Here is a 115,343-nt window from a genome sequence, read left to right on the forward strand (position 1 = left end):
ACCACCAACGGCTGGAAGAATTTCAAATAAAAATGGGCGATCGCCTGAAAAATCTTCATATTTCTTACATCGATATATTGGTAGGTTATATCTGGTGTGATGTGAAAAATTCCTTTGCAGGTACGATTCTAGCAGATGCAGGTTTACAGCGTCCTTCTGCCCAAGAAGTTGTGACTAAAGGTGGATATATTACATTTGGTTTAGAAACCATGCCAATGGATGCAGATGGAGATGTAATTTTTACTAGCCATTGGATGGATGAAGATGGTGCAAAAGCTTTGAAAAGAAATCAAAATCATCCTCTTTGGCGCAAACTCAAAGCCGTACAGCAAAACCAAGTATATGTTGTTAATCGTCACTTTTGGCGAGGTTCAAATATTCTTGCTGCTCACAAAGTCATTGATGATTTATTTAATTATTTAGTAGATGGGAAAAGTTAAGGTGACAAGGTAGAAGGTAAACTCTCCGTTGATTTTTTGGTATTCCTTCGGTACTGACAAAATATGAGCTACAGGAGTAACCGCAGAAGTGTCACCCTTATGGATTGTACTGTTTTACAAGCAATCCAAGCCGCAGTTTTGTTAGCGATCGCTGTTTTGATTGGTATCTTTTGTACTCCGGTGGTAGGATTGCGATCGCACAAATTTCGATTTGCAATATGAATACGTTAACCTCAACCAGTCCTATGACAGAGGCTTACCACCAATAACTAGAACCTTTGATTTACCAATTAGCTTTAACTTTGGTGAACCCAGCGATAGTTATGAACTCTATGGAAATCGAGTAAATGTCAGCTTAGATCATCGATTCAGCCAAAATTGGCGATTTCGCAGTGCGGTAATACACGAGTATAACCTGGATGGGAGTATTCTTTGTCTGGTGCGATCGCCAGCTGTCGAACTGTTCCCCCACCTTCCCAAATAAAGTTTAAAGCCTCTATTACTCCCTGGGGTATGGGATCAGGTTCAATCCAAATTGGAATCGGCCAAGGTTGTGCAGCTTCAATAATTAAATATTGTTCCACAGCGATCGCTGTTCCAATTGGGTCTTCACCGTTAGCTTTGAATCTTGACAAAATCACTACCAGCTTCAAAACCGCGATCGCGATTACCAACATACAGTAATTGCAATAGCTTGAGAAATAATGAGGCTAGATAGATATCAAAATCTAAAAAATCCAATCCGCTTGCTCATCAGCTAAAATTTCTTCAAACTTCCCTTGTGCAACAACCCTACCACCTTTCATTACAATAATCTGGTCAGCGCGTCGTAAAACAGAACGACGATGAGACACTACTAAACAGGTTGGTGTCCAATAATTTTCCTCATTTGTATTAGCAAATATCCGCGACCATAATGTTAATTCTGTTTCCACATCTAACGCGCTAGAAAGCTCATCAAATACCAGCAATTCTGGCTGACGTACAAACATCCGCGCCGCCGCTACCCGTTGCATTTGTCCACCAGAAAGCCTTACACCTTTTGTTCCTACTAAAGTTTCTAACTTTTCATTCATAGCTGCTAAGTCTTGCTCAAACACAGCCATTTTCAATGCTGTTTCAACATCAGCATCATCTTTAGATAATCCCAACAAGATATTTTCTCGTAAGGAATAACTGAAAAGTTGGGGAATTTGGGGAGTGTAAGCACTGCGAGGTGGTACAAAAAAATTAGCAGGGTCTACAACTAGATGATTATTCCAATAAATTTCTCCTGCTTGTTTGGGTAATAATCCTAATAATACTCGGAGCAATGTAGTTTTTGCTGCACCGATGCGTCCAGTAATGACAGTCAAACTACCGCGCTCTATTTGTAAGTTGATATCTACAATTCCTTGCGTTGTACCAGGATAAATATAAGTTAGATTTGAGAGTTTTAATGATTGTAAATGATGACTTTCATTTTCTGTTGGTTGTTCTAATTGAGGTAAATTTTTTCTACTTTTACCCAATTCTGGCAAATAAAGTTGATTTTGGGCTACCAAAGTCTCTGCTGATGCACCAGAAATTAAAGCAGCCATACGTTCAAAAGCAACTTCTGTTTGCTTATACAAAGCCATAAAGCCACCTACAGAAGCAAAAAAACCTGTGACAAATGATAGGTTATAAACAAATAAAGCAAAGTCACCTACTGTTAATTTATTACCACCACTTTGCATCAAAAAAGAAGCCATCACTAAAATTAAACCTGTGCCGAAATTCACCATGTTTTGAAATAGTGAATTGAGAATGGCTTTTAATAGGCTGTCTTTAACCATACTCTCGCGCCGCTTGTCATTTAAAGTGCGAAAATAAGTGAGGACATCTTGTTCTGCACCAGCAACTTTAATCGCTTGTACAGAACTAAATATTTCTCCTAAAATTCCGGTCAATTCTTGAGTTGCTTGACGGCTGGCTTGGCGATATTTTTTAATACGTGTTTCTGCTTTTTGGATAATTACTACCATTCCCACTAAGGGAAGAAAAACAAATAGTGTCGTGGGTACATTGACACTTAATAAGATGACTAAAGAAAGAATAGCAAATAGTCCTTCTCCCAAGATTTCTGATACCCATGCCACATTATCTTCAATGTGTTCCGCATCATCTCGAAAGTAGCTGATTACTTCACCTTGGGATACAGCATTTTCAATATCATCCTGAGTAACCTTAACTTGAGCATGAGGATTATTTAAGAGACGTTCTAATAAATTTCTTCTCAGTAATGACCTCATGGTGAAACGATGCTGGGTTTTAGTGATGCGTCCTATAAATATCACCAAAATATGCCCCAAATTTAAAGCAACAAAACCTGCAATAAATGCCCAAGTTGATAGACCAAATTGAGCTTTACTTGTGAGACTATTAAAAAATTCTCGAATAATTAATCCAGGTAGGGCAGGTAAGCCCATAATAAAAATCCAGAAGCAAGTATCAATTAAGTAGAGTTTGGGTTTATAGCAAATTAGTTGCCATAATAATTGCCAACCAGCAAGTTTTTTTGTTGATGAAATCATAATTTGGGGAATAGGGCATAGGGCATGGGGCAAAGGTAAAATATGATTTGGAATTATTTCTAGTTCCCTAAACTAATAAATCTGTTAAACCTGCTTGTAATAATTGAGCAAAACGTGAGTGGGAATTTTTGGCTAATGCTTCGCGTTCACCGTATTCACTTACTTTACCTTTGTCTAAAATTAAGATTTGATTGGCTCTTTCTACAGTGGCTAAACGATGAGCAATAATAATGGCGGTTCGTCCCATCAATAATTTATCTATAGCTTTTTCAATGAGTCTTTCTGTCATTGGGTCAAGACGTGAAGAGGCTTCATCGAGAATTACTAAGCCGGGGTTTTTGAGAAATACACGGGTAAAGGCTAATAGCTGCGCTTGTCCGGCTGACAAACCGCTACTATCTGGACCTAAGTTGGTCTCTAAGCCGTTGGGTAAAGAGTGCAACCATTCTGACAAGCCCAACATTTCTATTGTTTCATAGATGCGATCGCTAGTAATGTCAGGGTTGAAAAAAGTTAGGTTATTGCGAACTGTGGTTTGAAACAGTTGCACATCTTGAGTTACTAATCCCACTTTCTCTGGTAGTTCTTGCAATGGGGTTTGGTCGATAGGTACACCCCCCAACCGAATTGAACCCAATTGTGGGTCATACAATCTCAAGAGTAATCGCGCCAAAGTAGACTTACCGCTTCCTGTACGTCCCAGTAACCCCAAAACCTGACCCGCAGGTAAATTAAAGGATACATCTTGCAATACCAAATCCCCAGTCTCTAGTCCCCAGTCCCCAATCCCTACTCCCCGGTCATTGTAACTAAAAGAGACATTCTCAAAAGCTATAGAAAGCGCGCCTGTGGGAAGTGATTTTTCGCCGCTTGTACGTATTTGAGATTGAACTTGCAATAAGTCTGTAATGCGGTAAATACTCGCATCTGCTTGCTGGAGGTCTTCAAATTGGTTGCGAATCTGTTCAATCGGTTCGCTGAGAATATTGGTGTAGTAATAGAGTAGGTAAACTGTGCCGATGGTAATTGTCTGTTGACTCCATAAGTAAACACCAACGATGAGAGCAATGACACTGCCTAAAGTAAATATACCGTTGGTTGTTACCCAAAGAATTGTATCGGCAAAGCGGGCTTTATGAAAGATGGGTAGCCAGTTGCGAATGATTGTATAGAAGCGGTGCATGACATAATTTTTTGCACCATTAGCACGGATGTCTTCCATCCCTGTTAGCTGTTCACCTAAGAAGCCAAAAAACTCAGCACTAAATTGGCGATAACCTCCCCAATGGAAAACTGAAATGCTACGCAACTTAATCAGAGTAGATAAGGCGATGAGAGCAAACGATAAAATAGCTACACCGGCTCGCCAATCTTCTATGAACAGCACTAAGATTACACCCAACACCATGAGCAAATTACCCAAGATGTGAATAGTAAATTTCGAGAAAAATTCTGATAAATTCTGCACATCGCCGTCTATGCGTTCCACTAATTCACCTGGTGTACGGTATTTGTGGAAGGATAAATCTAGTGTCAAACAATGCTCTACTAAATCTGCACGCAAAGCATTAGTAGCTGTCCAGGCTACGTTTTCACCGTAGAATGTAGCGGTAATTGACATGGCTTGGGTGATTAAGGCTACGCCAATAAATAACAAGGCCGCTAGTAGTAATTTTTGGCTATCCCCACCAGCTACAGCCGTGTCAATGAAATAACGTAAAATTTGGGGGTTGAGGATTTGTAAGGCGATGCTGAGAAGAAGTGCGATCGCAAACTTAACTACTCTACCCTTTTGCGGCTTGAGATAGTCTACAAGTAAGTTCCAATATTGCTGTAGTCCGATTGTCATAAAACCTTAGCTATAAACAAGCCATATTTTGGAGGCTGATTTGAGAAGCTGTCAGAGGGCAATAGAGAATTTTTATCAGCTAATTTTCGTATTTTACGGCTAATTATGCCTATTTATTGCATTTTAATATTTTCCCTTCAGTAATTGATTGGAGTTTAGACTAAGCAATGGAAAATGACCCAGCAGGGCTGAGTTAATCAGAGACTTAGGGACTTCCAGAGAATAAAATATACAACATATAAGAATGATAATCATTCCGGTGAGGGAAGAGAGAGGTTGCCCTTAGTAACCTCTCTCTTTAAATAAAGATGCAATATAAATGTCTGCACTCAATAGCTATTGAGCGCACAGAGCATCATAAAACTTCTCTCAACTATAAAACTCAGTTTAAATTGTTTAGCAATTACGTTACTCCAAAACAGATATCAATGAACCACTTACCTAAACACATATACTGCCTCCAATAGTATTTCTTCTAGTTTATTGATAATTGAGGCAGTTAACTTAGTTTTTTTCTTCTCATGTAATACACGGTAGGTTAGGGCTATTATTTCCAGGTATTACACGGTAAATCTACCGTTTTTATGTTAAGTAATATTTCGCCAACGGTATCCCTTGCGTCCTATTGGTACACACATCGGTGTTCCTACAACTGGGTCAGACACAACACGACACTCTAAGCCAAAAACCTCTTGTACCATTTCTTCAGTCATTACCTCTTTTGGTTCGCCAGCCGTAAAAATTCTGCCTTGTTTGACTGCAACTAAATAGTCTGCGTAACGACAAGCCTGATTTAAATCATGCAGCACCATGACAATAGTTCTCTGTTGATACTGGTTCAATTCGTATAACAAATCTAAAACTTCTATTTGATGTGCCAAATCTAAAAAAGTAGTTGGTTCATCTAACAGTAATATATCTGTATCTTGTGCCAGTGCCATTGCTATCCAAGCACGTTGGCGTTGTCCACCTGATAAAGTATCTAAGGCTCTATCTGCCAATGTCAACAAATCTGTAATCTCTAATGCCTGTTGGACAATTCTTTCATCTTTTTGTGACCACTGTTGCAACCAATTTTGATAAGGATAACGTCCTTGTGCTACTAAATCTCTGACTGTTAATCCTTCTGGTGCAACTGGACTTTGAGGTAAAATTCCTAATTGTTGTGCTACTTCTTTAGTAGAAAGATTAAAAATAGATTGTCCATCTAAATAAACCGTGCCACCATAGGGTTTAAGCAACCTAGCTAAACCTCGTAATAAAGTAGATTTACCACAACCATTTGCACCCACTAAAGCACTAACTTTACCATTAGGAATTACCAAATTCAGATCACGAATAATTGGCGCACCATCATACGCTAAAGATAAACCTTTCGTTGACAATCCTTTCATATTTACTACCATTTTAAATTTATAAAAACTCGTTTTTTCCCAATCCCCAGTCCCCAAAACTATCTTTTTCGATTACGAATTAACAAATAGAGAAAATAAGGCGCACCAATAGCAGCTGTCACCACTCCACAGGGAATTTCGATAGGTGCAAACATGGTTCTGCCAAAGAAATCTGCTATGACAACTAACATTCCTCCCAACAATGCAGAGGTAGGGATTAATCCTTGATGATTTGTACCTACTAACTGTCTGCCAATATGGGGTGCAATTAATCCTACAAAACCAATCATGCCTGCGGTGGCGACTGCTCCACCGGCTAAGGCGACACCCACTAGCACCAGTAAACCCCGTTGCCATTCCACGCGAGTTCCTAAACTTTTGGCGACATCATCACCCAAGTTTAAGGCGTTCAAATGTCTGGCTAGCATCAACGCCATCGGGACAAAAACGATTAACCAAGGTAAGAAGGAAAAGACTTGTTCCCAGGTGCGTCCATAGACACTACCAGCTAACCATACCAAGGCATCACTGACGCTATAAATATCGCCAAAGGTAATTAAGAGACTGGTGAAAGCTCCAGCGATCGCAGACAACCCCACGCCCATTAAAATAAACAAAACGGGGGAACTACCATTGTTCCAAGCTAAAGAGTAAATTAGTACAGCCATCAATAAAGCCCCAGCAAAGGCTGATAAGGGCAAAATGTAAATGGGTGGTGATGGCAATAAGACAATGACTGAAACGGCTGCTAGACTTGCTCCCGCATTGATACCAATAATACCGGGATCAGCTAATGGATTACGTGTAATGCCTTGAAAGATAGCCCCAGCAACGGCCAGAGCCATTCCCACCATGACAGCTACTAGGGTACGGGGTAGACGCAGATTATAAATGACAAAAGCATGATCTGGGTTGCCTGTATCTATACCCAATACAGTTTTGACGATATCTAAGGGCGCAATTGGATATTCACCCCGTCCTAAATTCATCACCATCACCACCACAATAGCCACTGCCAAAAATATCAGGATTGGTGGCACACGTCGGTCAATGCGTAAAGATATAGTCTCAGAACGAAATACAAGCCAATCCAATTTCATCTTTTCACCTTTGATTTAGCCAAGTAGACAAAAAAGGGTGCGCCAACCAAGGCTGTCATGACTCCCACGGGTAATTCTTGGGGTTTGAGTAAGACACGCGCTGCCACATCTGCAACTAACAGTAAAGTTGCACCGATAACTGCGGAGTATGGCAAAATCCAACGGTAATCAGCTTTGATAAAAAATCTCACCATGTGGGGAACGACTAAGCCAATAAAGCCAATTGGCCCGGCGAGAGCGACGGAACTTCCCGCCAGTAAAACTACGCTAATGGCAGTTATAATTTTCACCCAAGCGGTCTGTTGACCCAAGCCTTTAGCCACATCTTCACCCAGGCTCATGGTTGTAATTTGTCTACCAAGCGCAAAGGCTACTACTAAGCCAATGACGACGAAAGGTAAGGCTGACAATAAGATGTCAAAATCTCGTCCTGCCAAAGAACCTGCCAACCAAAATCTGATTTCTTCTAAGGTGCGTTGACTAATAATCAGAATGGCTGTAGTCAGGGAAGAAATCAGAGCCGTCAACGCCGCACCTGCGACGGTGAGATTTAATGGGGTAGCTCCTCCCTTTCCTAGAGAACCCAGAAGGTAGACTAAGATTGCTGTCACCCCTGCACCTACAAAGGCCACCATTGTTAACACGTTCAAAGAGGAGCTACCAAACACAAAAATTGTGGTAACTACAGCTAATGCTGCTCCAGATTCAATACCCAAAATGCCGGGATCTGCTAAGGGGTTGCGTGTCAAGCCTTGCATTAATGCACCGGCAACTGCTAAGGATGATCCTACCAATAGCGCGACGAGCGATCGCGGTAATCTCACCGTCTGAATTACTAAATGTTCATAAGAACCATCAAAGGTAATAAAGGATTGCAGAATCGTATTTAACGGTATTTCTGCTGCCCCCACCGTGACACTGTATACTAAGCAAGTCAGCATAATCAGTATCCCCAAAAGCAGACCTATGAATGGCGAGATTGTAGGTGTGTTCCAGTTTCTAGGTGACGCTGTGGTTGCTCTTGTCATTATCTTCTGAGTAATTGAAAAATATATTCACTTAGGTAAGCTAGTTGTGCCTTATATGACATTTGCAAATCCAATATCTTAATTGAGAATTACTATAAATTCATCAAGTATTTCAGTAGGGTATGTTCTCACAACATTCAAATTTACAGTCTGATGTGAACAGAAAGTTTCAAAATTATACTTTATACTTATTGCTAGATTTTTTCAACTTATTGCGGCTTTGTTTTATAAAGAAACAAGAAATATTAGCAAATAGCTTTGAGAACAGCTTAGTTGCTGCTTAATAAGCAAAAATTGTTCTGAATTTATTTAAGTCCTGCAAAAATCAACAGATTTTCACGATTCATCACACATTCAACCCATGACCAAACACACCCTATTCGTTTGCAAATCTTGCCACCGTTCATCTGAAGAATTAGCAGAAAATCAGCTTTGCGACGGCAGTATTTTACTTGACAAAATAACTGCTTTGTGTGTAGGAAAATTTGCCATAGAAGAATTAGAAATTCAGTCTGTGGGATGTTTATGGGCTTGTAGCCGTGGCTGTGTTGTTGCAGTTTCCAGTCCCGAAAAACCAACCTATCTGCTTGTCGATTTACATCCAAATACAGAAAATGCCTCAGCATTACTCGAATTTGCTCAAATGTACATCAATAATCGTAAAGGGGCGTTTATGTGGGAAAAACTACCCAAAGAGCTAGAATCAGCGATTTTTGCAAGCGTTCCATCTGTATTGACGAAATCTGAAGATTAAGGTGTCGTTTGCAACACTATATCTGGTGTTGCTTGACTTACTTGAGTAAGCTAGTGATTATTGATACTAGGACTAGCTACTTAATGAAATTACTTATCATATATTTAATCAATCGCAAATCTAAAATCCCAAATTCCATCCATGACCCTTGTTTTACAAGAAGACTTTCATCATTTATCACCATCAGATCCACTAGATAATAACTGCCAATTTTCAACTTAAAATTTATGAATCTCAGGTAGATGATCCAAATAGAATGAGTGATGGTTATAGACGGTGGTTATATTTGCGTCCAGGAATCTCCCTGTTGGTAGAAAATTACAATCTGCAAGAAAACTTGGTTATCGAATATCCTCCGCATCAACCTTCTAATTATTTAGAATTAGGTTTTCATATTTTGGGTCGTGACTCTCATTTAGAGCTAAAAACGCAAAATTTCGCGCTCATAGTCTAGCGGTAAAGGCGTAAGTTCCCAAACTAACCCTTCACCTGGTTCTAACATCACTTCTACAGATAATTCTTCTGTAGGATTTGTCGCTGTATCTTCATTGTGAGGAAATGGTTGTAAGTCTTCTGTGAGTAGTCTGAGTTGAAAGCCTACAGGAATAAGATTACCTGAATTTGTTGGGTGTAATTCAAACCGCCAAATGTTCTCATCAGGATTGCCTTTAGAAAAAACTCGTAACTCATAAGTATTATCAGATACTGATATTTGGCGAGATAAACCCAAAAGAGAAACTTGGCTTTCTCCACTCCGCATCCCCGAAAATATCGCTAAAAACTCTCGTCTTTCCCACCCCAATTGTTGAGCAAAATTTGCTACGCTTGCTTGTAGCCATTGCCTTACAGATACTGACTGTACAATTCCTTGGCGCAATTCATACAAACGTTGTCGCCAACCGCCATGAGTGATTAATGCTCCCCAAAGTTGAAAGGGAACTTCTAGCCGAGGAAATTTAATATCTGCGTAACTTAATCTTTGCAGTAAATTATCTGCTTGGTTTTGGGGTAAGGGTGGTAGAGGTGCAACCGACGCACGGGTAATTTCTTCAGGAGAGAATTGGCGAGTTACCCACAGCACATTCAAGTCGGAAATTAGCTGATCAGATTCTAAACTGTAAGTGCGATCGCCTGCATCATAAATCCCCACAGTTTTAAGTTGTTGATGCGTTGTGTAACCAAAAACACGCATCCAGCCTGCATCAGAATTTAATTGTACTCCTAAGTAATAATCAGCCACCCATTCGGGAATATCCACCCACTCTTGAGGTACACGCAATTCATCTGCATCCATTGCTAAGGTAGGAATTAACACCAAGCGCGAGTTATCAAAATTCACAGCCGTACCATTAACTACTTCCCAAATACTCGGTAAAGCAGCCATATTGGGATGCACTCTCGCATGGGGTGTAACTTCTCCTTGCAACCAGTCTAAAAACGTAGTTAAACAAACTTGATTAACCCAAGCACGCTGACAAGCACCAGGGGTAGAGTAGTTATACTCCATGCCTGGTGATGTCGGAATCACTTCTAGAACCAAGTCATTATCAACAGCGAAACCCACAGCATGATCAAACATAATCTCAAGAGGTTCTATAGTAATTGGTAAGCCATTCATCTAGACTTTTGCTGACGGCATCGACTACGACAGATGTCGGCGAAATATGCAAATTATCCTGACTCCACTGGGTTAGCGTAGTGAGTAATGAGCGTTTAATGCTACTCAGGCGACGAGACACTGAATATTGCTTAATTTCTAACTTTTCAGCAATTTGTTGTTGAGTCAGATTTTGCTGATAATAAGCTTGGAGTAATTGTTGAGCCTGAATATCCAAAGCTGCTAGAGCATCCATTAACACTTGGTTTAATTGTATTTGTTGTGTTTGTCTAGTTCTAGCTTCCTCTTGGGCAATAATTTCTGTAATTAATGATCCTGGTAAATCTGCTGGTAATGTATCTAATAAATTACCTGATTCCTGCCCAGAAATCGGAGCATCTACAGACACAAACTTGGGGTAAAGAAACTCTCGCACAGCTTTGGCGCAGGTAATTAGCCATTTTTCCAACGTTTCGGGAGTTAGTTGACTCAAGCTTTGTCTATTGTAAAGTTGAGTGATGGCTTGCCATGTTGCATTATCTGGTTTTCCCAACTGACGGATAGTTTGACTCTCACTGGTGTAGAGTTCCCGAAAACATTCCCAAGCTAAGACATAATTATTGATAATTTGACTATTAAAACCAGCATGATTTAAGGAATTTATCAACCGCTTGCGGCTAATTTTATGCAGTAAAGCCCAGTCAGTGCAGATATCTGCTTCCTTTCCCATGCGTAGGGAATCTTTCAGAAAACGCTCAAAAGCATATTCTGCATAGCTTTTTAAGCTTGTACTGTATTCTGGGTTAAAATTTCTCAGAATTTTATGAATGCAGGAAATCGCTATCTGAAAACAATCAGCAATAGAAAATTGACTCGAAAAATTTAAGGCTATTTTTCTCGCCACCCAGTAACATACCTCTTGCAAATAAGCGGAAATATGCCCCACCGCTAGAGGAGAAGATTCTATTTGCCAGATTTTGTACCAGTAAAGCACCCAAAAGTTATCAGATGTCTGTTGTGGATGTTGTTCTAAGCATTTTTTGATACTTCGGTTTAGTTTGCTATCAGTCACCCAAACGCTGAACCTATCTGCATCAAACTGCACAAAGGTTGAGAAGGTTTCAATAATACCCTGTCGGGGTTGCATAAAATTTTTTGAGTATAGAAAATTTAGACTTTACGAATTTACACTTAATTGTAATACAAAGCATTCCAGGCATTTCCTACATTTTTCCAAAAAATATTTTTACTAGGGTGCATAAACACTGAGAGCCATCGTAGAGAGTCACAGGACAACCAAAGCATAGTGAAATCGCTGAAGTAAAGGGTTGTTTATAAAAAATAAATTGCAAACATCAAAGGAGAAAAAATATGTCAAACATTGACATTATCCGCGCCTGGAAAGATGAAGAATATCGTAATAGTTTGAGTACAGAACAGCGTTCTCAATTACCTGAAAACCCATCTGGGCAGATTCAACTTTCAAATGAAGAAATGGAAGCTGTGGCTGGTGGTTATGTTGCTAAATTTAAGCTACCTCGTGAATTTTTTGCCCCACCGTCTACCTACTTCCTAACAGGTTGTGACGTTTTTCCCAACGGCTAAATACTGATATCTAAAACGGTTACAACAATAATTACCAAATATCAAAGGAGAAAAAATATGTCAAACATTGACATTATCCGCGCCTGGAAAGATGAAGAATATCGCAATAGCTTGAGTGAAGAACAGCGTTCTCAATTACCGGAAAATCCAGCAGGTATGGTCGAATTAACAAATACCAGCATGGAAACTGTTGTAGGTGGTAATCAACAACTTGTATTAGGAGGGAAATTTAGTCTGAAAAAACAAACTATCACTGTTTCTATTGAGGTTTGTTGCTCAACAGGTGATTTACCTTGTAATGGTAATACCCAAGACCTACTCTGCCTAGTAGCTAAATAATACCTACTTCTGAATAGGTAAAGACGCGCCCAGATTGATTTGTCGGCGCGTCAAATCCCAAGAATTATTATCTTGCCATTTATTATATAATTATGAATCAGTCATTTTTTAAATCATCAAATTGGTGTTGTGCTAATACTCTAACCGAACGCATTTTATCATTACATACTTGTGAATGTGCGACACCAATAATTAATAATGAACTAGCCAAGCAGCGAATACAGAAATGGCAATCACAGTTTCCATTACCCATACAACCTTATTTTGAAGAACGCTTAATAATGGATGGGATAACTGAGCAGGAATTTTTATACCTGCTTGGTGAACCAATTGATAGTATTTACCAACGCCAATATATTAGCCCAAAATGGTTAACAGACTTAATCAGCGCATTTTCTAGTTCTCAGAAAGAAGTATCAAGACCTCTACCTCAGATATTCCACAAAGAGGCGATGTTTAAATTCTGCCATCTCATTGAGCCACTGATTAAACAAGCACTTGAAAAGATAGATCATCAAGTCAAAAAACTTGTGAAATCAAAAGTTGTTCTTCCTTTTAATTGGGAAAATATTGCAGATATTTTTTGTGCGTATTTACCATCACAATTACTGAAAATACTGAACCGCACGATGGTATTAGAACTCAATGTTGCCCGTCTCAAAGGGCTACTCAAAGGCAATACCCCAGATGAACGATTTAACAGTTTTATAGAGCAACTACGCCAACCAGATGTAGCTCTTGCCATCTTACACGAGTATCCAGTTATTGCTCGTCAAGTTACCATTTGTCTTGATAATTGGGTGAATTTTAGTCTGGAATTTCTGCATCATTTGTGTAACGACTGGCAGCAAATCCAAACAATTTTTAATCCTGAGAATGATTTGGGTGTTCTGGTTGCTATTGATGGCAATGTAGGCGATAGACATCGAAAAGGGCAGTCAGTTTTGATTGCTAAATTTAGCTCAGGATTACAGATAGTTTACAAGCCAAAATCACTAGCTGTTGATGTTCATTTTCAAGAATTTCTCACTTGGCTCAATCAACGAGGTGATCACCCACCATTCCAAACATTAAAAATACTTGATTGTGGAACTTACGGTTGGGTGGAATTTGTGAATGCTAAAAGTTGCGCCTCCACAGAGGAAATTTGCCGTTTTTATGAAAGACAAGGTGGTTATCTTGCACTCTTGTACCTCTTAGAAGCAACTGATTTTCACTCTGAGAACATAATTGCGGCTGGTGAACACCCGATTTTGCTTGACTTGGAGGCACTTTTTCATCAGCGTGTTGGTGGTTTAGATGAGACAAAAGCTAAAGAGCGTGTCATCAGTAATTTTAGTAACTCTGTTTTTTCAACGGGGTTATTGCCTTATCGAACTTGGTCAAATGCAGAATCAGAAGGGATTGATATTAGCGGATTAGGTGCGTCTGGTGGACAAATGATTCCCTATGAAATTCCTAAATGGGAAGGAGTTGGGACAGATGAGATGCACTTAGTTCGCCAAAAGCAAGAAATACCAAAAAGGCATAATAGACCAACTTTGAATGGTAGAGATGTTAATTTAATTGATTATGCGGATGCCATAGTTCAGGGATTTACGCAGATTTATCAGTTACTACTGAAACACCGTGATCAGTTGTTGTCAGATCAGGGGCCACTGTCGCGCTTTGCTGAGGATGAAGTGCGGATTGTCATTCGAGCAACATCAACCTATAGCCTGTTGCTTTATGAAGGCTTTCATCCTGATATGCTGCGAAATGCGCTAGAACGCGATCGCTTATTTGATCGTCTCTGGTCGGGAGTTGAAACTGACCCCCAGATGATCAAGATCATCCCTACTGAGCGCGATGACTTACAAAATGGAGACATTCCCATGTTTCTCACCCGTCCCAATTCATGCGATTTGTGGACTAGTTCAGGCGAAAGAATTGTTAACTATTTTAATAAATCTGGTGCAACTTTTGTCCAAGAACGCACACAACAACTTTCTCCAGCCGATTTGGAAAAGCAGCTTTGGGTAATTCGCGCCTCCCTAGCGACATCTACGATGGGAGCAGACCGCCAGGGATCAAGATGGCCAGCTTACTCCCTGACAGAACCTCAGACAATCACCAATCAAATTTCTCTATTAGCAGCAGCACGCACAATTGGCGATCGCTTAGAAACACTCGCATTTCATGGTGAAAGCGATATTTCTTGGATTGGTATCACAGTCACCGAAAAAGGTAGCTGGACTCTCGCTCCAGTAGGAATGGATGTCTACGACGGAATATCAGGAATTGCACTTTTCCTGGCTTATCTGGGAACGGTCACAGGAGAGGACAAATACACCAAGTTAGCGCAATCCGCGTTGACCACACTACAACAGCAAATAGAAGATGGACGATCATACCTCAAATCAATTGGCAGCTTTAATGGCTGGGGAGGAATGATTTACACTTTCACTCATCTGGCTAGATTATGGAACAAACCAGACTTATTAGCTGAAGCTGAAAAGTTAATTGAATTTTGCTCAGATTTGATTGAGCAAGACGAAATGTTTGACATTATTGGTGGTACTGCGGGATATTTAGCCAGCTTAATGAGCTTATATCAATGCCAACCTTCATCACCCACTCTTACTGCTGCTATTGAATGTGGAGAACACTTGCTTGCCAAAGCGCAACCCGTGAAACATGGCATTGGTTGGGTCAATCATCATATAGGAGAAAAACCCTTAACAGGCTTTTCTCATGGTAATGCTGGTATTGCTTGGACACTTCTAGAACTCGCAGCACTAACTGGCGAACATCGTTTTCGGATAGCAGCACTAGCAGCTATTAACTATGAGCGCAGTCTTTTCTGTCCGAAGGTGGATAATTGGCCTGATTTACGCAAATTCTCTCAGAAAATTTCGGGAAACCAAGACAATAATTTTACTTGTATGACCGCGTGGTGTCATGGCGCACCAGGCATTGGCTTGGCTCGACTGCGTTGTTTGCCATACATTGATGATGCAGAAATCCATGCCGAAATTAACACAGCTTTGAAAACTACCATAAAGCGGGGATTTGGTAGCAACCATTCCCTTTGTCATGGAGACTTAGGCAATCTAGAATTGCTGCTGCAAGCCAGTCTAACTCTTGATGATCCGCAGTGGAAAACTGAAGTTGATCGCTTTGCTGGTGTCATTCTTGAAGGTATCAATCAACACGGCTGGCTGTGTGGCGTTCCCTTGGGAGTTGAGACACCGGGACTAATGACAGGATTAGCGGGTATTGGTTATGAATTACTGCGCCTCGCTGCACCAGAGATTGTTCCCTCAGTTTTGGGACTAGAACCGCCCAAGGATAAATCAATTATGCGATCGCCTTTGGCGGCCGTTTCGCCATCGCTACCAAGTAACTGACAATGAAATTCCACCTGATTCAACAACATAGTGAAGAAGACTGCGGTGCTGCGAGTCTAGCAACAGTGGCTAAACATTATGGTAAAACTTTTAGCATGACTCGCTGTCGGGAAGCTGTAGGTACAGGACAGCAAGGCAGCACCCTCTTAGGATTAAAACAAGGCGCAGAAGCCCTTGGTTTCAATGCAAGAGCAGTAAAAGTAACTCTGGAGACTTTCAACGAAACAATTATTCCCTTGCCAGCGATTATTCATTGGAAAGGTTATCACTGGGTAGTTTTGTATGGCAAACAGGGCAATAAATACGTCATTGCTGACCCAGGTGCAGGTATCCGTTATCTCGAAAAAAAGTGGCTTTTAGCAGCATGGACAAACGGAGTCATGCTCTTATTAGAACCCGATCCAGTCCGCTTTTTTACTCAGGAAGATGAACAAGAAAAAATTGGCGGTTTTGGTCGCTTTCTGCGACGTATTGCCCCTTATCAGGGCATTTTAGGTCAAACCTTGTTGCTCAACTCGGTTTTAGGTTTACTCTCCCTCGCTTCTCCCTTCCTGTTGCAAATTCTTACTGATGATGTGCTAGTGCGGGGAGATAGTCAACTTCTGACTAGTGTTGCTATTGCCGTTATCGTTATGCACCTCATCAGCAGTAGCCTACGGTTAGCCCAATCAAATCTCGTCGCCCACTTTTCACAACGTTTGCAATTAGGATTAATTTTTGAATTTGGCAGGCAGATTTTACGCTTACCTTTAAGTTATTATGAATCCCGGCGTAGTGGTGAAATTGTCAGTCGCCTGGAAGATATTCAACAAATTAATCAATTAATTTCTCAGATTGTTGTGAGTCTGCCCAGCCAATTTTTTATCGCTTTAGTATCTTTATGTTTCATGCTGTTTTACAGTATCAAACTAACAATATTAGCGGGTGCGATCGCTCTGTTGATGACCCTATCTACAGTAGTTTTTTTACCCACCTTACAACAAAAAATTCGCAGCGTTTTAGTGTTATCCGCCGAAAATCAAGGCGTTTTAGTGGAAACCTTCAAAGGTGCAATTACCTTAAAAACTACTGCTGCTGCTCCCCAATTCTGGGAAGAGTTTCAATGGCGTTTTAGTAATTTGGCTAACTTTACCTTCCGTACTATTCAAATTGGTATTGTTAACGGTGTCTTCTCAAATTTAGTATCTAACATTGGTAGCATCGCTTTAATCTGGTTCGGCAGTACCTTAGTAATTCGCCAGGAATTATCTATTGGGATGCTCCTGGCATTTAATAGCATGAATGGCAACTTTAGCAGCTTTATTCAAACTACTATCGATTTTGTTGACGAATTTACCCGTGCCAAAACTGCTACCCAACGCCTCACAGAAGTCATTGACGCTACCCCAGAAACTTTAGATAATCAGCAAAAGCCTTGGGTAAAAATTCAGAGCAACGCAGATATTACCTGTACTAACCTGAACTTTCATCATCCAGGTAGAGTTGAACTACTGCAAGATTTCTCACTCACGATTCCTGGGGGTCAGGTAATTGCTTTGATTGGCAAATCTGGCTGTGGTAAAAGCACCCTAGCTAAATTAATTGCAGGTTTATATCAACTCCAGTCTGGTAATATTCGCTTTGGTATTTATAATTTAGAAGATATTTCTTTAGACTGTTTCCGCCAACAAGTGGTGCTAGTACCGCAAGATGCACACTTTTGGAGTCGGTCAATTATTGAAAATTTCCGTTTAGGTTCGCCTGATATTAGCTTTGAGCAGATTGTCAAAGCTTGTCAGATTGCTGGTGCTGATGAGTTTATTAGCAACCTTCCCGACAAATATCAAACCGTATTAGGAGAATTTGGGGCGAATCTTTCAGGGGGACAACGGCAAAGATTAGCCATTGCTAGAGCCATTGTTAATAATCCACCAGTGCTGATTTTAGATGAATCTACGGGCGCACTCGACCCAGTGAGTGAAGCTCAAGTATTAAATCAGTTGCTCACTCACCGCCAAGGTCAAACCACTATTTTAATTAGCCACCGTCCCAAAGTTATTCAGCAAGCTGATTGGATTGTGATGCTGGAACAAGGGCGATTAAAAATTCAAGGTTCTCCAGAAGTTCTAAGTCGTCAAGCTGGTGAGCATTTAGATTTTTTGGATGGTGTAGATTTATCCTTCAGCAGAAATTTTTGCCACTGTCAGGGACTGTCAGATAAAAAAATATCCAAAATGTAGGGGTAAAACTGTTTCCTGTTCCCCTTTCCCTGCCTTTACTAAACCTGAGTTCGACGGTTGAGAAAAACCCCTCTCCAAACCTCTCCCCTGCAAGGAGAGAGGCTTCAAAACCTTAATTTTTAGTTGAGTTTAAAGCCCCTCTCCGCGTCGGAGCGAAAAGTCTGAGCGGAGGAAACCTCCGCTCAGAACTTTTCAAGAGAGAGGGGTTGGGGAGAGGTCATCGAACTGACGTTCACTAAAGGACTTTTTCAGCAAGCCCCAAGTCGCATTCGCTAATCTCTACTCAGAAAACGGTTATGGTTAATCACATTAACACCGACTCTCTACCTTTAATTAAAAGCAATGAATTTCTCCCGCCGATTAGTAATTGGATCAGAATTGGTAGTTTATTACTCGTTGGTGGTGTAGGGGGAGCGATCGCCTTATCTTCTATTATCGAATACAGAGTCACTGTGCAAGGGCAAGCAACTATCCGCCCTACAGGAGAATTGCGTCTGGTGCAAGCGGCGATGGCTGGTCAAGTTACTAAGGTTTTGGTAAAAGAAAATCAGGTAGTAAAAAAGGGAGATGTGCTAGCTACCATTGATGATTCCCGCCTGCAAACTCAAAAAAATCAACTGCAAAGCAACATCCAGCAAGCACAACTGCAACTACTGCAAATTGATGCCCAAATTACAGCCCTAAATCGGCAAATTCAAGCGGAAAGCGATCGCCAAAATCAGGTGGTGAGTTCAGCAAAAGCGGCATTGAACCGCGCTCAACGCAATTATCGAGATCAGCAAATTACTGCTCAAACAGAGGTAGAAGCAGCCCAGGCGAACTTAAATAGAGCGCGCAACGAATGGCATAAAGCGCAGATAGAATTACGTTCTGCTCATGCTCACTTGCAGTCAACCAAAGCTGCGATGAATGCAGCACGAGCCAAACGCGATCGCTATCAGCAAGTAGTGCAAGCTGGTGCTTTATCTTTGAATCAGTTAGAAGAAGTACAGTTAGATGTGGCTCAACAACAGCAAGCGGTGGAAGTGCAGAAAGCAACTGTTGAGGCGCAACGGCAAATCATTGCCCAGCAACAACAAGCTGTAGCCGCCGAACAAGCCAAACTACGCCGCGCTCAAACTGCGCTGAATCCTAGTGATGCGGAAGTAGCGATCGCTAAACAAACTATCGCCCAAGAAATGGCTAGCGGTCAAGCCACACTTGCTACCCTCAAGCGAGAATGGGAAGCTTTATTTCAACAACGATTACAAATTAAAAATCAACTCCAGCGTGACACGAGCGAACTCCAACAAGTAGACAAGGATATAAGCCTAACTCAGATTACAGTCACCGAAGACGGGATTCTCTCCCAATTAAACTTGCGAAACCCTGGACAATCAGTAGGGCAAGGTGAGAAAATTGCTGAAATTGTCCCTAGTCATGCGCCCTTAGTCATCAAAGCCACAGTTTCCCCTGATGATGTCAGTAAGTTAGCACAAGGTCAAGAAGTACAGATGCGGGTTTCAGCTTGTCCCTATCCTGATTATGGCACTCTCAAAGGTTTTGTCAGTCAAATTTCTCAAGATACGATTAAATCCCCAGAGAATCAGTTTATTCCCACCCAAGATAATGCGAGTTCTGTTTACGAAGTCACAATACTTCCAAAAAGCTTGTCATTTGGGAGCAGCAATCATCAGTGTACTATTCAGCCAGGAATGCAGGGACGAGCTGATATTATTTCCCGTAAAGAAACCGTCTTGAAATTCTTGTTCAGAAAAGTCAGGTTAATTGCTGACTGGTAAAACAATTAATTTCTGTTGCATCAACGAAATCACGATTAATTATTATAAATCTTGATAGTTGACTGCAACTTTTTATCAGACAATACAAATACTGTATAAAAAGTTTGTAGTGAGGGCTTCATCAAGTTAGTACTAAAGCCTTAAACAGAAAATAATTGCAAGAATTTTTTACATTATTTAATCTAATTAGATTGATTTCCACATATTTAATTAATGCAATTATTGGAGATACTCTCATGAAATCAATGTTCACCATAGCTGCGGCTACTATGATTGTGACTTCAGTTTTTATGCAGCCAGCAATAGCCCAAAGAAGAACAGGTAATACTTATTCAGGCATGGGAGAAAACCAAGCAGCTGTTCTGGTTCAATTTAATTTAGTCGATAAAAAAAGAGTTAGTAAAATCAAAAATTTCCAAACTATAACTGATGCTGCTAAGAAGAATCCCAAGTTAGGTATTTTTCGAGGAGCAATAGAAAAATATCGCAGTGGGCTTTTGGGTTGGGCTTGTAGTACTAGATCCCCACGCATTTATGACAATCAAGGAAATTTACGTCCTCCTTGTAATTCTGGCACTCGTGGTACTCCTGGCACTAGTCGAAGTATTTATTTTTTTGATGATTCTGGGTTTCTCATTTTACAAGAAGTTTTGAAATCATCTTTTCCAACACTTAATGGAGATTTATATGCAGAACTAATTCCAAGAGATCCTTTGTTTGGAGGGAAGCGTGATACTATTGCTTACACAATTTTTCAACCAGGGCGAAAACAGCCTATTCAAACTTATAGGCTAGACTTTTCTGTTTTGGGTGTAGATCGAAACAAAGCCATTAATGATTTGACATATATTTTAAAAAAAGATTTATTTTCTCAAGTCATTTTAGTAAGAACTTCCGACATTGACAACACATCCCGCCTATCTCCATTAGCGAACGTACTTCTGCAAAATCGGTTTACAGAACAAATACAAAGACCTCTAATTTTTCAGCGACGTTCTAATTAATATTAGGAGAAACTATGATGAAATTCATGATTCTCAAACTGTCAAACCTCTGGGTAATTCAAATTTAACAATTGGAAATTGAAAACTCTAATGATAAATTTGGGAATTGGAGTTAATGTCATTATTTGAAAACATTTGACATGAATTATTTTCTGAAAAAAATTTGTTTTATTCAATGGAGTTTTATATTTTATATAATAGCCTCTACACCTACTAAGGCTCAAATTCTTCCAGATCAAACTTTACAGAATAACTCTATAGTTCCAGCGAATTGCACAACTTGCGAAATTACTAGTGGTACGACAGTTGGTAACAATCTGTTTCATAGCTTTGAGCAATTTTCTATTCCTACAAATGGCGTAGCATATTTCCAAAATGCTGCCAATATACAAAATATTATTAGCCGAGTCACAGGTCAATCTCCGTCTATTATTGATGGATTAATTCGTACTAATGATGCAGCTAACTTATTTTTAATTAACCCGAATGGCATTGTTTTTGGTGAAAACGCTACCCTGAATGTAGGTGGCTCATTTATAGCAACAACAGCCAATAGAATTAAATTTGCTGATGGGACTGAATTTTTAGCATCACCTAGCCAAGTTAACCCTCTACTAACTATCAGTGTGCCTGTGGGGTTAGGTTTTGGGGAAGTACCAGGTAAAATTATTAATCAAGCGATCGCACTAGACCCATCTGAATTTCCTCTAGGTTTACAACTGCCATCCAATAAAACCCTAGCACTAATTGGTGGTGAAATAGCCTTAGACGAAGGTTTTGTCACCACACCAGGAGGCAGAATTGAGTTAGGTAGTGTCTCAGGTAACAGTTTTGTCAACCTTATACCTACAGATAAAGGTTGGACTTTCGGTTATGAAGGTGTACAGAACTTTCAAGACATCACCCTATCTAAAGCCGCCTTTGTTGGTTCTAGTGATTTTCTGGGTGCTGATATTCAGATGCAGGGAAGACGCATTACTATCACTGAAGGTAGTCAAGTCAGTTCTGTAGCTGATTTTGATGGACAAGCAGCTAACGTCAACATCAAGGCTTCAGAACAATTAGAATTAATTGCAACGACACAAGATTTTTTCCCCACAGGTATTTTTAATGAAGTTGGTGGAGACGTTACAGGGGAAGGAAAGACTCTCTCCATTGCAACTCCCAATTTAATTGTGCAAGGAGGCGCACAGATTTCAACGACTACCTACGGAGCAGGCACAGGTATAGATTTATCAGTCAAAGCGTCAGATTCGATTCAACTTGTAGGAAACTCACCTGTTTTTGATATTCCTAGCGGTTTGTTTGCTCAAGTTAATTCACAGGCTACAGGTGATGGTGGAGTATTAACCATTACAACGGCAAATCTCCTAGTGCAAGGAGGCGCGCAGATTTCAGCCGCTACTTTTGGAGCAGGGAATGCTGGAGAATTGAAAGTTACAGCATCTGAGTCGATAACTGTAGAGGGAAGAACCCCAGATGATTTAATTGGTAGTGGTTTATTTGCTCAAGTAGAAGATGGTGCTACAGGTGACGGTGGTAATTTAACGATTAATACTCAAAAATTAAATGTTTTAGGTGGAGCGCAAATTTCCACCTCGGCGCGGAGTGGTGGAAAAGGGGGATTATTAACCATCAATGCTACTGATTCTATCTTGGTAAGTGGCACAGCTGCGATCGCAGATGATTTTAGCAGAAGTAACATCCTCGTCTCTGCTGAACGAGGAGCTACCCGTGATGCGGGAGCATTGCACATCAATACTCCTACCTTAACTCTAGAAAATGGGGGGAGAATCTCAGCAGATAACTTTGGTTCAGCCAAAGGAGGAATTGCCACTTTAGATGTCCAAAAATTACTGATTCGCAATGGCGGGGAAGTCAGAGCTGGTTCTTTTAGTCAGGGTGATGGTGGAACTTTAAATGTTAATGCTACCGAATCTGTAGATGTGGTTGGTATTGCTAATATTGGTGGTAAAGAAACCCCCAGTACCTTATTCTCCCAAGCTCAAGACAGGGGGAAAGCCGGAAATCTCATAATCACTACTCCAAATTTAAATATTCGTGATGGGGGAGAGGTGACTGTCAGTGCCATAGGTACAGGCGAAGCAGGTAACTTAACAACTAGAGCCAACATTATTCAGCTCAACCAAGGTAAAATCACCGCCGAAACTAATGCAGGTGCAGGCGCAAATATCAGACTAGAAAATGTAAAACTTTTGCTGTTGCAAAATCAAAGTCTCATTTCTGCTCAAGCTTTTAATAATGCTAACGGTGGTAACATCACCATTGATGCACCAGATGGTTTTATTGTTGCTACCGCCAATCAAAATAATGATATTGTGGCTAATGCCTTTCAAGGGCAAGGCGGCAATATTAACATTAACGCTCAGAGTATTTTTAATTTAGAACAACGCCCATCAATACCACCAAATAATACTAATGACATTGATGCTAGTTCCCAGTTTGGCTTAACAGGTACAGTCACAATTAATACACCAGATATAGATCCGAGTCGGGGTTTGGTACAGTTACCCAGTAATCTTACGGATGCGTCACAACAAATTGTCTCTAGTTGTAACCCAGGTAGTCCCGCTAGACGTAGTTCCTTTACTGTCACGGGTAGGGGAGGAATTGCCCGCAGTCCCATAGAACCATTTCAAGGTGAAATATCTACAGCTAGATGGATAACATTAGATACAGTCGATGCTGATAAAAATAGTAATGTCATGAATGAACGTCTGCCATCTTCCCCAGTGAAAATAGTTGAGGCGCAAGGCTGGATTGTCGATCAAGATGGTAATGTATCTTTAGTAGCTCAAGTACCAAATACTACCCCTCGTGGTTTGTCTGTATCCAGTGGTACTTGCTCCTGAGAAATATTAGGTGACAGGTGACAGTAAAGAGGAAACAAGAGTTTTTCTTTCATTGGTGGCGAGTGGTAACGCCGCCAGTGTGGTTGCTTCTATATAAAATCTGAATTATTTATGCGGCGAGACTCAATTTTTTACAAACTATTTCAACAATATCCGACTTTATTATTTGAATTATTGACAAATCCGCCAATAAATGCAGATGCCTATAGATTTGATTCAGTAGCAGTCAAAGAACCCAAATTTGAAATTGATGGCGTGTTTCTCCCACCGGAAAATGCAGGTGCAGGAGTCGTGTATTTTTGTGAGGTACAATTCCAGAAAGATGAACGGCTATATGAGCGTGTCTTAGCTGAGTCCTCACTGTATTTCTACCGCAACCGTGACAGGTTTAACGATTGGCAAGTCGTGATTATTTACCCATCTCGTAGCCTCGAACAAAGTGAAGCAGTACGGTCTTGGGGTCTCCCCAAGTGGAGTAACTGCTGAACCCGGAGGGTGATATTCATCCCCATCGCTCATTTTTAAATGGTGGACAATTACATCGAATTTATTTGGATGAATTGGGAGATATTCGCACTTTACCTATTTGGGTAGCACTGATGGTGTTAACTACAGTAGGGGAAGAACAAGCACCAGAAACAGCAAGGTATTTGTTAAACCGAACTCGTCAGGAAGTCTCATCACCTACGAGTCGCGCCATAATAGAGATGATCACGACAATTATGGTGTACAAGTTTGAGCAATTAAGTAGATTGGAGGTAGAAACAATGCTGGGAATAACACTCAAGGAAACACGCGTTTACCGAGAAATTAAAGAAGAAGGACGCGAGGAAGGACGTGAGGAAGGACGTGAGGAGGCAACAGTTAATATAATTATCCGATTGCTAACGAAGCGATTTGGTGAACTTTCTCCAGAAACGCGATCGCTAATTTCTAGTTTACCTTTACCTGTCCTCGAAGATTTGACTGAAGCACTGTTAGATTTTACCAGTCTTGCTGATTTGCAATCATGGTTAGCAGCACGTTGACGACTCATTGAGTGCATATAGTAGTGTAACCTTTCGTACTAAAGTAAGTTACATTGCCATATCTGGGGTACTGACGTTGGGTAAGTTAGTAGTTTTAAAGTTAGGCACAGGCACTTTTGAGGCGGGATTTTCTGTCACATTGCAAATTGGTGATGAAGATTTCCGACCAATTTTAGAAATTACGGCTGAACTCCCACCAAACCCAGAAATTCCCCTCTTTTACCATCAATGGCAGTCTATTTATCGTCAACTTAAATTTGTTGGTCGTCCTATCGGTATTCCTAAGCAATCAAAACAAAACCCTTCTAGGGAAGATTGCCAAAAAGCGGCAGATAATTTAAAATTTCAGTTAAATACTTGGCTATCATCCCCTAGTTTTCGTCCCATTCGGGAAAAATGGCTGGAAAAACTTGTACCGGAAGACCATATCCGCGTACTACTACAAACCAATGATTTGAGATTGCAAAAACTGCCTTGGCATTTGTGGGATGTTTTAGAACGCTATCCCAAAGCCGAAGTTGCTCTGAGTGCGCCTAGTTATGAACAAGTCAACCGCAACTCACAGCCTAAATCACAGGTGAAAGTTTTAGCAATTTTGGGTAATAGTCAAGGAATTGATATCCAAACAGACAGTCAAATCTTAGCAGCATTACCTCACGCCAATACTACTTTCCTAGTCGAACCATCAAGCAAAGACCTGACTGACCAACTATGGGAACAAGACTGGCAGATTTTGTTTTTCGCAGGACATAGTGCTACTAATGGCAGCAGTCATCAAGGGAAAATTTATCTTAATCAAACAGAAAGCTTGACGATTAGTCAATTAAAGTATGGCTTGCGGAAAGCTGTAGAGAAAGGTTTACATTTAGCAATTTTTAACTCTTGTGATGGTTTGGGTTTGGCGCGGGAGTTTGCAGATTTGCATATACCCCAAATCATCATCATGCGAGAACCCGTCCCCGATAGGGTGGCGCAACAGTTCCTCAAGTATTTTTTAGAGGCTTTTGCTCGCGGTGAATCTTTATATATAGCAGTTAGAGAAGCACGGGAACGTTTGCAAGGGTTAGAGACGCAATTTCCCTGTGCGACTTGGTTGCCTGTAATTTATCAAAATCCGGCAACTATGCCTCTACTGTGGCGAGAATTACACCTCAACCACAATAGTCAGCAAATAACACCCGTACCTAAAACCCCAACTAGGAGAGGTATTAAGCTAAAAGCAGCTTTCTCTGCGGTCATGTTGACGAGCATAGCCACCACAGCATTATTAATGGGTGTACGGTATTTCGGTTTCCTGCAATCATGGGAGTTAATGGCATTTGATTATATGCTGCGTCTGCGTCCCCAGGAAAAACCAGATTCTCGGATACTGATAATTGAAGTTACAGAAGAAGATGTGCAAGCCCAATCTGATAATAGGCGTGGGTCTTTGTCTGATGAGGCTTTAGATAAGTTATTAGCCAAATTAGAAGCGTATAAACCACGGGTAATTGGTTTGGATATATACCGAGATTATCCTGTACAACCGGCTTATCCCAAGTTGGCGGAACGGATGAAAAATAGCGATCGCTTTGTGGCAGTATGTCAAGTTAGTAACCCCCAAACTGGCAACCCAGGAATTAAACCACCACCAGAAGTTGCTCCTGATGCCCTCGGTTTTAGTGATATCGTCATTGATGCCGATAATGTGGTGCGTCGTCATCTATTGGCGTTAACTCCTCCTCCCTCATCTCCTTGTACTGCACCTTATGCTTTAAATGTGCAGTTGGCTCTACGTTATTTATACGGGGAAGGCATTCAGTTACAATTTACTTCTGATGGAGCATGGCAGTTAGGTAAACTCACATTTTCACCCATTGAACCCCATACCGGAGGCTACCAAGGTATTGACGCTTTAGGACACCAAATTTTACTTAATTATCGCTCCTTTCCCAACTTAGAAGCGATCGCGCCCCGCATCACCTTACAACAAGCATTAAATGGTAAACTACAACCTGATGCCGTAAAAGACAAAATAGTTTTAATTGGTACAACCGCCGAAAGTTTTCGAGATTATTCACTAACTCCCTATGCTTCTTCTCAAGGTAAATCACAGCAAATAGCCGGAGTTTGTTTACAAGCACAGATGGTAAGTCAATTGTTGAGTGCGGCTTTAGATGGACGGCCTCTTTTGTGGACTTGGAATGTCTGGGGTGAAGTGATTTGGGTATGGGGTTGGGCGATAACTGGCGGCTTACTTGCGGCATACCTGCGAAAGCCCACTTATTTAAGTTGGACAGTTGGGGGAGCATTACTGAGTTTATACGGGTTTTGCCTGATATTATTAATACTATACAGTTGTTGGATTCCTTTTGTACCTGGCGCGATCGCTTTAGTAGCTAATACCGTCATTTTTATAACAGCGATTAAGCCTATTCACAAAACATAAAAATCGATTTTTACTCGACCAAAAATTATGAAAATCTTACAATTAACCATAGCCTTGGGAATAGTATTCACAAGCAATATATCCTATCCTTTAAAACTCCAGGCTTTACCAATTAATCATCATTTAGCATCATTAAAATTTATTCCACCGCCACCACCACCAAACCGTAGTGCAACCGGTTCGAGAAGCGGTGCTGCTAGTCGTGGATGCTCCACAAATAATCAAACAGTAACAGCCTTAGTTCCCACCTATCAAACAACTCTTAACCAAGATGAGCAACCGATTATTCCCATCACTCAAGTTTGGGGTTTAACAAACGTTGAACATCCTAAGTTATTCTTTTTTGTTCCCTACAATGTCTCATCTATTAAAAACATCGAGTTTGTTTTACAAGAACAAACCAATAACAAAAGTCAAACTCTATACCGTACTTATTTGACAGCACCAGAATCACCAGGAATCATTAGCGTTAATATCCCTCCTAATGTAACCTCGTTACAGATAGGAAAAATGTATCACTGGTTTTTTAAAGTACGGTTGCAATGCGACCAACAACAACCCTTGAAACTAGATTATACAGAAGGCTGGATACAAAGAATTAACCAAAACACCACACTTAACGCACAACTCAAACAAGCACAACCCCAACAAAAAGTCACACTTTACGCTGCAAATGGTGTTTGGTACGATGCCATCATGAATTTAGCAGAATTACGCCTGAAATATCCTCAAAATCAAAATTTATTGACACAATGGACAACTTTACTGCATTCAGTTGACCTGGGAGAAATAGCAACTAAACCAATAATTGATTGTTGCCAACCCCATTTAAATAACAGTAATTCCAAGTAACTTCTGAGAAATACAGGGGTGTAGGGGTGTAAGTAAGAAAAAATTTTTCTTCCAAATTACGAATTACGTAACTTGCTACTCTCCGAGAACGCTCCGCGAACTCGCTTTGCGAGTATTACGAATGAGGCGCACCCAATAATACAATTGAGCCTGTCAATTCGTTAATCACTTGAGTTGTTACCTCACTCACAGCAAATCCACCTGTTGTCCGATAACGAACAGCACGCAACACCGCTAAATCAAAAGATGAAGCTTCTCTAATAATTGCTTTGGCAACATCATCATCTCTGATTGTTTTAATTTCCGTATGCACTTGCACCTGACTATTCGCCACAATATCAGACAATTGTGATGCAAACTGTTCTACCAAAGGTGTGGGTGTATTCAAGGCACAAACGTGTAATAATACCACTTCCCCTTGATTACTATCAGCTAAAATTTGGGCAAATCTTAAAGCACCGACAGTTTGAGGCATTAAGTCCCCTACTGGTACTAAAATTCTACGGATTGTAGTAGGGCTATTTAATAACCGTGCTACCGCTACTGGACAATGAGATGACCAGAAAACACTATCAATTACACTACCAAATAAACGAGCGCGTAAACTAGTTGTGCGAGACCAACCCATCACAACTAAACTAGCATTTTTTTCCCGACTAGTGCGACTAATTCCTAAAGCTACATCATCATCAATCCGAATATCAGTTAGCACTTCTACACTAAATTCTTGAGTAATTTGTTGAGCTAATTTCAATCTTTGTTCACTCTTTTTGATTGCTATTTCTAATTCTGGGTCATCCATATGAACATGAGATTTAGCAATCGCTAATGGCACAATCCGCCCTGACTCATGATGAGCTATAAGTGATGCCATTTCGATGAGATATCGTTGAGTTTGTGGGTTATATATTGGAACTAATACAGTGAATGGATAGTGATTTTCTTCTAATAGTTGTTCTTCCGCATTACCCCACCATACTGCTAGGCTATCCGTGTCTAATTCTGCTTGAGGAAGTTGTAAGGAAGTGGCAAACCTAGCTGTGATAATTGGCCCTAAAATTGCCGTTACCAACATCAAAACAATCACACTATTCAAAACACCTTCATTAATTAACCTGTCACCAGCAGCATTTACACTTTCATAAGCCACTAATGTTGCTGCTAATGTAGCCGCTACCTGTGGTAATGACAGTGACCACATTGTTAGCAATTCCGCAGTATTATAACGGTAAATTAATTTAGCGAAAAATGCAGCTATAAATTTGCTACCAATCAAAGCCAAAACAATAAATAAAGTCAACCAAAAGGAAGACAGAGTTTTGATAAAAGCAGGAATATTAATTAATAATCCCATGTCTACGAAAAAACAAGGGATAAATAACACACTACCAATAAACTCAACCTTTTCCTTAACTGGGCTACGTCCCACCACATCATTAACAGCTAAACCTGCTAAAAACGCACCTACAATTTTTTCTACCCCGATAATCTGCGCTCCCAAGGATGCTAAAAATAATGCTAATAAAATAAATAAAAATTGATTACTTTGTTCATCTCCAGAACGGCGAAAGAACTCTTTACCTAACCAGTCAAAACCAAACAGAACAGTAATTGAGTAAATTGCTAATCCGCCGAACAAAGTTAATAAACTTAAAGTTGATAATTCACCGCTATGAAATCCCACACAAATTGCGAGAACTAACAAAGCACCTGTATCAGTGAAAATTGTAGCACCAATGGTCACGGTGACAGCTTCATTCATGACTACTCCCAAACGACTGACAATTGGATATGCCAAGAGGGTATGAGAAGCTAATAACGAGCCAATTAATACAGAAGCATTCCAACTAAAATCAAAGCAGCGTCCCACAATAATGCCAGCAATCATTGGCACTATAAATGTTAAAATGCCAAACCCAATTGAGCGATTTTTAGTTTTCTGAAATTGCTCAATATCAATCTCCAATCCGGCTACAAACATTAAATAAATTTTACCGATATCCGAAAGAAGTTTAATAGTTTCGGAATCTGGGTCTAAAAGCTGTAAGCCATTTTGTCCTAGAATAACGCCAGCTAATAGTAATCCTACTAATCCAGGTAATCTTAATTTCTCAAATATTGGTGGTACAGTAAAAATGACTGTCAGGAGAATTGTAAAGGCAATAATAGGAGTATCGGTTAGTAAGTTGGGATTCATATATGACTATAATTATTGTCCGTAGTTTAAGATATCTCTAAAAACAGGTTTTTTGGTAAAAATTTTCCCCAGCAATACTTACATAAATTTGCAAAGCCTAAAAAATGAATAGGCTCATAATAACAAACTTGACTGAATTTTGATTGAATTGTTTGACTAAATAGTTGATTAGCAACCTCAGTAAGAATTATGATCAAGAGTAAGTAGAACGACTTGAAAAAACCAAACTATGTAAAGTAATGTAAAAAAAATGAATTTAGTTCGTAGTAAGGACTTTAGTCCTTAAGAGAGGACTAAAGTCCTTACTACAAACCTTTAATTATTTACACCGTTCTACTTATTTGAATTTAGATGTTATCAAGTATTTTTACTCATCAATCAGTACAGAGGCTGATTTCATGCAATAAAGAAAAATTTGGAAGAGTGTTCTTGATGTTGACTATCAATGATAATTTTAAGGATTGAGAACCCTTAAAAATCGAAGTTTATGAACGCAGCCGACGATAAAACCATTGTTCGTGAGTATTTCAATTCCACAGGGTTTGACCGATGGAGACGGATATATGGCGATGGTGAAGTGAACAAAGTCCAGCTAGACATCCGTAACGGCCACCAGCAAACTGTGGACACAGTTATCGACTGGCTGAAAAATGATGGCAATTTAGCAGAGTTATCAATCTGTGATGCTGGGTGTGGTGTGGGTAGTCTGAGCATTCCTCTAGCTACAGCAGGTGCTAAAGTTTATGCCAGCGATATTTCTGAAAAAATGGTGGAAGAAGGCAAACAAAGAGCCTTAGAAGCCTTGGGAAATGCTGAAAATCCTACCTTTGCTGTACAGGATTTGGAGTCTTTAAGCGGCAGTTATCATACTGTTATTTGCTTAGATGTTTTGATTCACTACCCCCAAGATAAAGCTGATGAGATGATTTCTCATCTTTGTTCTTTGGTTGAGTCAAGAATTATTCTGAGTTTTGCACCGAAAACCTGTGCTTTGGCTTTGCTCAAAAAAATTGGTAGTTTCTTTCCTGGGCCGAGTAAAACTACCCGTGCTTATCTGCATCGAGAAGCTGATGTGATCAAAATTCTAGAAAGCAATGGCTTTACTATCGAAAGGAAGGCTTTTACTAAGACTCGCTTTTACTTTTCTCGCATTTTAGAAGCTACCCGTCAACCGCAAGGAACTTCTAATTAAAAAATATCCTATCACTTTATAGGTAAGGGGGCAGGGAGTAGGGCTTCAAGCAGTGAGTAATAATGACTCTCAGACTAACGAAAGAAAGAATCATTGTTTTACTAACCCCTACACCCTTACACCCCTACACCCCCACACCCCATTCCTTATATCTCTGAGTATTTCAACTTAGTACTACATTTTTGTAATATATAATACTGATTTTTCAGAAATCTTTCTGAAGAAATAACTGATATTAGTGTTAAGAATTGTAAAAAACGTTAATATTGATAAAGAAATTAGAAGTATCTGTCTCATTTATGCGAAACTCAGAATTACCAGATGCCAATATACTCAAGACTGTTTTAGAACCCTTGTTAGAAGATTTTGAATATTGGTTTGAGCGATCGCGTCACTTTCTGGAAAAGGAGCGGCTCTCATTTATGCACGAACAAGAGCAGTCTGATTTGCTAATGCGGATTCAGCAAGCCCAGGAAGAACTCAATACGGTAAAAATGCTGTTTAAAGCCACACAAGGACAAGTCGGTATTGATATGGCAACACTAACACCCTGGCATCAGTTAGTAACTGAGTATTGGAATGTTGCTAGACGGTTTTATTCTGAGCAAGGTACATAGAAATATATCTATGAAGATATACAACTCGTAGCAATTGCTAAAAATCCTTAACATTGTTTTAATCAACGATTAATGTATCTTATGCTACGATTATCTGAATAAAATGCTGACAATTTAAGTTACCTACATAATAGATGCGCCTCAAATGCGCCAGATCAATCTCTTCGCTCGTTGCTTAAGCATAGGCGTAAGCCAACCTTAAAATATTAAGTTTTAAAAAGTTTTAAAATCTGCTGTCCTAGAGGAAAAATCGATGCTACACCTACTCTATATTCTCGCTTTTACAATTCTGGCTGTGATAGCTGTTGCTAATTTGATTCGGAATTTAATCATGTTCAGTTTTGATCGGGATGGTTTGCGGAATTATCCAGCCAGAAACTCGCAAGCAGGTAATCAAGGCGGCTTTGGTTATTTGGGAGATAAAAGCAACTTCCCACCACATCCAGAATTATTGGATAGCACAGGCAACATTATCAAAGAACCTTTGTTAGTCATGCGTTCGATTAACGTTGAAGATGCACGGCAACAACTAGATGCACTTTATGAAGCTTCTCCAGGACATAAAAGCGAAAAATCAGAAGAAGCATAGGTTAACTCCGATTTCTAGCCAGCATCTCGGTATCTGGAAATAGGCCAATGGCTCAGGTTGTTCGAGGCGATTCAGGAATCCTAAAAGTAAATATACTTCAAGTTTTGGTAGGTAGAGATTAGAGATTTTTGCAGATCACTATTCTCTACCTAATTTTTATGCTTCAATGACTACACGCAGATTACCACGTTTTTTAGCTACACGACAGGCGGTAGTGCTGCCAGAACGCTCAAATTCCAAATCTAGGATAGTAGTACCCACTTGCAAATTATGTAATGACAGGCGACTGATTGACTCTGGTAAAGCGGGGTCAATGATTCGCAGGCAATTATTAGGTGCATCAGGGACTAAATTCACAATCATTTGCAGTAGCTGAAAAATGCTGCCTGTAGCCCAAGCTTGGGGAGTACAAGCAACAGGATATTGTACAGGAGAGCGATCGCTATTACGTTCGTAACCGCAAAAAAGTTCTGGGGGACGTTGGTAAGGTTGCTGACTTGTCATGTCAAACAAAGCTTGAAACAGTTCCAAAGCTTGATCAATCAAACCGAGCGATCGCAATCCCATAGCAATTAAAGCATTATCATGAGGCCAAATCGAACCAATGTGATAACCCATTGGGTTGTACGCTGGAGACAAGCTACTCAAAGTCCGAATACCCCAACCATTAAACATATCTGGTGCGCGTAACCGTTCCGCCACACTATAAGCTTTTTCTGGGGTAAATATACCCAAATGTAGACAATGGCCAGGGTTAGAAGTAATACTATCTACCTGCTTACCATCCCCATCCAAAGCCAAGGCACAAAAATCTTGCTCCTCCATCCAAAAATCTTGGTTGAAACGCACCTTGAGATTTTTCGCATCTTCTTGCCAGCGTTCTGCTAAATCTAGTCGTTTCTTCGTCCTGGCAATATCTGCTAACCGGGTTTTAGCAGCGTAAACATAAGCTTGTACCTCACTCAAAGCAATAGAACCGTTAGCGAGTTCTCCCTTGCGGTCTACAATACAATCACCAGAGTCTTTCCAACCTTGGTTAGTGAGTCCCCGTCTAGATTTGCGATGGTAAGTGAGATAGCCTGTTGCTTGGAGATTACGATCAATCCAATCCATTGCTGCTAGGGCATTCGGCCAAAGTTTCTCCAAAGTTTCTTGATCATGAGTCCAAGCGTAGTATTCAGCATACAGCATCAACCATAGGGGAGTTGCATCCACTGTACCGTAATAGGGTGTGTGGGGAATTTCTTGACATCGTGCCATTTCTCCCAAGCGTAACTCATGCAGAATTTTCCCTGGTTCTTCCTCCCGCCAATCGTCCTCAACCTTACCCTGATAAGCTGCCAGTAACATCAAGGTTTCCTTGGCAATTTGGGGATTTAACATCAAGGTTTGGGAAGCTGTAATTAAAGAATCCCGCCCAAACAATGCTGAGAACCAAGGTACACCAGCCGAGACCGTCTTATTTTCTCCAAAAGACTGGCGCAGCAAATACATATCCTGTTCAGCACGTTCAATCAAACGATTGAGAATGCTTTTGTCAGTGCGGATATTGGTAATTTGTTGTACCCAATGCTGTTCTTCCATCATCTCAGCTGCTTTAGCCTGTCCTAAAGTCACAGCTGCACTCACAGTAGAACTAGAAGTATTATTAGTGAGAAGATTCACCCGATAGCCCAGCTTTTGGGTAGCATGGGAAGGCATTTCTAGCCGCCACACGGCAGTATAACCCTTAAAATAATCTGGTTGACGATGCTGGAATTGAATGCGAGATTCCATCACCAAAGTATCTAAACCTTGATAAGCCAAGCTTAAAATATTTTCCTTGGTGGTGGAGGGGTGAATTGGTGATGAGTCTTCTAATATAGGTTCTACAAGGCGTAAAAGTTTGCCCCGTTTTTCTCTTTCGTAACCCCGCACTTCAAATAAATCGGCAAAATCAGCATCAAAGCTAATACTGAGTTCAAAACTGATAGGAGTGGTGCTGTAATTGGCTACCTCGATTTCTTCAAATAAAGCCCCATTCAGTACCATTTCCCGGCGAATACCGACAGTATCAGCATTCATCCGTTCATCAATTTTGGGGTTAGTACACAAAACTGCCAGAGAAAACCCCTTTTCAGCCGTACTACTGAGGAGTACAGGCGATCGCCCATCAATTTGCAACTCCAGACGACTCAAAAAGCGGGTATCACAACAAAATAACCCCATGCTGGGATTACCACCATCATTGAGGGAACAGCCAGAAATATTCCCCATTGTGTCTGTCACCAAGAATAAATCATCATCCTTAACCGTGAGAGTTGGCTGTGGCCTTTCACTCACCACACAAGGCCATTCCGGCATGGGTAATTCTTCAGCAGGGATAAAAGTTTTTCCATCCAATAAAATTGTTTCCGGGGTTTTGAGAGTATCCGGTGTCACGTCGCTTTGCTCCCAATTCAAAATTTAAAATTCTTGCATTCAAATCCCCATCAGGGATTATTGATCAATAGTCAAAATTACATTCACAGGGCTTAAGTTTTGGCGATCGCATCTCCATTAAAAGCCAAAGAGTCCTGTAATTAATGGTCTAGGTTCAATCCCAGCTACATCACAAATCTTTATCAATGTATATTGTTTACATCTGAAGTCAAGCTTGAGAAATGGAGTTTTTCAGTTGATTTATGCCTAGACAGCTAACAGAAGTATGAATTGGTCTGAATACTTACTCAAGATACAACAACATCCAAATTGAGGCAGAACTTATTTCAAAGCCTAGTTTCTCCAGGATGATACACCAAAAAATATTTTTGCCTACTCAAATTCTTTGGTATTGAAAATTGGGACTGGAAGTATAGCAATAAATTATACATGGTTGTAGCTTCACATCTCGTAAGATTTTGTGTATATCCACAACTTTTAGTAAATAAACTTCCCAATCGCATGATACGAGAGCTGTTCGAGAATGTATATTGGGCTTAGTAGCTTCTTTTTTCTCAATATCCAGATACCAGCAAATGATCAAGAAAACTTGGGTGAAGACCAGAATAACTACAACGTGTTTATCCCTGAGACACATCAAGGCTGGAACGACAAAACATTGCCGTTGTTGGTCTATTTCTCCTGATAATTCTCAGACTCCGTAGAGAAAGTTAAAGCACTCCTGCCAGGTGAAAGTAAATTACTACCAAACACCTTGGGAAAAACTACTGTTTAAAATTATTTACATCTTGCACCTGTCTTCTCAATTTGAGAGTCAGTTGTAACTTGTAAAATGCAGGTGTGACGTGGATCTAATTCAGATTGGGCTTTTAAAAGATATTCATGAGCATTTCGACTTCCGTGCTGAGTGATTTGCTACAGTCCCTAGCTTACCTGCGGCCCCAGCTATACTTTAAAGCTTCATTAACGGCCCTCTCCCACGCGATGGAAGACCAGGTGTTGGCTGCGACTCTAGACCAGCCTTTAGTAATTGCTAGTTTTCAGAGAGAGAGATTCTATCGCCAAGAAGCTCATCGCTATCGACGTTTGGCGCAAAGAAGTAATCAAATATACGTGCTATCTGCGCCAGAGACTGATTTCAAAAATAGTTCAGAATACTATGAAAAGGTAGCTTTTGAGCCAGATGACGCTTTAAGTCAAGAGTGGCATTTGGTAGTCATTGCTGATAACTATGCTACTTGCTTAGTGTGCCGTGAAAGCCTCGGATCGATCGCTAAAAACCAGCAAGTACCTGATTGGCTGCCTAGTTTGGATATGGACACAGGACGGCGATTTGAAGGCATTTGGACATCAGAACGGGGAGTTAGTATCAAGGCCGCTCAGTTACTATTAGACAGGATTGTCGTCTACAGACCAGACTTGGCGGGGAAAGTGGCAAAAGCCCGACAAAGATTTGGTATTGGAGATAATAAAGCTTACTACTCTAATTTAATTACTGAATATGCTTGTGACATTGATACAGATCCCTTTGTTCAACGTCTAGTTACATACTTACAAGCGAGTCAGTATAAATTACATAAAGCTTACCGTTCTATTGCCGCCCAAGCTCGGAAAGAACGCTTAGTTAACTCCATTAGTACAGCAATTAGGCGATCGCTAGATCCTCATCAGGTATTACAAATCGCTGCCCAAGAACTGGGACAACACCTAGGAGCAAGTCGTTGTTTAATTTATCGCGCTCAAGCCTCAGATGCGAAAGCGACGATTGAACATGAGTTCTTAATGCCTGGGATAGTATCCATCGCCGGACAAAATTGGGAGTTAAATCAAAATCCCCTGTTTCAAGAAGTAGTGCAGCTTGGTGAAGGTGTCTGTGTCAGTGATACCTTAAATGATTCTCGGATCACCAATTCAGTTACATTGTCCTCAGTAGTCAAAAAATTTGCCCTGCGTTCCTGGTTAATTGAACCAGTATTATTTCAAGGACGACTATTAGGGATTGTAGAACTACATTACTGCACCCTGCCGCCACACCAATGGCAACAAGGGGAACTGGATTTAGTAGAAGCGATCGCTACTCATATTGGTTCTGCTTTAATTCAAGCTGAAGCCTATGCTAACTTAGAAGAACTCAACAAACAGCTAGAAGCTTTAGATCGCACCCGCAGTAACCTCATAGCCATTACCGGTCACGAACTCCGCACCCCTTTATCTACAATTCAAGTCTGCCTCGAAAGTCTGGCCACTGAACCAGATATGCCCGTGGAATTACAGCAAGTCATGCTAAACACCGCTTTGGCTGACTCAGAACGAATGCGAAAACTAGTGCAAGATTTCCTCACCCTTTCTAACTTAGAAAGCGGACGCGTAGAATGGCATCCAGAATCCTTAACTTTACAAGAATGTGTAGATTTAGCCATTAGCCGCATTCGCACCCGTCCCGTCGTCGAAAAACCCCCGCAAATTACAGCTCACATTGCCGAAAACTTGCCTTTAGTTAGAGCTGATGGTGATTGGTTAGTAGAAGTTTTAGCCAAACTCGTAGATAATGCCTGTAAATTTACCCCCACCCAAGGTCAAATAATTATCAATGCCAACCATAACAGCGATCGCATGGTAGTAGAAGTTACTGTGTCTGACACAGGGCGCGGCATTGAACCCAATCGCCTAGAAATCGTATTTGACCGTTTCTATCAAGAAGAAGGCGCATTACGGCGCACTGCTGGCGGCACAGGTCTAGGTTTAGCTATTTGCCGCCAAATCGTGAACGGTTGGGGGGGGGAAATCTGGGCAGAGTCAAACGGTAAAGACCAAGGCAGTCAGTTTCATTTCACCATCCCCATTGTTCAGGGTAGCCAAGAGGAAAAGCCCTCAAAGGTCAAGAGTAAGAAATAGGGATTGGGAGCAGGGAGCAGGGGAGCAGGGGAGCAGGGGGGACAAGCTAGACAAGGTAGAAGAAACAATGCCCAATGCCCAATGCCCAATGCCCAATGCCCAATGCCCAATGCCCCATGCCCCATGCCCCATGCCCCATGCCCAATTCCCAATTCCCCATTCCCCATTCCCAATTAACTAACAACTGTTACAGACTGTGACACGATCGCAATATGATCATAATGGCGGTGTTACGATGCCCTAAAAACGTTGAGAGAATCCCTTATGGCAGAAACACTTTCTGGAAAAACTCCACTCTTTGCTGGCAGCACTGGCGGCTTGCTCACCAAAGCAGAAGTAGAAGAAAAATACGCTATCACCTGGACTAGCCCCAAGGCACAAGTTTTTGAACTGCCTACTGGCGGCGCAGCTACTATGCACGCAGGTGAAAACTTGTTGTATATCGCTCGGAAAGAATATGGTATCGCTCTAGGCGGTCAACTCCGTAAATTTAAAATCACAGACTACAAAATTTACCGGATTCTGCCCAGTGGCGAAACTACCTTTATTCACCCAGCTGATGGCGTATTCCCAGAAAAAGTGAACGAAGGTCGTCAGCAAGTTCGTTTCGTTCCCCGCAGCATCGGCGAAAATCCCAGCCCCTCACAAGTTAAATTCTCTGGTAAAGCTACCTATGATGCCTAGGGAATAGGAACTGGGTAAAAGCAGAGGAGCAGAGGAGCAAAGGAGCAGAGGAGCAGAGGAAAATATTATCTTCTATATCCCCTGCCCCCTGCCCCCTGCCCCCTGCCCCAGTCTCCAATCCCCACTCCCCAATCCCCAAGAATGCCTATGATTTTCCCCGATTTCTCCAAATTTTCTCAGCTAGCTCTTCAAGGTAATTTTGTCCCCGTGTATCAAGAATGGGTAGCCGATTTAGATACGCCTGTTTCTGCTTGGTACAAGGTTTGTGCTGGACAACCCTACAGCTTTTTGTTGGAATCGGTGGAAGGTGGGGAAAAAATCGGGCGTTATAGTTTAGTGGGTTGTGATCCTCTATGGATTTTAGAAGCCAGGGGTGACTCTACCACCCAAATTCATCGTGATGGTTCTCAGGTAGTATTTACAGGCGACCCGTTTACAGCTTTAGCAAACTGTCTTGATCCTTTTAAGCCAGTCAAATTACCAGAACTACCGCCAGGAATTGGGGGATTATTTGGCTTTTGGGGCTATGAGTTAATTCGTTGGATTGAACCCCGTGTACCAGTACATCCCCAAGATGAACGCAACATCCCTGATGGGTTGTGGATGCAGGTAGACCACTTATTGATATTTGACCAAGTAAAGCGAAAAATTTGGGCGATCGCCTATGCTGATTTACGTGACCCCCAAGTAGATTTAAAATTAGCCTATCAACAAGCCTGCGATCGCGTCACCCAGATGGTAAGCAAGTTATCTTTACCTCTATCGCCACAAAAAACCATCTTGGAATGGACACCCCCTACTCAAGCCAAAGTCGCCGACGCGCCAGAATATAGCAGCAATTTCACCCCTGCTGACTTTTGCGCCAGCGTCGAAAAGGCTAAAGAATACATCAAAGCAGGAGATATTTTTCAAGTCGTTATTTCTCAACGCCTCTCGACACAATACACAGGCGATCCTTTCTCCTTGTACCGTTCCCTGCGTCAAATTAATCCTTCGCCTTACATGGCGTATTTTCACTTCCAAGACTGGCAAATTATTGGTTCTAGTCCCGAAGTCATGGTGAAAGCTGAACGGGATGCAGAAGGGCAAATTGTCGCCACTGTGCGCCCTATTGCGGGGACGCGTCCAAGGGGTAAAACAACTCAGGAAGATTTAGCTTTAGCCGCAGATTTATTACAAGATCCCAAAGAAATCGCCGAACACGTCATGCTAGTAGACTTAGGACGGAATGACTTAGGGCGGGTTTGTGAAAGTGGTAGCGTCACAGTTGATGAATTAATGGTAGTTGAGCGTTATTCCCATGTGATGCACATTGTCAGTAATGTGGTGGGTAAATTAGCACCCCATAAAACCGCTTGGGATTTATTAAAAGCTTGTTTCCCGGCTGGCACAGTTAGCGGCGCGCCTAAAATTCGGGCGATGGAAATTATCAATGAATTAGAACCAACTCGCCGGGGTGTATATTCAGGAGTCTATGGTTATTATGATTTTGAAGGGCAATTAAATACTGCGATCGCAATTCGCACTATGGTAGTTAGAGATCACACAGTCACTGTACAAGCTGGTGCAGGTTTAGTAGCTGATTCTGAACCAGAAAAAGAATACGAAGAAACTTTAAATAAAGCTAGAGGGCTACTCGTAGCAATTCGTTGTTTACGCTGAATTGAGCCTCAACTCCTTATAGCTTTTCCTCGTCTACTGAGGTACAAATCTCTGCGTACCTCTGCGCTTGACTCCGCGCCCCTCTGCGTTTCAAGATATGATCTTTATCTAGAGACGCGATAAATCGCATCTCTAATTTTGAATAGTTTACTTGCTAAAAGTCAGCGCATTCTCAGCTACTAAACAGAGATTAGCCACAGTATATTTGATAATTACTGAACTTTTGGTAGCATTACAAGAACTCTTCACTTTCACCGTCTTTGTATTATCCTTAATCAATTTAGCTTGGTAAGTGTATAGAGAATCATCTTTGGTTGTAAAAGTTAACTCACCCAAAATTGTATTATTGTCTAAACTTTGCTCCAAAATTTTGCCTGCTACTTGATAGTGAAACCAATTCCATCCATTAGTTAACATTAAATCTCTTTCTAAAACTTGCAGTGCAGCCGGCAAGATTCCCCAACCTCTATAAACTTCCTTCAAAACTTGAATATCTCCAGTTCGTGTCAAAATTGCCCGAAATGAATGCTCATCTAAACGCCCATAGTATCTGCCTTCTGGTAAATCTATAGCTGTGGGTGCAAATCGATGCCCACCAAAATGACTTGATCTCCAAACTCGGACATTTTCTAAGTTAAATTTAGCAATAATATCTTTAGCATAAAAATAAAAAGGATTGCCATATCTGGCGCAACATTTATCATAACTACCGTGGGTACATATTAAAATATCCCGATTCACATCAGATGCAATTTCATAATCAGGCATTTTACCCGATAACCATTTTTTGACGACTGATGCTACCTGCTCAATATGTGGTAATTGAAATTCATGCTTGATATATCCACAACTCAATCCTGCTTGTTTTTCATAAATTAACAAAGTTGTATGTTCTACTTTGTGGGTTAAATCATTCGCAATTAACAGAAATCTAATTGGTAGTTTCGCCTGATTTACTTCTTCTACCAACAACTTTAAATTAGTCGGTACCCATTTGGAGTTAAAAGCATTTGATATCCAAGGTAAAGGACATTCTACAAGAATATAAGTTTGGTAGTTAGTAGCACTACCAATCACATCTTCTCCTAGTTCACGCGTAGAATCAGAACAAAAAAAACTATCCATTAATCTCTACTGAATGACGGTATTTATAGACAATATTTTCAAGTCAAAATTTGTAGTTAAAACTACAATTTGCGGTATTTTGCATTAATTTTTTAACCCAGGTAGCCACTTTATAGCATTGTTTCCCAGAAACGTCTTCTCTATTAAGAAAAATTCTAGAATAGCTGTAGAAAACTTTTTCACTTGATCTACTAAAAACACCTGATTCTCTAGTCTTTAGAAACTTTTTATCTAACATACGGACTAAAATTTTTAACTAAATCCTTGCTACAAAATGTCATCAACTGCGTATTTACAGCAGATTCGATGTTTATGAGTTACAGCAACTGATTGAAAAAAGTAATGAATTTATTACTCATTTTTTAATTTTGCTTTTAACCACCTCCCATTAACAGTATTTTGCAAACTTTTATCTCTATCAAAAACTTATTGCTAAATATTCTCAATAAAATTGTAAAAAAACATCAATCATAGGCAGGAGGTTGTACTATATATTTTGTATAAATATTTATCTCCTCAGCTAAGTTATGACTAACGCTGTGAGTGCTTATTTATGCTGGAACTGTCTACATGACAGGTTATCCTACTCAATTTCTGCAACTTTGAAATTCATCAGCCGACAGAAATAGATAGACTTTTTGCTCACTCATTCTGACTTTTGCAAGTTAAATGATTTTAGAGACACTTAATATCAACTTAACTGAAATTGGATATTAATGCAAGTTTTTCTTAAATTTTTTGCTGTTTCCCTAGAGAATCTGAATTGTCGATGCTCCTTAAATCAAGCCTTACAGACAATTTGATTGAAAAATTACCTCTAAGATTAGCTATTGAAAATATCAATCCAATCAATAATTATTATCAATAGTATATCTACCAATAGTCTAGTTTTTACCTACACTATTTCAAACCAAGTGAAAAACTATGAAAGCAATCTTAGCCTTAGATTTTGGTGGTACTAAGCTAGCAGCAGCTGTCGTGAATGCTGGATGTAAAGAATGGTTGCGTTATGAACGCTGCTTGTCTCCAAACAATGCCGATGCTAACACAGACTTAGAAATCATGCGATCGCTGATTGATTCTCTGTTACAAGATGTAACTCCCTCAGCCATTGGTGTCAGTTTCGGGGGGCCAGTAGATGCCACTACAGGAACAGTCAGACTTTCTCATCACGTTCCTGGTTGGGAAAATATTCCTCTGCAAGATTTACTAGAACAGGAGTTTGGTGTACCCACAAGTGTAGATAACGATGCCAATGTGGCCGCTTTAGGCGAACACCGTTTTGGTGCTGGTCAAGGATATGATAGTCTGTTGTACATTACCGTTAGCACTGGTGTAGGCGGTGGTTGGATACTTAACAATCAACCCTGGCGCGGTGCTGTAAGTATGGCTGGTAAAATTGGTCACATGGTTGTACAACCCACTGGGCCTATATGTTTGTGTGGTAAGCGGGGATGCGTGGAACGTTTAGCATCAGGGCCTTATATGGCACAAAATGCTAGGGAGATTTTAGCAAATCCACAACAATCCCAAAGTGGAGAAATCCTCAGAAATTTGATCAACGATAACTTAAATTTACTGACCGGTCAGCTAATTAGTGAAGCTGCCGCCAAAGGAGATAATTTAGCTCAAGCTATTTTACAGCAGTCGGCTTGGGCTTTGGGTGTGGCCATTGGCAATGTAGCTAATTTAATTAATCCCCAACTATTTGTTTTAGGTGGCAGCGTTACCAAAGCAGGTGAAACTTGGTGGAATGTAGTACAAAAAATGGCGAAAGATACAGCTTTACCAGAAGTTACCTTTGAAATTGTTCCCGCAGCTTTAGGAGATGATGCACCATTATGGGGTGCTGTAGCCTTGGCTGAACAAATTGGCAACAGAGACTAGAAAATTACAACTAATGACTATATTGCAGAAGATTTATTTTCTCCTACCTGAATAAATGATTCAAATTCTCCTTTGGGTGTCCATTGAATAGCACCATCTTGGGCTGTTAAAAAGATTTTAGTGGAAGTCTTATTAAGTTCAGCTAAAGTGGTAGAGTCAATATTGCCAGTAGATGCGATCGCTACTTGTGGTTTTAATGCGGTAACTAAATCCTTTAACGCGTCAGGCTGACACCACAGTACTTGGGGATTTTGCCAACCACCAGCTTTCATAATTCTTAACACTTCTGGGGATTTAACATCTCCTACTAATAACCAACTTTGTCCTAAAATCTGCAATTGTATAATTGGTTGTTCGTTGATTAATTGTGCAATAGTATTACCAGTATTGATAGTTTGTCCAACAGTCAAAACTTGATATATGCCTTGATGTCTTTGTACCTCTTGTTGAATTGTTTGATTAGTAATAATATTTTCTTTACCAATGCTATAAGCATAGAAATTTTTAATTGGTAATTGCTGTAAAATTTCTAGCCAAGCATCATTACTATTACTTTGAAAATCAGTAGCGATCGCCCAATCAATTGTATTCACACCTTGTTGTTTTAAAAATGGTACAATCGTGAAACGTCCTGTACCCTCATCACCGCTATTAATTACAGTAACTTTACCTTGATCTTGAATGACTAAAACTGGTTCATTCTTAGCTTCTAACACAGTTATCCTCATTAATGTACTGGCTGAATGCCAAGCCGGGAAAACTACTAAGCCGAAGATCATGAAGCTGGCAAACCACCACCTTTGTCGCCACCAACGCACTAACCAAACCAATAATATAACTATATAAATAGTCAATAATTGCCAAATCGATATACTACCGACAGCCAAAGAATTTCCAGGTAATTCGCTAAAAAATTCAACTAATTTAATCAATCCAATCGTTGGGTAATGCAATAAACTAGCCAAAGCACTGCCAATTTCTGGAAACATTAAGCCAGCGATCGCGCTAATAATTCCCCCAATACTTATAATTGAGATCAACGGTGTCGTAATAATATTCAGCAGCAAACTGTAAGCAGGCACAACTCCAAACACAAACAGTTGCACAGGTAAAGTCCAAATCGTAGCAGCCAAAGGCACAGAAATCAGAGAAGCGATCGCTGATGGTAGCCAATCTAAGCGATTAATAATAGCAGGTACTGTTACAACCAATCCCAAGGTTGCTAAAAAACTCAACTGAAAACCTAAATCCCAAATCCATAAAGGATTAACTATTAACAACACAGTTGCAGCTAATAACAGTGAACCTAACTGCTTTACCTTCCTATTTAATGCCAACCCCACCAACGCCGCAAAACCCATAATCACGGCTCTTAATACCGACGGTTGGAAGCCTGTTAAACAGACAAAAATAATTAAAGCCAGGGAACTCAGGGTTACTTGGGTAGCTTTTTTTGCTCCCTTGGTTAGCTGCAAAACCACACTCAAAATCAAAGAAGTTTGAAATCCTGAAGCCGCCAACGCATGAGCTAATCCAGCTTTGACAAATAAATCACGGATATCATAAGGTAAATCAACCGCTTTGCCACCTAATACCATTGCACTCACAAGTGTCCCCTCTGGAATATCTAACCATCGAACTTGCGATCGCACAATTCTATCCCGAATTTGCCACCATCCCCATTGCCGAGCTTCATCCACAACATTGATTTGCCGTCCCATTAAACCAGCAAATGCTCCTTCTTGCTTCAGGAATTTCTGAAAGTCAAAAGCACCTGGGTTAGATGCACCTTTCGGCTTGTACAACACCCCAGTTACTTCAATTTGTTGTTGAGGATGTAATCCTGTAATTTGAAGTATAGGTACTGTCACATACAACTTACCTGTTACACCTTTTTGGGTATTTTCCTCAGATTTTTCTTTTTTACCCGGATTTTTGACTTGATCTAGTTGCGATACATCTAACCAAAACTGTCCCCGTTGACTGCGGGTAACACGAGGATTACTCGTAATTTCGCCACGCACAATGACTAGCTGTTCTTGACTATTGCTATTCATTGCTGGGACGAATTGACTAATATCATTACTAGCTGGTTGTGGTACTCGCCATTGCAAATAAAAACTTGCCACAAATCCTACTAAACCAGCTAGTAACCACACTTGCGGTTGAGCAGTAGTCTTCCAAATATTGGGTGTTACTTTGACTTTATTTGAAGACACTTGTGATGTCTGCGAAACCGCCGATGCTTTGGTATAACCCTGTTTCGATAAAATTGCACCTACCATTCCTAAAGGTACAATCCATACTCCACCCCCTGGCACTGCTGTGAATAGCAATCCCAAAATATAGGCAAGGCAAATAATTACACCACTAGTCTGAATCATAGAACTTGTCTTCCCAACACCCAATAAACGGAATTAATTGACAGCCAACTTAAAAATAGCTAGTTTAATTCGTCTTGCTTTTGGTGAAGTATAGTTCATTAAGGTTGAGTTCAGCCCGAAATTTTCATAACAAAACCCGCTTGTGCGGGTTCAATAAAAATGCTTAAAGATTTCACAGCATTCACAAGGCTGGCTTCACCACACGTTGTAAATTTTTCAACAACGGAAAACCCAATCTCTCCCTTTGCTCAACATATAAATGAGCAACCTTCCGAGCCAAATGGCGAATCCTAGCGATATACCGTGTTCTCTCAGTCACAGATATTACACCTCTGGCATCCAGCAAGTTGAATGTATGGGAACACTTCATAATATAGTCTAGGCTAGGCAATACTAATCCTTTCTCTGTTAACTGAGTAGCTTCCTGCTCATACAAGTTAAACAGCGTCAACAGTAACTCAGGATTAGATGCTTCAAAATTATAGGTACTCTGCTCAATCTCATTTTGCAGAAAAATATCACCATAACTAATATTGTCTGTCCAATGGATCTTAGTAATTGCCTCCACTTCCTGGAGATACATCGCCAACCGTTCTAAACCGTATGTAATCTCAATGGATACCGGACGGCAATCAATACCGCCACACTGCTGGAAGTAAGTAAACTGAGTAATTTCCATCCCATCTAACCAAACTTCCCAACCAGTACCCCAAGCTCCCACAGTGGCATCTTCCCAATTATCTTCCACAAAGCGAATATCGTGATCTTCTGGTCTGATTCCTAGCGATCGCAACGAATCCAGATAAATTTCTTGGATATTATCTGGCGACGGCTTAATTAAAACTTGGTACTGATAATAATGCTGGAAACGATTCGGATTCTCACCATAGCGTCCATCTGTAGGACGACGACACGGCTCAACATAGGCAACAGCCCAAGGCTCAGGACCTAAAGCCCTTAAAAACGTATGGGGATTTTTTGTCCCTGCTCCCTTCTCAATATCGTAAGGTTGGGCGATCAAGCAACCACGCTCAGACCAAAATTGATGAAGTGTAGAGATAACAGATTGAAAATTCACGAGATAGACTCCCAAGTCAGGAAAGTGCATAGACTATTGTTGCCTAGAAAGCCTGACAGTGGGGAGTTAGGAGCAGAAGAAAAAAGAGACAAAAAAAGTTAGAGGAAAGAGTTGACAATCCCAAGAGGGTTAGCTATATTGAATAAGTGCCTGAGAGACGAGCGCGACGAAGCGCAGTCCGGGACGACCGAACCTTGAAAAAATTATAGTTTGAAAGCCAGAAAAAAACAACTAGCCTGCGTCAAGAAAAATACAACACCAGGCTGAGGTGTAAAAAGAGCAGCCAAAGAAAGAGCTAAACAAACGATTCTATACAAAACGGAGAGTTTGATCCTGGCTCAGGATGAACGCTGGCGGTATGCTTAACACATGCAAGTCGAACGGAATCTTAGGATTTAGTGGCGGACGGGTGAGTAACGCGTGAGAATCTAGCTCTAGGTCGGGGACAACCACTGGAAACGGTGGCTAATACCGGATGTGCCGGAAGGTGAAAGATTTATTGCCTAGAGATGAGCTCGCGTCTGATTAGCTAGTTGGTGTGGTAAGAGCGCACCAAGGCGACGATCAGTAGCTGGTCTGAGAGGATGATCAGCCACACTGGGACTGAGACACGGCCCAGACTCCTACGGGAGGCAGCAGTGGGGAATTTTCCGCAATGGGCGAAAGCCTGACGGAGCAATACCGCGTGAGGGAGGAAGGCTCTTGGGTTGTAAACCTCTTTTCTCAAGGAATAAGTTCTGAAGGTACTTGAGGAATAAGCATCGGCTAACTCCGTGCCAGCAGCCGCGGTAATACGGAGGATGCAAGCGTTATCCGGAATGATTGGGCGTAAAGGGTCCGCAGGTGGCACTGAAAGTCTGCTGTTAAAGAGTGAGGCTCAACCTCATAAGAGCAGTGGAAACTACAGAGCTAGAGTGCGTTCGGGGTAGCAGGAATTCCTGGTGTAGCGGTGAAATGCGTAGAGATCAGGAAGAACACCGGTGGCGAAAGCGTGCTACTAGGCCGTAACTGACACTGAGGGACGAAAGCTAGGGGAGCGAATGGGATTAGATACCCCAGTAGTCCTAGCCGTAAACGATGGATACTAGGCGTGGCTTGTATCGACCCGAGCCGTGCCGGAGCTAACGCGTTAAGTATCCCGCCTGGGGAGTACGCACGCAAGTGTGAAACTCAAAGGAATTGACGGGGGCCCGCACAAGCGGTGGAGTATGTGGTTTAATTCGATGCAACGCGAAGAACCTTACCAAGACTTGACATGTTGCGAATTTCCCTGAAAGGGGAAAGTGCCTTAGGGAGCGCAAACACAGGTGGTGCATGGCTGTCGTCAGCTCGTGTCGTGAGATGTTGGGTTAAGTCCCGCAACGAGCGCAACCCTCGTTTTTAGTTGCCAGCATTAAGTTGGGCACTCTAGAGAGACTGCCGGTGACAAACCGGAGGAAGGTGGGGATGACGTCAAGTCAGCATGCCCCTTACGTCTTGGGCTACACACGTACTACAATGCTACGAACAAAGGGCAGCGACACAGCGATGTGAAGCAAATCCATGAAATCGTAGCTCAGTTCAGATCGAAGGCTGCAACTCGCCTTCGTGAAGGAGGAATCGCTAGTAATTGCAGGTCAGCATACTGCAGTGAATTCGTTCCCGGGCCTTGTACACACCGCCCGTCACACCATGGAAGCTGGTCACGCCCGAAGTCATTACCTCAACTCTTCGGAGAGGGGGATGCCTAAGGTAGGACTGGTGACTGGGGTGAAGTCGTAACAAGGTAGCCGTACCGGAAGGTGTGGCTGGATCACCTCCTTTTTAGGGAGACCTACCCAAATCAGAAATCGAAAGCCAAAAGCCAAAAGCCAAAAGCCGAAGCAAAAAGCAAATAGAGACTGAGATGGTCTACTCTAGGTCGGTCGCAGAGGTTGAATAGGCTTTCAAACTAATAATGAGGTTCGTATGGGCTATTAGCTCAGGTGGTTAGAGCGCACCCCTGATAAGGGTGAGGTCCCTGGTTCGAGTCCAGGATGGCCCACCTGAAGAATTTTAGATTGCCGATTTTAGATTTTAGATTGTATTGTTCAATCGAAAATCGCAAATCCAAAATCGAAAATTCGGTTGGGGGGTTTAGCTCAGTTGGTAGAGCGCCTGCTTTGCAAGCAGGATGTCAGCGGTTCGAGTCCGCTAACCTCCACATGAAAAGAAAGAGGAAAAGTCAGCAACTAACGGAAGTTAGACTGCTGGGTAAATCCAGCCAGAACCTTGAAAACTGCATAGAAACGCGATTATAGCAGGCAGACACAAGAATCTTCAAGAAAAATTCGAGTGTTTGCGGATAGAAACCAATGTAAAGTGGTCAAGCTAATAAGAGCGAACGGTGGATACCTAGGCACACAGAGGCGAAGAAGGACGTGGTTACCGACGAAAAGCTCCGGGGAGTTGGAAGCAAACATAGAGCCGGAGATATCCGAATGGGGAAACCCTAAATACTACCTGTTGAATATATAGACAGGAAAGAGCCAACCCAGCGAACTGAAACATCTTAGTAGCTGGAGGAAAAGAAATCAAAAGAGATTCCCTAAGTAGTGGTGAGCGAAAGGGGAAAAGCCTAAACCAAAGGATATATCTTTTGGGGTAGAGGGACAACGATATCGAATCTAGAGGTTAGACGAAGCAGCTAAATACTGCACCAGAGGAGGTGAAAGTCCTGTAGTCGAAAACTTAAGGATAGTAGTTGAATCCCGAGTAGCATGGGGCACGAGGAATCCCATGTGAATCAGCGAGGACCATCTCGTAAGGCTAAATACTACTGTGTGACCGATAGAGAACAAGTACCGCGAGGGAAAGGTGAAAAGAACCCCGGAAGGGGAGTGAAATAGAACATGAAACCGTGAGCTTACAAGCAGTGGGAGTCCGATTAAACGGATGACCGCGTGCCTGTTGAAGAATGAGCCGGCGAGTTATAGGTACTGGTAGGTTAAAGCGGTGTAGCTGGAGCCAAAGGGAAACCGAGTCTGAAGAGGGCGATAATCAGTATTTATAGACCCGAACCCTGGTGATCTAACCATGTCCAGGATGAAGCTTGGGTAAAACCAAGTGGAGGTCCGAACCGACCGATGTTGAAAAATCGGCGGATGAGGTGTGGTTAGGGGTGAAATGCCAATCGAACCAGGAGCTAGCTGGTTCTCCCCGAAATGTGTTGAGGCGCAGCGGTAATGAATATATCTAGGGGGTAAAGCACTGTTTCGGTGCGGGCTGGGAGACCGGTACCAAATCGAGACAAACTCAGAATACCTAGAGAACACATTGCCAGTGAGACAGTGGGGGATAAGCTTCATTGTCAAGAGGGAAACAGCCCAGACCACCAGCTAAGGTCCCCAAATCATCGCTAAGTGAGAAAGGAGGTGAGACTGCAAAGACAACTAGGAGGTTTGCCTAGAAGCAGCCACCCTTGAAAGAGTGCGTAATAGCTCACTAGTCAAGCGGTCTTGCGCCGAAAATGAACGGGGCTAAGCGATGTACCGAAGCTGTGGGATTAACTAAACATTAATCGGTAGGGGAGCGTTCCGTGGTAGGAAGAAGCAGTAGCGGCGAGCAGCTGTGGACGAAACGGAAGTGAGAATGTCGGCTTGAGTAGCGCAAACATTGGTGAGAATCCAATGCCCCGAAACCCTAAGGGTTCCAGAGCCAGGTTCGTCCACTCTGGGTTAGTCGGGACCTAAGGCGAGGTCGAAAGGCGTAGTCGATGGACACAGGGTCAACAATCCCTGACTAATGTACTGGAGCATTGCTAGGGACGCATGAAAGATAGCCACACCCTGATTGGTTTGGGAGGAGTTTACGAACTCCGAGTGGGGAAGGATAGTGCCAAGAAAAGCTAGGAATGTGATGAAAGTAGATTACCCGTACCCGAAACCGACACAGGTAGGGAGGTTGAGAATACCAAGGGGCGCGAGATAACTCTCTCTAAGGAACTCGGCAAAATGGCCCCGTAACTTCGGAAGAAGGGGTGCCAGCGAGAGCTGGTCGCAGTGAAGAGATCCAGGCGACTGTTTACCAAAAACACAGGTCTCCGCGAACTCGAAAGAGGAAGTATGGGGGCTGACGCCTGCCCAGTGCCGGAAGGTTAAGGAAGTTGGTCAGTGGTAACATGAAGCTGACGACCGAAGCCCCGGTGAACGGCGGCCGTAACTATAACGGTCCTAAGGTAGCGAAATTCCTTGTCGGGTAAGTTCCGACCCGCACGAAAGGCGTAACGATCTGGATGGTGTCTCAGAGAGAGACTCGGCGAAATAGGAATGTCTGTGAAGATACGGACTGCCTGCACCTGGACAGAAAGACCCTATGAAGCTTTACTGTAGCCTGGAATTGTGTCCGGGCTTCGCTTGCGCAGGATAGGTGGGAGACGAAGAGATATTCCTTGTGGGGGATATGGAGTCAACGGTGAGATACCACTCTGGCGAAGCTAGGATTCTAACTTGCTACCGTTATCCGGTAGAAGGACAGTTTCAGGTGGGCAGTTTGACTGGGGCGGTCGCCTCCTAAAAGGTAACGGAGGCGCGCAAAGGTTCTCTCAGCACGCTTGGAAACCGTGCGGCGAGTGTAAAGGCATAAAGAGAGCTTGACTGCAAGACCGACAAGTCGAGCAGGTACGAAAGTAGGCCTTAGTGATCCGACGGCGCAGAATGGAATGGCCGTCGCTCAACGGATAAAAGTTACTCTAGGGATAACAGGCTGATCTCCCCCAAGAGTCCACATCGACGGGGAGGTTTGGCACCTCGATGTCGGCTCATCGCAACCTGGGGCGGAAGTACGTCCCAAGGGTTGGGCTGTTCGCCCATTAAAGCGGTACGTGAGCTGGGTTCAGAACGTCGTGAGACAGTTCGGTCCATATCCGGTGCAGGCGTAAGAACATTGAGAGGATTCCTCCTTAGTACGAGAGGACCGGGAGGAACGAACCGCTGGTGTACCAGTTATTGTACCAACAGTAGACGCTGGGTAGCCAAGTTCGGAGCGGATAACCGCTGAAAGCATCTAAGTGGGAAGCCCACCTCAAGATGAGTGTTCTCACTACGAAAAGTAGGTAAGGTCACGGGCAGAACACCCGTTCATAGGCTCTAAGTGGAAGTGCAGTAATGTATGTAGCTGAGGAGTCCTAACAGACCGAGGGCTTGACCTCATAATCATTGGCAATTCGCGTTTCTTGCAGTCTTCAGGGTTTCTGAATGGGTGACAGTTGTTTGATAACTGATAACTGCTCACTGTTCACTGTCTTTCCTGGTGCTTATGGCGCGGTGGAACCACACTGATCCCTTCCCGAACTCAGAGGTGAAACGCTGCTGCGGCTACGATAGTTGGAGGGTTGCCTCCTGCCACAATCGCTCAGTGCCAGGTTTTTATTTTATAAATTTAACCCCTTCATATTAATTTATGGAGGGGTTAAATTTTTGGAGATTTCAATTCCAGAATAATAGAAAACCCGCCTAGGCGGGATTACACACAACAACACTATGAACAATGAAAAATTGACCTTAGCTAAAATACTTCAGTTCAGCTTCTAATTGCCGAATTAGCCTTTGATCACCATTAGCTTTAGCTACTTCTAAGCGATGCTCGATGTTTCTTTGAATATTTTGTTTGTGTACTTCCTTAGACGCACTCATGGCTCTGAGCCTATTTTGTCCCATAGTGGTTAACCTCTGTAATTTTTTTCTTTATATCTGTTATTACTAACATAGCACAAATTTCGTAGTCTTTGTTACAGAAATTTTTAATTTAATATACATTTACCTTGATTCTTATGTTGCAAAATCTGGTAAATCACCCACTTTTGACCCTGTTAAGCGATTTTGGCGATCGCGATGTTTATGTGGCGGTAATGAAAGGGGTGATTGCCCAAATCAACCCAAAGTTGCAGATGGTGGATTTGATGCACCATGTTCCAGCCCAAAATATTGCTGTGGCGAGGTTTTGTTTGATGAATGCTTGTCCCTATTTCCCCCCAGGAACAGTACATCTAGGAGTGGTAGATCCAGGGGTGGGGAGTCAAAGAAAGGCGATCGCTGTACAATTTGCAGGAGGGTTTTTGGTAGGGCCTGATAATGGCTTATTTAGTGGTGTATTGGCACAAAATCCAGCTATTGCAGCCGTTGAACTCACTAATCCCCAATATTGGAGAACTCCTCAGCCTAGCAAGACTTTCCACGGTAGAGATATTTTTGCACCTGTGGCGGCTCATCTGGCTAGTGGTGTTGCACTACAACAACTAGGACAAGCAATTGATCCAGCTAACTTAGTAAAAATTAACGTTAACCAGTGCGATGAAACAACAACTGGTGTTGTGGGCTGTATTCAATATATAGATCACTTTGGCAACTTAGTGAGTAATATTCCAGAGAGTTATGTGCATGGGAAAAAATGGTGTGTGCAAGTTCAGGGCGTAATGATTCTAGGCTGTCAAACTTACAGTGATGTTGCGGTTGGGGAGGTGACGGCTTTAGTGGGGAGTCATGGCTGGGTAGAAATTGCTATTAATGGGGGTAATGCACATTTGCAGATGCAAATTAATTTGTATCACACATTGGAAGTTGTTTTTTTGGATAACTACCAGAATAGTTATTCCTAGTTGCTCATAGTACAATTGGCCTGTCAGCTAATAGTCTTGGCTGATGTTTGGAAAAATGAAAACTGGATTTTGATTGTTCTATGACTACGCCAACAGTGTCACAACCAGAAGTTTATCAAGGTCAGTTTGGGGAGTTTACAATTACTCAAAGCGATCGCACAGGTGTAATTATCTATCGTGCTGGGTTAATGGTAGCTGCATTGAGCTTTGCGATCGCCAGTGCTTTAGTATTGTTTAACCATCAATTAAGTTTTATTCCAGCACTTACCCCTTTGTATACTTGCTTTAGTTTAGCTCTGGGTGTGAGTTTATTAACAATCCATATTTATATGGCATCGTTGCATAGATTATTGCAAGTATTTTGGTTGATTGGTAGTATTTCTGCATTGGTCATAGGGCATTATGATAGTCAACCCTTGGCGATTACCGTTTACAATCAACCACTAACCTTATTTGGTGTGGGGTTTACCTTCGCTGCTTTGACAGGAATTTATTTTAAAGAAGCATTTTGCTTTAATCGTCCAGAAACTAAAGTTTTAACGGTCATAGTCCCTCTGCTATTATTAGGGCATTTATTTGGGATTTTACCTATTCAAGCCGAACAATTTTTGCTAGCAACTTGGGCAATTTTATTTTTAGCATTTGCTGTGCGTAAAGCAATACAAGCAATTCCTCCTGATATTGGTGACAAGTCTGTGTTTAGTTATTTAAAACACAAGTCATCGGTCAGCGTTTAATGCTCAGAAAACATCGTTTATCTAAAAAACACTCGAAAATTAGGTTATTTAAGCGTCAAGAAGTTTGGATACCCACCTGGCAAGGGTGGGTATTTACACTGTCTTTAATTGTATATTTAATATTATTCACTATCACTAATTTGCATCCATTCCTGGCTGTGAATACGCCACTGAAATCAGCAGACGCATTAGTGATAGAAGGCTGGATACCAGATTATGCGATTCAACAAGCTGTAAATGAATTTAATTCTAGTAGTTATCAAATGATTATTACTACTGGGGGTAATTTAGAAAAAGGCACATATCTAACTGGATACAAGAATTTTGCAGAAGTTGCAGCAGCTACTTTACGAAAGATTGGTGTGGATGCAGACAAGATATTGGCGATTCCTACACCGCCAGTTTTAAAGGACAGAAGCTATATATCTGGAATCGAAGTACGCAAGTGGATTGCTCAATCAAAATTGGGGATTAAATCTATTAATCTTGTGTCTTGGGACGCTCATGCTCGTAGGAGTTGGCTAATTTTTCAAAAAGTGCTTTCTCCAGAAATTAAGGTGGGTATAATTGCACCGGAAAGTCAAGGGTACAATCCTCAACAATGGTGGATTTATAGTGAAGGTGTCCGCACAGTAATTAATGAGTTAATTGCTTATATTTATGCTGTTTTATTCACTATCATCAGCACTATTCCTCCTCTATGATATTATTTTCTAGATACTGTAAGTAGAACGGTGTAAATAATTAAAGGTTTGTAGTAAGGACTTCAGTCCTTATGAGAGGACTAAAGTCCTTACTACGAACTAAATACATTTTTTTTACATTACTTCATATAGTTTGGTTTTTTCAAGTCGTTCTACTTAAACCCAACTCTAGGAGTTGTTTATGCAGAAACTCGCGCACTTGTTCATCTGGTTCGTGTTCGGCTCTGTCGCGTAATAGTGGTATTGTCTGGGGATAGTCAAGGTAATGTTCAATGATGATTTCTAGTGCTACTTGTCGGGGGTTATGTTGAAAGTTGTACTCACGGATAAAGGGATCATGAATAGCACAGTGGTAGAATACCTGAAATATTTCGGAGTTATCTGGAAACCCTTTAGCTAATTCTTGCAAAGCGGTTTGTCGGACATCTGCATACTTGTCAGAGGTAGCACGTTTGGTCAGGATGGAAAGGGTTTCAGAATCATGGGGAAATCCTGTAGCTAATTCTTGTAATGCGGCTTGGCGTACATCTGGATATTTCTCAGATTTAGCACATTTTTTGAGAATGGGGAGAGTATCGGGGTGATGATGGAAACCCCTGGCTAATTCTTGGAGAGCTGTTCGGCGTACAGATTCGTTATTATCAGTAATAGCCCGTTGTTTGAGGATGCTGAGGGTATCAGGGTCATTTTTGAAGTTTCTGGCTAATTCTTGCACTGCGGCGCGGCGAACATCGGAATAGGTATCAATAACGGCTCGTTGTTTGAGGATGATAGGTGTATCAGAATCATCTTTGAAGCTTTTTGCTAATTCTTGAACTGCGGCGCGGCGCACATATTTATCCTCGCTAACCGTGGCGTGGTGTTTCAACCAGGGGAGGGTATGGGGGTCATCTTTGAAGTTTCTGGCTAATTCTTGGACTGCGGTTTGGCGGACATCGGAATATTGGTCAGCGATCGCAGTTTGTTTCAAAATAGAGAGAGTATCTGGCTCATCTTTATAACCTTTGGCTAATTCTTGTACGGCTGCTTGTCGCACATATTCATTCTCGTCAGCTGTGACAGCTTGTTTGAGGATAGTTAAAATCTCAGGATCATCTTTAAAACCTTTGGCTAATTCCTGGATGACAGCTTGGCGCACCATCCAATCTTCACTGGTGGCGCATTTTTTCAACCAAGGGAGAACATTGGGGTCATCTTTGAAACCCCTAGCTAATTCTTGCACGGCAGCTTGGCGTACAGTCCCATATTGATCGACTGTGGCGCGTTTTTTCAGCCAAAATAAGGTACTGGGGTTATCTTTAAAACCCCTGGCTAATTCTTGAATTGCTACTTGTCTGACATATTCACTATGATCTGCGATCGCGCGTTTTTGGAGAATAGACAGGGTATCATGGTCATCTTTGAAACCCTTGGCTAATTCCTGTACAGCAGCTTGGCGCACAGTCCAATCATTATCGCTGGTGGCGTGTTGTTTCAACCAAGGGAGAGTATCAGGATCATCTTTAAAACCTCTGGCTAACTCTTGCAACGCTGCACGACGCACATAATCATTATTATCAGCTGTGGCTAATTGTTTGAGCCAAGGTAAAGTTTCTGGGTCATCTTTCCAAGTTGTCGCCACACAAACCACAGCTTTTGTGCGAATTTCTTGAACTAGCTGAGTTTCTTCTGCGTCTAAATAAGGTTGGTAATAATATTCCAAGTCATATTTAGTTAAAGCTTTAATTTTTTCCAGTAATTTTGTAGATACTGAAGCTACTAGCAGGCGATTTCTCACTTCTGCTAGACATTTAGCGGCTAAAAATAAGTTAATAAATTTTTCTTGTTCACCATTTTGAGCCATTAAGTAATCAATGATTTCACACACAAATCTCGGCTCAATCATACCAATAATTAAGCGTAATACCTCATGCCAAGTTTCATCTTGCCAGTGTTTACCAAATACCTCACAATTGAGTCCCTTAATCGATAAAACTTGAATTTCTTTAAACTGCCAGACAAATTCCCACGCACAAAAATATTCCAAAAAAGTGCGATGCACGAAAGCATAGTAATCTGCACCGACAAAACACAGCATAAAGTTGCGAATCCTGAGTTGATTCATCATTACTCTAGCAGCTTTTGTTGGTTGTTCAAATTCCAGATTTTTAAGATAACGAGTTAAGATTTTCTCTAAATCTTTGGCACTAATTAAATTACCGACTAAACCCTTAGCACTGGTTTGCATATGATAGGCAACTTGCCGTAACATCGCCTGTTTATCTTTATAATCAATGATTTTGGGATCTAGGCGAGAATCTTCTACTAAAGCCCTTTCTACATCCCATTGATGTAGTAGTACCCGTGATGCTTGCTCGTATAATGTGGCTCTATCTCTGGGTAATTCTTGGTTGCGGTTGAGAATTGCCATCATTGTTAATAATAGCGGATTTCCTGCTAATTCAGTGATGGCTTTTGAGGTATCAATTGCCCTTTGTAATCTTTCCTTTTTTCTTAATCTATCGAGGGGATCTTTAAAGTTTAGTTCATGCCAACGGTGAATAAAATCTTGGATTTGTTCTGCTTCTAACTCTTGAATCATGAAATGCCGAAATTCTGCATCCCGTAAACGTTGGGGTTTATAGCCAATTACACGAGAAGTCACAATGACTCTAACATTAGGATATTCGTTCGTAAAACGATGAATATCGGTGATCACATCATCGCGCTTGCCAATATCAAATACTTCATCTAAACCATCAAACATGACTAAAGCATTACCAGCTTTGAGTTGTTCGTGGAGTTTATTTTGATTGAGATGGTGAACTATACCACTACATTGATGAAAAAATTCTAAGAAGTTATGACATTCATGATTTTCGCGTCTGCGGATATAGGTACGTAACTCAATTAATAAGGGAATTGGTGAGGAAACTACATTATTCAGTGGTGTTTCTGCCCAATTTAAGGCTAAAAATTGCAATAATGTTGATTTACCCGATCCAGGATCTCCGAGAATAACTATATATTTATAAGTTTGGGTTTCGTTGATAATATCTAAGACGGAAGTAGTGGGTTGTGCAAAATAAATTTGCTTGTAGTATTCTAGAGTTTCTGAGGTAATTTCTTCATCTAGTTGTTTACTGTCTCGTAGTCGTTTGAGATGTTCTTTCGGTAGTTCGTGTACTTGGGGTAATACCTGATGCACTTCCCGGATTTGTTGAGGAATAAACATCCGCCATAACTTTAATTCGTTGTAGGCGTAACCAGTCGTGTCTAAACTATCTAATTTGAGATTACCGTAGCGTTCGCGTAGTCCCTCTTGGTATTTTTTCAGGTCAAAATCTGGCGTAATACCTTTAATTTCTAGTAGGTTATTGTTTAAGGATTCTAAATATTGGGAATCTAGAATGGGACGTAATTGATCTGATTCCCGAATAATGGCTTTGACTTTTTTAAGATAACGTTTCGCTAATCTTTCCCAATCGAATTGTTGGGGAAGACGAGGTAAATTCATTTCATGCCATGTATTAGCTAAAATTTTAGCATTTATGGTTTGACAATTGGGTTGAAAAGGTTCACCAAGAATTTGTTTGATAGATTTATTGGTGAGAAATTTCTTTAAAACTTGATTATATTTTTGCAGTTCTGTTTCATCTAAGTCTGCATCTTCTAATTCTTGCTGCATTAATTGCAAGAACTCTTTTAAGGCTTTCCCTGCCGCAATGTCGATATCTTCTGGTTGGAGTTGCTGTAAAATGTTGCTAGGAATACTTTTTAATAAGTCTTTCGCCCAGTCTTTGGCAGCATCTTTGGCTAATTCTTCAAAGATGGATTTAAAAGCAAATCCGACAGCTTGAGTTATACCCCAAACGGCTAACCAATCTAACATCATGTTTGTGTTGGTTGAGGTTTTGATTTTGAGTATATCTAAGAGATAAGGAAATGGCTGTGGATTTTAAGATAATTGCAGAAAGGAATGTTGAGAGGATTTTAAACGCAGAGGGGAGGAAGGTAAGCGCAGCGAAAAGTTCTGGAGGAGGGTTTCCCGCCGTAGGAAACTTTTCAAGAGAGAGGTACGCGGAGAATTGAGGGTGAATTACCATAGTTGATATTCTTTTGATTCTATTAGGTGATGGTTATTAGGTACGGCTTGGGTAAATTTTTGTTCTATGGCGGCTAAATCTTCTGAGGGTATGGCTTGCCATTGTGCTTGAGTTTCCCAACGAATAATCAATGTTACTTCTGTGGGATCTTGGGGGTTAAGCCATACTTCTTTACCTAAGAAACCTGGATACTTAGCTAAGGCGGTTGTCCAAATGGCTGCATCGTGTTGGAGATAATTTTCTCGTGTCTCAGGAGCAACTTTAAACTTAAGAAATTCTATAACCATACTGTTTCACCCCGTGTGTTCGCCAATTTGCCAAAATAGAGTTGTAGGCTAGAGTAACTAAACTTCCAGCATAGCTTGATTGCACTCACTTACAAGCAAAGATCAGCTGGTTTGAAATAAGTAACAGGAAGGAAGTATGGACAGCAACAACTGGTTGCAGCAACTCATGATGCTTGGTATTGGGACAACTTCTCTGGTGGCGGAGAAACTGAAGGAAGTTGGCGATGAATTGGTGAAGGATGGCAAGCTGAATCCTGAGCAAGCAAAAACTGTGATGGATGACATTGTAGAGCATTTAAAGTCTGAGCAGGGAACTTGGGAGGTGCAAATGCAACGACAAATGCGGAATATGATGCAGGATTTGGGTGTGGCGCGTCAGTCGGAGGTGGATGAACTGCGGGGAAGAATTGACCGCTTGGAACGTCAAGTGAGAGATTTAGAGAATAAGCTTTGGCGTTAGGATCAGCTTGTGTTTTAAACTAATTTTGTCCTGTTGGTAATTTTGATTGCCAAACTATCCCTGTTGGGAGGGCTAATTTTGAAAGCAATTTTACTCAGCGTGGGTATCATGCTGGTCTGTGTTGTAGTTTTAGTGTTGTCACAAATTGGCGGTAAGCAGGAATCTGCTATTGCTGGGACTGTGATTACAACTACTCCACCAGTAGCCACAAGCGTTAAAGAAAACAATACCTTAATAGCGAGCAATGATATGTCTGATGCTGCCAATGCCATTACTACCCCTTCTGGTTTAAAGTATGTAGAACTAGAAGAAGGAACTGGTGCAACCCCTAGCAAGGGGCAAACGGTGACAGTACATTACACCGGTACTTTAGAAGATGGTACTAAATTTGATAGTTCCCGCGATCGCAATCGTCCCTTTAGTTTCACCATTGGCGTTGGTCAAGTGATTCAAGGTTGGGATGAAGGACTCAGCACGATGAAAGTCGGTGGTCGTCGTCAATTAATCATCCCCCCAGAATTAGGCTATGGTTCTCGCGGTGCAGGTGGCGTAATTCCCCCTAACGCTACCCTGTTGTTTGATGTGGAATTATTAGGGGTGAAGTAGATTATTAGGGGTGTAGGGGTAGGCTGTTGACTTTGTTGAAATTTGGGCGGTTTTTAGTAATTTTGTACGCGATGTTTAATTTGTGCCTCAAAGCCTTCTCAAAACACAGTTTCAGCCATCGTAACTACGCACATTTTTTGCATGGACAAAATCCCAAAAAAGGTACAGAGTCAACAGCCTAGTGTAGGGGTGTAGGGGTGTAGGGGTATAGGGGTAAAATCCAATACCCAATGCCCCATGCCCTATGCCCCATGCCCAATTCCCAATGCCCAATACGTAAAATGTCTAAAAATCCTTCCCACAATTCTCTATTTTCTCTCAATTCTCAACAAGAAAAATGGCAGCAGCGCATAGCGCAGGTTGCACTTCGGTTTAATAAACAGTATCAAAATCAGCCTTTTGAATTACCCGAAGAAGTGCAGGCGATGCCTATATTTCAAGAATGGAAATCGGGACTGTTGACGGGAAGAATTGTTTCGTCGTTTTGGGAAATTGCCAAACCCCAAAAAAATCAGCACTGTTTGGATATTGGTTGCGGTGTTAGCTTTTTGATTTATCCTTGGCGTGATTGGCAGGCGTTTTTTTACGGTCAAGAAATTAGTAATGTGGCGCGAGATACTTTAAATTCTCGTGGTTCACAGTTAAATTCTAAATTATTTAAAGGAGTGGAATTAGGGGCAGCCCATCAATTAAATTATGATGCAGGGACATTTGATTTAGCGATCGCTACCGGATTTAGCTGTTATTTTCCCCTAGAATATTGGAGTGCTGTCCTCACAGAAGTCAAGCGCGTATTAAAGCCCGGTGGATTATTTGTATTTGATATTCTCAACCCCGAACATCCGTTAGCAGAAGATTGGGCGGTATTAGAAACTTATTTAGGTGCAGAAGTATTTTTAGAACCTGTGGCTGAGTGGGAGAAAGCCATCAAAACATCTGGAGCAAAAATTGTCACCCGATTAACGGGAGAATTATTTGATTTATACAAGATAAAATTTTAATTTTGAACTGATTCATTATCAGAAGTTAATTCCTACTTTCGTGATAAAAAAGCTTTTAAATCTCCGCCAGTTTGCCTTTACAACTTTCCATTGTTGTAGGGTATGCAGCAGAATCAAAGCCAAAAATGTATAGGCTATCCAAAAATGAATGCTTCTACCTAAATCTACTAAACTAGAGTTTTGTGGAAAAAAATCAGGTAACTTCAACCAAAAAAAACTGACATTATTACTGCGATAAGAATTAGAAAAAAAGAACCCACTGACTGGAACTGCAAACATCAATATATAAAGGACAGTATGCAGGATAAATTTACGTGTCCATTCAGGAGTAAATCTAGGCAAATTTTTAGTGTATTTTCGCCACCATACCCGCAACAAAACTAAAATCCGCCAAGTGAGTAAAGCTAATACCAAAGCACCTATTGATTTATGAAAATCATATAATTCTGATCTAAAAAAAGTTCCACGGGATAGACGCGCCATACCTGAACCAGTGATAAATAAAACTAAGTAACAGACAAACATGATCCAATGTACAGACATGAGTTGCTTAAACGCAGAATTAACCCTAGCTTTCTTAACTACTGATGTTAAATTCATATCAATACAAGTGATTTTGTTATAGTTTTACCTTGCAGTTTGATGAGGCTTTTTTACTGTTTTTTGGTTAGGTAGGTTAATTAAATGAGTAATGAGTAATGAGTAATGAGTAATGAGTAATGAGTAATGAGTAAATACCCATTAGTTATTACTTCACAAATAATCTTAATATATCTTATCTTATTGTGATAAGCAAATTACAATTGCTAACTTAAGTGCTGGATAATTTTACGGGTGCGATCGCACTTTGGTATGATTGGAAATTCCCCCTGCCCCCTGCCCCCTGCTCCCTTGCCTAAACCGTGATAGAATATTGTTGGAGATTATGGGTTTTTTTGAGAACTCACTACAGAAAATCCCCGGCGAGTCGGACGAATATTAGCTAACTCTACATTAAAAGTAACTTTATCGCTTTTTTCCCCGCTTTTCGCTGCTAAAGTCCAGCTACCAGGACTTAAGTACCAAAATGTAGATTTACCTTGACTATCTAGCTTTTCTCCATTTAGCCACCACTCTACAGAATTAGATGGATTTCCGGCTAATTTAAATTCTAATTTTTGTTGTCCTTCTCCACCCGGATATAACAAGAACACATCACCATTATGGGGAGATACAATCCTCAATTTATCAGCAACTAAACTTGATGACGGCTGTTTTGCTAGCCATTCGTTATACTCTGAAGGTAAATTAAAATCTTGCTGATTTTCGTAGGCAATTTTATCTTGAGGATAAAAATATTCTTGCACCACAGAGTTACATTCTGGTGTTGGTTTTAACCCAGAAATAGCACAGATAGGTAGTTTAATTAAACCTGCTGGAGAGGGAAAAGCGGCTGGCTCTTGGCGTTCGTGCAGGTGTAACATGATACGCTGCCATAGCGGTGCTGCACCCATCACTCCTGACACTTGGCGCATCGGTTCACCGTTAAAATTTCCTACCCAAGTTGCAACGGTGTAGTCGGTAGTGTAGCCGACTGTCCAAGTATCGCGGTAGTTGGAGGAAGTTCCAGTCTTTACAGCTACGGGGAAGGGCAAGTTTAATACTGAGTCTACACCAAAAGCAGTGGCACGGGCATGATTATCACTGAGCATATCGGTGATGAGTTGCCATGTAGTGGGATTTGGGGTTAAGGGAATTGGGTTAACGGAATGGGGAAGGGTGGTTACTAACGGGGTGGTTTTTCCTTGTTGGGCTAGGGCGACGTAGGCTTGGGCGAGTTCCCAGAGGGTGACTTCACCACTACCGAGTGTTAAACCTAAACCGTAATATTCTGGGGTTTGTTTGAGGTGGGTAAAGCCGAGTTGATGCAGACGTGTTAAGAAAGATGGTACGCCGACTTTTTCTAAAACGCGCACGGCTGGTATATTGAGAGAATTGGCTAAAGCGATGCGGACTCTGACAGGGCCGAGGAATTTTTCGGTGTAATCTGTGGGACTATAAAGTTGTGCGCCGGGAATAGCGTAATGGGTGGGGACATCTGCCAAGATGGTGTTTGGACGAATTGCACCTGTTTCTAAAGCCAACTCATACACAAACGGCTTGAGGGTAGAACCGGGTTGACGTAAAGCCTGTACACCGTCGTTGCGTCCTAGTTTAGCTTCGTTAAAGTAATCAGGTGAACCAACATAAGCTAAAACCTCCCCCGTATGGTTGTCAATTACCAAAGCCGCCGCATCATTGACATTGTTAGCGGTAAGGCTAGAAATAACCTGCTGTACTTGCGCTTCTACAAATTGTTGTAAAGGTTTATCTACAGTAGTGCGAACAGGGGAAGTAATTTCAGTCTGGGATGGCTGACTGGCTAACCAAAATAAAAAATGAGGTGCGGCGAAAATTCCTCTTGTGCGTGACTGAAAGACGACGTTTTCCGTGAGGGTTTTTTCAGCTATTGGCTGAGTAATATATCCATCCTGCACCATGCGGTTAAGCACATATTTTTGTCGTTGCTTGAGTCTTTCCCCATGCTGTAACGGATCAAAATAAGTAGGATTATTAGGAATAGCAGCCAGTAGACTAGCTTGGGCAATATTTAAATCACTAGCGGGAATAGAAAAATAAGTTCTAGCGGCAGCTTCTACACCGTAGATATTACCGCCCATTGGCAGACGATTAATATATGCAGACAAAATTTCATCTTTATTCATCCCGGCTGCTAACCGCCAAGCCAACCACACCTCATGCAATTTCCCCGAAAAATTCCGGGGAGACGGTGCTAACATCCGTGCCAACTGCATAGTAATAGTAGAAGCACCAGAGACAATTTTTTTCTGACGAATAGCATCTTGGCTAGCGCGGATAATAGCTTTGATATCCAACGCACCATGATGATAGAAACTACCATCCTCCGCCGCTAAAATTGCCTGAATAAACTGCGGTGAAACTTCCTTAAGTGGTACAACTGCCGTATGTTCTTGGTCACGAGTGAGGATTGTACCTAATGGTAAACCATTGCGATCGCTAAATTCCAAAGCCAACTGATTTTGTCTAATATCAGCAGCACGAATTGGTGCAAAATAAGGCAACAATCGCACAAATAAGCACATCAACAAAACAGCTAAAACCACCTTAATACTTTTACGCCGTCTAAATTGTTGTGTAATCTTCCGCCGCCAAACCTTTACCCTATTCATCACACAATTAAATACTATTTCATCTCAAATAACTACACATCCAGCTTTCAACTTAACGTTTTCCCACCCAATTAATTTACAAAAATTCATCAAAACCAAACAATTAAAAATTGTAATCATTTCAGGAAACAATCCTACAAAATTGGTTATCCATATAAATAATGTATAAAACTCATCCTCTTTTCCTTTGCGTCTTTGCGCCTCTGCGCGAAACAAATCTTATCCTAAATCACCTACCCAGCATGATTATAAAAACCCTCATGCGATTCCTACTAATCCTTACCCTCACAATAGGAATCGCATCCTGTAACTTCATTGGCATATCATCAAAACAACAACTTCCTACCGTCAAAGCACTCACCCCCCCCAATTTACCAGATTGGATTGAACAAATTAGCCCCATAGGTAACGCCAAACCCCTCAACCAAATTCGCATTCGTTTCAAAGAACCATTAATTCCCGTCGAACAACTAGACACCCCCGAACAACAAAACCTGTTACAAAAATTTGCACTTTGGCCACCCTTACCCGGACAATTTCGCTTTTTAACACCCCGTATGGTAGGCTTTCAACCAGAACAAGCCCTACCCCAAGCCACCAGATTACAAGTTACCCTCAAAGCAGGTTTAGCAGACTTAAAAAATCATCGCCTAGACAAAGATTTAGCATGGACATTTAACACAGAACCAATTGAAATCACAAATTTACCAGGTGTAAACCCTGTAGAAAAAGCCGAAATTCAACCAGTAGACTTACAACCAAAACTGCAATTTACCTCAAACACAGAACTTAACTTAGCTTCCGTACAAGAACATCTCCAATTAATTCCCGAAGGTAAAAATAAAGGAATTAATTTCAAATTAGCTTTAACCAAAGACGAAGCCACAAAAACAACAGAAGCATCAGAAAAATTTGACCCCTCAACCCGCAATTGGGTATATGATTTATTTCCCCAGCAAAACTTAGATAAAGCCACCAATTACCGCCTCGTATTTTCCCCTGGTATCTTACCTGCAACGGGTAACTTACCAACAGAAAAAGAATTTGTCAGTAAAATAGCCACCTATTCACCTTTAAAATTTCAAGAAATTCATTTTTACGGACAACCAGACGCAGGCGGAACTTATGGCAGATTTGTTAAAGGTACTCCCCAACTAGAATTTAATAATATATTAATTGCCGATTCAGCTAGGGAAAATATTAAAATTGAACCCGCACCACGAGATATTTCTAGACTGTTGCAAATTGGTGAAGAAGATAGATATGTCACTATCAACCCTTATGCTTTAAATCCAGCTACCAATTACACAATTACTATTGGCAAAGATTTAAAAGATAAGTTTGGACAAACATTGAGTAAACCTGTCACCCTGAAATACAATACTGGTGATTTAGCAGGCGATATTTGGACACCATCGGATTTACATATTTTTCCATCCGGGCAGAATTTACAACTCAATATTAGTACAGTTAATCTCCCAGAATCCCAATATAAAGCCGCTTATCAAGTAGTACAACCTACAGATTTAGTTTACGTCAGAGGTGCTTATCCCCAAGGGAATAATACTGATTTATTACCTAAACCTACTGCATGGGAAAACTTTAAAGTTGCCAATAAGAAAAATCAGCAAGTTGATGTCACTGTACCACTACGAGAAAAGCTTGGTGCTGCTACAGGAATGTTAGCCTATGGTGTACAGGCACGCACAAATAAATATCAAGATAATGGTAAAGAACTGTGGCGAGAACCTACAATTTACGGCTTAGTACAATTAACCAATTTAGGTGTATTTAGCCAATGGTTTCCTGAATCTGCTTTGATTCGTGTTAATCATCTCAGTGATGGTTCGCCTGTGCAAGCTGCACCAATTGAAATTTATCAATTAAGATTTGAGGCGAAATATCGTGATCCGGTGCAACCTTGTGCTACAGGTAAAACAGATAATGATGGTAATTTAAGACTGCAACTGTCAGATTTACAATCATGTTATACAACTAATAAAAAGTTTGTCAAATCACCAGAATTATTAGTAGTTGCCCGTGAAAATCAAGATTGGACATTTACTAAAACCGAAGAATATAGCGGTGTTTATGGTTATGGAATTGATGCAGGTTGGGCAGATAATCAACCAGTATCTCGTGGGGTGATATTCTCAGATAGGCAGTTATATCAACCAGGAGAAAAGGCGGCTTTCACTGGTTTTGCAGATTATTTAGTCAATGGTGCTATCCAGCAAGATAAAAATGCACCATATCAATTAACTCTGGTAAATCCCGATGGACAGAAGACAGATTTAGGTAAGAAAAATACAAATGAATTTGGGACGTTTTCTCTAGAGTTACCAATTAATAAAACTCAAAAATTAGGCTATTACAATATCCAAGCTAAAGGTAAAGATGGGAGAGAAATTTCTGGTGAGTTTCGCGTAGCTGAATTTAAACCCCCGAATTTTAAAGTTGAACTCGATTTAGACAAAGAATTTGCTTTAGTTGGCGAACAAGTAGAAGCGAAAGCAGCGAGTAATTATTTATTTGGCGCGCCTGTGGAGGGAGGAGAAGCCAAGTATTTTATCACTCGTCGCCAAGAGAATTTCATCCCGAAAGGTTGGGAAGAATTTAGTTTTGGTAGACAATGGTTTTGGCCTGAAGAAAGTCCTGCTGTACCCAGTGATGTTTTAGAAACTAACACCAAATTAGATGCACAAGGGACAACCAGTCAAACGGTAACAGTAGCGAAAGATTTACCCTATCCCATGACTTACCGTGTAGATGTGCAAGTTGCAGATGTTTCTAACTTATCTGTGGCTAATTCTAAATCTTTTACAGCTTTACCAAGTAACCGTCTCATTGGTTTGAAAACGAATTTCATTGCTAATGCTGGTAAAGAATTTCCGGTAGAAGTAATTGTCACTGAACCTACAGGAAAACCAATTACTAATCAACGGGTGCGGCTAGAATTACAACAGATGAAATATAGTAGTGTGACGCAAGTAGTTGAAGGAAGTAACACAGCTAAAAATCAAGTTGAATATAAAACAGTCGCACAGACTGAAGTGTTATCAGCAGACAGTCCGAAAATTGTCAAATTAACACCAACTGAATCAGGTACATACCGTATTCGCGCTAACTTTAGTAATACTCAAGAAGAACTGACAGCCACAGATAGCCAGATTTGGGTGACAGGAAATAACTCTGTTTATTGGGGTTCAGAAGAACAAAATCGCTTAGAAGTTAAGTTAGATAAAAAAGAATATCAACCTGGTGAAATTGCTACCGCATTAATTCAATCTCCCTACGCAGACGCAGAGTTATATTTTGCCGTCATTAAAGATAAACCCCTGTATCAACAACTAACAAAAGTTTCCGGTGGCGCACCACAAATTCAGTTTCAAGTTACGCCAGAAATGTTACCGAATGCAGCAGTTGAAGCTGTGTTAGTTAGACAAGGGAAACCTATTAGCCAAGTAGAAGTAGGAAGTTTAGATAAATTAGTTAAAATTGGGTTTACACCTTTCAAAGTCAACTTGCAAGATAAATATTTAAAAGTGCAAGTTACGCCATTGCAAGCATCACTAGAACCGGGTGCAGACTCAACCGTACAATTAGAACTCAAAGACAACCAAAACAACCCCACCCAAGGACAATTAACTGTGATGGTGGTGAATGAAGCAGTATTACAATTATCTGGTTATCGTCCACCAAATTTGGTAGATACAGTTTATGCAGAACAACCCATATCTACCCGCTTCAGCGATAATCGTCCTGATGTGGTGATACAACCCCAAGATGTGGCTAAACCCAAAGGCTGGGGTTATGGTGGCGGTTTTTCCAATAGTGCAGCTAATACCCGTGTCCGCACAGATTTTCAGCCTTTAGCTTACTATAATGCGTCCGTTCTCACCGATGCTAATGGTAAGGCGCAGATAAACTTTAAATTACCCGATGATTTAACGACATGGCGGGTGATGGTTGTCGCTACCGATGGAAATCTCCGCTTTGGGAATGGTGAGGCGACGTTTATCACTACCAAACCACTGCTAACTAATGCCATATTGCCACAATTTGTCCGTCCAGGCGATCGCATCTTAGCCGGTTTATCTGTCACCAATAACACTGGCACTTCAGGAAACTTAACAATTAACGGTGAACTTCAGGGTAATGTCAAATTTGCCCAGAAAAACCCCAACACCACCAATTTACAAACCAAAACCGAGTCAGCAACTCAAGCTTATCGCTTTCCAATGGTGGCGGAAAATGTCGGTGTAGCGCAAGTCCGCTTTACCACCCAGTTAAATAATACAGCCGCCGATGCCTTTGCTGTGCCATTGGAAGTCAAGCCATTAGAAGTTACAGAACAAGTTGTAGAAACCGGCGTAACTGAAAAGCAAGTCAAAATTCCTCTCAATGTTGATAAAAGTGTCTACCCCAATGCTGGCGGTTTAGATATTCAACTAGCGAGTACCTTAATTCCCGAAATCAAAGCACCAGCCAAACAAGTATTAGCAAATGATGATTTACCCTTTGCTGAACCTGCGGCGAGTCAGTTAACAATTGCGGCTAATTTACAAACTTTATCTCAGAAATATAGCCAAACTTTTGCAACATTCAACCCTCAGCAACAGGCAAATCAAGCTATTACTCAATTAGAAAAATTGCAAATCGCCGATGGTGGTTTTGCAGCCTTTCCAGGACAAGAAAAATCAGATCCTTGGGTGTCTGCTTACGCTGCTGAATCTTTAATCCAAGCGCAAAAAGTCTTTCCCAATGCGGTAAATACTGCCATGTTATCCCGCTTAAAGAATTATTTGCAGAAAGTCTTAGCAAATCCCAGACAATATAATTTTTGTATACACCGATTGTGTAGAACTCAACTCCAACTCAATGCTTTAATTGCTTTAGCAGAACTTGGAGATAAACGCAATAGTTTCTTGAATGATATTTATCAACAGCGTAATAGCTTTGATATCGTCACCCAAATCAAACTAGCAAGATATTTATCACAATTCCCAGAATGGCGAGATGAATCACAACAAATGTTGAACCAGTTACAAGAAAATATCTACGAAACTGGACGTACAGCCGTGATTAGCTTACCCCGCAGTTGGGAATGGATGAGTTCAAATACCACAGCACAAGCGCAGGCTTTAAGGTTATTTATCGCCAATCAAAGTAAACCCGAAGTCATCGATAAATTATTCCAAAGTCTGTTAGCACTACGACGGGATGGCACATGGCAAACTAACTATAATAATGCTCAAGCTTTGACAGCATTAGTAGAATATAGCCAACTCCAACCCACACCACCCAACTTTTTAACCACAGTTCAATTAGCAGGTAAAAAATTAGGAGAAAACCGCTTTAATGGATATGAAAATCCTAGTTTACAGCTAAATTTAGCAATGGATAAATTACCTCGTGGTCGTCATGATTTAACACTGCAAAAATCTGGTAATGGTAAACTACATTATTTAGTAGCTTATAGTTACCGTTTACCAGGAAATCAACCAGGAAGATTTAACGGTTTACGGGTGACAAAAGCTATTAGCAAAGTTGGAGAACGCAAGCCTTTACAAAAAACAGGAATTTACGCTTTTGATAAACCATTGAATGTAGACAGTGGACAGGTATTTGATATTGGTTTAGAAATAATTGCAGATCATCCTGTAGATCATGTAGTCATTAAAGATCCATTACCAGCAGGATTAGAAGCCGTAGATCAAAGTTTTCAAACTGCAACAGCCGCCTTACAAGCACAGGCTGATAGTTGGCAACTTGGCTATAGAAATATCTACCGCGATCGCATTATCGCCTACGCTAACCACCTTGAACCAGGAGTTTACAGCCTACACTACTTAGTCCGTTCTGTAACTCCTGGTACATTCCTTTGGCCTGGTGCGGAAGTGCATTTACAATACGCACCGGAAGAATTTGGACGTTCAGCCAGTTCTACCCTGCAAATTGAATAAACTTATTGTATACATCTTGAATATCATGTCCTGTTCATACTTGTGATGTAGCAACTGTTGAACAGGATATGATATCATTGTATGCTGTTATTTAGATAGGCAATTTTCTGACTCGAAAATAGCGATCGCTCACAGAAATAATCGCACCTGTGGCTAAATCCAACTCAAAGCGATTCAATACTTCTGCCAAACATTCATTGATAATTTCGTAACTTTCATTTCCCAATCTAAATAAAATTACACTGGGTAATGTAGCTTTAGTTACTGCTAATAAATAACCAAAATCCAAATCTACTGTTAACAAAATTCGCCCTTCAAACCGAGCTTTTACTAAAATATCATCATCTGCTAATCTTTCTAGACCTTCATCAACTAAATGTACCGCATCATAACCAGCAGATTTGAGCCAATTTACAGTACGTGGTGAGATACCCATGTCTGCTAAAAATTTCATCCAACTTGCTCACCAAGTATGGGAAAGACTTGTTCGCGTGCTAACCATGCAGCATACATCAATGATTGCTGAATATCTTCCGATTCCAAATATGGATAATCTTCTATAATTTCAGCCGCAGTTTTACCATTGGCAACCAAATTTAAAATTAGTGAAACTGGCACTCGCATTCCCCGAATACAAGCTTGTCCACCCATAATCTGTGGGTCAAATGTAATGCGGTCAAATCCTAACATATATTTACTGCTCCTGAGTTAGCTATTTAGGTTAGCGGTCTAATAATTACCCTGTCTAGCCAAATTTTTAAACTTGGTAAATTGCGGATCAAATAGTAATTTGACTGTACCTGTCGGGCCGTTACGATGTTTAGCAACTATGACTTCTGCAATACCGCGATCGGGACTATCAGGATTATAATAATCATCTCGATATAGCATCATAACTAAATCCGCATCTTGTTCAATAGAATTATGAACAATGATATTATTTGCAACAAAATTATGTAACCCAGGAACAGTGAGGTCAAATACTTCTTCCTCTAGACTGTGTTCAATGCCAACTATTTCATCCCAATAAACGTCACTGTTTGCAAGCGCAAATAATTCACTTGATTGAACAATTTTGGCAACTTTTAAAGCTCTTTTACGACTTAAATTTACCTTGTAAAGCGTAGAACCACAATATGACATTCCAAGTTCAGAATGTAATAACCGTGTAGTCACTCCAACAGCTTGCATTGCAGGTACAACGTGTTTTTTCCAAACATCTTTGGGTACTATATCTCTGTTAGTGTTATGAGTGGAGTTTTCTAAATGTTCAGACATTTGTTGTAATGAAGCTAGCTTATACTCTCCTATAGCTCCTACCTTTTGAATAAATAATTCAAGGTCAGGCTTACCAGTAATTTTCACATGATACTGATCTCTACCTTTCCCAATTTGAGGAATTGACTTGAGTGTGGCATTAATGCCAAGCCTTAACAAAAGTGTCTGTACTTCAAAAGCTAGCCTTTCGCTACTAGTGGCATAATACGCAATAGGTCTTGGCTTTTTCCCTGCAAGTAACTTCACAGAACCATCTGTACTCCACAGGTGTCTGAGAAAGCAAGCTATTAAATCTTGCGGTTGCGAAAATAATTCTTGAGGTATAAATTTTTCATAAGACCTTAAGCCAAAAACACCAAGAGAGTCTAGCCATTTGGCTATAGGATTTCTTACACCATGAGTTAAGCGTTGTGAGGCTGACAAGTACACTTGATACCAGTCACGCTCAGGTGAAATTCTAGAAACTATTGCATCTCCAAAAACTTCTTTCGCTAGGAAAGCAACATTCTCAGCTAAATCAATCTCTCTGGTGGTGTACTGTATAGCATGACGTGGTAATGTACAACCGTCACCGATTAAATGACCTAATAATGCTACCTCAGCATAGGTCATTGTTTGTTTACCAAAACTAGGTAAATGTCTAGGTAAACATAGATATTGTTGCAGACTTAATTCATCTAATCTGCGCCAACCATTAATAGTTAAAAACTTATGATTACCAGTAGCGCGAATTTTTCTTCCCAATCGAGTTTTTAAGGTAAATACAGGCTTGACACCTGTAGAAAAGGCATGGCTAACAATTGCTTTTTCTAGTTGCATTGTGGTTTCATTTAAAGCCCAAACTGCAAAACCAGATTTACCTACTAATTCTCTAATAGGAACTTGTAGACCACTATCGGCTAACGTTACCAAACTATCCCCACTTAAACAACCCGATTCTCTTAAATCAGACAACATCGGACGCTTATTAGTACGTGCTTCCACCCCGCGACTTAGCTGGGATAAAGCAATCACAGGTACAGATAATTCCCGCGCCAAACCTTTGAGAGAACGGGTAATTTTTGATAATTCTTGTACACGATTATCACCTGCACCTTCCATCAATTGCAGGTAATCTATTAAAATTAAACCTAATTCTGTATTTTGTTCTGCTTGTAATCGTCGTGCCTGACTCCGCATTTCTGTAATAGTTATATTGGGAGTATCATCAATAAAAATGGGCATATCCTCAAGAATTTGAATAGCATGAGTTAATTGCTCCCATTGATTTTGACTAATTCTACCACTCCGCAAATAACTACTTTCAATTCTGGCTTCACTGGCTAATAAACGTTGTGCCAATTGTTCTCTAGACATTTCTAAGCTGAATATAGCAGTTGGTAGCCTTAAACTACTAGCTATATAGTGGGCTATATTCATAGAAAAACTAGTTTTTCCCATCGCTGGTCTACCAGCAATTATAATTAAATCAGAACGCTGAAAACCACCGTTAACCATTGCATCTAAATCATAAAAGCCAGAGGAAATCCCCGGTAAAGCAATGCCTTGGTTACGTTCTTCAATGTCTTGAAAATTATTAATTAAAGCATCAGATATATGTATTAATCCCGACTGAGGTTTTTCTTGAGTAACACTAAATACTTTTTGTTCCGCTTGGTCTAAAACTATGGGTAATTCTGTCTCTGTCTCATAACCTAGTTGAACAACTTCATTACCAGCTTTAATTAATTGCCGTCGCAGGTATTTTTCGATCACCAACCCTGCTAAAGCATCAATATTTACTGCCGAAACTGTACGATCTACAAGGGTGGCTAGTTTATTTCTCCCACCAACTTTAGTCAGTAAATCATGGTCAGCTAACCAACTGGTGACTGCAAGTAAATCTGTAGGTTTTCCCTGTTGGTGTAGACGGAGTGTAGCTTGATAGATATCTTTATGGCTACTAATATAAAACATTTCTGGTTTGAGGCGATCGCTCACTCGACTAATCGCCTCTGGGTCTAGTAAAATACCCCCCAAAATCGCCTCTTCCGCTTCGATGTTTTGGGGTGGTAGGCTATTACTACCACGGGATTCAAAACTTAATTCTTCAGCCATATTCTATGTATTGGGCATGGGGCATTGGGCATTGGGCATTGGGCATTGGGAATGGCGCAGGGTGTGCTTGGTGTGCTTGGTGTGGGATGGTGGAGAACAAATCTTTCCCCCCACACTCCCCTCTCTCCCCACACTCCCCCCTCCCTTGTCTCCCTTGTCTCCCTTGTCCCCAGTCCCCAGTCCCCAGTCCCCAGTCTAACTAGCCACGACTTGAATATTGATTTGTGCTGTAACTTCAGAATGCAGTTTGATATCTGCTTTGTAAGTACCCAACTTACCAATATCAGGAATGGTAATACCACGACGGTCGATTTCTTGACCTGTTGCAGCTTGGATAGCATCAGCAACGTCTTGGGTGGTAACAGTACCAAAAATCGCTTCGTTTTCACCAACTTGCTTGGCAATTTGCAAGCTTTCAAGTTTTTCTAAAGCTGCTTTTTGTTCTTGTGCTTGTTGTTTGAGTTCTAATTGCCGTTGCCGTTCTAGTTCCCGACGGCGTTCTACTTGCTTGAGAATACCGGGAGTCACATGAGTTGCGAAACTCTGAGGAATCAGATAATTTCGCGCATAGCCAGGAGCTACTTCCACTAAATCGCCAGATTTTCCTAGCTTGCTGACATCCTTAGTTAAAACTAATTGTATGCGTTTCGCCATTGTTTTCCGTTTTTCCTGTAAAATCTGATTAACTTGGGTTGCAGCCGGATAATCTACGTGAGCGTAGCTATATCCCAACCAATACTATAATCCCAAAGCTTACAGATCGTAGCGAAAGGCGGGGGGCGATCGCAACTCCTATTTGCCAAAAATCTTAAAATTGGAAGGGGGGCAGGGGGGCAGGGGGGCAGGGGAGACAAGGGAGACAAGGGAGACAAGGGAGACAAGGGGCAGGGAGCAGGGGGAGTAAAACTCTTTAATTTTGAATTTTGAATTTTGAATTTTGAATTGATTAGCCCAATGCCTGACGGATAGACATTAAAAATGTTCTGAGCTAAAGTCTCCACCTGCCTCTCTATCTTGCTTAGAACCCAGTAATTCTAATTGATCTACTCTAATGATAGGTGTAGAACGGTTAGCTCCGGTTTGGCGATCGCTCCAGGTGTCAAACTTCAAAGAACCTTTGATTCCAATTAAACTACCTTTGCGGACATAATTTCCAGCTACTTCTGCTGTTTTATCCCATAATTCCAAGGTAAACCAGTCAGGTTCATCACTATTACGTGATCTCCGTTTCACTGCTAGGGTTAATCTACACTTAACGCTCCCAGACTCGAAATATTTGATATCTGGATCAGTGCCTACTCGACCAACTAGGGTAACAATATTAATATTCATATACTTACTTCACCTTTTAGTACAGAAGTACTGATTTATTCTGACTATCATCATAGCGAATTGTGACTTGATTGCAAATCTTTCCACAACTCTCTCAAAAATCCACGTATAAAAATCAGCAAAAATACTTGAAGAATCTGAAAAAATCTACGGATATACTTTACTAGTCCAAGGATATCAGATAGATAGATGTGAAAAACTGGGTAAAAATTATCCCAAGTCATCACAAAATAGAGTGTTGGGCTAGACTCTGTCACCAAAAAATAATAGAATCCAGCACGATTCTCTTTTACAGTTGTAGTCTAGAATTATCGCAAATTAGGGGGCGTAGAGACGAGTGGGTCTGTTCAGCAACTTTCGCTCATCGTGGGATATGGGTATCGACCTCGGTACTGCAAATACCCTCGTTTATGTATCTGGTAAAGGTATTGTACTGCAAGAACCTTCTGTAGTGGCGATCGATCAAAACGAAAAGGTAGCTTTAGCAGTAGGAGAAGAAGCTAAAAAAATGCTGGGTCGCACACCGGGAAATGTCATTGCCTTGCGGCCTTTACGGGATGGTGTCATTGCTGACTTCGACACAGCAGAATTGATGCTCAAAAGCTTTATTCAACGGGTCAATGATGGTAGGTCATTAATTAAACCTCGAATAGTCATTGGTATTCCCAGTGGTGTCACCGGGGTAGAAAGACGAGCCGTGATGGATGCGGCGGTGCAAGCTGGAGCTAGACCCGATGAAGTCTATTTAATTGATGAACCGGTAGCAGCTGCTATTGGTGCAGGACTCCCAGTCGCTGAACCAACTGGGAATATGATTATCGATATTGGTGGTGGAACAACAGAAGTTGCTGTGTTGAGTTTGCAAGGCACAGTGTTAAGTGAATCAGTACGCATCGCGGGAGATGAATTAACTGAATCCATCATCATGTACTTAAAAAAAGTGCATAATTTAGTTATTGGGGAACGTACTGCGGAAGATATCAAAATTAAGATTGGCTCTGCTTATCCTACTCAAGATGATGACACTGCCATGATGGAAGTCCGTGGTTTACATTTGCTTTCTGGTCTACCTCGAACCGTGACCATCAAAGGGCCAGAAATTCGTGAAAGTATGTTAGAACCCCTATCTGTGATTATCGAAGCGGTGAAACGTACTCTAGAACGTACACCCCCAGAATTAGCAGCAGACATTATTGATAGAGGGATTATGCTAGCTGGTGGCGGTGCTTTGCTCAAAGGCATAGATACCCTCATTAGCCATGAAACAGGTATTGTGACTCATATTGCGGCTGATCCTCTCAGCTGTGTTGTGTTGGGAACAGGGCGGGTGCTAGAAAACTTCAAACAGCTAGAAAGAGTATTTAGCGGACGTTCTCGCAATATGTGATCAAAAAATTTTAGATATTGGGTTCTATTTGGTTGTAATTTGGGTTTTATATAAATAGAATCCAGTATTTTTTGATTTATAGAAGTAGGTTTATAGATGGTTACTGTACGTCGTTGGTGGGATCGCAAAACCTTACAAGTCGGTTTAGTGGCTTTAGCTTTGGGTGGTGCTTGGGTAGTACGCCAAACCCAAGGAGAATTTTTATTGGAAGTATACCAGTTAATTAGCCGTCCTCTACAAATGTTACCAACGGGGACAACGCCTCAAGAACGTCAAGAAGAACTCCTCAAGAATGCTCAATTTTTGGAGTTACAAACACGAATTACTGAACTGGAAACTCAAAATAAAAAGCTCCAAAGCCTATTAGGTTACGCCGAAAAAGAACCCCTTTCATCACGACCGATTGCCGCTAGAGTTATAGGGCGTAGTGCTGACCATTGGTGGCAACAAGTGACAATTAACCGTGGCTCAAATGCGGGTATTCAGAAAAGTTATGTTGTCAAGGCAGAAGGGGGATTAGTGGGTTTAGTTACAAGTGTCACACCCAACACCAGCCGCGTCTTATTAATTAGTGACCTCAAAAGTCAAGTTGGTGTCGCTATTAGCCGCACTTCTGCCAAAGGTGTACTCAGAGGAGATTCTTCTGCGGAAGCTGTATTAGAGTTTTATGAAAAAGTCCCAAATGTCAAGGTGGGAGACTTAGTTTCTACATCTATGTATAGTCAGAAATTCCCCGCAGGTTTGGCAGTAGGAAAAATTAAGTCTTTAGAAGGTTCTATTGCCAAAGTTGAACTTTTTCCCCCAATTACCTCCCTAGATTGGGTTGCTGTCTATCCCAAAGCCCAAAACCCAGAGTTAGAAAATCAGCAATCAACAACTCCAAAACCATAAAACCAATTCGCAATTCGCACTAAAACTCTAATTCAACTAAGTCTCTTAACAATGATGAAGATACCTTCATTTAGTAACAAGTCAAAACCGCCAGAGCGAAAATTCCGCAATCGACACAAGACTTTGGCGGATTGGCATCCAGGTTGGTTACGTGTACTGGATTGGGGCATTATAGTAGGCTCTGTATTCTTATGTTTGTTATTATTGCCAACGCGCTTTCCAGGCATGGAGTTATTGCGAATAGGGCCTAATTGGTTATTAATTTGGGTGGTTGCTTGGAGTGTCAAGCGATCTGTGTGGGCGGGAACGTTAGCAGGTATTATCTTAGGTCTACTTCAAGATGCTATGACTGCGCCTCAACCATCTCATGCCATTACTTTGGGCTTAGTAGGATTTTTAACAGCATTAATTCAAAAGCAGCGTTTTATACAAGAAGATTTTATTTCCATTGCCTTAATTGTGTTTGTGATGGCAATGATTGCAGAAACTGGGTTTGGGTTGTTATTACATTTAGCAGGCGATCGCTCTCACGATTTAATCTGGGCATATTATCAGCGTGTCACCTTAGCCTCCGCTATTCTTAGCAGTCTCTGGGCCCCTGTTCTCTATTATCCCCTCAATCTCTGGTGGGAAAAATTGAAAGCTCTTCAATAATAATTCGTAATTCGTAATTCGTAATTCGTAATTCGTAATTCGTAGTACCGCTACGCGGAAGCAAGCTACGTCAAGAATGTCCTGATCTAAAAATTTAGGGACACGATAAATACCGTGTCCCTAAGAAAATATACTGAGAAAACTGGTCTGTCTTAACCACTAGTGAATCATCGTCGCTTAGTAGTGCTGCGTCGGAGTTCGCGTTTTTCGTTCTCTTGCAGACGGCGATCGCGCCAGTCTGCTAAGGTTAAATAGCCAACACCACCGGTAACTACTACTAGCAGCACTAAGGCAACTAAAGCCAAAATACTCAAAACTGGACTTTCCACGATGCCTCTATAGTCCGTTACGACCCCATACTACCATTGCAATTGACCAAGTAAACACAACTAGTAGTGATACCCAACCCAATGTCAAAATCGCCATAGTTTTACTTTTGAAATTATTTACAAAACGTCTCTAATATTTATCATACTGGGTACTGGGGTCTGGGTAGTGGGCAATTTTCTCATCTTTATCTTCACCTCTGCCCCTTTGGCTCTCTTGAACAAGCAGGGGAGCAGGGAGCAGGGAGCAGGGGAGACAAGGAGAGAAGTCTGAGCGGAGGTTTCCTCCGTACAGAACTTCCCTGCGGGACGCTACGCGAACGGGGAGACAAGGGAGACAAGGGAGACATATTTACCCCAATGCCCAATGCCCAATGCCCCATGCCCCACACCTCTCATCAAGAGGCGATAAATCGCGTCTTTACAAGAGACGCTTGTAATTCCAATTTCAATTTAAATTATGCAGCGAATTTTAGATGATCAATATATGGCAGAACGGCTAGAATCCCTCAAAGCCGGAGTTATTGCGGGTTTGGCTTTGGGTTTGGCTTTCTTAATTACTAGCTTTATCAATACCTTTGTGTTGGCGAAGTATTTTTCCGTACTCGTAAGTCTGCAAAGAGATTTTAACTGGTATTGGTTAATGAGTGGAGCGATCGCTGGTTTTTCGGGTTTACTATTCGGTGTGACTTACCGCTATATCATCCGCACTGATCAAAACCCACATTTAAACTCTGGTGGCGTGTTGGCTTTCGGTTTAGTACGTGGCTTGACTCAAATTGAAGGGTTAAATCTTAGTAGTACAAGTACAGTTATACCCATTTTAGTATTAGTCGGTGAAAGTATATTGTGGTTTGCAATGGCGGCGATCGCTGTTGATATTGCTCTCCATCTGTCTTGGGTAAAACCTTTTAGTCGATAGTTATTGGGCATTGGGCATTGGGCATTGGGCATTGGGCATTGGGCATTGGGCATTGGGGTAAATATTTCTCCCTTGTCTCCCCTGTCTCCCCTGCCCCCTGCTCCCTGCCCCCCTGCCCCCTGCTCCCCTGCCCCCTGCCCCCATATCAAGCTAGACGCGTTACACTTCATTAAATATAGGCATAAATACAAGTTTTAGGGACAAAAATTCAATGTACCGTCCTAATCCTCTGAATAAACCTTCTTTGCTCCAGAAACTTCAATGGGTGATTGACCCTGTAGGATATATGGAGAGTGCAGTTACAAAATATCCAGACATATTTACGGCGGAAGTGGTTGGTTTTGGTAATACCTTGGTATTTGTCAATGATCCCCAAGCTATCCAAGAGATTTTAACTAACGATCGCAAAAATTTTCTCGCACTGTCTCAAGACAATAAAATTTTACAACCAATACTAGGTGACTATTCAGTCATAATGTTAGAAGGCGATCGCCATAGACGACGCAGACAGTTAGTGATGCCATCTTTTCATGGGGATCGGATGCGAAGTTATGGGGATTTAATTCGCCAAATCACAGAAAAAGTCTGGAATCAGCTACCCACATCTAAACCATTTGCTGCACGCAACGCCACACAGGAGATTTCCTTGGAAGTGATTATGCAGACAGTTTTTGGTGTTCATGAAGGGGAAAAAAGTCAACGCCTGAAAAAAGGATTGATGCAGATGGCGGATTTATTTAATTCGCCCTTCACTTCCAGTTTCTTATTTTTCCCCGCACTACAAAAGGATTTAGGCTCGTGGAGTCCCTGGGGTAAATTTTTGCGCGATCGCCAACAAATAGATGAATTAATTTACACTGAAATTACTCAACGGCGATCGGAGGATAATTCCGACAAAATTGATATTCTCTCTTTATTGATGTCATCTCATGACGAAGACGGCAATCCCATGACAGATCAGGAATTGCGTGATGAATTGATGACACTATTATTTGCTGGCTACGAAACCACAGCTACAGCGATCGCTTGGGCATTATATTGGATTCATAAACAGCCACAAGTGCGGGAAAAACTGCTTCAAGAATTAAATACCCTTGATAATTCAGCAGATACCATGACTATTTTTAGGTTGCCTTATCTAACGGCTGTTTGCAATGAAACCTTGCGGATTCATCCTGTGGCGATGCTGACATTTCCTAGAGTAGTTCAAGAACCAGTGGAACTCCTGGGACATTCTTTAGAAGCTGGTACAATTTTAGTTGGTTGTATGTATCTCACCCACCAGCGTGAAGATTTATATCCCCAACCCAAGCAATTCAATCCCGAACGCTTTTTAGAACGCCAATACTCTCCCTATGAGTTCATCCCCTTTGGTGGCGGTGTGCGCCGTTGTTTAGGCGAAGCTTTAGCTATGTTTGAAATGAAATTAGTGCTAGCTACCCTCCTCACACGTTATGAATTAGGGTTAGCCAACAATCAACCAGAAACCCCCCAGCGTAGAGGTGTCACCCTTGCACCAGCGCGTGGTGTCCAATTAATAATTAAAGGACAACGTGCGCCTCAAGACTCACCCCGCGAGATGGCAGCTATATAAAAATAAAACTTACGTCTAATGTCAATTCAAATCTTGGAAATACCTAGATATTTGTAGGGGCGGGTTCACCGAGATCAAAAGTTAATCATGAATGATGTTTGTTAACCCGCCCCTACTATTTATTGGATAGGCGGTTTTCCTAATTCACATCAGGCGTAACTTAATACAACGAATGATAGGATTTGAATTGTATTCATTTCAATTCAAATCTTTTTTTAAATCTTGAATCATATATGACATTGGCACTAGGCATGATTGAAATTTATGGCGTTCCCACAGCAATAGAAGTAAGTGATGCCATGTGTAAAGCTGCCCGTGTCACCTTAGTAGGATACGAAAATACTGATTTAGGACGAATTACCGTATTAATTCGGGGAGAAGTCGGGGAAGTGAATGTTGCTGTTAAAGCTGGATTAGAGTCTATACAACGAGTTAACGGTGGTGAGTGGCTAGGAGATCATATCATTCCCCGTCCCCATGAAAACCTAGAATATGTTTTACCGATTGATCACAGTGCCAATGTGAAAAATTTCAGTGCAGATATCCGTTTCCCCCCGCCTTTATCGGCATGAATGATAAAGTCTCCTCTGCTCCCCCAGGGTGAACGAAATTTTATGTGGGATTTCTAGCTACGTATCCAAAAAATTACCCTCCACACTCCCCACACCTCCCACACCTCCCACACCTCCCACACCTTTTTTCGCTCACCCGCTCCCCCATGCCCCATGCCCCATTCCCGATGCCCCATGACAAAATTCATCTCTCGAATGCAGGCGGTACAATCGCCAATTATTCCTGTAGTTGGGGAATTAATTAAAAATTCTCCTGGTACGATTTCTTTAGGACAAGGCGTAGTTTCTTATAGCCCTCCAGCTTCAGCTATAGAAATGCTACCGCAATTTTTAGCTGAAGCTAGTAATAATTTATATCAAGCAGTTACAGGTATTCCACCTTTATTAACTGCCTTAGCTGAAAAATTACTAGCGTTTAATAGTATTACCATCAATACAGAAAATTGTATCGTCGTCACTGCGGGCAGCAATATGGCATTTATGAATGCGATTCTTGCTATTACTTCCCCTGGTGATGAAATTATTTTGAATACGCCTTATTACTTCAACCATGAAATGGCTATTACTATGGCTGGTTGTCGTGTGGTGTTAGTTGCAACCGATGCCAATTATCAACTACGCCCGGAAGCAATAGCCCAAGCTATTACACCGAAAACACGGGCAGTTGTCACAATTTCACCCAATAATCCCACCGGGGTAGTATATTCGGAAGATTTATTACGCCAAGTCAATCAAATTTGTGGCGATCGCAATATATATCATATCAGCGATGAAGCCTATGAATACTTTACCTACGACGGTATAAAACACGTTTCTCCCGCATCATTTCCTGGCAGCAGTGAATATACAATTTCCCTATTTAGTCTTTCCAAAGCTTATGGTTTTGCCAGTTGGCGAATTGGTTATATGGTGATACCCCAACACCTGCTGGTGGCAATTAAAAAAGTCCAGGATACCATTTTAATTTGTCCGCCAGTTGTTTCCCAGTATGCAGCCTTGGGAGCATTGCAAGCCCAACCAGAGTATTTACAGGAAAATATTGGTGCGATCGCCCAAGTCCGAAAATTAGTTTTAAAATATCTACAACAGCTACAAGGCTTATGTACCATCATCCCTGCTGACGGTGCGTTCTATTTTTTCCTCAAAGTCCATACCCAGATGGATGCTTTGGCATTAGTTAAACGACTCATTCAAGAACATCAAATTGCAGTCATTCCCGGCACAACATTTGGCATGGAAAAAGGTTGCTATTTGCGAGTCGCCTATGGCGCGTTGCAAAAACATACCGTAGAAGCAGGCATGACAAGATTAGTTAAAGGTTTAAAAAGTATAAATCTTAACTGAACCGTATTGAACTAAGTAGAACGGCGTGAATAATTCAAGGTTTGTAGTAGGGACTTTAGTCCTCTCTTAAGGGCTAAAGCCCTTACTACAAGCTAATTCAATTAAATTTTACATTACTTAATGTAGTTTGTTTTTTTCTCGCCGACTTACTTATATGCACGACAGATTATTTAATTTTCTCAATACTCATTTGGGTATGGAGTCGCTACGAGGTTTCAAATATAGGGATACAAACAATTACCGATTCTGATACTTTAGCAACACTCGCTGCCTAACTCCATACAATTTATAACTCATGGATGACATGACTATACAAGGGAAATAACCCTGATGCTTCACGTATAGCTAATCAAAGAAATAGTGTTTTTTTACGTCGCTTTTAATTTCCCATGTACAAGACATTCCAGCCGGAAAGGTTACTAAATCACCTTTACCCATCTGCACTGCTTGGCCGCCATCAGGCGTAACTATTACATCACCTTCTAAAAAATAACAAGTTTCTTGAGTATCATAAGTCCAGGGAAATTTAGATATTTCTTTTTGCCAAATATCCCATTTAAATACACCTAATTGATGTAGTTTTTCTTGACTTGGTTGATGCTCAATTTTGATTTGCATATCACGCTTTCTCAATTCTTACATTAGCAGTAGGATTGGATATCCTCGCCACATTGATCTACTAAATAACACAAAGCGCGAAAACGCAACCCAACAAATTGATCGTATAGGGGGTTGAGTTTACACATGGGGGGAATGTGAGCGATTTTGTGACCAAATAACATGACATCACGCTCAAAAGGACACTGAGCCGGAATAAATTTAGCGAGAAAGTAAGCTAATTTACGATTGTGAATTTCTAGAGTGTCAAGCCACTGGCGTAAGGGTTTTAATAAATCAAATCTGTGAGCAATATCTGCTTTTGGGGAGATTCCTTCCTGTTTAATAAATGCAGATAAAACAATGTGTTGATTGTTGGTTTTGATGACATTCATAAACTTAGCCTCTTGGTGAGAGTAAACTACTTATCAATTGTGCAGCCTACCATACAATCTCCAAAATTATATTCTGTGCAGATAAATTAAGATAAGCACAAATATAAGTTAATCTTTAGGAATTTTGTAGGTAAACGGGTAGCTAATTGATATTTAAACTTACTGAATGGGTGAGAACTGTCCCGTTAAATACAAAATAACAAAGAAAATATAAAAGTGGTATTTCTTTAACTTATAGACTTTTAATATTCCTAATAGTCATTTCATATATATAGGGAAAATCTCCGGTTGGGAAACTACACAGTGTATGGAAATGCAATTTTATAGGTAAAAATGCTACTTTCCTGAAAGTATAGTAATTGTTACTAGGGTTTAAGGTTTACGGACAATTGATTGTAGGCTATTGTGTATCAAATAAATTGTCATCTACGCTACATAAGCTGACCTGAAGATTATTTAATAAGTTCCTGCTGAGTGTTTGATAAGCATAAACTAACCTAGGAATGCTAGTGCTTGATTAACATCTGAGGTGAGTTACTTTTGCTCACAAGTAAATTACCCGTTTTTAACAGAAAAATATCAGAAGGGAAGAAAAGTATATTTGGTATTTTTCAACGCAGAGGGATACAAAAGTTTACGCGGAGGGGCGCGGAGGTTTGATTGTGGTGTTAGTTTGTAGAGTTTGCTTTCCGCCTAATGCTAAAAGCCAGACTACTACTACAATCCAGTGGATGAGGAAGATTACCCAAAAGCAACCGGTGAGTGCATAGGCAAGTGTACAGGATAGCCCCAAAAGTCCGGCTAAGGTGAGGAAAATGGGGTGGAAAAAGGTGGGATATCCAGCAGGGCAGAAAGTTTTGGCGTTCAGGGGATGGTAAATGATAAACAGTAAGAGGATGAATGCTGCCCAGAATGCCCATTTGTACCAGTTGATGACTTCTAGGGGATGGGGAAGGGATAAAACCCGAAATACTATTTCTTCGGTGATGGCTGGTGTAATGGCTGCTTGGAGTGCGATTGCTATTTTCTCTTGTTTGTGAGTCGGGGTGAAACTCCAGCGTAAAAAGCCTGACTTGAATCCTAAAGGTAAAGCGATCGCCCCATAAATTAATAGTATCACTCCCATCACTAGCCAATCTTGGGTTCGGGGTATAACCAGGGATGCTAGTAATCGGTTGAGCAAGATGGTAATGGGTGCAATGTTTGTTCCCGGAATGGTCAAATACCCTAATCCCATTGTAGGTGCTAAGGGGGCTATATCGGGATTGACTCCACCAATTTGGTTAGTGCGGAGAAACCAGAGTTTTCCACCGTGTCTGAAGAATAACGCCGCTAGTTCGTCGTGGGCTTGTCTGGGTAACATTGTCCGCCAACTGGTTAACGCTGCCCAAATACTGCGATCTCCTTTGGTGAGGTGTAGCCCATCTTGTGCGGGTTTCCCGGTACTAGTCCCCATTAAATAATCTGCATTGCTTTGCCAGTCAGCCCGAACGATTCCCAATGGAGTTAATTGTTGTTCTAAGGCTTTACCCAAACGAACTAACTGCTGAAAGCGTAATGTCTGGGAATCTTGAGGATGAGTATCTAGCCATTGCTCAATGGTGGGGTTGCCTTTAACTTGCTCAGTGATCACTTTAATGGCAATATATAATGCTTGGCTGGCATCCTGGACGCAAGAAGTGGCTGGGGAAACCGTCGCGCTACCTGTACCGTCACCTGTGCGATAACGTGCCATCATGATTTGCAATTGTTGCAGAAATTCTGTAGCGGGGGAAAGTTTGATCCCGCCAAAATCATAGTCTTGGGTGACGGGCGCAAACTTAATCAGTACATCGGAAATGGGGCGTGTGGCTGCCCATCCCCATTGTAAGTTACCCATATAATCAGCCCAAGAATGTGTGCCAGCAATGATCCCATCGGGATTGTTAGCATAAATCTGGGCATATTTAATGGCAAACTGTAATTCTTGGGTGATGGGATCACTGACTACCTGGGCTATACCAAAGGCAAAATGACCGGTGACTGTAAAAACTGGGAATCCTTCGGCTTTTTTACCACCAATGCCGCCAAAGTTGTGTAAGACAATGGCTTTATCTCCTTCTCGCCAGTTTAATAAGGCTTTGGGTGAGGAGTTGGCTTTGGGATCAACTAATACCTTGCTAATTGTGCCTTGGTCTTGAGGTGTAATCTGCCAGTTATGATTTTTGATGTAGGTAAGTCCAGATTCTTGCCCTAATACTATGTTATTCGGTTGGAGTTGCAGGAGCGATCGCGGTACTAATCCCTGCACAGTAAATATTCCTTGGGGATCTTTCGCCCCATATATATACCAGCCGACTCTCCCTACTGGGGAAGTTTCGATTTTTCTAGGGGTGGATGGTGGTATACCACGGGTGTCAAATACCTGTTGGGGAATGCGAATGGTTTCTTCCTCCCCATCAAATTGGCGAGAAACTCGATTGTAATGACGCACACGGAAGAAATCGCTGGCACAAGGGGAATTTCCTGGGCAAGCTGGAGGTGCAGGATATTTTGGGCTAGTTGGTTCTGGACGCAAGATTTTTACTAAGCCGTAGAACCTTCCTGTTACTAGTATAGGTTCATGGGCAATTTGCAGCCGGGGTTCACCATTACTTGCACTCACCACTTCTGCATCATCTAAAGTAACAATGACATCATCATTGGGTCTTGCACCAGCCAGTGATTGCAAAGCCCCTACCTGGAGACGACCATCTAAACGCTCTGGATGGATAATACCCTGAGTTTGGCTATTTTTGGTGCTGGCGGTAAAGTTGACATCTCGCTGTACAGCCTGGACATAAGACTTTAATTGTGGTGTGTCTTGCCATTCCAAACGGATGATTTTCCCCACTAAAGACTCGGCTTGAGGGGGTGCGTGTTGCACTTCCATCCACACCCAATCTTCTCCAGCTTGGATTTGTTCGGATGTGGGTAACAATAATCTCCCTACCCACTCAGCTACAGGTTGATATAAATCAGAGTTGACAGTTTGATTGAGGGGATAAAACTGAGTCTGATTAAAGCTTTGGCGTTTATGGATAGCGTAGTTACTTTCTTGTTTAACTATTGTTTGCGGACGTGGGTAAAACAGCCAAATAGCGATCGCACTTATGATCATCAGTAGCGCAAACATCCCCAAGGTAAATTTTATCCTTAGCTGTAATGGACTGCGCCCCACCGTAGGCGATCGTTTTTGGCTAGATGGTTTTTCATTTGGCATTGCCCTGATTTGACACCCTTATATACTTACTAGTGATTGTCCATAGTAAAGCCACTTGGGATAAGTTTGCTAAGTTCTCTTGAGTATTTGTGCTGCAAATCTTCTCATGTAGCATTAATTACTTATAAAAATTATTCTATTTATTTGCTAAAAAAATATATTTTATGTCTCTTAATTCATGATCTAATGTCATTTTTATTTTAATGAATTACCTGCAAACTCTTTCCTGCTCAATCAAAAATATTGTAATTTAATAAAGGAGAATCTAGTTATCAATAAAGTTCATACAAGCTATATCAACAACATCCAGCAAAAAATATCAACTGCTCAAAAATAAAGGATTTGCCCATATGAATTTTCCTTGCAATTTTGCTGGTAACTGGTTAAAAGTCGCGCTCTCTTTAACAGGGTTAATTAGCTGCTTAACCGTGACATCAACTCCAGTATCAGCACAAGTATTAATAGAAAGCCCTATTTCTGAATTTGGTACTGGAGAGCCTGCAAGTTTTTCAGGTGCAGCAGTGTATGTTACTCCTGCTAATTATCTATCCAGTATTGCTGCTGAGGCCGTCCCACCTAGAGGAACTTATTTTGCCGGATTTAATGGTAACTATACAGTAACAGCAACTTCATATATAGATCCCATTACTCATGTTTCATATCCGAGCTTAACACTCCACACAGGTGGACTAGTTGCACTTCCATATGAAGTAGCAGGATCTATTAGAGGAGCTATAGTTGATAGGCTCAGAAATGGCAATCTTACTCTAGACGAATACACAGCCGTGCTTAGGGCTGCTCTGGGTAATGATGGTTTAGATTAGTTGGTTTTAATTAATCGTAGTACTTAGACAACTGACATATTTTTTATGTAGGATATCTGACGCGGCAAAAGTATTTGAACGTAGTCATAAGACTTATCGCGTCACGCACTAAGCATCGAGTGTGACACTTGCATAAGTCCTGAATCATAAACATAAATCTCTTGCCTAAAAGGCAGGGGATTTATGTTTAAAAAATAAGTTTGATGACTAAAAAAATAATTAATTAGATAAAAAAATATAAATCTTACAGATATTAAAACCTAAAACCACCTTCAAAACGCGCTTCTAATAAATCCCCAGATATCCCTATACGAGACTCCCAAAAATTACTACTACCAGGAGTATTATGCCGAATCAATACACCATATGAAAAATCAGCCAATCTATTTCCTAGATTGCGGTCAAGAGTTCTAAAATTCTGTAAATAACCTCCAAAAGCCCACTGAGTATTTATGGCTTTAATACCTTCTAAGGTATAGAATAACTCATCTCTTATTTCTAGAGAAGTATTCAACTCTAAACCTGTATTTAAAAGCAATTTACCCTGGAAAAATCCTACTGGTGTCAGACTAGATTGATTATCTACAAGTAAAATTGCTGCGGATAAAGAATAATCTAAATTTCTATTTTGATGAGAAAAAAAGTAACTTAAATTCAAGTAAGCAGGATTCTGAAAATTAGCAGCACTATTCCAAGCAACTTGCAGCGATGGAATATGATTAGTAATAGATTCAGTTTTTCCCTGTGTATCAACTTTTACACTGGTGTTAATATAATTCAATGTTCCATTAACATAAATACCTAATGTTGGCTCTGAAATACCCAGATTATTGCTAATATTAAATGCACGGTCTGGATGCAAGTTAAACCAAATACCAGAATTAATTCCAAAATTCCATTTTCCTAAAGTACCAGCCCATAAAGCCTCTATAGTTGGTAAATATAAATATCCATCAAATATTTGTAAGCTAGTAATTAGTTGACCATCTTGACTTAACTCAATGCGGTCAAAAGCCAAGTCAGATAAGCGAATGTCAATAGGAGCAGATGTAATATTACCTGAATTAAAACTTTGAGTAAACTGTTGACCATTAGGAGCAGTTAAAGTCACTTGTGTCGCAGACGCACGATTGGATGTTTGTTGTGAAGGAACAGGGACACTAATAGATGTTAAAGGGCCAAAAGTATTATTAGAAACTTCAGCTTTAGAAATAAAAGTTTCACCTTCTCTCCAAGTACGCTGACCATCAATAATTTCAACTAAACGCTTATGATTACCAGTACGCAGTTGTAAAATACTCGAGCTATTTGGTGTGATTATACTGGGAAAAGTTAATATACCAGATACTTGATCTAAACCACTAACCCGATTACTCAAAAACAGTGTTCGGTTAAGTATTTGGTTAATATTACGTCTTTGTGCTGGCGTTGCTTTTGAATCTAAAGCCGCAAAAGTTTCTTGTCGAGAAAATCTTTGTTTCGCCTCCTGTAAACTTGCTTCTAGATTTGGAAAACTTACTAATTCAAAAATGCCTCCTATGAGCATCCCTATTGTAGAGTTAGCAGTTTGTAATTCATCTATTTGTGTTTCAGAGAATGATAAAGATAAAGAAACACCAGGATTAGTAGAAATATTAGTATAAGTTGCTTTAGCTGCTGAAGAATCATACTCCAATAAAGTTTGATTACGAGAGTAGCTCAAATAAAATCTATGCCAGTCGTAAGTTTCAAACTTGTCTTTAATTGCTAAAGTTCTCCTACTTTCACCTAAAGTCACCCAATATAGTGAATTTAAATAATAAAAATTGCGTTGATTGTTGTTAATTCCAGGATTGAACAATATTTTATATAAATCCGAGTTATCAAATTGCTCTCTACTACCAACTTTTATGCCAGGATTAGATGTTATTTCGGCTTGAAACTGAGTTCTTTCACCAGTTAGAGGATTTCCCCAAATAAATCCGGCATTTCTTAAAGTATCTTGAGGAATTACTGTTCCACGAGTAAAACCCACATCACCTAATAATGGTTGTAAATTACTCGTAGGGAAGCTTTGTAAGATTAAAGGATCTATTTCTGTATTAAACGATGAAATATTAGGAATAGTAGAAGTGATAGAATCATTGCTACCATTAATCCTAATCGAACCAGCAGGAATACCTACTGGATTAATCACTTCTGCCGCAATTGATTCGATAGAAAATTGGTTAACACCAATTTCTTGTGCTAGTTCTTGAACAGCTTGGGGTAGAGATGAAACTGCTTGCATTCCCCAAAGTTTCTGAGTCAGTCTAACCCTCTGTCTGCGTTTACCATCGGTTGATTCTCCTTGGTACAAAACTCCACTTTGCCATCCCTTGGTTTCTATGACAATTCGATTTCCAGGCAATACCCAATAAAATTGATCTTCTTTGGGAAAGTTGGCAAAGGTAAATCTCTTGAATACAGGTTCTTCTGAAGAAAATTTAATAGAGAAATCAATATATTTTGTATCCTCAAGAGGGTTAAATGTTGAAGAATAAACAGTGAAGTTATCTCTAGGGTCAATAATCCAAGGATACCTTAATGCACTATTTTTAAGTGCATTGAGTATTAATAACTCTAAATCACTTTGTTGTAGATTTGGCTTTTGATTCTCATCATTGAGAGGATCTGGTTTTTCTATGTCATTTTCATCAATATCTGGGTTTTGAAAGGGATTGATTGGCTCTATTATATTTGTATTATTTTGATTAGGAATAAGTTTAATTGATTCTGAAGATAAATTTTGTGTAATGACAGTAGATTGTAATTTCTCTGAATAAGTGTTCAATAATTTATAGCTAGATATTTTTTCCTTTATATTACCAATATATTCACTAAATACTAATGATTCAATCTCTGTATTTTCTTTTGCATTTACTCTCTCTTTTATAAAAATGCTTGTTAATAAAACTGTGAATAGAGCTATTTTAATAACTCTGATCAAATAATTTGATGGAGTAGACATTATAGCCCCAATGAATAATATAAACGATGCTTTGTATCTACATTGACATGGGAATATACGAGTTTATACCCAACTAAATTAGATGTGATAAGTTTCAGAAGATTTATAATTAATGATCGAAGAAAATATCTCAGGTAATGGTACTTAGATTTAAGTCTGCATTTTAATGCAAGATATAACTGATATTTGACCTGTAACTACATTTTGAAGTTGACAAAGTGTGGATATAGCAAACATATTGCTGAAAATAGTAAACCAGCAAGTCAATTAATTCTATTTAACTCAAGACTGAATTAAACACAGAGGAGAAAATGTATATTAGATAGTTTAGGTTGTTGTCAGTCAACAACGAAAATAATGTCTTTTTTAAAGTTATTTTAGACAACGAAATTCACTCAATAACTATAATAATTTATGTTTTTTATGCTAAAAACTTTATTGCTGTAATAAAAATTACTTTTATATTAGTAGATTTACATTCCTGTGGTAGTACTGTGATTATTATCGTTGTTTTGGCTTTGACACCGATATTTCCAGATGCAAGATTTGAGTAGTAGGCGATCGCTAATCATTAATTATTATTAAATTTATTGATTTGTAATGTTCTGTTGTTGGTTTAACCAGAGTTCTAAATCTGCGACTGTGACAAAATCTAATAATTCTTCTCCTAAGATTTCTAACTTCTCTATGGATAATTGTTGAATTTGTGCAATGAGCGAAAAATCTATTGCGGTGGGTGTGAGTATCCATTGTTGGGGAATTTCTGAGTCTGATATTTTGCTTTTGTTGCGATTTGCTTCTCGCTGAATTGCCTTGTTTACTTCTAATGCTTTTGATAGACAATCTTTAATTTCTTCGATGGATTGAATTATGGTGAAAATTTACAAGAGAAAAATCACCCAATCCGAAGCAGAATTACTTATTAAACAAATTAAGTTGACACCTAATATTATCGGTTATTCTTTAACAGAGTGGATGGCAGCAGAACATATAATAGTTGCTGAAAATGAAGCTGGCAAAATACTAGGAGTTTGTTTAAATTATAATTTTAATAAACATTGGTATAAAATAGCAGCATTATTTGTATTTAAGGAATTTCGAGGACAAGGTATTGGCAAATTATTGTTTTATGAATCCTATCAAGATGGTGTGAGAAGGCACAGAAATATATATACCATCAGTGCCAATCCAATCGTTATAAAAATGATAAAGGATTTGAATTTTGTTTTATTCAATAATTTATTTTCTGAGTCTAAAATAAATAATCAATCTAAATTAACCTTAATTTGGCATTCAGTTCTATGGCTAATGGAATTTTATAGACTTCAAGAAATAATTAGAAAATCCATAGCTTACAAAAATCGTACTAAGTTTGTTTACGGCATTTATATGCTTCAGAATAAATAGACAATAGCTTTGCAAGATACTGTATGGGGTAGTCATTTCGGATTGAGTTACCGTTAGTAATGTTTGAATTGAGATAAGAATTGCCTATACTAGAAGCAGTAACATTCCTGTGAAAAATCTACTCATGACATCATCACTAGAAAAGAAAGTTCCTCCGTTAGAAAGTGGCGATAGACTTACACGCCACGAATTTGAACAGCGATATACAGCAATGCCACACATTAAAAAAGCAGAATTAATTGAAGGAGTTGTATACGTGGCCTCACCATTACGTTTTAGAAGTCATGGAGAACCTCACGGTAATCTTATCGGCTGGTTATGGACTTACAAAGTTGCTACCCCAGGGTTAGATTTAGGTGATAATGCTACAGTCCGTTTAGATTTAGATAATGAAGTACAACCTGATGTTGTCTTGTTAATTGAGCAGAAACTAGGTGGACAAGCGCGTATTAGTGAAGATGATTATATAGAAGGTGCGCCAGAGTTAATTGCAGAAGTTGCAGCTAGCAGTGCTGCCAATGACTTGTATGATAAAAAACGAGTCTATCGCCGCAATGGTGTTAAAGAATATATTGTTTGGCAGGTATTAGAGCAAAAATTAGATTGGTTCGTTTTAGAGAATGGCGAATATATATCATTAGAAGCAGACAATGAGGGTATGATTAAAAGTATACTATTCCCTGGTTTATGGTTAGATGTTTCTGCTTTATTAACTGGTGAAATGCCACGAGTTTTAGCAGTGCTACAACAAGGTTTAAGTTCTGAAGCACATCAAAATTTTATACAACAACTATCAAAATTCTCTTAATTGATTAAATTAGAAAAGTTCATAACAATTTCATTATAGGCGGAAATTATGACACAAATTACTCTATCTGAAGCATCTGAGAATTTATCAGAGTTGATTGACGCAGCACTTGGTGGTGAAGAAATTATCATCATTAAAGATAATCAACCTGTTGTAAAATTAACTCCTGTATCGCCAGTAAAACGCCACCGTCAACCAGGAAGTGCTAAAGGGCTGATTACCATAGCAGACGACTTTGACGAACCATTAGAAGAATTTCAGGAATATATGTAATGATGTTGCTCATGGATACACACACTTTCATTTGGTATGTAACAGATGATGCAAAACTCAGCAATTCAGTAAAACAATTAATCAACGATGAAAATAATGCAATTTTTCTGAGTCTAGCTAGCATCTGGGAAATAGGGATTAAGCAAAGTATAGGTAAGTTGACCTTTAATTTGCCCTTTGAAATCTTTATTACACAGCAAATTATTATTAATGAATTTAGTTTACTAGAAATCAAAATTCAGCATATTAATATTGTGTCCCAACTACCTCTACATCATCGTGATCCCTTTGACAGAATGCTAATTGCAAAAGCTATCACAGAAAATCTCCCTATCCTCAGTGCAGATACAATTTTTGATAACTATTCTATACAACGTTTATGGTAAGAAATTTTTAAACTCTACCGCAAGTTAAATAAACATTAGACACCAAAAAAACTTAGCATTATTTTTATACATCTTAACCAGGGATAAACTTATGGCTTATTATATTGCTCCCCGCTTTTTAGACAAACTAGCTGTTCATATCACCAAAAACTTCTTGAATATTCCTGGGATTAGAGTACCGTTAATTTTAGGGATTCATGGACGCAAAGGTGAAGGGAAAACCTTTCAATGTGAGTTAGCCTTTGAAAAGATGGGTGTAGAAGTCACACTGATTTCTGGTGGTGAGTTGGAAAGTCCCGATGCAGGAGATCCCGCACGGTTAATTCGCCTCCGTTATCGAGAAACAGCCGAGCTGATCAAAGTCCGGGGTAAAATGTGCGTACTGATGATTAATGATTTAGATGCAGGTGCAGGACGCTTTGATGAAGGGACGCAATACACTGTAAATACTCAGTTGGTGAATGCCACACTGATGAATATTGCCGATAATCCCACAGATGTGCAGCTACCGGGAAGCTATGACTCAAATCCCATCCGGCGTGTCCCGATTATCGTCACAGGTAATGATTTTTCCACACTCTACGCACCATTGATTCGGGATGGACGGATGGAGAAATTTTATTGGCAGCCTAACCGCGATGATAAGGTGGGTATTGTGGGGGGAATTTTTGCTGAAGATGGACTCTCACCTAGAGAAATTGAACAACTGGTGGATACTTTCCCTAATCAATCCATTGACTTTTTTAGTGCATTGCGATCGCGCATTTACGACGAACAAATCCGCGACTTCATCCATCAAGTAGGATTTGAGCATATATCTTTGCGTGTAGTCAATAGCTTAGAAGGCGCACCCGTATTTAAAAAACCAGATTTTACTCTCTCCCATCTCATCGAGTCTGGAAAATTTATAATGGCTGAACAGCAACGAGTCGAGACTTCCCAATTAGTAAATGAATATAATCGTTTGAATCGAGGTAAAAGCTATCAGCCAGAACCACCAGTTGAGGTAACATCAAGCAACCAACCCACCAATCAAAATTCAAATACCCACTTAAGCCTAGATACACAAGAACAAATCCGGCAAATCTTATCTCAAGGTTATCAAATTAATTTTGAACACGTAGATGAACGTCGTTTCCGTACAGGTTCTTGGCAAAGTTGCGGTACTGTCCACATCGATGCTGAGTCTGACGCTATCTCCACTTTGGAATCTTTTTTAGGTGAGTATAGCGGTGAGTACGTGCGCTTAGTGGGAATTGATCCCAAAGCCAAGCGGCGAGTTGTGGAAACGATTATTCAAAGACCGAATGGGAAGAATTAGGGGACTGGGGGCAGGGAGCAGGGAGCAGGGGGCAGGGGGCAGGGAGCAGGGGGCAGGGAGCAGGGGAGCAGGGAGCAGGGGAGACAAGGGAGACAAGGGAGACAAGGGAAAGAATTTTAGATTTTAGATTTCGGATTTTAGATTGAAATCCAATCCAAAATTTAAAATCCAAAATCCAAAATTGAATTGCCCAATTCCCAATGCCCCATGCCCAATGCCCCATGCCCCATGCCCTATGCCCTATGCCCTTATCTATCATCAGCTATCCCAAGTCAAACTATCAGCACATTTAATCACGGGATCGCTTGCCGTATTGTTCACAATTTGTTACAAAAGTACAAAGAACTTCTAGAGACCCACAACCAAATGTTCGGCGGACTAACTGGTTTACAAGATCCTCAAGGCACTGACTGGGGCGAAAAAATGCTCAATACAGTTGCTAGCCAAACGATTCGCCATTTATTTACCCGAAGCGAGTCAGTAGAAGTCCTTGTGCGCTGCTACCCCTCCAGCAAACTGTTGCAAGGCAGCATTGATAGTTTCAAAATGAGTGGACGCGGCTTGGTTATCCGTAGAGATTTTGCTGTAGAGGAGATGTCTTTTGAAACGGATGCGGTAACTATTGACTTTGGTGCAGTTTTAGGTGGGAAGTTAAATCTGAAGCAACCAACTCAGGCGATCGCGCAAATAGTATTATCGGAAGATGGCATAAATCAGGCGTTTAAAGCTGAATTGGTGAAAAAACGCCTAGTCAATCTTTCTGTACCTGCTTTAACAGCATTATCAGGCGGTCAGCCAGTATCTTTCACCGAGGTGCAAGTAAAACTATTACCCCAAAATTGCCTGCGACTCTCAGCCCAGGCAGATTTAAATAATGGTGAACTCATACCCCTGCACATGACTTTAAGCATAGCCGTAGAAAAACGTCGGCGAATTGCTTTTCAAGACCCCAAAATTGAGCTTGATTTAGTACCAGACACCCAAAAAGAAATTTCTCGGACATTAAGCCTAGCACTAGCAGAAATTTTAGATAATATGGTCGATTTGGATCGTTTTGACCTAGATGGGGTAAAAATGCGGCTGAATCGTTTAGAAACTGAAGGAAAAAGATTAATTTTCAGTGGCTATGCGGAAATTGAACGGATTCCGCGTAATTCGTAATGGGCTGCGCCCCGCTACGCTAACGTAATTCGTAATTAAAAACCGTCTAGAAGTTTCTAGGCGGTTCTTAATTTATTTATCAAGCTAATTAAGTGAGGTGATGTGCGACTTATTCTTGAAACCCCTCTCCATAGAGCGAAGCTCTTCTCGTAGACTACCTCTCCTCTGCAACTGTAGAGACGTTGCATGCAACGTCTCTACTTTGATTCTTGCTCCCCTTCCCACTCCTTCGGAGAAGCAAGCTATGTAGGGAAGGGGTTGGGGGTTAGGTTTGAAAAAAAGTTGCAGACGGCGTTAAGTGTTAATTTTCTATCTTCTACCGACACCTACATAGTGGAATCCAGCGCGAATCATGGTTTCGGGGTCGAGGAAGTTCCGACCATCGATAATTACGGGGTTGGTCATTAATTGCGCCATCTTGGTGTAGTCAAGAGAGCTAAATTGTTGCCATTCTGTGACGAGTACCAACGCATCGCAACCATCAGCTAAACGTTCAGCATCGGTTTCTACTAACACACCAGAAAGGCCATGACGCATTCCGGTTTGGGAAATGATGGGGTCATAGGCTTTAACTTTAGCACCCAGTCTGTTGAGTTGTTCGATTAAGTTGAGTGCAGGCGCGTCGCGTAAATCATCGGTATCAGGTTTGAAGGTTAAACCTAATAAACCAACTGTCTTACCTTTGAGAATTTTGAGAGCTTGTTGGAGTTTTTCTAGTGCAATCAGGCGTTGACGCTCGTTAACGCTCACAGCAGATTTTAATAACTGCGCTTCATAACCGTAATCATCAGCAGTATGAATCAAGGCGGAAACGTCTTTGGGGAAACAAGAACCACCCCAACCAATACCGGCTTGTAAGAATTTATTGCCGATGCGGGAGTCTAAACCGATACCTTTAGCTACTTGGGTAACATCAGCACCAACGCGATCGCAAATGTTAGCTACTTCGTTAATAAAACTAATCTTAGTAGCTAGGAAAGCGTTAGCAGCGTATTTAATCATCTCTGCTGAACTGAGGTCTGTTGCTAGTATAGGCACAGGAGGTAAGGATTTATCCTCAGCAAATTTGCGCTCTACAATTGGTGCGTAGAGTTCTTCCATCATGGAAATTGCTTTAGTGCTGTTACCACCCAAAACAATCCGGTCGGGGTTGAATGTATCGTATACTGCCGAGCCTTCCCGTAAAAACTCTGGGTTACTCACAACATCAAACTGATGGACTGACTCAGGTAGTTGATTCTCACTGCCACCACCGACTGTCACCGGGGTTTTTTGGCGTTCAGCAATCCCATCCATGACAATCATCCGTACCCAGTCACCTGAACCGATGGGGACTGTAGATTTATTGACAATTACTTTATAACCACCATTGAGGTTCGCCCCAATACCACGAGCTACAGCTTCCACATAACGAGTATCGCTTTCACCAGTGGGTAATGGTGGTGTACCTACAGCTATAAATAAAATTTCTCCGTGAGCAACACCAGCCGCTAAGTCCGTAGTAAATTGAATTTTGCTGTTTTGAATTGCAGACTGCATAATTTCTGACAGTCCTGGCTCAAAAATCGGTGACTGGCCAGATTTCATCAGTTTGACTTTTTCTTCGTTATTGTCCACACAAATAACGTCATGGCCAATATGAGCTAAACAAGCACCTGTAACTAAACCAACGTAACCAGTACCAATTACACAAACACGCATTTTTAACTCCTCACTTTGTTTGGGGTTACTTTTCAATAAACTGAACGTTTCTAGGGAACACCGCTACTTAACTACGGGTTAGAAGTAGGTTAAGTCTGCATCTCAATTGAGTTAGAACTCTAGACGGTATTTTTGATGCGATCGCGGAAATCTTCGATTGTTAGCTTTAATCCTTCTTCTAGGGGAATAGTGGGTTCCCAATTTAACAGGGTTCTGGCTTTTGTGATATCCGGCTGACGACGACGAGGATCATCAGCAGGTAAAGGCTCAAATTTAATCTCTGCACCTGGGTTGATTAAATTTTGCACAGCTTGCGCCAGTTGTAAAATCGTGTATTCACCAGGATTACCCAAATTAACTGGCCCGATGTAATCACTGTTCATCAGGCGGATAAATCCTTCCACTAGATCGGATACATAGCAAAAACTTCGCGTTTGTGAGCCATCACCATAAACAGTCAAAGGTGTGCCTCGCAAGGCTTGAACGATAAAGTTACTTACAACGCGCCCATCATTTTCTAACATTCTTGGCCCGTAGGTATTAAATATACGGACAACGCGAATATCAACTTTATTTTGTCTGTAGTAGTCAAATGCTAAAGTTTCAGCGATTCTTTTGCCTTCGTCGTAGCAGGAACGCAAACCAATGGGGTTAACACTACCGCGATATTCTTCTGTTTGTGGGTGAACCTCTGGATCTCCGTATACTTCGCTAGTAGAAGCCAAGAAAAATCTCGCTTTGACACGCTTGGCTAATCCCAACATATTCAGTGTTCCCATCACGTTAGTTTTCACTGTTTTTACGGGATTGTACTGATAATGAACCGGAGAAGCTGGACAAGCTAGATGGTAAATTTGATCTACTTCTAACCGAATTGGTTCGGTGATGTCATGGCGAATGAGTTCAAAGTTAGGATGATTCATCCATTGGAGGATGTTACGTTTGTGACCTGTGTAGAAGTTATCTAAACAAATTACTTCATGCCCTTCAGGAATCAGTCGGTCAATTAGATGAGAACCAATAAACCCAGCACCGCCCGTCACCAAAATTCTCATATTGTCTCAGTTGCTTAAAAATATTGCTAGCTGTTGTTGACGTTGTTAATTTAGAATACCCAGCCTCCGTATGAAAATACAGAAATAACAAGGCAAATCCAAAATAAAACACTAGTATTAAGTAATTTTACTATGTTTTTAATTTTATTACATTATATTTCAGTATTAGGGCTAATTCAATTAGCAAAATAACAAACATCGTCTAATGTTTGTGCTGACCTCACTTATAATTCATCAAATCTTCAACAAGATAAAGTCTTGTTCAGAGAAAACTGTAAAGTTTAGGAAATTGGGGCAGGGGGCAGGGGGCAGGGGGCAGGGAGAAAGGGGGAAAACGTCCTCTCCCCTACCCCAAAGCGGCTTGATTAAATCTGCCTTTCTTCATTTTGAGTTTTGTACTCTTGTGAAGAACCTGTTGGAGTAGGGTTTTCGATGGCGGCAGGGTGTTGTGAATTTTGAATTGGTAGAGTGATTCCTGTTGGTTGGTGGTGTGGTTCTGCCAACATAACGATTGAGCAGGTGATTTGTCTGACTAGCTCAGTTGTGACATCGCTGATAGCTAATCCACTGGGGTTGGTATGATTACGTATAAAGGGTAAGACGACTAAATCATATAGTCTTGCTGCTTGTAAGATTGCTTGAGCCGCATTTTCATGGGCAATAATTTGAATTTCTGGTGAATTGGGCAAAGATAACTGAGATATGATTTGGGCAAGGTGCGATCGCCTAGCTGCAATTTTACTGGAACTAGTACGGCGATCGCATACACTTAAGACTGTGACTTGGGCTTGATTAGCTTCTGCTAACATCTGCCCCAACTGTACGGGCTGTAAGGCAGGGTTAATTAAATTTTCTAATGGCACTAAGATGCGTTGAATTTTTTGGGGTGAGTCTACCAGCCTTGTCACGGCTACTGGGCAATGAGATGCCCACAACACACTATCAATTACATTGCCAAATAACCGCGCTCTTAAGCCAGTACGTTTACCCCACCCCATCACAATTAAATCGGCTTTTTGTTCACGGGCGGCTCTGGTAATTCCTGGGGCAAAAGCATCATCAATTCTTAGTAATGGTTGTGCTTTGACACCTAAAGCTTGACTTTGGGTGATAGCTTTTGTTAACAACCGCTCACTTCTTTGCACAGATGATTCTAACTGTGGTGCATCCATCTGAGCCGCAGCTGTAGCGATCGCTAATGGCATAATCTTACCTTTTGTCTGACGTGCTAACAATGCCGCCATTTCAATTAGATACTGCTGAGTGTGAGGATTATAAATAGGTACAACTATTTTCAAGCTATGACTAAGAGATGCTTCTGGAGGCTGGGTTGGCAAACTTGCAGCTACTGTAGTCATCACAGATTGAGGCGTTAAAGCTACAGCTGCCCGATTAGTAATTAAGGGGCCTAAAATTGATGTGACTAACATCAAAATTACAAAGCTGCTTAAAACATCTAGTGGGAGGAGTCCAGCCCGATAGCCGACAAACGTAGCGGCTAGAGTGATACCCACCTGGGGAATTGATAATGACCACATAGTGATCATTTCTTGCCAGTTATAACGATATATGAGTTTTGCTAACCAAGCAGCAATCAATTTACCAGTTAGCAACCCAACAATAATGACAATAGATAACTTTAAAATAACAAGATTATTGATTAAATTTGGCAAATCAATTAATAAGCCAAGATTAACAAAAAAAATCGGGATAAATAAAACATTACCAATAAATACTATTTTTTCTTTAACTAGCCCTTCACCAACAACTTGATTGACTGCTAAACCTGCTAAAAATGCACCGAATATTTTTTCTACACCGATAAACTGAGTTCCCATCACTGCTAAAAACCCAGCTAATAACACAAACAAAAACTTGTTACCTTCGTCGTCTCCTGAACGCCGAAAAAATTCCTTACCTACCCAATTTAATCCCCACAAAACCACAATCGAGTAAATCAGTAACCAGCCTAAGAAGGTAATCAGTTTAGCTAAAGTGAATATTCCGGCCTGGGATATGGCAACACAAACCGTTAATATGATCAGTGCGCCAACATCTGTAAAAGCTGTAGCTGCAATTGTACTGGCGACAGCTTGATTGCTGATCACCCCCAAACGACTCAGCAGAGGATAAGCCAAAAGAGTATGAGAAGCAAATAGAGAACCGATTAAGATTGAATTTTGCCAACTAAAATTGAAAATTATGCCAATTAAAGTTCCTATAAACAACGGCACACCAAAGGTAAATATGCCAAAACCTATAGCCCGTTGTTTATGTCGTCGCCATTGTGCAATTTCTACTTCTAAACCTGCAACAAATACTAAATACACTAAAGTAATATCTGCTAACAGGTTAATCAACGCTGATTGTGTCTCAAATATATTCCAGCCTGATGAACCTAGTACTAAACCTGAGAACACCAAGCCAACAAAACCTGGTAATTTCAGGCGATCAAATAAGATCGGTACTACTAAAATAACTACCAACAAAATAGCAAAGGGAACAATAGGTTCTTGTCCCAGAATTTGGGCGGTTGCTTCTAGAGCAAGAACTGGTAATATTCGTTCCATAGGTAGGAGTTCAAGGAGGAATGGTGACGCTATGATTACCTTTTAATAATTTTTAAATGGTTAATATAGCAGTTGGCGATTGAGTGGAGTATATATCTTTGTGGGACGGAACGCCTGATGATCCTGCCCTTATACTTCATTCAAGGGAGAATAGCCATAACAGTAAAAATTAACTGCAAAAATCAACAAACCTTAACTTAGAGTATCCAGACAATTGTGTCCCGACTAACTGCCTATGGGTGGATTTGGCTCAAAATAAACCGTAGGCGATCGTAGTCGTCTTTGAGTAGTACACTGAGAGTGCGTCCAGCTTTGATCAGCCATTGCCGATCAGCTTTGCGTAGCTGGTAAACCTCCCGAATTGCCGCCGCCGTTAAAGATTCCACTGGCGCGCCATTAATTGAAAGTAGTGTCCGCAAAAAATCTAGCTCTTCGGTGAACTTAACAATTAATTCTGGTTCGCACCGATACACAGCTTGATGAATTTGGGGAGGACGAGGTGGTAGATACTGATAAACTCTTTGGTTAGCAGCGACAATTGAGGATGATGGCTCAAATCCGACGATCGCAGCCCGAAATTCCGTTTTCAGCATAGCAAATATTTGGGGTTGCTCCTCACGCAAATCTTGCAATGATAAACCCAAAGCCACGGCTCGGTGTACGGAATCAACAGGCATTGTAGTTGCATAATACACTACCGCGTAGACTTGATTACCTGATTCCTCATCCACAGCCCGCACCCAACTACCAAAAGGCGGCATTGATGGAAAGCTCAAGTCTTCCGGTTCTAAACACTGTGCCAAAAATTCAGTAGAAGTAGTTTCAATCACCTCCGCAATATGGTTAGGATGGCGATCGCCTGTGTCAAACTGTGGTAGAGGAAGACGCATAGTAATTACAATCAACAGTCAAATAGCTTGAGACTCATGACTAATGACTCATTTATTTTCCTTTTTTCTTGCCAGTGGTAACTTCTACAGGTTCGAGTTCTGAAAGGCGAAAGGTAATGATCTTATCCCAGTTACCACCTTCAAACAACACGGCTACTTTACCATCACTCACACGCTGCACTAGTCCTTCATAGCGATAGTAAGTATCTGCGGGGTTCTTCACACGAACAGTTGCTCCAGGTAGAATCATAACTTCTTTCCTCTAAGTTTCCTCTTACTAGCTTAATACTTGTGATTAATCTATAGTCGATAGTCCAGAGTCAATAGTTAATCACTTTTCCACTAGTTATGATTGAGTATTGACTATTGAATCAGTAATAATACTTCTGGCGTTGACGAAAATTGGCTACAGATTCTACTATTCCTAAACCAATAAAATTAGCCAACATAGCAGAGCGTCCATAACTCATCCAAGGTAGGGGGATACCAGCAACAGGTGCTAAACCCACAGTCATACCTACATTAACTATCAACTGAAACAAGATCATCGATAAAACACCAATTGCCAGCAACGAACCAAAATTATCTTTGGCTGTTTGAGCAATGTGCAGTAACCGCCAGCAAATCAAACAAAAGACAAATAAAACAACCAAACACCCTACAAAACCAAATTCTTCACCCACTGCCGAGAAAATGAAGTCTGTATGTTGTTCAGGCACAAAATTTAGTTGTGTCATCGGCCCTTTAAATAAGCCCCAACCCCACATCTCACCTGCACCGATAGCAATACGCGATTGATGTTGGTGATAGCCAGCACCTAATATATCGTGTCCAGGACGAAGAAATGTTGTCAGTCGGTCTTTTTGATATTCTTTTAAGATATGATTCCAGGCGAAAACCCCCAGTTCACCACCAAGCATATTCAGTGACCAAGCACCAATACCACTAATCCCAAATCTTCGCCAAGGCAGAGTTTGCCACCCCACAATACCCATAGCTAATGACCAAATTAAACCTAAAAGACCCAAGGATATTTCGTGAAAAACTATCAGGGGTTGTGATAATGGCCAAGATATACCAAATAAAATTGCTGCTACTACTGGAGAAATCAACAAAATTAACCAACCTGGATTGGCATTAGCCCAGTACAACATCCCTAAAACTATCGCTCCAAATACTAGTGATGTTGCCAAATCAGGTTGAGTAAATACTAATAACCAAGGTAAAGCCGTAAATGCCAAAGCTCGGCAAAAGTTGGGGAGAGTTGCTGCCGTAGTTTTGTGTAATAAAGCCGCTAGTGTGATAATTACTCCTATTTTGGCAAATTCTGAAGGTTGTACATTAAATCCGCCAATAGTTATCCATCTTTGCGCCCCTTTGGCAGCAGTACCGATAATCATTACCGCAATCAGACTGAAGTTAGTCAGTGCGTATGTAATCCAATGCCAGTTGAGTAAATTCTCGTAATTACACCGAGCAATAAACACAGCCATAAAAGTCCCAATACTGGCAACTAGCCAATGCCACCACCAGTCTGTGACAGGTTGTTTGAGTTCGGTACTGAGGATCATCACCCCGCCAAAAATACTCACCCCAACAGTCAGCAAAAATAATAGCCAATCTACTTGCTGCCAAGGTTTAACCCAATACTGCCAACGAATTTTAGGGAGCGAACGTTTCAATAACATTGTCTGAGTTTAACGTTTAGCGATGAGATTTATTGACTATTAATAACTCTGTATTCCTAGGACACAGCCTAGGAATCACAAAAGAATTAAGATTTATGATGTTAAAGCTGCAACTGATACTTTACCTGCAATATTGAGGGCGATCGCTTTTAAAGCTTTGGCTGAAGCTGAATCTGGTTCAGCAACAACTATCGGCACACCATTATCACCACCAACTCTAGTAGAAATCTCTAGGGGTATGCAGCCCAACAACGGTACTCCTAACTCAGTTGCGGTTTTAGAACCACCACCAGAACCAAAGATATCGTACTGTTTATCCGGCATATCGGGAGGAATAAAATAACTCATATTTTCTATCATTCCCAATACAGGCACATTCATTTGCTGGAACATCCGCAAACCTTTACGGGAATCTAACAGTGCTACAGTTTGGGGTGTAGTCACAATTACCGCCCCAGACATAGGAACAGATTGAGTTAAGGTTAACTGAGCATCACCTGTACCTGGGGGCATATCGACAATTAAATAATCTAATTCACCCCATTGCACTTGATAAAGAAACTGACGAATGACTCCATTCAACATTGGCCCACGCCAAATCACTGGTTGATCTCGGTCAATGAGAAAACCCATTGAAACTAATTTCACACCATGATTAAAAGCTGGTTCGAGAACTTCACCGGTTTCTGTGGAGCGTACCACAATTTGAGCATCAGCTAGTCCTAACATGGTGGGATCATTCGGCCCATAGATATCCGCATCTAGCAAACCAACTTTTGCGCCTGTTTGTGCCAATGCTACAGCCACATTTACAGCTACCGTACTTTTACCTACACCCCCCTTACCACTGGAGACAGCAATAATATTTTTGACTCCCGGCACACCACTGCGGTCTGGTAAGCTTTTTTGTTGGGGTGTTTCTGCTGTTACCTCTACACTGACATTTGTGACCCCAGGTAGTTTTTTTACTGCTTTTTCACAGTCTTCAACAATAAATTCTCGTAAAGGACAGGCGGGTGTAGTTAACACCAAAGTGAAGCTGACTGTACCACCTGCAATTTTGACATTGCGAATCATGTTGAGTTCTACCAGACTCTTACGCAGTTCTGGGTCTTGCACTGGCCGTAATACTTCTAAAACAGACTGGGCATCAAGGACATCGTACATAACAATTCAAAATTCAAAATTCAAAATTAAAAATGAAGAAATGTAAAGCAATAATTGCTGACTGTGTTCTCAGAGATCGGCGTAACAAAATTTAAAAAATTTTTATTATCACCTAATAGAATCTTAACTTTCTTTAGTGATTAAAGATTAAGCATTGGTAATTGGGTAGAAAAAACTCATCAGTCATAAGTTTCTCCCCTACACCCCTACATCTTCTCAGTTCCCAGTCCCCAGTCCCCAATCCCATTAATTTTCTTCTGTCCTGAAACCCCTGCAAAAGCTGCCTTTTCTACCGCCTCCACTAAAGAGCGTGCCACACGGTCTGCATAGGGGCGAGAAAATGACCAAATAAGCGGCGATAACCAACCTCTGAGGGTGACTGAATAAGATAAACAAGTGCCACAGACTGTTGATTCTACTTGGTAAGTGACTCGTTCTTCTACACCAGGAATTGCCATGACTCTGATACTCAACAATTCTCTAGGGTTGACTCGCTCGACAAAAATCCTAATGGGAATTGGTGAAAAGCGTGTCACGGCTTGGTAAATTAGTCCTGGTTTGGGTACTAATCCATAGGGAACATTAGTACTTTTGAGTAGTGGATGCCAGGAAACATCTGTTAAGTCAACTACCTTTTTCCAGAGATCATCTACAGAAGCACAACTAATTTCTCGATATGTCCGTACCAGAGAAACGCAAAACCGACGGTGTTTGCGGTGGACGAATTTGGATAACCAAGCTCTCATTTACCAATCCTCCTCGCTAGACACTTGTTGGTAACTCTGGCATAGTCTGCTAATGTAATTCATCTGACTTAGCACTGAGTATCGGCTAAACCCCAGCACTCACCAGAGTCTGGTATCGATACCAGAATGTTCCCATCAAGAAGTACAACAAAAATTTAGTCAATATACAAGCCTATACGCATTTGAGGGAAAATAACTCTAGTCATGCCCATTGATCATATAAATGTTTAAGAAGCAAAAAAGTGTTTGGGCAATTTGAGCCGAATTTTTGGCTCGTGCTAGCCACAAATTTTTACAATTGGAATTTGTGGCTGTTTTGAAAAACGTAATTTAGTGCGGGAATCTCATGGTAACTAATTCACAAACCCCAACTGTAGAAGCAAAATTATCCACATCTTTACCTGCGACTGATGCAAAAGCGCGTGTCAGTCATTTTATGAAAAGTTTACAAGATGAAATTTCCCAAGCACTCGCAAAGCTGGATGGTGTGGCTAACTTTCATGAAGATAGTTGGGAACGTCCAGAGGGAGGTGGCGGGCGATCGCGTGTGCTACGAGATGGTGCAATATTTGAACAAGCAGGTGTAAATTTTTCTGAAGTTTGGGGTTCTCATCTGCCTCCTTCTATTTTAGCCCAGCGTCCAGAAGCAGAAGGACATGGTTTTTATGCCACTGGCACATCCCTGGTATTACATCCGCGTAACCCTTACGTTCCCACTGTTCACCTCAACTACCGTTATTTTGAAGCTGGCCCAGTATGGTGGTTTGGCGGTGGTGCTGACTTAACACCTTATTACCCTTTTGCAGAAGATGCAGCCCATTTCCACAAGACATTAAAGCAGGCTTGTGACCAACATCACCCAGAATATTACCCAGTTTTTAAACGCTGGTGTGATGAGTATTTTTACCTGAAGCATCGGGGCGAAACACGGGGTATAGGTGGTTTATTTTTCGATTATCAAGATGGACAAGGGGTTTTGTATCGTGGCCCTAACCCTAAAGGTGAAGCGGCTCAATATAGTGACCAAGTGGGAGTCCCCGCACAACGCAATTGGGAAGATTTATTTAGCTTTGTCCAGAGTTCTGGAGCGGCATTTTTACCTGCTTATCTACCCATTGTTGAACGTCGTCATGGGATAGATTATGGCGATCGCCAACGGAATTTTCAACTGTATCGTCGGGGTAGATATGTAGAATTTAACTTGGTCTACGACCGAGGCACAATTTTTGGCTTACAAACCAACGGACGCACAGAATCTATTTTGATGTCTTTACCACCTTTGGTGCGTTGGGAATACGGTTATCAACCAGAACCTAATTCCCCGGAAGCAGAACTGTATAATACATTTCTTAAGCCCCAAGATTGGATTAATTTTGCATCTTGAGTTTTGAATTGATTCATTAGCAATGACGTACTGTGGGATATTTATTTACTTTGGGTAGTTCTCAGTAACTCATGAATGATTGGTTGAAAATAATTCTGACTATTGAGTAAGTAATCTTACTCCTATACTCAGTATTGATTTAGTGAGTTAAACTACTAAAGGTAAGCACCGAGTCAAAAAAAGGTGACAAATTTAGCTGTATCTTGTTAAATTCAAGTTTCAGCAGTAAATAGTCCTGTTGTTGGTGGGTTAAATAATATAGGCTATTTTCCACTGACTCAATCTTTGGCTCATCAACATCCAGGACTAATACCAATAATCTGTAAGAAGCTACAGATAACACACTGCAAATCCAGATGCCATCTGACTTTCTTGCATGATGAATTGGTATAACTTAACCCACAGTACATTTTAACAAGAGTGCCACAGGGGGCTTAGTGATTCAAATCGAACAAACAACCTATACAACTCAAGATGGTAATACAGTTATTGTCTTGACTCCAGCAGGTCGGCTAGATATCACCACTGCTTGGCAATTTCGCCTGAAGTTACAGGAATGTATTTCTAAACTCAGCCGCCATATAGTGGTGAATCTTGGACAAGTAAATTTTATTGATAGTTCTGGTCTAACATCTTTAGTAGCTGGAATGCGTGATGCGGATAAAGTCAACGGCAGTTTCCGTATATGCAATGTCCATCCAGAAGCTAAACTTGTATTTGAAGTGACAATGATGGATACAGTGTTTGAAATCTTTGAAACTGAAGACGAAGCTTTAGAAGGTGTACCTCGCAGTATTGCTAGCTAACAGATAGCTAACGAAAGTGCTGAGTCACAATTGATGACTATTGAGTTGTGTTTTCCTCAAACACAGGTGGAAGGTAACAAATATAAAAAAATGATTAATGACTATTGACTCTGACCTCATCACTCAGCACTCAATACTGTTCTCTTTTGGTGTAGCGATAAGGGCCAACAATTGCTCCCCAAGTTGCTTTGCCTGTTAATTGATCAATTCCTTTATCATAAGTATTTAAGCCTGTTGCTGTACTTTCAAATCCTAAAGCAACTTGAATAGTATTGCCTTGGTAAGTGAACGTGCAACAAGTATCAGGCTCTGGAGTAGCAACAAATTTATATTGGTTAGGAGCTACTTCTTGTTGAGTAACTTTGAGAATACAACCCGGTAATAATTCTAATGCGTCTGGGGTGAGTGTCTGAAGTAGGGTAGGGTGACAACCTCCACCAATGAAGGCACTCGGATTTTTAATCATATAGTATTGTACTTTTAGCGATCGCTCAAATTCACTCGGCATTAAGCGCAGAATACGTTGCCGATAAGGACGGTCTAAATTGATCATATTTGCTTGTTCTGCAAATAGAGTAATGCTATCGTCTGCAAATAGTGGCACTGGTCGTTGCCATAAACGCAAATGTACAAACCAAACCGGTTCGGCTAAAGCTTGTTCCCTATTGTCAAATTCTCCCGCTAGGTAGTCACCTAAGATAGTTAAATCCCTCGAAAAACCCATAAATTTGCCCAATCATTAATTTAGTTCGGTTTTATAGGACTTCAGCAGGTGTCACATTAAATATGTCTTGTAGAGTGCGTCATACCACTTAAATGCTGTCAATAAACAGATTTTTGATATCTGACGCACCCTACTAATCTGTCAGTTGCCTAAGTCCTGGATAATTTAAAGAGAAAATCTGAGTCAGGCGATACCTTGGCTCAGATTTGTTGGTGCTGTTCTGTGTCTCTACTAACTACATTCACCAATTTGAGGATTTCGTAAATTCTGGCTAAATTTTTCCATAAATTCTCTAGTTTCAAATTTTACTTATAACAGGCAAATTTTATCATTTATCAATTGACTTTATACTTCAGACTAGAATATAATTTTAGATTGTCTGTCTAATTCCTGCTCGGATCAGGTAGACACCATGCAAAGGCTGAAAAAATTATTTTAAATCAGCTACCTGTACGGCAACCTTAAGGACAATTTCATGGCATACGCAATTATTGAAACTGGCGGAAAACAACTCAGAGTTGAGCCAGGTCGGTTTTACGATATTGAACTGCTCCCTGTCGAGCCAGATGAAAAAGTTACAATAGATGCTGTTTTATTAGTGCAGCATGACGGTGAAGTCAACATTGGACAGCCGTTAGTCTCAGGTGCAACAGTAGAAGGTACTGTAATGAGACATCTGAGAGGCCGCAAAGTCCTGGTTTATAAAATGAAGCCCAAAAAGAAAACCCGTAAAAAACGGGGGCATCGCCAGGAAATTACTAGACTGATGATTGATTCCATCACCATGAACGGTACAGTTTTCACAGCCCCAGCCGCTACCACTGAAGTTGTTGTAGAAACTGCTGCTGCTGAAGAAACTGCTGAATAATAGTTAAAGAATAAGCAATAAGCAAAGGAAACTATGGCTCATAAGAAAGGAACAGGCAGTACACGCAACGGTCGTGATTCTAATGCTCAACGTCTAGGTGTCAAGCGTTTTGGCGGACAAGTCGTGCTAGCAGGGAATATCCTCGTGCGTCAACGTGGGACAAAGTTCCATCCTGGTAATAACGTTGGTATTGGCAAAGATGATACTTTATTTGCCTTAATTGATGGCGTAGTTACCTTTGAAAGAAAAGGTAAATCCCGCAAAAAGGTGAGCGTTTATCCAGCCGTTGCTCCTGAAGCAGTAGCTAGCTAAATTCAAAGTTGGGCATAGTTGCCCAACTTAACACTGATTTTTCTCAGTAAAAATACTAAGCTATTACACCTATAGGTAGCACATTTCATTTGTCAATAAAAGCTGTAAACCCCTGCCCCCTGCTCCCTGCCCCCTGCTCCCTGCCCCCTGCTCCCTGCTCCCTGCCCCCTGCCCCCTGCGATATTAACTACCACCATAACTGCTGCACAACTCCTGTGTGTGCAAACGCACCTAAAGCAACACCTAGAATTGAAAAAATAGATGTAACTATAAAAGCTTGCCCTTCTGTGAAATCTGCTGATTGAAAGTCAATCCTCGCTAGAATAGCGGAGGAAATAATCAGCAAAGTATCAAGAAATACTTTAAACCAGGCAAGCATCATAAAAAATAAAAATGCTCCCACTACTGTAGCTACGAAGGTTTTAGTATTTGAACCCAGCAAAATACTAGAGTAGTTAGCTAAAGTGGAGTAGGGCGCAGTTAAAGTTCCTACCAAAAGCAGCAAACTCAGTACTACTACAAGCCAAGCAAACAAAGGAGCTTGTATTTCAGATAATGCCCAACCCAAAGTACCATAGCTAAGTATCAATAGTGATAGAGCTATCCAAGGAATGCGTTTGACGATTGACATGGGTTGGAGAGTTTGGCAATTTGCTGAGTATAAATTATTTTTATTGAAAGTGGCGGGAAACTCCATCCCCTTGTGACTGGAGAGGGATAGCCGCCCCGCCGCTTGGCGCATAGGGCATAGGGGAGGCAGTGCGATGGGCGGGTTTCCCGACTTGTAGCAACTGCCGTCATTGGTATGTTTTTTCCCATGCCCCATGCCCAATTCCCAAAAACACCATCCCGTTGTGGGTGGAATTTTTCAAATGATGAGAGCCTGCAAGTCACTCATGTGATCTTCAGACAAAGATTAACTTATCTTGATATACTGTGCCAGTAATAGCTTAGACTATAAGCTTATCATCCCATTTATTCTAGATACAACCAATAGGTTTTGATTCTCTGGCAAAACTTCAACAAATTTTTGCAGAGAATTACTGTACAAACTAGTTAATTTTTTTCGTAAACATTTGTAAACTGTTAGCAGCAGAGTAGCCAAGTATCACGTTTTGTTTAAGGAATGATCATGAAACAGCTTGTTATCGTTGAGCGCGTATGCCTCATTGGTCATATTGTGTCAATGGTGTTTGGATTGGTAGGGATACTACTGGTTATACCTAATGCAGAAGTCTTATTTCATCTATCTGAGATAGGACAAACAGCTATGCAGTGGAGTATGGCTGGTGGTGGAGTAGTTTATATGATTTTAGGTGCAGCAGCCGTATTTTTATACGCTTTACGGACATTAGGTTTAGGTCGCACCTTGGGGTTTATGCTACCTGCGGTATTGATTTCCTTAACCAGTGAACTGCTAGGAACTAGTACAGGTTTTCCTTTTGGTCACTACAGTTACTTAAGTGGCTTGGGTTATAAAATTGCTGGTTTAGTGCCATTCACTATTCCGTTGTCATGGTTTTATGTAGGTTGTTCTGCCTATTTGTTAGGACGTGCTGGTTTAGCCGTAGATAAAAAACCGAGCTTATTACGCCATATCGGTGCAATTGTTTTAGGTGCTTTGCTGCTGACTTCTTGGGATTTTGTACTTGACCCAGCAATGAGCCAAACTGCTTTACCCTTCTGGTATTGGCAACAACCAGGTGCGTTCTTTGGGATGCCTTATCAAAACTTTGCAGGTTGGATGGGTACAGGTTCAGTATTTATGACTGTGGCTGCATTGTTGTGGAGAAATAAACCCATTCAATTAGAGCGATCGCAGTTAAATGTACCTCTAATTATTTATTTAAGCAACTTTGGTTTTGCAACTGTAATGAGTTTAGCGGCTGGCTTTTCCATTCCCATATTACTGGGTTTAGTATTGGGTGTAGCTCCAGCTGTAGTGCTATGGTGGAAAGCCACAGTTTCCCCATCCCCAATTAACGTTGAACCTGCCACTAATGAAGTTGCAGTAGCTAGCGTAAAAGTTGCGTTGAAGTAAATTAGGGACTGGGGAGTTGGGGGCAGGGGGCAGGGGGTAGGGAGAAGGGGGAGCGGGGAGACAAGGGAGACAAGGTAGATTTTACCCTAATGCCCAATGCCCACTTCAAAAATTATGTAACGATTTCAATTGCACAATATTATTACTGTGGACAACGCTTTGATCATAGAAAGCTTCCTGTCGCTATGGTGCTTAATTATCCAATTACCTGCGACAGCGATATTGCTTTCGCGTCTGCTCAAGGGGCCAAGACGCAATCCTCCTATTCAACCCCAACAACCCACACCTGAAATTTTGGGTAGTGTTAGCGTTGTCATCCCTACACTAAATGAAGCTCTCAGAATTAGCCCCTTATTAGCTGGTTTGAGTCAGCAGAGTTACGAAGTCCGGGAAATTATTGTTGTAGATAGTCACTCCCAAGATGGGACTCCCGACTTAGTAAAAGCAGCACAGCAACAAGACCCCCGCTTTCGATTAATGAATGATGACCCTTTACCTGCTAATTGGGTGGGTCGTCCTTGGGCATTGCATAATGGCTTTTTGTATAGCTCAGAAGCTAGTGAATGGTTTTTAGGGATGGATGCTGATACAGTACCCCATCCGAATTTAGTGGCTGGCTTAGTCAAAACAGCAGCAGCACAGGGTTATGACTTGGTTTCTCTTTCGCCTCAGTTTATCCTCAAGTATCCTGGAGAATGTTGGCTGCAACCTGCATTGTTAATGACTTTGCTTTATCGCTTCGACCCAGCCGGAATTAACACAGAGCAACCAGAAAGAGTCATGGCTAATGGACAGTGCTTTTTGTGCCGTCGGTCTGTATTGGCTGCTGTAGGTGGCTATAACAGTGCTAGTAGCTCTTTTTGTGATGATGTTACCTTAGCACGGTACATCGCCGCCCAAGGCTTTAAAGTGGGCTTTTTAGATGGTGCAAAGGTGTTAAAGGTCAGGATGTATGAGGGAGCGTTAGAAACTTGGAAGGAATGGGGACGTAGTCTTGACCTCAAAGATGCTTCGCCTACTGCTCAAGTTTGGGGCGATTTATGGTTGTTGTCGTCAGTTCAGGGCTTACCTCTAGTAATTTTACTGACTTACTGGATAGCTTCGTTACTGCTGCCCTTACCTGGGACATTGCCTCTAGAGTGCCTATTGGGATTGAATGTATTTTTGCTAGTGATTCGCTTTGCCATGTTATTAGCGATCGCACCTTCTTATGATCGTCAGAATGCTCAAGGTGGCTGGCTGTTTTGGCTTTCTCCCTTAGCTGATCCTCTAGCAGTGGTGAGAATTTTTCTATCTGCATTACGCCAACCTCAAGAGTGGCGAGGTAGGAAATACGGTACATAGTGATGAGCGTAGCAATCACAACTCATCACTGATGACTGTAAACTTAGTCTTCTTCACCTCCTAGGCGATCGCCTCGTTCTAATTCCCAGAGAATTTGATTGCCTTCACGTCGTACCCTTGAGACTATCCAATTTCGCCATCGCCATTGATCTCCTCGACTAGTAACAGCACTAGCATGGACATCCATTAAATAGGCTAATTCAGAACTGGTGATTAGATAGCCTTTAGCGGCTATTTCGTCAGCAATACGTAGAGTTTCAACTAAGTTACGGAGTTGTTCAACCCTGTGTTCAGGTAGCTGTTCTTCGACTGTAGCCGCAGCGTGTGCGGTAGATGGTTCCATAGCGGTTGTGTTTGATGCGGAAGTACCGATTTCTTGTGTCTTTTTGTTAACTATTGTAGAGGTTTTAACATGATTCGGTACTTTTGATACAATATTTTCACTATGCTTAGGTAAAGATTTGTAATCTTCAGAAGTAGATAATTGCTGTAGAGAGGGAATTTTACCAGTTGCAAAACTGCGAGCAATGACATCACACCTTTCGTTACCAACGTTACCAGAATGACCGCGTACATGATGCCAGTTAACCTGCTTGGTATTGAGTGCATCGAGAGTTTCTAGTAAGTCTTGATTTTGGACGGGGTTGCCATCCGCCTTTTTCCAACCTTTCCGCTTCCAGCCTTTCACCCATTTAGTCACACAATTAATCAAATATTCGCTATCGGTATAGAGGGTGATAGGTTCAGTTTGTCCAGAGGAACGCAGAAATTCTAAAGCTGCGATCGCTGCTTGCATCTCCATCTTATTATTCGTAGTATGACTGGCAGCATCCCCCATTTCATGGATTGAACCATCACTGAAATAGACAACCACACCCCAACCTCCAGGGCCAGGATTCCCGGTGCAAGCACCATCTGTATATATACTTTGAATTGTTTGGGTAGACATAGTAAAAATATTCAGCCCCATTGATTAGCAAGGACTTGAGCGGCAAAAGATGGGAAGCAATATATACGTTAACGTAAGAAAAATCAATCTTCCAGTAGAGTTGAGAAAATATGACTGGAAAATCATTTTGACTGTTGAGGGTTAACTGTTTCGGAAGTTGATGTATGAAAAATTTTCTATATATTTAGAAGATAAAACTTTCATATCTAGGGTAAAAATACTACCTTTTCCCACCTGACTTTCAACTTTCAGAATCCCTTGATGTTTTTGGGCGATCGCCTGAGCTATCGCTAGACCCAATCCTGTGCCTCCAGTTTTACGAGAGCGATCGCCGTCAACACGGTAAAAGCGATCAAAAATTCGTTCCTGATCAGCAAGCTCAATCCCAATCCCCGTGTCTTTTACAGCAATGACAGCAGTGTGATCGCTCTTGACTAAGCTAACAGTCACATATCCCCCTCTAGGTGTGTACTGGATGGCATTGGCAATCAAGTTTGACACTAAACGATAAAGTTGCGATTCGTTACCTAGAGTGTAAACCTCGCAAGTGGGAATTTGGCTCTTTAAGTTAATATCAGCAGCAGTGGCCAGCTCTAAAAATTCTTCGGTCAAATCGCTCACCAAATCATTTAAGCAACAGGGCT

Annotated in this window: 94 protein-coding genes, 2 tRNA genes, 3 rRNA genes and 1 pseudogene (2 of these 100 cut by a window edge); 55 read left to right on the forward strand and 45 right to left on the reverse strand. The window is 40.9% G+C overall.

Going from position 1 to position 115,343, the window contains the following annotated elements; translation table 11 throughout:
• Both ACPZ3T_RS09005 and ACPZ3T_RS09010 read left to right on the forward strand, forming a co-directional pair.
• On the forward strand, positions 1–440 hold the end of the coding sequence (locus ACPZ3T_RS09005; protein WP_490275364.1) for an iron-siderophore ABC transporter substrate-binding protein. The gene continues 553 nt to the left of window position 1, outside the view; the window shows 440 of its 993 coding nt (coding positions 554–993); its start codon lies off the left edge, out of view; its stop codon occupies positions 438–440.
• A gap of 99 nt (positions 441–539) precedes the next feature.
• The gene (locus tag ACPZ3T_RS09010; protein WP_490275366.1) at positions 540–662 is read left to right on the forward strand and encodes a hypothetical protein; all 123 of its coding nucleotides are present in this window, start codon (positions 540–542) and stop codon (positions 660–662) included.
• 146 nt (positions 663–808) lie between these two features.
• Here the strand turns inward: ACPZ3T_RS09010 and ACPZ3T_RS09015 are convergent, their stop codons facing one another.
• The 7 genes from ACPZ3T_RS09015 to ACPZ3T_RS09045 all read right to left on the reverse strand — a co-directional run bounded on the left by ACPZ3T_RS09015 (position 809) and on the right by ACPZ3T_RS09045 (position 8,366).
• On the reverse strand, positions 809–1,075 hold the full coding sequence (locus ACPZ3T_RS09015) for a hypothetical protein (protein ID WP_490275368.1): 267 nt from the start codon (positions 1,073–1,075) through the stop codon (positions 809–811).
• Complete coding sequence (locus tag ACPZ3T_RS09020) at positions 1,056–1,181, reverse strand: hypothetical protein (protein WP_490275370.1); 126 nt, start codon at positions 1,179–1,181, stop codon at positions 1,056–1,058. The genes ACPZ3T_RS09015 and ACPZ3T_RS09020 overlap by 20 nt, the downstream gene beginning before the upstream one ends.
• Positions 1,169–2,995 (reverse strand): ATP-binding cassette domain-containing protein, encoded by a 1,827-nt coding sequence (locus ACPZ3T_RS09025; protein WP_490275372.1) that lies wholly within the window; start codon positions 2,993–2,995, stop codon positions 1,169–1,171. The genes ACPZ3T_RS09020 and ACPZ3T_RS09025 overlap by 13 nt, the downstream gene beginning before the upstream one ends.
• 67 nt (positions 2,996–3,062) lie before the next feature.
• Positions 3,063–4,844: an ABC transporter ATP-binding protein gene (locus tag ACPZ3T_RS09030; RefSeq protein ID WP_490275374.1), complete on the reverse strand. Its 1,782-nt coding sequence runs from the start codon at positions 4,842–4,844 to the stop codon at positions 3,063–3,065.
• Between the two features lie 587 nt (positions 4,845–5,431).
• Entirely contained in the window at positions 5,432–6,238 is an 807-nt protein-coding gene (locus tag ACPZ3T_RS09035; protein ID WP_490275376.1) for an ABC transporter ATP-binding protein, read from the reverse strand.
• Positions 6,239–6,297: 59 nt separating this feature from the next.
• Entirely contained in the window at positions 6,298–7,338 is a 1,041-nt protein-coding gene (locus tag ACPZ3T_RS09040) for a FecCD family ABC transporter permease (protein ID WP_490275378.1), read from the reverse strand.
• On the reverse strand, positions 7,335–8,366 hold the full coding sequence (locus ACPZ3T_RS09045; RefSeq protein ID WP_490275380.1) for a FecCD family ABC transporter permease: 1,032 nt from the start codon (positions 8,364–8,366) through the stop codon (positions 7,335–7,337). The genes ACPZ3T_RS09040 and ACPZ3T_RS09045 overlap by 4 nt, the downstream gene beginning before the upstream one ends.
• A gap of 361 nt (positions 8,367–8,727) precedes the next feature.
• Here ACPZ3T_RS09045 and ACPZ3T_RS09050 point away from each other — a divergent pair, with 361 nt between their 5' ends.
• Positions 8,728–9,120 (forward strand): DUF1636 family protein, encoded by a 393-nt coding sequence (locus tag ACPZ3T_RS09050; protein ID WP_490275382.1) that lies wholly within the window; start codon positions 8,728–8,730, stop codon positions 9,118–9,120.
• Between the two features lie 421 nt (positions 9,121–9,541).
• On the opposite strand, the gene ACPZ3T_RS09055 is transcribed toward ACPZ3T_RS09050, so the two are convergent.
• Positions 9,542–10,699: a DUF1822 family protein gene (locus ACPZ3T_RS09055; protein WP_490277164.1), complete on the reverse strand. Its 1,158-nt coding sequence runs from the start codon at positions 10,697–10,699 to the stop codon at positions 9,542–9,544.
• A gap of 4 nt (positions 10,700–10,703) precedes the next feature.
• On the reverse strand, positions 10,704–11,864 hold the full coding sequence (locus tag ACPZ3T_RS09060; protein ID WP_490275384.1) for a sigma-70 family RNA polymerase sigma factor: 1,161 nt from the start codon (positions 11,862–11,864) through the stop codon (positions 10,704–10,706).
• Positions 11,865–12,088: 224 nt separating this feature from the next.
• Between ACPZ3T_RS09060 and ACPZ3T_RS09065 the strand changes: the two genes are divergently transcribed.
• From ACPZ3T_RS09065 to ACPZ3T_RS09110, 10 genes and pseudogenes are all read left to right on the forward strand, one after another.
• Positions 12,089–12,322, forward strand: coding sequence for a mersacidin/lichenicidin family type 2 lantibiotic (locus ACPZ3T_RS09065; RefSeq protein ID WP_490275386.1), 234 nt, complete (start codon positions 12,089–12,091; stop codon positions 12,320–12,322).
• Positions 12,323–12,379: 57 nt separating this feature from the next.
• Positions 12,380–12,661 (forward strand): mersacidin/lichenicidin family type 2 lantibiotic, encoded by a 282-nt coding sequence (locus ACPZ3T_RS09070; protein WP_490275388.1) that lies wholly within the window; start codon positions 12,380–12,382, stop codon positions 12,659–12,661.
• 92 nt (positions 12,662–12,753) lie between these two features.
• Positions 12,754–16,050, forward strand: coding sequence for a type 2 lanthipeptide synthetase LanM family protein (locus tag ACPZ3T_RS09075; protein WP_490275390.1), 3,297 nt, complete (start codon positions 12,754–12,756; stop codon positions 16,048–16,050).
• A 2-nt stretch (positions 16,051–16,052) separates the two neighbouring features.
• Positions 16,053–18,269, forward strand: a complete 2,217-nt coding sequence (locus ACPZ3T_RS09080) for a peptidase domain-containing ABC transporter (RefSeq protein WP_490275392.1) — start codon at positions 16,053–16,055, stop codon at positions 18,267–18,269.
• A 296-nt stretch (positions 18,270–18,565) separates the two neighbouring features.
• Positions 18,566–20,050, forward strand: a complete 1,485-nt coding sequence (locus ACPZ3T_RS09085) for an HlyD family secretion protein (RefSeq protein ID WP_490275394.1) — start codon at positions 18,566–18,568, stop codon at positions 20,048–20,050.
• Positions 20,051–20,205: 155 nt separating this feature from the next.
• Positions 20,206–21,054 (forward strand): hypothetical protein, encoded by an 849-nt coding sequence (locus ACPZ3T_RS09090; RefSeq protein ID WP_490275396.1) that lies wholly within the window; start codon positions 20,206–20,208, stop codon positions 21,052–21,054.
• 140 nt (positions 21,055–21,194) lie between these two features.
• Positions 21,195–23,927: a two-partner secretion domain-containing protein gene (locus ACPZ3T_RS09095; protein WP_490275397.1), complete on the forward strand. Its 2,733-nt coding sequence runs from the start codon at positions 21,195–21,197 to the stop codon at positions 23,925–23,927.
• A 111-nt stretch (positions 23,928–24,038) separates the two neighbouring features.
• Positions 24,039–24,955 (forward strand): annotated as a pseudogene (locus tag ACPZ3T_RS09100) (Rpn family recombination-promoting nuclease/putative transposase).
• Positions 24,956–25,031: 76 nt separating this feature from the next.
• A complete protein-coding gene (locus tag ACPZ3T_RS09105; protein ID WP_490277165.1) occupies positions 25,032–27,383 on the forward strand; it encodes a CHASE2 domain-containing protein in 2,352 nt (783 codons plus the stop codon).
• 27 nt (positions 27,384–27,410) lie between these two features.
• Positions 27,411–28,235, forward strand: a complete 825-nt coding sequence (locus ACPZ3T_RS09110) for a DUF928 domain-containing protein (protein WP_490275399.1) — start codon at positions 27,411–27,413, stop codon at positions 28,233–28,235.
• Between the two features lie 115 nt (positions 28,236–28,350).
• On the opposite strand, the gene ACPZ3T_RS09115 is transcribed toward ACPZ3T_RS09110, so the two are convergent.
• Positions 28,351–30,432 (reverse strand): cation:proton antiporter, encoded by a 2,082-nt coding sequence (locus tag ACPZ3T_RS09115; protein ID WP_490275401.1) that lies wholly within the window; start codon positions 30,430–30,432, stop codon positions 28,351–28,353.
• A gap of 487 nt (positions 30,433–30,919) precedes the next feature.
• Here ACPZ3T_RS09115 and bchM point away from each other — a divergent pair, with 487 nt between their 5' ends.
• From bchM to ACPZ3T_RS09130, 3 genes are all read left to right on the forward strand, one after another.
• Positions 30,920–31,624, forward strand: a complete 705-nt coding sequence (bchM, locus tag ACPZ3T_RS09120; protein WP_490275402.1) for a magnesium protoporphyrin IX methyltransferase — start codon at positions 30,920–30,922, stop codon at positions 31,622–31,624.
• A 299-nt stretch (positions 31,625–31,923) separates the two neighbouring features.
• Entirely contained in the window at positions 31,924–32,241 is a 318-nt protein-coding gene (locus ACPZ3T_RS09125) for a DUF2605 domain-containing protein (protein WP_490275404.1), read from the forward strand.
• Positions 32,242–32,494: 253 nt separating this feature from the next.
• Complete coding sequence (locus tag ACPZ3T_RS09130) at positions 32,495–32,830, forward strand: DUF2973 domain-containing protein (protein ID WP_490275406.1); 336 nt, start codon at positions 32,495–32,497, stop codon at positions 32,828–32,830.
• Between the two features lie 156 nt (positions 32,831–32,986).
• Here the strand turns inward: ACPZ3T_RS09130 and ACPZ3T_RS09135 are convergent, their stop codons facing one another.
• Positions 32,987–35,251: an amylo-alpha-1,6-glucosidase gene (locus ACPZ3T_RS09135; protein WP_490275409.1), complete on the reverse strand. Its 2,265-nt coding sequence runs from the start codon at positions 35,249–35,251 to the stop codon at positions 32,987–32,989.
• Positions 35,252–36,133: 882 nt separating this feature from the next.
• On the opposite strand from ACPZ3T_RS09135, the gene ACPZ3T_RS09140 reads away from it, so the two are divergent.
• From ACPZ3T_RS09140 to trpE, 4 genes are all read left to right on the forward strand, one after another.
• Complete coding sequence (locus tag ACPZ3T_RS09140; RefSeq protein WP_490275411.1) at positions 36,134–38,146, forward strand: DICT sensory domain-containing protein; 2,013 nt, start codon at positions 36,134–36,136, stop codon at positions 38,144–38,146.
• Positions 38,147–38,149: 3 nt separating this feature from the next.
• Positions 38,150–38,323 carry a histidine kinase gene (locus ACPZ3T_RS09145; RefSeq protein WP_490275413.1) on the forward strand — a complete coding sequence of 58 codons (174 nt, stop codon included), beginning with the start codon at positions 38,150–38,152 and terminating at the stop codon, positions 38,321–38,323.
• An 87-nt stretch (positions 38,324–38,410) separates the two neighbouring features.
• Positions 38,411–38,830 (forward strand): photosystem I reaction center subunit II PsaD, encoded by a 420-nt coding sequence (locus ACPZ3T_RS09150; protein WP_490275415.1) that lies wholly within the window; start codon positions 38,411–38,413, stop codon positions 38,828–38,830.
• 147 nt (positions 38,831–38,977) lie between these two features.
• Positions 38,978–40,492 carry an anthranilate synthase component I gene (gene trpE / locus ACPZ3T_RS09155; RefSeq protein ID WP_490275417.1) on the forward strand — a complete coding sequence of 505 codons (1,515 nt, stop codon included), beginning with the start codon at positions 38,978–38,980 and terminating at the stop codon, positions 40,490–40,492.
• A gap of 147 nt (positions 40,493–40,639) precedes the next feature.
• Here the strand turns inward: trpE and ACPZ3T_RS09160 are convergent, their stop codons facing one another.
• Positions 40,640–41,617 (reverse strand): ferredoxin family protein, encoded by a 978-nt coding sequence (locus tag ACPZ3T_RS09160; RefSeq protein WP_490275419.1) that lies wholly within the window; start codon positions 41,615–41,617, stop codon positions 40,640–40,642.
• 924 nt (positions 41,618–42,541) lie between these two features.
• Between ACPZ3T_RS09160 and ACPZ3T_RS09165 the strand changes: the two genes are divergently transcribed.
• Positions 42,542–43,504 (forward strand): ROK family protein, encoded by a 963-nt coding sequence (locus tag ACPZ3T_RS09165; RefSeq protein ID WP_490275421.1) that lies wholly within the window; start codon positions 42,542–42,544, stop codon positions 43,502–43,504.
• Positions 43,505–43,521: 17 nt separating this feature from the next.
• On the opposite strand, the gene ACPZ3T_RS09170 is transcribed toward ACPZ3T_RS09165, so the two are convergent.
• Entirely contained in the window at positions 43,522–45,888 is a 2,367-nt protein-coding gene (locus ACPZ3T_RS09170; protein WP_490275423.1) for a ComEC/Rec2 family competence protein, read from the reverse strand.
• Positions 45,889–46,069: 181 nt separating this feature from the next.
• Positions 46,070–46,966, reverse strand: a complete 897-nt coding sequence (gene glyQ / locus ACPZ3T_RS09175) for a glycine--tRNA ligase subunit alpha (protein WP_490275425.1) — start codon at positions 46,964–46,966, stop codon at positions 46,070–46,072.
• A gap of 315 nt (positions 46,967–47,281) precedes the next feature.
• On the opposite strand from glyQ, the gene ACPZ3T_RS09180 reads away from it, so the two are divergent.
• The 5 genes from ACPZ3T_RS09180 to rrf all read left to right on the forward strand — a co-directional run bounded on the left by ACPZ3T_RS09180 (position 47,282) and on the right by rrf (position 52,348).
• Positions 47,282–48,769: ribosomal RNA gene (locus ACPZ3T_RS09180) — 16S ribosomal RNA — on the forward strand.
• Between the two features lie 146 nt (positions 48,770–48,915).
• Positions 48,916–48,989: transfer RNA gene (locus ACPZ3T_RS09185), tRNA-Ile, on the forward strand.
• A gap of 86 nt (positions 48,990–49,075) precedes the next feature.
• Positions 49,076–49,148: transfer RNA gene (locus tag ACPZ3T_RS09190), tRNA-Ala, on the forward strand.
• Positions 49,149–49,308: 160 nt separating this feature from the next.
• Positions 49,309–52,133: ribosomal RNA gene (locus ACPZ3T_RS09195) — 23S ribosomal RNA — on the forward strand.
• Between the two features lie 97 nt (positions 52,134–52,230).
• A 5S ribosomal RNA gene (rrf, locus tag ACPZ3T_RS09200) occupies positions 52,231–52,348 on the forward strand.
• Together the 16S, 23S and 5S rRNA genes with 2 tRNA genes alongside form the textbook arrangement of a ribosomal RNA operon.
• A 137-nt stretch (positions 52,349–52,485) precedes the next feature.
• Here rrf and pirA read toward each other — a convergent pair.
• On the reverse strand, positions 52,486–52,641 hold the full coding sequence (gene pirA, locus ACPZ3T_RS09205; protein ID WP_490275427.1) for an arginine synthesis PII-interacting regulator PirA: 156 nt from the start codon (positions 52,639–52,641) through the stop codon (positions 52,486–52,488).
• Positions 52,642–52,754: 113 nt separating this feature from the next.
• Here pirA and ACPZ3T_RS09210 point away from each other — a divergent pair, with 113 nt between their 5' ends.
• The 3 genes from ACPZ3T_RS09210 (at position 52,755) to ACPZ3T_RS09220 (ending at position 55,020) form a co-directional block, all read left to right on the forward strand.
• On the forward strand, positions 52,755–53,579 hold the full coding sequence (locus tag ACPZ3T_RS09210; RefSeq protein ID WP_490275429.1) for an SAM hydrolase/SAM-dependent halogenase family protein: 825 nt from the start codon (positions 52,755–52,757) through the stop codon (positions 53,577–53,579).
• A gap of 80 nt (positions 53,580–53,659) precedes the next feature.
• Positions 53,660–54,316, forward strand: coding sequence for a DUF2301 domain-containing membrane protein (locus ACPZ3T_RS09215; protein WP_490275431.1), 657 nt, complete (start codon positions 53,660–53,662; stop codon positions 54,314–54,316).
• Positions 54,316–55,020 carry a YdcF family protein gene (locus ACPZ3T_RS09220; protein ID WP_490275433.1) on the forward strand — a complete coding sequence of 235 codons (705 nt, stop codon included), beginning with the start codon at positions 54,316–54,318 and terminating at the stop codon, positions 55,018–55,020. Before ACPZ3T_RS09215 ends, ACPZ3T_RS09220 begins: the two co-directional genes overlap by 1 nt.
• 142 nt (positions 55,021–55,162) lie before the next feature.
• On the opposite strand, the gene ACPZ3T_RS09225 is transcribed toward ACPZ3T_RS09220, so the two are convergent.
• Both ACPZ3T_RS09225 and ACPZ3T_RS09230 read right to left on the reverse strand, forming a co-directional pair.
• Complete coding sequence (locus tag ACPZ3T_RS09225; RefSeq protein WP_490275435.1) at positions 55,163–58,894, reverse strand: HEAT repeat domain-containing protein; 3,732 nt, start codon at positions 58,892–58,894, stop codon at positions 55,163–55,165.
• A 204-nt stretch (positions 58,895–59,098) separates the two neighbouring features.
• On the reverse strand, positions 59,099–59,392 hold the full coding sequence (locus ACPZ3T_RS09230) for a TIGR03792 family protein (protein WP_490275437.1): 294 nt from the start codon (positions 59,390–59,392) through the stop codon (positions 59,099–59,101).
• Positions 59,393–59,528: 136 nt separating this feature from the next.
• On the opposite strand from ACPZ3T_RS09230, the gene ACPZ3T_RS09235 reads away from it, so the two are divergent.
• From ACPZ3T_RS09235 to ACPZ3T_RS09245, 3 genes are all read left to right on the forward strand, one after another.
• Positions 59,529–59,852, forward strand: a complete 324-nt coding sequence (locus tag ACPZ3T_RS09235) for a phasin family protein (protein WP_490275439.1) — start codon at positions 59,529–59,531, stop codon at positions 59,850–59,852.
• 78 nt (positions 59,853–59,930) lie between these two features.
• Entirely contained in the window at positions 59,931–60,458 is a 528-nt protein-coding gene (locus ACPZ3T_RS09240) for an FKBP-type peptidyl-prolyl cis-trans isomerase (protein ID WP_490275441.1), read from the forward strand.
• Positions 60,459–60,739: 281 nt separating this feature from the next.
• On the forward strand, positions 60,740–61,459 hold the full coding sequence (locus ACPZ3T_RS09245; RefSeq protein ID WP_490277166.1) for a class I SAM-dependent methyltransferase: 720 nt from the start codon (positions 60,740–60,742) through the stop codon (positions 61,457–61,459).
• Between the two features lie 18 nt (positions 61,460–61,477).
• On the opposite strand, the gene ACPZ3T_RS09250 is transcribed toward ACPZ3T_RS09245, so the two are convergent.
• On the reverse strand, positions 61,478–62,002 hold the full coding sequence (locus tag ACPZ3T_RS09250) for a cytochrome b (RefSeq protein ID WP_490275443.1): 525 nt from the start codon (positions 62,000–62,002) through the stop codon (positions 61,478–61,480).
• A gap of 380 nt (positions 62,003–62,382) precedes the next feature.
• Positions 62,383–64,689, reverse strand: a complete 2,307-nt coding sequence (gene pbpC, locus ACPZ3T_RS09255; RefSeq protein ID WP_490275445.1) for a penicillin-binding protein 1C — start codon at positions 64,687–64,689, stop codon at positions 62,383–62,385.
• 242 nt (positions 64,690–64,931) lie between these two features.
• On the opposite strand from pbpC, the gene ACPZ3T_RS09260 reads away from it, so the two are divergent.
• Entirely contained in the window at positions 64,932–70,655 is a 5,724-nt protein-coding gene (locus ACPZ3T_RS09260) for an alpha-2-macroglobulin family protein (protein WP_490275447.1), read from the forward strand.
• 91 nt (positions 70,656–70,746) lie between these two features.
• Here the strand turns inward: ACPZ3T_RS09260 and ACPZ3T_RS09265 are convergent, their stop codons facing one another.
• The 6 genes from ACPZ3T_RS09265 to ACPZ3T_RS09290 all read right to left on the reverse strand — a co-directional run bounded on the left by ACPZ3T_RS09265 (position 70,747) and on the right by ACPZ3T_RS09290 (position 75,362).
• Positions 70,747–71,109: a DUF5615 family PIN-like protein gene (locus ACPZ3T_RS09265; protein WP_490275449.1), complete on the reverse strand. Its 363-nt coding sequence runs from the start codon at positions 71,107–71,109 to the stop codon at positions 70,747–70,749.
• Positions 71,106–71,345, reverse strand: coding sequence for a DUF433 domain-containing protein (locus ACPZ3T_RS09270; protein ID WP_490275451.1), 240 nt, complete (start codon positions 71,343–71,345; stop codon positions 71,106–71,108). Before ACPZ3T_RS09270 ends, ACPZ3T_RS09265 begins: the two co-directional genes overlap by 4 nt.
• Positions 71,346–71,384: 39 nt before the next feature.
• Positions 71,385–74,030 (reverse strand): replicative DNA helicase, encoded by a 2,646-nt coding sequence (locus tag ACPZ3T_RS09275; protein ID WP_490275453.1) that lies wholly within the window; start codon positions 74,028–74,030, stop codon positions 71,385–71,387.
• Positions 74,015–74,146 (reverse strand): hypothetical protein, encoded by a 132-nt coding sequence (locus tag ACPZ3T_RS09280; protein ID WP_490275455.1) that lies wholly within the window; start codon positions 74,144–74,146, stop codon positions 74,015–74,017. Before ACPZ3T_RS09280 ends, ACPZ3T_RS09275 begins: the two co-directional genes overlap by 16 nt.
• A gap of 79 nt (positions 74,147–74,225) precedes the next feature.
• Positions 74,226–74,684: a 50S ribosomal protein L9 gene (gene rplI / locus ACPZ3T_RS09285; protein WP_490275457.1), complete on the reverse strand. Its 459-nt coding sequence runs from the start codon at positions 74,682–74,684 to the stop codon at positions 74,226–74,228.
• A gap of 318 nt (positions 74,685–75,002) precedes the next feature.
• Positions 75,003–75,362, reverse strand: coding sequence for a single-stranded DNA-binding protein (locus ACPZ3T_RS09290; protein ID WP_490275459.1), 360 nt, complete (start codon positions 75,360–75,362; stop codon positions 75,003–75,005).
• A 373-nt stretch (positions 75,363–75,735) separates the two neighbouring features.
• Here ACPZ3T_RS09290 and ACPZ3T_RS09295 point away from each other — a divergent pair, with 373 nt between their 5' ends.
• From ACPZ3T_RS09295 to mreD, 3 genes are all read left to right on the forward strand, one after another.
• Complete coding sequence (locus ACPZ3T_RS09295; protein WP_490277167.1) at positions 75,736–76,749, forward strand: rod shape-determining protein; 1,014 nt, start codon at positions 75,736–75,738, stop codon at positions 76,747–76,749.
• 96 nt (positions 76,750–76,845) lie between these two features.
• Positions 76,846–77,640, forward strand: coding sequence for a rod shape-determining protein MreC (gene mreC / locus ACPZ3T_RS09300; RefSeq protein WP_490275461.1), 795 nt, complete (start codon positions 76,846–76,848; stop codon positions 77,638–77,640).
• A 54-nt stretch (positions 77,641–77,694) separates the two neighbouring features.
• A complete protein-coding gene (gene mreD, locus ACPZ3T_RS09305) occupies positions 77,695–78,294 on the forward strand; it encodes a rod shape-determining protein MreD (RefSeq protein ID WP_490277168.1) in 600 nt (199 codons plus the stop codon).
• Positions 78,295–78,461: 167 nt separating this feature from the next.
• On the opposite strand, the gene ACPZ3T_RS09310 is transcribed toward mreD, so the two are convergent.
• Together ACPZ3T_RS09310 and petN are read right to left on the reverse strand one after the other, a co-directional pair.
• Positions 78,462–78,623, reverse strand: a complete 162-nt coding sequence (locus ACPZ3T_RS09310; protein WP_490275463.1) for a hypothetical protein — start codon at positions 78,621–78,623, stop codon at positions 78,462–78,464.
• Positions 78,624–78,630: 7 nt separating this feature from the next.
• Complete coding sequence (gene petN, locus ACPZ3T_RS09315; protein WP_010998401.1) at positions 78,631–78,720, reverse strand: cytochrome b6-f complex subunit PetN; 90 nt, start codon at positions 78,718–78,720, stop codon at positions 78,631–78,633.
• A 360-nt stretch (positions 78,721–79,080) separates the two neighbouring features.
• Between petN and ACPZ3T_RS09320 the strand changes: the two genes are divergently transcribed.
• Entirely contained in the window at positions 79,081–79,542 is a 462-nt protein-coding gene (locus ACPZ3T_RS09320; protein WP_490275465.1) for a hypothetical protein, read from the forward strand.
• Here the strand turns inward: ACPZ3T_RS09320 and ACPZ3T_RS09325 are convergent, their stop codons facing one another.
• Complete coding sequence (locus ACPZ3T_RS09325) at positions 79,543–79,686, reverse strand: hypothetical protein (protein WP_490275467.1); 144 nt, start codon at positions 79,684–79,686, stop codon at positions 79,543–79,545.
• Between the two features lie 67 nt (positions 79,687–79,753).
• Here ACPZ3T_RS09325 and ACPZ3T_RS09330 point away from each other — a divergent pair, with 67 nt between their 5' ends.
• The 4 genes from ACPZ3T_RS09330 to ACPZ3T_RS09345 all read left to right on the forward strand — a co-directional run bounded on the left by ACPZ3T_RS09330 (position 79,754) and on the right by ACPZ3T_RS09345 (position 83,052).
• Positions 79,754–81,136: a cytochrome P450 gene (locus tag ACPZ3T_RS09330; protein WP_490275469.1), complete on the forward strand. Its 1,383-nt coding sequence runs from the start codon at positions 79,754–79,756 to the stop codon at positions 81,134–81,136.
• A gap of 233 nt (positions 81,137–81,369) precedes the next feature.
• Positions 81,370–81,708, forward strand: coding sequence for a carbon dioxide-concentrating mechanism protein CcmK (locus ACPZ3T_RS09335; protein ID WP_490275471.1), 339 nt, complete (start codon positions 81,370–81,372; stop codon positions 81,706–81,708).
• 28 nt (positions 81,709–81,736) lie between these two features.
• Complete coding sequence (locus ACPZ3T_RS09340) at positions 81,737–81,886, forward strand: hypothetical protein (protein WP_490275473.1); 150 nt, start codon at positions 81,737–81,739, stop codon at positions 81,884–81,886.
• A complete protein-coding gene (locus ACPZ3T_RS09345; RefSeq protein WP_490275475.1) occupies positions 81,883–83,052 on the forward strand; it encodes a pyridoxal phosphate-dependent aminotransferase in 1,170 nt (389 codons plus the stop codon). The genes ACPZ3T_RS09340 and ACPZ3T_RS09345 overlap by 4 nt, the downstream gene beginning before the upstream one ends.
• A gap of 345 nt (positions 83,053–83,397) precedes the next feature.
• On the opposite strand, the gene ACPZ3T_RS09350 is transcribed toward ACPZ3T_RS09345, so the two are convergent.
• The 3 genes from ACPZ3T_RS09350 to ACPZ3T_RS09360 all read right to left on the reverse strand — a co-directional run bounded on the left by ACPZ3T_RS09350 (position 83,398) and on the right by ACPZ3T_RS09360 (position 87,285).
• Positions 83,398–83,670: a cupin domain-containing protein gene (locus tag ACPZ3T_RS09350; protein ID WP_490275477.1), complete on the reverse strand. Its 273-nt coding sequence runs from the start codon at positions 83,668–83,670 to the stop codon at positions 83,398–83,400.
• 23 nt (positions 83,671–83,693) lie between these two features.
• A complete protein-coding gene (locus ACPZ3T_RS09355; protein ID WP_490275479.1) occupies positions 83,694–84,044 on the reverse strand; it encodes a Mo-dependent nitrogenase C-terminal domain-containing protein in 351 nt (116 codons plus the stop codon).
• 634 nt (positions 84,045–84,678) lie between these two features.
• Positions 84,679–87,285, reverse strand: a complete 2,607-nt coding sequence (locus ACPZ3T_RS09360; protein ID WP_490275481.1) for a CPBP family glutamic-type intramembrane protease — start codon at positions 87,283–87,285, stop codon at positions 84,679–84,681.
• Positions 87,286–87,635: 350 nt separating this feature from the next.
• Here ACPZ3T_RS09360 and ACPZ3T_RS09365 point away from each other — a divergent pair, with 350 nt between their 5' ends.
• A complete protein-coding gene (locus tag ACPZ3T_RS09365; RefSeq protein WP_490275482.1) occupies positions 87,636–88,109 on the forward strand; it encodes a hypothetical protein in 474 nt (157 codons plus the stop codon).
• Positions 88,110–88,362: 253 nt separating this feature from the next.
• Here ACPZ3T_RS09365 and ACPZ3T_RS09370 read toward each other — a convergent pair whose 3' ends face one another.
• Both ACPZ3T_RS09370 and ACPZ3T_RS09375 read right to left on the reverse strand, forming a co-directional pair.
• A complete protein-coding gene (locus tag ACPZ3T_RS09370; protein ID WP_490275484.1) occupies positions 88,363–91,098 on the reverse strand; it encodes a hypothetical protein in 2,736 nt (911 codons plus the stop codon).
• A gap of 587 nt (positions 91,099–91,685) precedes the next feature.
• Positions 91,686–91,844 carry a DUF4351 domain-containing protein gene (locus tag ACPZ3T_RS09375; RefSeq protein ID WP_490277169.1) on the reverse strand — a complete coding sequence of 53 codons (159 nt, stop codon included), beginning with the start codon at positions 91,842–91,844 and terminating at the stop codon, positions 91,686–91,688.
• A 124-nt stretch (positions 91,845–91,968) separates the two neighbouring features.
• On the opposite strand from ACPZ3T_RS09375, the gene ACPZ3T_RS09380 reads away from it, so the two are divergent.
• The 7 genes from ACPZ3T_RS09380 (at position 91,969) to ACPZ3T_RS09410 (ending at position 96,454) form a co-directional block, all read left to right on the forward strand.
• A complete protein-coding gene (locus ACPZ3T_RS09380; RefSeq protein ID WP_490275486.1) occupies positions 91,969–92,505 on the forward strand; it encodes a GNAT family N-acetyltransferase in 537 nt (178 codons plus the stop codon).
• Between the two features lie 124 nt (positions 92,506–92,629).
• On the forward strand, positions 92,630–93,313 hold the full coding sequence (locus tag ACPZ3T_RS09385) for a Uma2 family endonuclease (RefSeq protein WP_490275488.1): 684 nt from the start codon (positions 92,630–92,632) through the stop codon (positions 93,311–93,313).
• Between the two features lie 48 nt (positions 93,314–93,361).
• On the forward strand, positions 93,362–93,586 hold the full coding sequence (locus ACPZ3T_RS09390) for a type II toxin-antitoxin system Phd/YefM family antitoxin (protein ID WP_490275490.1): 225 nt from the start codon (positions 93,362–93,364) through the stop codon (positions 93,584–93,586).
• Complete coding sequence (locus ACPZ3T_RS09395) at positions 93,586–93,972, forward strand: type II toxin-antitoxin system VapC family toxin (RefSeq protein ID WP_490275492.1); 387 nt, start codon at positions 93,586–93,588, stop codon at positions 93,970–93,972. Before ACPZ3T_RS09390 ends, ACPZ3T_RS09395 begins: the two co-directional genes overlap by 1 nt.
• Positions 93,973–94,063: 91 nt before the next feature.
• Positions 94,064–95,293 carry a RuBisCO small subunit-like domain-containing protein gene (locus tag ACPZ3T_RS09400; protein ID WP_490275494.1) on the forward strand — a complete coding sequence of 410 codons (1,230 nt, stop codon included), beginning with the start codon at positions 94,064–94,066 and terminating at the stop codon, positions 95,291–95,293.
• Entirely contained in the window at positions 95,280–95,420 is a 141-nt protein-coding gene (locus tag ACPZ3T_RS09405) for a hypothetical protein (protein WP_490275496.1), read from the forward strand. Before ACPZ3T_RS09400 ends, ACPZ3T_RS09405 begins: the two co-directional genes overlap by 14 nt.
• 239 nt (positions 95,421–95,659) lie before the next feature.
• Positions 95,660–96,454, forward strand: coding sequence for an LmeA family phospholipid-binding protein (locus tag ACPZ3T_RS09410; protein WP_490277170.1), 795 nt, complete (start codon positions 95,660–95,662; stop codon positions 96,452–96,454).
• 309 nt (positions 96,455–96,763) lie between these two features.
• Here ACPZ3T_RS09410 and ACPZ3T_RS09415 read toward each other — a convergent pair whose 3' ends face one another.
• From ACPZ3T_RS09415 to ACPZ3T_RS09450, 8 genes are all read right to left on the reverse strand, one after another.
• Positions 96,764–98,155 carry a UDP-glucose dehydrogenase family protein gene (locus ACPZ3T_RS09415; RefSeq protein ID WP_490275498.1) on the reverse strand — a complete coding sequence of 464 codons (1,392 nt, stop codon included), beginning with the start codon at positions 98,153–98,155 and terminating at the stop codon, positions 96,764–96,766.
• Positions 98,156–98,274: 119 nt separating this feature from the next.
• Entirely contained in the window at positions 98,275–99,210 is a 936-nt protein-coding gene (locus ACPZ3T_RS09420) for a UDP-glucuronic acid decarboxylase family protein (RefSeq protein WP_490275500.1), read from the reverse strand.
• Between the two features lie 365 nt (positions 99,211–99,575).
• Positions 99,576–101,780, reverse strand: a complete 2,205-nt coding sequence (locus ACPZ3T_RS09425) for a cation:proton antiporter domain-containing protein (protein ID WP_490275502.1) — start codon at positions 101,778–101,780, stop codon at positions 99,576–99,578.
• A gap of 233 nt (positions 101,781–102,013) precedes the next feature.
• A complete protein-coding gene (locus tag ACPZ3T_RS09430) occupies positions 102,014–102,670 on the reverse strand; it encodes an HAS-barrel domain-containing protein (protein ID WP_490275504.1) in 657 nt (218 codons plus the stop codon).
• Between the two features lie 52 nt (positions 102,671–102,722).
• On the reverse strand, positions 102,723–102,920 hold the full coding sequence (locus ACPZ3T_RS09435) for an NAD(P)H dehydrogenase subunit NdhS (RefSeq protein ID WP_490275506.1): 198 nt from the start codon (positions 102,918–102,920) through the stop codon (positions 102,723–102,725).
• Positions 102,921–103,041: 121 nt separating this feature from the next.
• A complete protein-coding gene (rodA, locus tag ACPZ3T_RS09440; RefSeq protein WP_490275509.1) occupies positions 103,042–104,358 on the reverse strand; it encodes a rod shape-determining protein RodA in 1,317 nt (438 codons plus the stop codon).
• Positions 104,359–104,451: 93 nt separating this feature from the next.
• Positions 104,452–105,525, reverse strand: coding sequence for an Mrp/NBP35 family ATP-binding protein (locus ACPZ3T_RS09445; RefSeq protein ID WP_490275511.1), 1,074 nt, complete (start codon positions 105,523–105,525; stop codon positions 104,452–104,454).
• A 206-nt stretch (positions 105,526–105,731) separates the two neighbouring features.
• Positions 105,732–106,271 (reverse strand): SRPBCC family protein, encoded by a 540-nt coding sequence (locus ACPZ3T_RS09450; RefSeq protein WP_490275513.1) that lies wholly within the window; start codon positions 106,269–106,271, stop codon positions 105,732–105,734.
• Between the two features lie 346 nt (positions 106,272–106,617).
• Between ACPZ3T_RS09450 and hemF the strand changes: the two genes are divergently transcribed.
• Together hemF and ACPZ3T_RS09460 are read left to right on the forward strand one after the other, a co-directional pair.
• Positions 106,618–107,655, forward strand: coding sequence for an oxygen-dependent coproporphyrinogen oxidase (gene hemF, locus ACPZ3T_RS09455; protein ID WP_490275515.1), 1,038 nt, complete (start codon positions 106,618–106,620; stop codon positions 107,653–107,655).
• A 437-nt stretch (positions 107,656–108,092) separates the two neighbouring features.
• Positions 108,093–108,461, forward strand: a complete 369-nt coding sequence (locus tag ACPZ3T_RS09460) for an STAS domain-containing protein (protein WP_490275517.1) — start codon at positions 108,093–108,095, stop codon at positions 108,459–108,461.
• A gap of 130 nt (positions 108,462–108,591) precedes the next feature.
• Here the strand turns inward: ACPZ3T_RS09460 and ACPZ3T_RS09465 are convergent, their stop codons facing one another.
• Positions 108,592–109,185, reverse strand: a complete 594-nt coding sequence (locus tag ACPZ3T_RS09465) for a chromophore lyase CpcT/CpeT (RefSeq protein ID WP_490275519.1) — start codon at positions 109,183–109,185, stop codon at positions 108,592–108,594.
• A 475-nt stretch (positions 109,186–109,660) separates the two neighbouring features.
• On the opposite strand from ACPZ3T_RS09465, the gene rplU reads away from it, so the two are divergent.
• Both rplU and rpmA read left to right on the forward strand, forming a co-directional pair.
• The gene (gene rplU / locus ACPZ3T_RS09470; RefSeq protein ID WP_490275521.1) at positions 109,661–110,053 is read left to right on the forward strand and encodes a 50S ribosomal protein L21; all 393 of its coding nucleotides are present in this window, start codon (positions 109,661–109,663) and stop codon (positions 110,051–110,053) included.
• A 33-nt stretch (positions 110,054–110,086) separates the two neighbouring features.
• On the forward strand, positions 110,087–110,365 hold the full coding sequence (rpmA, locus tag ACPZ3T_RS09475) for a 50S ribosomal protein L27 (RefSeq protein WP_490275523.1): 279 nt from the start codon (positions 110,087–110,089) through the stop codon (positions 110,363–110,365).
• 187 nt (positions 110,366–110,552) lie between these two features.
• Here the strand turns inward: rpmA and ACPZ3T_RS09480 are convergent, their stop codons facing one another.
• On the reverse strand, positions 110,553–111,191 hold the full coding sequence (locus ACPZ3T_RS09480) for a hypothetical protein (protein ID WP_490275525.1): 639 nt from the start codon (positions 111,189–111,191) through the stop codon (positions 110,553–110,555).
• A 306-nt stretch (positions 111,192–111,497) separates the two neighbouring features.
• Between ACPZ3T_RS09480 and cruF the strand changes: the two genes are divergently transcribed.
• Positions 111,498–112,406, forward strand: coding sequence for a gamma-carotene 1'-hydroxylase CruF (gene cruF, locus ACPZ3T_RS09485; RefSeq protein ID WP_490275527.1), 909 nt, complete (start codon positions 111,498–111,500; stop codon positions 112,404–112,406).
• A 147-nt stretch (positions 112,407–112,553) separates the two neighbouring features.
• The gene (gene cruG, locus ACPZ3T_RS09490) at positions 112,554–113,750 is read left to right on the forward strand and encodes a 2'-O-glycosyltransferase CruG (RefSeq protein ID WP_490275529.1); all 1,197 of its coding nucleotides are present in this window, start codon (positions 112,554–112,556) and stop codon (positions 113,748–113,750) included.
• A 43-nt stretch (positions 113,751–113,793) separates the two neighbouring features.
• Here cruG and rnhA read toward each other — a convergent pair whose 3' ends face one another.
• Positions 113,794–114,699 (reverse strand): ribonuclease HI, encoded by a 906-nt coding sequence (gene rnhA, locus ACPZ3T_RS09495; RefSeq protein WP_490275531.1) that lies wholly within the window; start codon positions 114,697–114,699, stop codon positions 113,794–113,796.
• A gap of 141 nt (positions 114,700–114,840) precedes the next feature.
• Positions 114,841–115,343: the 3' portion of a two-component system sensor histidine kinase RppB gene (gene rppB, locus ACPZ3T_RS09500; protein WP_490275533.1), read on the reverse strand. Its footprint extends 970 nt past the window's final position; the window shows 503 of its 1,473 coding nt (coding positions 971–1,473); the start codon falls outside the window, past its right edge; it ends in the stop codon at positions 114,841–114,843.

This window comes from Aliinostoc maniaoense (genome assembly GCF_058172895.1).

Bases quoted from the DNA above. Each gene is read 5' to 3' on its own strand.
- ACPZ3T_RS09010 (WP_490275366.1), top strand. From the start codon at position 540: ATGGATTGTACTGTTTTACAAGCAATCCAAGCCGCAGTTTTGTTAGCG.
- ACPZ3T_RS09025 (WP_490275372.1), bottom strand. From the start codon at position 2,995: ATGATTTCATCAACAAAAAAACTTGCTGGTTGGCAATTATTATGGCAA.
- ACPZ3T_RS09030 (WP_490275374.1), bottom strand. From the start codon at position 4,844: ATGACAATCGGACTACAGCAATATTGGAACTTACTTGTAGACTATCTC.
- ACPZ3T_RS09035 (WP_490275376.1), bottom strand. From the start codon at position 6,238: ATGAAAGGATTGTCAACGAAAGGTTTATCTTTAGCGTATGATGGTGCG.
- ACPZ3T_RS09040 (WP_490275378.1), bottom strand. From the start codon at position 7,338: ATGAAATTGGATTGGCTTGTATTTCGTTCTGAGACTATATCTTTACGC.
- ACPZ3T_RS09045 (WP_490275380.1), bottom strand. From the start codon at position 8,366: ATGACAAGAGCAACCACAGCGTCACCTAGAAACTGGAACACACCTACA.
- ACPZ3T_RS09050 (WP_490275382.1), top strand. From the start codon at position 8,728: ATGACCAAACACACCCTATTCGTTTGCAAATCTTGCCACCGTTCATCT.
- ACPZ3T_RS09055 (WP_490277164.1), bottom strand. From the start codon at position 10,699: ATGTTTGATCATGCTGTGGGTTTCGCTGTTGATAATGACTTGGTTCTA.
- ACPZ3T_RS09060 (WP_490275384.1), bottom strand. From the start codon at position 11,864: ATGCAACCCCGACAGGGTATTATTGAAACCTTCTCAACCTTTGTGCAG.
- ACPZ3T_RS09065 (WP_490275386.1), top strand. From the start codon at position 12,089: ATGTCAAACATTGACATTATCCGCGCCTGGAAAGATGAAGAATATCGT.
- ACPZ3T_RS09070 (WP_490275388.1), top strand. From the start codon at position 12,380: ATGTCAAACATTGACATTATCCGCGCCTGGAAAGATGAAGAATATCGC.
- ACPZ3T_RS09075 (WP_490275390.1), top strand. From the start codon at position 12,754: ATGAATCAGTCATTTTTTAAATCATCAAATTGGTGTTGTGCTAATACT.
- ACPZ3T_RS09080 (WP_490275392.1), top strand. From the start codon at position 16,053: ATGAAATTCCACCTGATTCAACAACATAGTGAAGAAGACTGCGGTGCT.
- ACPZ3T_RS09085 (WP_490275394.1), top strand. From the start codon at position 18,566: ATGGTTAATCACATTAACACCGACTCTCTACCTTTAATTAAAAGCAAT.
- ACPZ3T_RS09095 (WP_490275397.1), top strand. From the start codon at position 21,195: ATGAATTATTTTCTGAAAAAAATTTGTTTTATTCAATGGAGTTTTATA.
- ACPZ3T_RS09110 (WP_490275399.1), top strand. From the start codon at position 27,411: ATGAAAATCTTACAATTAACCATAGCCTTGGGAATAGTATTCACAAGC.
- ACPZ3T_RS09115 (WP_490275401.1), bottom strand. From the start codon at position 30,432: ATGAATCCCAACTTACTAACCGATACTCCTATTATTGCCTTTACAATT.
- bchM (WP_490275402.1), top strand. From the start codon at position 30,920: ATGAACGCAGCCGACGATAAAACCATTGTTCGTGAGTATTTCAATTCC.
- ACPZ3T_RS09125 (WP_490275404.1), top strand. From the start codon at position 31,924: ATGCGAAACTCAGAATTACCAGATGCCAATATACTCAAGACTGTTTTA.
- ACPZ3T_RS09130 (WP_490275406.1), top strand. From the start codon at position 32,495: ATGCTACACCTACTCTATATTCTCGCTTTTACAATTCTGGCTGTGATA.
- ACPZ3T_RS09140 (WP_490275411.1), top strand. From the start codon at position 36,134: ATGAGCATTTCGACTTCCGTGCTGAGTGATTTGCTACAGTCCCTAGCT.
- ACPZ3T_RS09150 (WP_490275415.1), top strand. From the start codon at position 38,411: ATGGCAGAAACACTTTCTGGAAAAACTCCACTCTTTGCTGGCAGCACT.
- trpE (WP_490275417.1), top strand. From the start codon at position 38,978: ATGATTTTCCCCGATTTCTCCAAATTTTCTCAGCTAGCTCTTCAAGGT.
- ACPZ3T_RS09160 (WP_490275419.1), bottom strand. From the start codon at position 41,617: ATGGATAGTTTTTTTTGTTCTGATTCTACGCGTGAACTAGGAGAAGAT.
- ACPZ3T_RS09165 (WP_490275421.1), top strand. From the start codon at position 42,542: ATGAAAGCAATCTTAGCCTTAGATTTTGGTGGTACTAAGCTAGCAGCA.
- ACPZ3T_RS09170 (WP_490275423.1), bottom strand. From the start codon at position 45,888: ATGATTCAGACTAGTGGTGTAATTATTTGCCTTGCCTATATTTTGGGA.
- pirA (WP_490275427.1), bottom strand. From the start codon at position 52,641: ATGGGACAAAATAGGCTCAGAGCCATGAGTGCGTCTAAGGAAGTACAC.
- ACPZ3T_RS09210 (WP_490275429.1), top strand. From the start codon at position 52,755: ATGTTGCAAAATCTGGTAAATCACCCACTTTTGACCCTGTTAAGCGAT.
- ACPZ3T_RS09215 (WP_490275431.1), top strand. From the start codon at position 53,660: ATGACTACGCCAACAGTGTCACAACCAGAAGTTTATCAAGGTCAGTTT.
- ACPZ3T_RS09220 (WP_490275433.1), top strand. From the start codon at position 54,316: ATGCTCAGAAAACATCGTTTATCTAAAAAACACTCGAAAATTAGGTTA.
- ACPZ3T_RS09225 (WP_490275435.1), bottom strand. From the start codon at position 58,894: ATGATGTTAGATTGGTTAGCCGTTTGGGGTATAACTCAAGCTGTCGGA.
- ACPZ3T_RS09230 (WP_490275437.1), bottom strand. From the start codon at position 59,392: ATGGTTATAGAATTTCTTAAGTTTAAAGTTGCTCCTGAGACACGAGAA.
- ACPZ3T_RS09235 (WP_490275439.1), top strand. From the start codon at position 59,529: ATGGACAGCAACAACTGGTTGCAGCAACTCATGATGCTTGGTATTGGG.
- ACPZ3T_RS09245 (WP_490277166.1), top strand. From the start codon at position 60,740: ATGTCTAAAAATCCTTCCCACAATTCTCTATTTTCTCTCAATTCTCAA.
- ACPZ3T_RS09250 (WP_490275443.1), bottom strand. From the start codon at position 62,002: ATGTCTGTACATTGGATCATGTTTGTCTGTTACTTAGTTTTATTTATC.
- pbpC (WP_490275445.1), bottom strand. From the start codon at position 64,689: ATGAATAGGGTAAAGGTTTGGCGGCGGAAGATTACACAACAATTTAGA.
- ACPZ3T_RS09260 (WP_490275447.1), top strand. From the start codon at position 64,932: ATGATTATAAAAACCCTCATGCGATTCCTACTAATCCTTACCCTCACA.
- ACPZ3T_RS09265 (WP_490275449.1), bottom strand. From the start codon at position 71,109: ATGAAATTTTTAGCAGACATGGGTATCTCACCACGTACTGTAAATTGG.
- ACPZ3T_RS09270 (WP_490275451.1), bottom strand. From the start codon at position 71,345: ATGTTAGGATTTGACCGCATTACATTTGACCCACAGATTATGGGTGGA.
- ACPZ3T_RS09275 (WP_490275453.1), bottom strand. From the start codon at position 74,030: ATGGCTGAAGAATTAAGTTTTGAATCCCGTGGTAGTAATAGCCTACCA.
- rplI (WP_490275457.1), bottom strand. From the start codon at position 74,684: ATGGCGAAACGCATACAATTAGTTTTAACTAAGGATGTCAGCAAGCTA.
- ACPZ3T_RS09290 (WP_490275459.1), bottom strand. From the start codon at position 75,362: ATGAATATTAATATTGTTACCCTAGTTGGTCGAGTAGGCACTGATCCA.
- ACPZ3T_RS09295 (WP_490277167.1), top strand. From the start codon at position 75,736: ATGGGTATCGACCTCGGTACTGCAAATACCCTCGTTTATGTATCTGGT.
- mreC (WP_490275461.1), top strand. From the start codon at position 76,846: ATGGTTACTGTACGTCGTTGGTGGGATCGCAAAACCTTACAAGTCGGT.
- mreD (WP_490277168.1), top strand. From the start codon at position 77,695: ATGAAGATACCTTCATTTAGTAACAAGTCAAAACCGCCAGAGCGAAAA.
- petN (WP_010998401.1), bottom strand. From the start codon at position 78,720: ATGGCGATTTTGACATTGGGTTGGGTATCACTACTAGTTGTGTTTACT.
- ACPZ3T_RS09320 (WP_490275465.1), top strand. From the start codon at position 79,081: ATGCAGCGAATTTTAGATGATCAATATATGGCAGAACGGCTAGAATCC.
- ACPZ3T_RS09325 (WP_490275467.1), bottom strand. From the start codon at position 79,686: ATGGGGGCAGGGGGCAGGGGAGCAGGGGGCAGGGGGGCAGGGAGCAGG.
- ACPZ3T_RS09330 (WP_490275469.1), top strand. From the start codon at position 79,754: ATGTACCGTCCTAATCCTCTGAATAAACCTTCTTTGCTCCAGAAACTT.
- ACPZ3T_RS09335 (WP_490275471.1), top strand. From the start codon at position 81,370: ATGACATTGGCACTAGGCATGATTGAAATTTATGGCGTTCCCACAGCA.
- ACPZ3T_RS09345 (WP_490275475.1), top strand. From the start codon at position 81,883: ATGACAAAATTCATCTCTCGAATGCAGGCGGTACAATCGCCAATTATT.
- ACPZ3T_RS09350 (WP_490275477.1), bottom strand. From the start codon at position 83,670: ATGCAAATCAAAATTGAGCATCAACCAAGTCAAGAAAAACTACATCAA.
- ACPZ3T_RS09355 (WP_490275479.1), bottom strand. From the start codon at position 84,044: ATGAATGTCATCAAAACCAACAATCAACACATTGTTTTATCTGCATTT.
- ACPZ3T_RS09360 (WP_490275481.1), bottom strand. From the start codon at position 87,285: ATGCCAAATGAAAAACCATCTAGCCAAAAACGATCGCCTACGGTGGGG.
- ACPZ3T_RS09365 (WP_490275482.1), top strand. From the start codon at position 87,636: ATGAATTTTCCTTGCAATTTTGCTGGTAACTGGTTAAAAGTCGCGCTC.
- ACPZ3T_RS09370 (WP_490275484.1), bottom strand. From the start codon at position 91,098: ATGTCTACTCCATCAAATTATTTGATCAGAGTTATTAAAATAGCTCTA.
- ACPZ3T_RS09380 (WP_490275486.1), top strand. From the start codon at position 91,969: ATGGTGAAAATTTACAAGAGAAAAATCACCCAATCCGAAGCAGAATTA.
- ACPZ3T_RS09385 (WP_490275488.1), top strand. From the start codon at position 92,630: ATGACATCATCACTAGAAAAGAAAGTTCCTCCGTTAGAAAGTGGCGAT.
- ACPZ3T_RS09390 (WP_490275490.1), top strand. From the start codon at position 93,362: ATGACACAAATTACTCTATCTGAAGCATCTGAGAATTTATCAGAGTTG.
- ACPZ3T_RS09395 (WP_490275492.1), top strand. From the start codon at position 93,586: ATGATGTTGCTCATGGATACACACACTTTCATTTGGTATGTAACAGAT.
- ACPZ3T_RS09400 (WP_490275494.1), top strand. From the start codon at position 94,064: ATGGCTTATTATATTGCTCCCCGCTTTTTAGACAAACTAGCTGTTCAT.
- ACPZ3T_RS09405 (WP_490275496.1), top strand. From the start codon at position 95,280: ATGGGAAGAATTAGGGGACTGGGGGCAGGGAGCAGGGAGCAGGGGGCA.
- ACPZ3T_RS09410 (WP_490277170.1), top strand. From the start codon at position 95,660: ATGTTCGGCGGACTAACTGGTTTACAAGATCCTCAAGGCACTGACTGG.
- ACPZ3T_RS09415 (WP_490275498.1), bottom strand. From the start codon at position 98,155: ATGCGTGTTTGTGTAATTGGTACTGGTTACGTTGGTTTAGTTACAGGT.
- ACPZ3T_RS09420 (WP_490275500.1), bottom strand. From the start codon at position 99,210: ATGAGAATTTTGGTGACGGGCGGTGCTGGGTTTATTGGTTCTCATCTA.
- ACPZ3T_RS09425 (WP_490275502.1), bottom strand. From the start codon at position 101,780: ATGGAACGAATATTACCAGTTCTTGCTCTAGAAGCAACCGCCCAAATT.
- ACPZ3T_RS09430 (WP_490275504.1), bottom strand. From the start codon at position 102,670: ATGCGTCTTCCTCTACCACAGTTTGACACAGGCGATCGCCATCCTAAC.
- ACPZ3T_RS09435 (WP_490275506.1), bottom strand. From the start codon at position 102,920: ATGATTCTACCTGGAGCAACTGTTCGTGTGAAGAACCCCGCAGATACT.
- rodA (WP_490275509.1), bottom strand. From the start codon at position 104,358: ATGTTATTGAAACGTTCGCTCCCTAAAATTCGTTGGCAGTATTGGGTT.
- ACPZ3T_RS09445 (WP_490275511.1), bottom strand. From the start codon at position 105,525: ATGTACGATGTCCTTGATGCCCAGTCTGTTTTAGAAGTATTACGGCCA.
- ACPZ3T_RS09450 (WP_490275513.1), bottom strand. From the start codon at position 106,271: ATGAGAGCTTGGTTATCCAAATTCGTCCACCGCAAACACCGTCGGTTT.
- hemF (WP_490275515.1), top strand. From the start codon at position 106,618: ATGGTAACTAATTCACAAACCCCAACTGTAGAAGCAAAATTATCCACA.
- ACPZ3T_RS09465 (WP_490275519.1), bottom strand. From the start codon at position 109,185: ATGGGTTTTTCGAGGGATTTAACTATCTTAGGTGACTACCTAGCGGGA.
- rplU (WP_490275521.1), top strand. From the start codon at position 109,661: ATGGCATACGCAATTATTGAAACTGGCGGAAAACAACTCAGAGTTGAG.
- rpmA (WP_490275523.1), top strand. From the start codon at position 110,087: ATGGCTCATAAGAAAGGAACAGGCAGTACACGCAACGGTCGTGATTCT.
- ACPZ3T_RS09480 (WP_490275525.1), bottom strand. From the start codon at position 111,191: ATGGGGCATGGGAAAAAACATACCAATGACGGCAGTTGCTACAAGTCG.
- cruF (WP_490275527.1), top strand. From the start codon at position 111,498: ATGAAACAGCTTGTTATCGTTGAGCGCGTATGCCTCATTGGTCATATT.
- rnhA (WP_490275531.1), bottom strand. From the start codon at position 114,699: ATGTCTACCCAAACAATTCAAAGTATATATACAGATGGTGCTTGCACC.